We start from the raw sequence: 90,480 nt of genomic DNA, 5'->3' as shown, positions 1-90,480 counted from the left end.
AACGCCCGGTTACATTCCGAACCCGGAAGCTAAGCCTCACAGCGCCGATGGTACTGCAGGGGGGACCCTGTGGGAGAGTAGGACGCCGCCGAACTTCTTTTATAGCTCCGGCTCTTGGGCATATTGCCCGAGAGCCGGAGCTTTTTTGTTTTCCGAGGGCGTTCTACCCCTCCGCACCGAAGCTCGAAGGCTGCGGGTAAGGTCAGGGGGCATCGTTGGCTCATTTCCCACAGGAGGCCCCCGGGTGGAGGTCCAGGAGACCCGTGTCCAGACAGACCGGGTCCTCACCATCCCGAACATCCTCAGCATGGCGCGCCTCGTCGGCGTGCCCGTCTTCCTGTGGCTGATCCTCAGGCCGGAGTTCGGCGGTCCCAAGAGCGACGGATGGGCGCTTCTGGTGCTCATGCTGAGCGGTATCAGCGACTATCTGGACGGGAAGCTCGCCCGGCGCTGGAACCAGATCAGCAGTCTCGGCCGGCTACTCGATCCCGCGGCCGACCGGCTCTACATTCTGTCGACTCTCGTTGGCCTCACCTGGCGCGAGATTCTTCCGCTCTGGTTGACAGCTGCACTTCTGGCGCGCGAGCTGGTCCTCCTGGTGATGGTGGGCATCCTCAGGCGCCACGGCTATCCGCCGCCGCAGGTGAACTTCCTCGGGAAGGCGGCCACGTTCAACCTGATGTACGCCTTCCCCTTGCTGCTGCTCAGTGACGCAAGTGGATGGATCGCGTCACTCGGTGCTATTTTCGGATGGGCGTTCGCCGGATGGGGTACAACGCTCTACTGGTGGGCAGGAATCCTCTACGTGGTACAGGTCCGCCGTATCGTCAGGGCGGACGCCATGGCCGATTGAGCTCGCCGATTGCGCGGCTGTAGTGGCTCGATGGCCCGCGGACGAAAAGTGCGGGACAATCTGGACGGGTGAAGTCGGCTAGACCGTCGTCTCTTCAAGGAGGACGCTTCCGACATGAAGGCCGTCGTGATGGCCGGAGGCGAAGGCACACGCCTTCGCCCCATGACCTCAAGCATGCCCAAGCCGCTCCTGCCGGTGGTGAACCGGCCGATCATGGAGCACGTGCTACGGCTGCTCAAAAGGCATGGGCTCAACGAGACCGTCGTTACTGTTCAGTTCTTGGCCTCGCTGGTCAAGAACTACTTCGGTGACGGCGAGGAGCTCGGTATGGAGCTCACCTATGCCGATGAGGAGAAGCCACTCGGTACTGCCGGGAGCGTCAAGAACGCCGAGGAAGCGCTCAAGGACGACGCCTTCCTTGTGATCTCCGGCGACGCGCTGACTGACTTCGACCTCACGGAACTCATCAATTTCCATAAGGAGAAGGGCGCGCTCGTCACCGTCTGTTTGACGCGCGTACCGAATCCCCTGGAATTCGGCATCACCATCGTCGACGAAGAGGGCAAGGTCGAGCGCTTCCTGGAGAAGCCGACCTGGGGCCAGGTCTTCTCGGACACGGTGAATACGGGCATCTATGTCATGGAGCCCGAGGTCTTCGACTACGTCGAGGCCGATGTGCCCGTCGACTGGTCGGGCGATGTCTTCCCCCAGCTGATGAAGGAAGGCAAGCCGATCTACGGCTATGTCGCCGAGGGCTACTGGGAGGACGTCGGTACGCACGAGAGCTATGTGAAGGCGCAGGCCGACGTTCTGGAGGGCAAGGTCGACGTCGAGATCGACGGCTTCGAGATCTCCCCGGGAGTGTGGGTCGCAGAGGGCGCCGAAGTGCACCCCGACGCCGTACTGCGAGGGCCGCTCTACATCGGGGACTACGCCAAGGTCGAGGCGGACGTCGAAATCCGTGAGCACACCGTCATCGGTTCCAATGTCGTCGTCAAGACCGGGGCTTTCCTGCACCGGGCCGTGGTGCACGACAACGTGTACATCGGTCAGCACTGCAATCTGCGCGGCTGCGTCATCGGGAAAAACACGGACATCATGCGTGCCGCGCGGATCGAGGACGGCGCCGTCATCGGCGACGAATGCCTCGTCGGCGAAGAATCGATCATCCAGGGAAACGTTCGCGTCTACCCGTTCAAGACCATCGAGGCCGGCGCCTTCGTCAACACCTCGGTGATTTGGGAGTCGCGAGGGCAGGCGCATCTCTTTGGCGCCCGCGGAGTGTCCGGGATCCTGAATGTGGAGATCACCCCGGAGTTCGCCGTCCGCATCGCGGGAGCGTACGCGACGACCCTCAAGAAGGGGTCGACCGTCACCACGGCCCGCGACCACTCCCGAGGTGCTCGCGCGCTGAAGCGGGCGGTCATCTCGGCGCTGCAGGCCAGCGCCATCGAGGTACGCGACCTGGAGAACGTACCGCTGCCGGTGGCCCGGCAGCAGACCGCCAGGGGCAGTGCGGGCGGGATCATGATCCGGACGACGCCCGGTGTGCCGGACTCCGTCGACATCATGTTCTTCGACGGGCAGGGTGCCGATCTGTCGCAAGGGGGTCAGCGGAAGCTGGACCGGGTATTCGCGCGGCAGGAGTACCGACGGGCGTTCCCCGGCGAGATCGGGGATCTGCACTTCCCGGCGAGCGTCTTCGACTCGTACACGGGATCGTTGCTGAGGAATGTCGACACCAGCGGTATCGCCGAGTCCGGGCTGAAGGTGGTCGTGGATGCGTCGAACGGCAGTGCGGGGCTCGTGCTGCCCAGCCTGCTGGGCAAGCTCGGGGTGGATTCGCTGACCATCAATCCCGGTCTCGACGAGTCCAGGCCGACGGAGACCGCGGACGCCCGAAGGTCGGGCCTTGTGCGGCTCGGTGAGATCGTCGCCTCCGCACGGGCCGCGTTCGGGGTGCGTTTCGACCCGGTGGGTGAGCGGCTCTCGCTCGTCGACGAGAAGGGACGGATCGTCGAGGACGACCGGGCCCTGCTTGTCATGCTCGACCTGGTGGCCGCGGAGCGGCGCAGCGGGCGGGTGGCGCTGCCGGTGACCACGACGCGGATCGCCGAGCAGGTGGCGGCGTACCACGGGACGCAGGTGGAGTGGACGACCACGTCTCCGGACGATCTGACGCGGGTCGGGGGCGAGGAGACGACCATCTTCGGCGGTGACGGGCGTGGCGGCTTCATCATCCCGGAGTTCAGTAGCGTGTTCGACGGCGCGGCGGCCTTCGTACGGCTTATCGGCCTGGTGGCGCGGACGCAGCTCACTCTCAGCCAGATCGACGCGCGGATTCCGCGGGCGCATGTCCTCAAGCGGGATCTCGCGACTCCATGGGCCGTCAAGGGACTTGTGATGCGCCGGGTCGTGGAGGAGGCCGGGGACCGGTTCGTGGACACCACCGACGGCGTACGGGTCGTGGAGACCGACGGGCGCTGGGTGATGGTGCTCCCCGACCCTGCCGAGGCGGTGACGCATCTGTGGGCCGAAGGCCCTGACGACGCCTCCGCGGAAGCCCTGCTCGACGAGTGGTCGGCGGTCGTGGACAGCGCCGGGCGCTGAGTACGCGCGCGTGCCGGACAAGTGCCCCCAAGGGGGCCTGTCCGGCACGCCGGTGGGGCCATTCGGAGGTAGCACCCGCGACGTGCGACGATGTGCGGCATGCCGCAGCAGCCCCCCGTTCGGAGCAGCCCTCCGCGCCCCTCGCGCCCGGACGCCTCCATGTCGCTGCTCACCAATGTCATGGACCACAGCCTCGACGACGGATACGCCGAGGCGGCCGCCCGTAAGAAGGCCGAGGGCGTCGGCGGCATGCCGAAGACGGTGCGGGCGAAGCTGGGTCTCGCCGCCGGTCTCGTGCTCGCGGCCCTGGTCGTGACCGTGGGAGCGGCGAACGCGCGGATAGCGGCCCCTGTCGTCGCCAAGGAGCGCCAGGAGCTCATCGACCGAATCGAGCGCGAGACCGCGGCCGCGGACAAGCTCGAAAGCAATGTCGACACCCTGCGAGCCGACGTGAGCGCACGGCAGCGCGCGGCGCTCAAGAAAGACGGGGGCGGCGAGCAGGCCGACCTGGTGGGCATCCTGTCGGGCGCCACCGCGGTGCACGGACCCGGTGTGAAGCTGGTAGTGAACGACGCGAAGGAAGCCAGCACGGGCGGCGGGGGTGATCCCCGGGAGACCTCTGGATTCTCCGACACCGGACGCGTACGCGACCGCGACATGCAGCGCGTCGTCAACGGGCTCTGGGAGTCGGGCGCCGAGGCCATCTCGATCAACGGACAGCGGCTGACCGCCCTGTCGGCGATCAGGGCCGCGGGTGACGCGATACTGGTTGACAACAAGCCGCTGGTGCCGCCTTACACGGTGCTCGCGGTGGGGGACGGCGAACGGCTCAGCACCAGGTTCCAGAACAGTGCCGACGGGCTGTATCTGCACGCCCTGCAGGAGAGCTACGGCATCCGGACCAGCATTTCCGTCGAGGACGACGTCCGGTTGTCCGCCGCACCGAGCGTGATCGTACGTACAGCACAGCCGAGCACAGAGAAGGGCACATCGTGATCGCCGTACTGGGCCTCGTCGTGGGAGTCGTGGCTGGATTGCTGGTCCGGCCCGAGGTTCCGGCGGTTGTCGAGCCTTACCTTCCGATCGCCGTCGTGGCGGCGCTCGACGCCGTGTTCGGAGGCCTGCGCGCGATGCTCGACGGCATCTTCGACGACAAGGTCTTCGTGGTGTCGTTCCTGTCGAACGTGGTCGTGGCCGCGCTGATCGTCTTCCTGGGCGACAAATTGGGCGTGGGCGCCCAGCTCTCCACGGGCGTCGTGGTCGTTCTCGGCATCCGTATCTTCTCCAACGCCGCGGCGATCCGCCGGCACGTGTTCCGGGCGTGAGGCCGATGAGCAACGAGGGCGAGACCCCCGAGAACCGGCTGCGCAAGGAACTGCCCGAAGAGGTACCCGCCGCGCCTCCCGAGAGTGCCGGGCCGGACAAGGACGAGGGATCGGCAGCGCCGTCGCTGACCGGCCGTCAGCGACTGGTCAAGGGGCTGTGGCCGCCGCGTGTCTCGCGCGCCCAACTCATCGTCGCCCTGCTGCTGTTCGGCCTCGGCTTCGGCCTGGCCGTCCAGGTGGCCTCCAACAGCGACAGCGGCAGTGCCCTGCGTGGCGCACGTCAGGAAGATCTCGTACGCATCCTCGATGAACTCGACAACCGTACGCAGCGTCTTGCAGACGAGAAGCAGGGTCTCGAAGATCAGCGCACCGAGCTGGAGAACAGCTCGGACCAGGCCGAGGAGGCCCGCAAGCAGACGGTCGAGAAGGAGAAGCAACTCGGCATTCTGGCGGGCACCGTGGCGGCGCAGGGACCCGGCATCACCCTGACGATCAACGACACGAAGGGGACGGTCAAGGCGGACATGCTGCTCGACGCGATCCAGGAGCTGCGCGCGGCTGGCGCGGAGGCGATCCAGGTGAACGGCGTACGGGTCGTCGCCAGCACTTATCTGACCGACTCCGGCAAGGGTGTGAGCGTCGACGGGAACAAGATCACCCAACCCTATCGTTTCAAGGTCATCGGCAAGCCGCAGGATCTCGAGCCGGCGCTCAATATCCCCGGAGGCGTGGTGCAGACACTGGAGAAGGAGCAGGCCACCGTCACGGTGGACCGCTCGTCGAGGATCGTTGTGGACGCCTTGCGACCGGCGAAGCAGCCTGACTACGCTCGGTCGTCCTCCCAGTGAGCGGGGGCCGCATGGGGGCCACCCGGCCCGTGCATGAGGTTGCGGGGGGTCGGCGCACCGAATGGGTGGTGCGTGGTGGAAACTGTCTGGTGGATACGGACGTTGTGAGGATGTCCGGGTCGACCGGTGTGTTCAATCAGGGTTCGTCCTGCCCCACGGGCGGGTCTATTTCGGTCAAGGGGAATCGCCCGTGAAGTTGTTTGGGAAGTTGTTCGGCAAGAGCGCACGAGAGGGCAGCGACAACGCGACTGCCCGGCACCGTGCATCACGCCATGGAGACGCAGAGGGCCAGAGCGGCGAGCGTCCGCTCTTCCGCGACCAGGTCGCTGGTCCGGGCGGTGACATTCCCGGTGGTCAGGGCGCGCCGTCTGTTGACCCTGCCCAGTCCGGCCGCATAGGTTTCGGGGAACCGTCAGCCTCAAGTACGGGTGGAGGGTTTGCCTCAGATCCGTACGCGTCCCATGCCCCTGGGGGGCAGCCGCGGCAGGAGGATCCGTCCATGTCGGCCCTGGTGTGTACGAGGTGCGGGAACCGCAACGCGGAGAACAGCCGGTTCTGCTCCAACTGCGGTGCGCCGCTGCGGGGCGGAGCGGAGCGTCCCTCCGAGACGACCTCCACGATCTCCATTTCCGGCCTTGAGGCCTACGACGCCGAGGTCACCGGCCAGACGCAGTCGCCGGCGCTCTCCCCGGAGGCACAGGCGGCCGTGGACGCGCTGCCGCTCGGCTCGGCGCTCCTGGTGGTGCGCCGTGGCCCGAACTCGGGCAGCCGCTTCCTGCTGGACGGCGAGCTGACCACGGCCGGGCGTCATCCGCAGAGCGACATCTTCCTGGACGACGTGACCGTGTCGCGCCGCCATGTGGAGTTCCGCCGCGCCGCGGACGGCTCGTTCACGGTGGCCGACGTCGGCAGCCTGAACGGCACGTATGTCAACCGGGAGCGGATCGACCAGGTCGCTCTGTCGAACGGTGACGAGGTGCAGATCGGCAAGTACCGGCTGGTCTTCTACGCAAGCCAGCGGGGCATCTGACCTGTCAGGGAAGGTCCATGCTTCAAACACCGAGCGGCGGTGCCGGCAGCGGTACCGCCGCCGCGGACAGTGGGCTGATGAGCATCGGCACGGTGCTGAACGTGCTGCGCGACGAGTTCCCCGAAGTCACGATCTCCAAGATCAGGTTCCTGGAGTCGGAGGGCCTCATCGAGCCGCAGCGAACCCCCTCGGGGTATCGCAAGTTCAGTGCCAACGACGTCGAGCGCCTCGGGCACGTGCTGAGGATGCAGCGGGACCACTATCTGCCGCTGAAGGTGATCCGCGAGTACCTGGACGCCCTGGAGCGCGGTGAGCCGGTGCGGCTGCCCACTGTGGGGCGTCAGCGCGACTCCGGCGAGGCAGTGCTGTTCGGCGAGCCGGAGGCGCCCACGGCCGCCCGGGTCGGCCGTGCCGAGCTGCTGGCCGCCGCCGAGATCGGCGAGCGGGAACTCGAGGAGTGGGAGTCGTACGGGCTGATCGCACCGCTGTCGGACGGGGCGTACGACGCCGAGGCCGTGACCGTCGCCGGGCTCGTCGTCGAGCTGGGGCGGTTCGGGATCGAGCCGCGCCATCTGCGGGCGATGAAGGCCGCCGCCGACCGTGACGCGGGCCTGGTGGACCAGGTGGTGGCCCCGCTGCGGCGCCACCGCAATCCCCAGACCAGGGCGCACGCGGAGGCCCGTACGAAGGAGCTGGCGGGGCTCACGGTGAAGCTGCACGCCGCGCTGGTGCGGACCGCGCTCGGCGTGCGACTGCCCTGACCCGGTGCGCCGGCCCACGCTGTGGATCGTCCACCCGTTCTGTGCCCGACTACCCAAACGTCCCGGGCACGGCCTAGGGTTGCTGTGTGAACGAGCTCGATGTCGTAGGTGTCCGGGTCGAAATGCCCTCCAACCAACCGATCGTGCTTCTGCGTGAAGTGGGAGGCGACCGCTACCTCCCCATCTGGATCGGACCGGGGGAGGCGACGGCGATCGCCTTCGCCCAGCAGGGCATGGCCCCCGCGCGACCGCTGACCCACGACCTGTTCAAGGACGTGCTGGAGGCCGTCGGCCAGGAGCTCACCGAAGTGCGCATCACGGACCTGCGTGAGGGCGTCTTCTACGCGGAGCTGGTGTTCGCCAGCGGCGTCGAGGTGAGTGCACGGCCGTCCGACGCCATAGCGCTGGCCCTGCGCACCGGCACGCCGATCTACGGCAGCGACGGGGTGCTCGACGACGCCGGCATCGCGATCCCGGACGAGCAGGAGGACGAGGTCGAGAAGTTCCGCGAGTTCCTCGACCAGATCTCGCCCGAGGACTTCGGCACCAACAGCCAGTGACGGCCGGGGCGTCAGAGGGATTCGGGTGGCAATTGCCGACGGCCAGTGTGGTGTGCTGCGGCCCGCGCCGAGAGCATTCGGCTAGCCTTTCCCCGCGGTGGGGCACGGGAAACCACTCCTAGGGTGATTATCACTCGGCGTGCCGAGTGTGGCGATCGTTGACGCGCCCCTGGTGACTGCCTACCGTCGAGAAGGCAGGTCAAGGACGGAGGTCGGCGTGAGAAGCAGCGGCGACGGTACGGCTGGGGGTGCCCCCGGACGCGGTCTGGGGGAGAGCGGCCCGTACCCGCTTCACGGCAGCGCGGCCGATTGCGTTCCGCGGCGGCCGACGGCGGTGCCGGGCGAGGGCGGGGCGGTGTCCGAGGAGATCGGTTATCGCGGTCCCACGGCGTGCGCGGCCGCGGGCATCACCTATCGGCAGCTGGACTACTGGGCGAGGACCGGTCTGGTCGAGCCGAGTGTGCGGCCCGCTTACGGGTCGGGGACGCAGCGCCTTTACAGCTTCAGGGACGTGGTTGTCCTGAAGATCGTCAAGCGGTTCCTCGACACCGGGGTGTCGCTGCAGAACATCCGCACCACGGTCCAGCACCTCAGGGAGCGCGGCTTCCGGGATCTGGAGCGGATGACGCTGATGAGCGACGGAGCGACGGTCTACGAGTGCACGTCCCCCGATGACGTCCACGCGCTGCTCCAGGGCGGCCAGGGGGTCTTCGGGATCGCTGTGGGGGTGGTGTGGCGGGACGTCGAGAGTGCCCTCTTGCAGCTGCACGGGGAGCGTGTGGACACCGGCGAGACGCTCGTCGGGCACAACCCCACGGACGAGCTGGCGCGGAGGCGCAACCGGGCCGTCTGAGGCCGGGCGGGGCTACTGGAGCCCGCCCGTACTTGTACGGTCCACAGGACAAGTGGGCCGTGCCGGGGCATTGTCAGTGGCGTAGGGCAGCATCGGAGATGTGAGAACCGCGCCCACGATCCTGCATCTCGACATGGATGCCTTCTTCGCCTCCGCGGAGCAGGCAGCCAAGCCGAGCCTGCGCGGGAAAGCGGTCGTCGTGGGCGGGCTGGGACCGCGTGGAGTCGTCGCCACCGCCTCGTACGAGGCACGGGTCTTCGGGGTGCACTCGGCGATGCCCATGGCCCAGGCGCGCAGGCTCGCTCCGAATGCCGCGTATCTCGTGCCGCGCTTCGCGCTGTACCGGGAGGTCAGCGAGCAGGTGATGGGGCTACTGGGGGCCCTGTCGCCGCTGGTGGAGCCACTGAGCCTGGACGAGGCGTTCGTCGATCTGGAGGCCGGGGGAGCGGCCTGGGACGACGCGTCGGCGCGGTTGGTGGGGGTGAAACTGCGTGCCGACATCCGGGCCGTCACGGGGCTGACCGGATCGGTGGGACTCGCCGCCTCCAAGATGCTCGCGAAGATCGCCTCGGAGCAGGCCAAGCCCGACGGGCTCGTGCTGATAGAGCCGGGGACCGAGCGCGCGCTGCTGGGGCCCATGTCGGTGCGGACGCTGCCGGGCGTGGGGCCCGCGACCGGCGACCATCTGCGGCGGGCCGGGATCACCACCGTCGAGGAGATCGCCGAGGCGGGCGAGGACGAGCTCGTACGGCTGCTGGGCAAGGCCCACGGGCACGCGCTCCACGCAATGGCGCTGGCGCACGACGAGCGGCCTGTGGTGGCCGAGCGGGAGACCAAGTCGGTGTCGGTCGAGGACACGTACGACGTGGACATCCATGACCGGGTGCGGGTCGGCCTGGAGGTGCAGCGGCTCGCCGACCGGTGTGTGCAGCGGTTGCGCGGAGCCGGGCTGTCGGGGCGGACCATCGTCCTGAAGGTGCGGAGGTACGACTTCTCGACGCTGACCCGGTCCGAGACGCTGCGGGGGCCCACGGACGACCCCGCGGTGGTGCGGGAGGCCGCCGCACGGCTCCTTGAGGCCGTGGACACGACCGGTGGCGTGCGCCTGCTGGGGGTCGGGGTCACCGGTCTCGCGGACTACACGCAGGAGGATCTGTTCGCGCAAGCGCAAGCGCAAGCGCAAGCCCAGGCTCAGGCCACCGCTGCGGAGCCGGCGGCGCGGGAGCATGCCGACGAGGAGGCGCCGCAGGAGTTCGCTGTCGCGCACGTGCCGCCCGCTGAGCGGCGGTGGCCCGCAGGGCACGACGTGCGGCATGCCGAGTATGGGCACGGGTGGGTGCAGGGCAGTGGGCTGGGGCGGGTGACCGTGCGGTTCGAGACGCCCTACTCCGAGCCCGGGCGTGTACGGACATTCCGAACCGACGATCCGGAGCTGGAGCCGGCGGATCCGCTGCCCCTGGTGGAGCGAAGACCCGAGAACCCGGGACCTCCGCAGGCCACTGGGCTCGGGTCACAGGCCTCGGATTCCGGGCGGCCTCAGGATTCCGGTCGCGAGGGCCAGAATTCCCATCCTCAGGATTCCCGTCCCAGGCCGCCCCAGGATTCCGATGCTCAGGATTCCGGTCCCGGGCGGCCTCAGGCCTCGTCCGAGCCCGCGAGTCGGCCGAAGTCGCGGTCCGGTGGGGGAGGAGGGGGTGCCACGTCGAGGCCGTAGTGGTGGTAGAGCTGGAGTTCCTGTTCGGGCGAGAGATGGCGGCCGACGCCGAAGTCGGGGGCGTCCTTGATCAGGGCTCGGTCGAAGGGGATGCGCAGGGTGCCCTCGACGAGTTCGCTGGGCTCCAGCGGCACGAAGGCATCCCTGCTGAACAGGCCCGTGCGTATGGCCGCCCACTCCGGGACTCCGGTCGCGTCGTCGAGGTAGACCTCGTCGACCGTGCCGATCTTGGTGCCATTGCGGTCGAACGCCTTGCGGCCGATCAGGTTGCGCGGATCGATGTCGGTCTGCACGGGCCCTCCTCTTGGTCGCAACTCATCCGTCAGCACTACGAAAGAGCACTTTGAGGAGGGCGGCCACTCGAGGGAACCTCGCTGGTAGTCTGGCAACGGCTGCTGACCCCGTGCGGGAGAGTCCTCCGCACACCATCGGAGGCGCCGAAGGAGCAAATCCTCCCCGGAATCTCTCAGGCTCACGTACCGCACGGACGAGGTCACTCTGGAAAGCAGAGCGGATGTCGACGGCATCCGCTCTCACCGACGGTGAAAGCCGGGTCGTCAACAGGCGGTCCGGTGAAGCTCTCAGGTTGTGATGACAGAGGGGGAGGCCGTCGGGGTACCCGCGCCCGGGTGCCCCCCGAAGGTCGTGTCAGACCAGGAGGCCTCCGCAATGACCGCCCATCGCATTCCGCTTTCCGAGCTCGAACAGGGAATCCCCTTCGAGCAGCGCCACATAGGGCCCGACTCCGAGGCGCGGGCCAAGATGCTCGCCCAGGTCGGGTACGGCTCGCTCGACGAGCTGACGGCCACCGCGGTGCCGGACGTGATCAAGAACGCCGAGGCGCTTCGGCTGCCGGGCGCGCGCACCGAGGCCGAGGTGCTGGCCGAGCTGCGCTCCCTCGCGGACCGCAACCAGGTCCTCGGCTCGATGATCGGCCTCGGTTACTACGGCACGTTCACGCCGCCGGTGATCCTGCGCAACGTCATGGAGAGCCCGGCCTGGTACACCGCGTACACGCCGTACCAGCCGGAGATCTCGCAGGGCCGCCTGGAGGCGCTGCTCAACTTCCAGACCGTGGTCGCCGAGCTGACCGGGCTGCCGACCTCCGGTGCCTCGCTGCTCGACGAGGGCACCGCGGCCGCCGAGGCTATGGCGCTGTCCCGGCGCATGGGCAAGAACAAGAAGGGTCTGTTCCTGGTCGACGCGGACACGCTGCCGCAGACCATCGCCGTCATCGAGACCCGCGCCGAGCCGACCGGCGTCGAGGTCGTGGTCGCGGACCTGAGCGCGGGCATCCCGGCCCAGGTCGCCGAGCGCGAGATCAACGGCGTGCTCATCCAGTACCCGGGCGCCTCCGGTGCCGTACGCGACATCAAGCCGCTCATCGAGCAGGCGCACGAGCTCGGCGCGGTCGTCACCGTCGCCGCCGACCTGCTCGCCCTCACCCTGCTCGTCTCGCCCGGCGAGCTGGACGCGGACATCGCGGTCGGTACGACGCAGCGCTTCGGTGTGCCGATGGGCTTCGGCGGTCCGCACGCCGGATACATGGCGGTGCGCGAGAAGTTCGCGCGCAGCCTGCCCGGCCGACTGGTGGGAGTGTCCGTCGACGCGGACGGCCACAAGGCCTACCGTCTCGCCCTGCAGACGCGTGAGCAGCACATCCGCCGCGAGAAGGCGACCAGCAACATCTGTACCGCTCAGGTGCTGCTCGCCGTGATGGCCGGTATGTACGCCGTCTACCACGGGCCCGAGGGCCTGAAGACCATCGCGCGGCGCACGCACCGCTACGCGACGATCCTCGCCGAGGGCCTGACGGCGGGCGGTGTCGAGGTCGTGCACGGCGCCTACTTCGACACGCTGACCGTGCGGGTGCCGGGCAAGGCCGCCGAGGCCGTCGCCGCCGCGCGCGAGGGGGGCGTCAACCTGCATCTTGTCGACGCCGACCACATCTCGATGTCCTGTGACGAGACAACGACGCGCGAGCAACTGGCCGCTGTCTGGGCCGCGTTCGGTGTCGAGGGCGATGTCGAGGCGCTGGACTCGACCGCGGAGGACACGCTGCCGTCCGCGCTGCTGCGCGCCGACAACTACCTCACGCACCCGGTCTTCCACGAGCACCGCTCCGAGACCGCAATGCTGCGCTACCTGCGCAAGCTGTCCGACCGCGACTACGCGCTCGACCGCGGCATGATCCCGCTGGGCTCCTGCACGATGAAGCTCAACGCGACCACGGAGATGGAGCCCGTCACCTGGCCCGAGTTCGGTCAACTGCACCCCTTCGCGCCCGCCGAGCAGGCGCAGGGCTACCTCACGCTCATCCGTGAGCTGGAGGAGCGGCTCGCCGAGGTCACCGGGTACGACAAGGTCTCGCTGCAGCCCAACGCCGGTTCGCAGGGCGAGCTGGCCGGACTGCTCGCCGTACGCGGCTACCACCGCGCCAACGGCGACGAGCAGCGCACCATCTGCCTCATCCCGTCCTCCGCGCACGGCACGAACGCCGCGAGCGCCGTGATGGCCGGTATGAAGGTCGTGGTCGTGAAGACCGCGGACGACGGCGAGATCGACATCGAGGACCTGCGCGCCAAGATCGAGCAGTACCGCGACGAGCTGGCCGTGCTGATGATCACGTACCCCTCGACGCACGGTGTGTTCGAGGAGCACGTCGCCGACATCTGCGCGCAGGTGCACGAGGCCGGCGGCCAGGTGTACGTGGACGGCGCCAACCTCAACGCGCTGGTGGGCCTCGCCAAGCCGGGCCACTTCGGCGGTGACGTCTCGCACCTCAACCTGCACAAGACGTTCTGCATCCCGCACGGCGGCGGCGGTCCGGGCGTCGGCCCGGTCGGTGTGCGCGCGCACCTGGCGCCGTACCTGCCGAACCACCCGTTGCAGCCCGCCGCGGGCCCGGAGACCGGCGTCGGCCCGATCTCGGCGGCTCCGTGGGGCTCCGCGGGCATCCTGCCCATCTCGTGGGCGTACGTCCGGCTTATGGGCGGCGAAGGGCTCAAGCGCGCCACGCAGGTGGCGGTGCTGTCCGCGAACTACATCGCCAAGCGCCTGGAGCCGCACTACCCGGTGCTCTACACCGGCCCCGGCGGGCTCGTCGCGCACGAGTGCATCATCGACCTGCGTCCGCTGACCAAGGCGACCGGTGTGAGCGTCGACGACATCGCCAAGCGGCTGATCGACTACGGCTTCCACGCGCCGACGATGTCGTTCCCGGTGGCCGGCACGCTGATGATCGAGCCGACCGAGTCCGAGGATCTGGTCGAGCTGGACCGGTTCTGCGAGGCGATGATCGCCATCCGCGCGGAGATCGAGAAGGTCGGCTCGGGCGAGTGGGCGGCGGACGACAACCCGCTGCGGAACGCGCCGCACACCGCCGCCGCTCTCGGTGGTGAGTGGGAGCACGCGTACTCCCGCGAGGAGGCCGTCTTCCCGGCCGGTGTCTCGATCGCGGACAAGTACTGGCCGCCGGTGCGCCGCATCGACCAGGCGTACGGCGACCGGAACCTGGTCTGTTCCTGCCCGCCGCTGGACGCCTACGAGGACTGATCAGCGCTCGGGACTTGGACGCCTACGGGGAGTAATCATCCTCGGACATGCGTCGGGGCCGGTTCGGAGAGTACGTCTCCGGGCCGGCCCCTCTTCTGTCTGGGTGACTGTGGAAGTCACCCGGTTGTGCGGCTCAGGCGGCTGTCATCACGTGTTCGCTGCCCTTCGGGCGGTGCGGGGCGATGATCTGGCCGTCCGGCAGGAGCTCACCGGTGTCCTCGAAGAGCAGAACGCCGTTGCACAGCAGGCTCCATCCCTGCTCCGGGTGGTGCGCCGCAAGACGGGCGGATTCCCGGTCGGCGGATTCGGCTGACGGGCACGGTGGCTGGTGCTGGCACATGGATGGGATCTTTCGCTGGGTTGAGATGTGAGTGATGGCTGTGGTGTCTGTCCCGCGGCTCGATGCGTTCATGGCCGCCCCCCGTTGGTGTGTGGTCCAAACCCAGTGTTGCCCTACCGGCGCCAATCCGCAGGGATTTGGCGGCAGCGCTTCTCACAGGTTGAGGACGCATCACCCGTGCGGACGGTTCATTCCAACTGCACTGTCCCTTCGGGTGGTTCGGGGTGGCCGAATGGGGCTAGTCCGGTCGGGGTGAGCAGTGCGTTTCCCTCGTACGAGCGCGATGGGACCCGAACGAGCGGCTCCCGGTTCCGGACCTGAACGGCGCCGTGCCCCGCGGCCGAAAGGACGGCGGCGGGGCACGGGGAACCGTGCTTACGCGGGCGAGCTGAGCAGCGGGGCCGGAGTGAGCCGGTGAGTGAGGACCGGCAGTAGTTCGGCGACGCGGTGCGGGCGGTGCGCGGCGATGCCGGGCGGGGCGGGCGCCAGTGGGACCAGGAGGTCGGTGGCGGCGGGGTGGCCGGTGGCGCCGTCCGCGGTGCAGTCGCCGTGCAGCCAGAGTGTGAGCATGTAGAGCTCGGGCACGGACAACAGGCGTGCCTGGTACGACTGCTGCATGGTCTCGGCCTGGCGCAGGGCGCGTTCGGTGGCGGTGATGTACGGGCCCTCGAAGAAGCGCGAGAAGGCCCAGCCGTCGGGGGTCAGCATGGTGTCGGCCGCGGCTACCGCGCGGTCGCCGCAGCGGATGAGGAAGCGCCACCCGGCGAGCCGGGTGGCGGACGCGCCCGCGGGGGTGATCCGGTCCAGGACGTGTACGGGCAGCGGGAGTTCGGGCGTGGCGGGTCCCTGGGCCATACGCAGGGACGGAGTGCGGGCCTCGCGGACGGCGGTGGGGGAACCGAGTGCCGTGAGGACGGTGCGCAGGGCGGGCGCGGGAGCCGGGGGTACGTGCAGCGGCATGGTGGGTCGCCTCTCATTCGACAGGCACGGTGGCGCGAGGGCGGGGGCAGACGGCGCTGTCAGCTCTCGGGGTCAGAGGAGCGAGGGGTCTGGATCTGCCGACAGGGTGTTGCCTGCCGCGTGTCACCTTGACGACAGGACCTTGGACCGCGAGCGCCAACTCTCTGCCTCGTTCGCGGAGTTTATACGAGACGTGTTCGGACGGTGTTTCGTCTAGCCGTCCTGAATATGAAGAGCAAGGCGGTATTCGGTCGGCGAAATGAGAGGTTCATCCCGGTTCTGTGTGCATGTGCGGCGATGACCTCGGAATGCTTCGCCGGAGCGGTCGGCCGATTCTCGTCGGCGTTTTTCACGAGATCATTTCAAGCTGAAACTTGCTTGTTGCACCATGCCCGGTGAATGTGCCGCGGGTACGCGGTTCCAGCGTAGCGGGCAGCGGGTCCGTGCATGGCGTTATCGATCGCGTTGCCTGGGCATCATCCCCCGTGACCCGGGACGCCAGGGGCCGGAGTATCGGCCTGCCCATCCGAGGAGGGACACTTCGATGGGGGAGAAGGTCGTGGCAGGGCCGTTCGACCTGTCCGATCGCCAGCGCTACCGCGACAAGCTACGGCAGTGTCTGACGGGGCTGGAGCGGCTGCTGGAAGAGAAGCGGTTCGATCGCCCGAAGAATCTCATGGGGCTGGAGATCGAGTTGAATCTCGCAGGCTCCGACGGCATGCCCAGAATGATGAACGCGCAAGTGCTGGAAAGGATTGCGAGCCGTGATTTCCAAACAGAACTCGCCATGTTCAACCTGGAAGTCAACATAGCCCCACACCGATTGGGCGGTCGAGTATTCGACCGACTCGCCGAGGAGCTGCGCACCTCGCTCGCCTACGCCCACCGGAAAGCGAACGAAGTCGACGCCGGAATCGTGATGATCGGTATTCTGCCGACGCTCGGCCAGGGCGACCTGGTCTCCTCGAACCTGTCGGACGTCGACCGCTACACCCTGCTCAACGACCAGATCGTGGCCGCCCGCGGCGAGGATTTCGCGCTGGACATCGAGGGCGTGGAACGCCTCGTCTGTACGTCGAAATCCATCGCGCCCGAAGCCGCCTGCACCTCCGTGCAGTTGCACCTCCAGGTCACCCCGGGACGGTTCGCGGACGTGTGGAACGCGGCGCAGGCGGTGGCCGCCGCGCAGGTCGCCGTCGGTGCCAACTCGCCTTTCCTGTTCGGCCACGAGCTGTGGCGCGAGTCGCGGCCCCCGCTGTTCCAGCAGTCCACCGACACCCGGCCGCCCGAGTTGCAGGCACAGGGGGTCAGGCCGCGGACCTGGTTCGGCGAGCGGTGGATCTCATCGGCGTACGACCTCTTCGAGGAGAACGTGCGCTTCTTCCCGCCCCTGCTGCCCATCTGCGACGAGGAGGACCCGCTGGCCGTCCTGGACGAGGCAGGCATTCCCAAGCTCGCCGAACTCGTGCTGCACAACGGCACGGTGTACCGCTGGAACCGGCCCGTGTACGGCATCGCCGACGGCGTCCCGCATCTGCGCGTCGAGAACCGGGTGCTGCCCGCGGGGCCCACCGTCACCGACGTCATCGCCAACGCGGCCTTCTACTACGGGCTCGTCCGCGCGCTCGCCGAGGAGGCGCGGCCCGTGTGGACGCGGCTGTCCTTCGAGTCCGCCGCCGCCAACTTCGACGCCGCCTGCCGACATGGCATCGACGCGCGCCTGGAGTGGCCGCGGCGCGGCCGGTACGGCGGGACCACGCGGGTCGACGCCGTGCACCTGGTCCGCGACGAGCTGCTTCCGCTCGCCGCGGCGGGGTTGGACGCGTGGGGTGTCGAGCCCGCAGACCGGGACCTCTACCTGGGCGTGATCGAGGACCGGTGCCGGCTGCGTGTCAATGGGGCGACCTGGCAGGCGGCCACGTTCCACCGGGCGCTGGAGAAGGGGCTCGGGCGTGATGCGGCGCTGGCCGCGACTACCGGGCGGTACGGCGAGTTGATGCATCTCGGGGAGCCGGTGCACACGTGGCCGGTGGGGCTGCCGGAGGCGGTTCCGCTTGGGTGAGGGGCGGGGCGTCGGGGTCGGTGTGGGGTCGGGTGAGGTGTCGTCGGGTGTCGGGGTCTGTTTGGGGCCGGGTGAGGTGTCGTCGGGTGCCGGGGTCAGCCTGGATCCGGGTGGGTTGCAGCTGGGTGTGGGGGGCCAGCCTGGGGCCGGTGGGGAGCTGCCGGGTGTGGGGGGTCCGTCCGGGGCCGGGTGAGGAGTAGCCGGGTGCCGGGGCAGTCCACGCTCGGGTGAGGAGCAGCAGCCGGGGGCTGGGGCACTCCGGGCTCGGGTGAGGAGCAGCAGCCGGGTGCAGGGGCAGTCCTGGCCCGGGTGAGGCTCAGCCCTGGCTGCCCGCCTCCACGATGGCCTTGAGGATCACCGAGTGGATCTGCGACGGGTCGTTGACCTGGTGGCCCGATCCACCGGTCGCCTTGGCGATCTGCTCGACCTCCTCCTTGTCGGCGTCCGGGCCCACCGCGATCGCGATCAGCGGCACCGGGCGCTGCGGGTCGGTGAGCTTCTCCAACTGCGCGACGAGGCTGGAGCGCGAGATGCTTCCCGGGTCCTGGTTGACACCGTCGGTCAGGATGACCAACGCGTTGAACTTCCCCTTCACGTACGAGGAGGTCGCCGCCTTGTACGCGGCCAGTGTCGTGTCGTACAGCCCGGTCGCCCCACCGGGGACGGGCTCCAGCGAGCTGAAGGCGGCCGACAGCTTGTCCCGCTGGGTGCCGTTGCCCTTGCGGTCGCCGAGCCGTTCGGTCGGGACGAGTTCGCGGTAGTCCTTGTCCCCGTCGAGCTTCGTGGAGAACTTCCACAGCCCGATCTCGTCCTCCGGGGTGAAGGTGGCGAGGGCCTGCAGCAGGGACGCCTTGGTGACGTCCATACGGGACTGGCCGGTGCCCGGCACCGGCTCGGACATGGACGCGGAGGCGTCGACGACCGTGGTGATCCGGGCGCTCTGCACCGTGATCGTCCACATCCCGAGGGCCTCCTGGAGCGCCTTCGCCGAGGCCGGTTCGGCCGCGACCTGCGCGTACGGCTGCGGGGAACGGCCGCCGGCCTCGGTGATCAGTGCGGCCGAGGGGTTCTCGTCGTCGGTACGGAAGCCGTGTGTCTCCAGGATCTTCTGCGGCTCGGGCTCGCCCAGCAGCGTCATGAAGCGCAGCGCGGCGCGGCTCTGGTCGGTGCTCAGCCGCTGCGCGTCGACCAGCGTGAACGGGTAGTTGAGCTGCGGCGATCCGTCCTTGGGGTAGAAGAGTTCGAGTCCGTCGGCGCTGTCGGCCGAGGAGTTGTACGCGAACGCCCGCTGCTCGGAGAGGATCAGCGCCTGGTTGCGCTTCGGGTTGCCCTGCTCGGTGCCGGAGGAATCGCGGGGCAGGGTGTCCAGGACCTGGCTGTCGCTGTCGGAGGTGCGCTGCGAGAGCACCTTCGCCATGGCGGCCGCCTGGGTGTCGCCGCCCTTGGTCTGTGCCGCGGCGGTGGTGAGCTGTGTCAGCGCGAGCAGGCCGGTCGCGCTGCGCGCCGGGTCGGCCGCGCCGAGCTTCAGCTGATCGCTCGTCATCGTCACGCCGGCCAACTCGGTCCAGGTGTACCTCTTGCCGGGCCACCCCAGTGACTTCGCGGCCGCCGGGACCATCGCGACGCCGACCGGCGACGACGCGACGTTGCCCACCGGGGTCACCCCGGTCGCCGTGCTGTCGCCGCTGACGCGCTGCACCCACAGGTCGGAGTCCGGCACCCACGCCTGGATGTCGGAGTGCTTGCCCGATCGCAGCGCGTCGGTGACCTTGTACGACTCGCGCGCGGCCACGCTGACGTCGATGCAGCGGCCGTCGGAGGTGATGCTGCGCTCGCGGGCGCGCGCCGCCACGGCCTTCAGGGCGGGCGCCAGGTCCGGCGACGCGGCGAGCTTGACGTGCACGGCGTCGTCCTGGCAGGAGGAGCCGAAGGAGAGCAGGCCCCCGCGGACCGCGGCCGCCGTGCCCGCCGCGACCGTGAGGACGAGTACCGTCGCGATGGCCACATTGCGGCGGCGCGCGCGTGGTCGGGGGTCGGCGGCGCCCGCCCCGTACTCATCGGGCAAGCTGTGACGTCCCATGACGGTGGTGCCCCTCCCTGTTGAGCCTTGAGCCGTGAAACAGCGGTAAGGCAGGAAAAAGGGGGAGGTACGCCCCGTACGGCGCCCGTCCCCCCAACGGCCTGTCACGCACGATCTTCGTAACTTCTTTCGAGACCCTAGCGGGGTGAAGATGGGGATGAGGCGGGATTACTCAACTGGAGGCGGGAGTGCAGGTGGAGGCGGGGTCGGTGGCCGATTCTTTTCCGAAGGAGCGGCTGACACGACGGATTCTCCGGGACGAGACACTGCTCGTTCTGGGGCTTTCGCTCGGTGCGAGCGGGGTGTCCGCGCTGATCAGCTTTGTCGGATCGGTCACCAAACCGGGGGGTCTCAAGGACCAGGCGGCCACCCTCAACGCCTCGGCCGCGCCGGGCCGTCCCTGGCTGGATCTGGCCTGGCAGCTCTTCGGTATCGCGTCGGCGTTGGTGCCGGTCGCGCTCGTCGCACACTTCCTGCTCAGGGAGGGTGAGGGGCTGCGCGTGATCGGTTTCGACCGTACGCGCCCCTGGCCGGACCTCGGGCGCGGGGCCGCGATCGCGGCGGTGATCGGCAGCACGGGCATCGCCTTCTATCTGGCGGCCCGGGGGCTCGGCTTCAACCTCACGGTGGTGCCGGAGGCGTTGCCCGACGTGTGGTGGAAGTACCCCGTGCTGATTCTCTCCGCGATCCAGAACGCGGTCCTCGAAGAGGTCATCGTCGTCGGGTATCTGCTGCGCCGCCTCGGCCAGTTGGGCTGGACGCCGGGCACCGCACTGGTGGCGAGCTCGGTGCTGCGCGGCTCGTACCACCTCTACCAGGGCATCGGCGGCTTCGTCGGCAACATGGCGATGGGTGTGGTCTTCGCCTACCTGTACCGGCGTTGGGGTCGTGTCGGACCGCTCGTGGTCGCGCACTCGCTGCTCGACATCGGGGCGTTCGTCGGGTACGCGCTACTGGCGGGGAAGGTGGGGTGGCTGCCGACGGCGTGAGCGAGCCTGGGGCAGGGCCTTGGGGGGGTTGGGGTGGATTGAGCGGTTTTTGAAGGGGCGTACGAAGACGTCGTACGCCCCTTTCGTATGCCGCTACGCGAGCAGCTCGCCCTCGATGACGGTGACTGCGCGGCCGGTGAGGAGCGTGCGGTCGCCGCGCAGTTCGGTGCGGACGCGGCCGGAGCGCGGGGAGGCCTGCAGGCCGGTGAGGTCGGGGCGGCCGAGGCGCTCGGACCAGTAGGGGGCGAGGGCCGTGTGGGCGCTGCCGGTGACGGGGTCCTCGTCGATGCCGACGTTCGGGAAGAAACAGCGGGAGACGAAGTCGTAGCCCTGGGAAGGGTCTTCGGCGCGGGCGGTGGCGATGATGCCACGCTCGGAGTGGCCCGTGAGGGCCTTGTGGTCGGGGGTGAGGCCCCGGACCGTCTTCTCGTCGGCGAGTTCGATCACGAGGTCGCCGATGTTCGGTCCGGTGTCGAAGGCCGTGATCGGTTCGGCGCCCAGGGCCTCGGCCACGCCGTCCGGGATCTCGACCTGCGTCAGCGGCGCGGTGGGGAAGTCCAGCGTGAGGGAACCGTCCTCGTGGGGTGTGGCGATGAGGACGCCGCTGAGCGTGGCGAATCGTACGGGTCCCTCGTGGGCGCCCGTGGTGTGCAGGACGTGCGCGGTGGCCAGCGTCGCGTGTCCGCACATCGCGACCTCGGTGACGGGGGTGAACCAGCGCAGTGCCCAGTCGGCGTCGCCCCCCGCGGGGAGGCGGTGGGTGAATGCCGTCTCGGCGTGGTTGACCTCCAGGGCCACGCTCTGGAGCCAGGTGTCGTCCGGGAAGGACGAGGAGGAGTCGAGGACCAGGACCCCGGCCGGGTTGCCGGCGAAGGGGCGGTCGGTGAAGGCGTCGACGATTCGAATCCGCATGCCCCGACGCTAGCCGCGCCGCGAGGCCACGGGCCAAGGCCAATTCCGGGGATCTGGACCCCGTTGTCGCCTCACGCGTCATGGCTCACCGGTGAACCTCGGGCAGTCGTGCGCGGCGCGATGAGGGCAGGGGTTGTCAGGCGAGCTATTCCGATATATCGTTGACGCATCGCGACCGATCAACGATGGAATGGAGTGATTGCGATGCGTTCCCACGGACAGGAATTCGGATTTGAACGCGGACATGGACGCCGTGGTGGACCCGGCCCTCGGGGTCGGGACGGCTTTGAGGGGCGGCGCGGGGCTTTCGGGCCCTTCGGACCGGGTGGTCCCGGTGGTCCCGGTGGCCCCGGCTTCGGCCCAGGCCCCTGGGGCGGGCGCGGTGGCCGGGGCGGACCGCGGGGGAGGGCGCGGCGCGGCGACGTACGCGCATCGATCCTCGCTCTGCTCAAGGACCGGCCCATGCACGGTTACGAGATGATCCAGGAGATCGCCGAGCGCAGCGGCGGGGCGTGGAAGCCCAGTCCGGGTTCGGTCTATCCGACCCTTCAGCTGCTGGAGGACGAGGGCCTGATCACCAGCGCGGCCGAGGGCGGCAAGAAGCTGTTCTCGCTGACCGAGTCCGGCCGCAGCGCGGCCGACGAGGGTCCCGACGCGCCTTGGGAAGAGGCCGGGCGCGGGGTCGACTGGGAGACGCTGCACGAGATCCGGCAGGCCGGTTTCGGCCTCATGGAGGCCTTCGGCCAGGTCTGGAAGACCGGCAGCAAGGACCAGCGCGACAAGGCGCTGGTGGTCATCAACGAAGCCCGTAAGAAGCTGTACCTGATCCTCGCCGACGAGGACTGACGGCGTGCTGTGGTACCTGACGGCGCCTCGCGGAAGTGTTTCCGCGGGGCGCCTTTCCGCGTACGGGAGCGGTGCGCGGGGCTCAGGCCACCAGTCCGGCCAGTTTGCGCAGCGACTCGTTGAGGGCGGCCGTCGCCGAGTCCTTGAGTTTGCCCGCCATCAACGAGACGGCGGCGCCGGTGAACTCCCCGTCGATCCGCACCGTCGTGGCATCGCCGTCGGGGGTCAGCGTGTAGCGCGTGGCGACGATCACGGCCATCGGGCCCTTGCCGCGGATGGCCAGGGTGCGGGCGGGCTCGAGTTCCTCGATGGTCCAGTTGACCTCGGCGGGGAAGCCCATGAGCTTCATGTTCTCCTCGAAGGTGCCGCCGACCTCGAGTGACGCGGGGCCGCCCTTCGGGAAATTCGTGTGGGTCGAGTTCCACTCGCCGTACGAGGAGAAGTCCGTGAGCTGCGCCCAGACCTTCTCGGCAGGCGCCTCGATCCGTGCTTCCGCGCTGACTTCGGCCATGCGACCACCCCTTCGTGTCGGGCGCTGCGCCCGGCGCAGCTACGGTGTCGCGGAACGTAGCCGCAGGCCCTGGAACATTCAATACTGATGAACCGTCAGAAATTGTGGAGGAGGCGGTGGGAACAGACGGTCACTGGCGGGTCAGCCCCCCGCCGTATCACCGCCGCGTCGAACAGGTCCCACGCGCGCGGGTGCGCTCCCTCGTCGTGGCAGTGCCATGCCTCCCAGAACAGGTCGGCGAGCAGCGCGTCCTCGGGTGCGTACAGCCGGTACACGTACTGCCTGCCGTCGATCGCCGGCACGGCCACCAGTCGGCACCTGCTCTCCATGTCCCTGACGGACGAGCGCCGGAGCGCTGCAGTTGTGTGCGGGGCGCGAAGCAAGGCGGCGCGTGCCTCAGGGGGAACCAGGGAGAAAACGGCGCGATGTCATCCGTAAGGAGGAGAACCCGCTCATGGATGCCCACCCTGTGTCGGACGCGAAAATGCTGCCCGCCGAGGATGCCCCGGCCCGAGGAGACTGATGGGGTAGGGGTTGTGCCATCCCGTATCCCCCAGCAGTCCGCCGCCGAGAGCGGCCCGAACCGTACGGAACTCGATGCCAGGCTCAGTGCCGAGCTGGCCTCGGTGGTCTCTGGCGCGCGCAGGAGGGCGCTGAGGGACGGGGACCGGCAGATCGACACGGCCCATCTGCTCCACTCGCTGCTGGAGTACGACTCCGAGGTGCGCGCGGTCTTCGACGGCGCGCCGCAGGTCGCCCGGCTGCTCGGCTACCTCGTGCAGCGCAGCATCGGCTACGGACTGCGCTGGCAGAGCACCGTCGAGGACTCGGGCGCCGTACCGATGGTGACCGAGGCGGGCTGGTCCCCGGTCGCGGCCGGCGCCATGGAGGAGGCCTGCGAGCGCGCCGTACTGCGTGGCGACGAGCGGGCCCGCGGTCTCGATCTGCTCGCGGCGGTCGTCGCCGATCCCCAGTCGCGGGCCGTCGAGGTGCTCGGACGCGCGGGTGTCGACGCCCGGGTGCTGCTGCTGCGGATCGAGAGCGGGTTCGAGGAGTACGTGGCCGGGGGCGACGCGGGCTGCTGAGCCCAGGGGTGGGACCGGCCGCTTGGCCCAAGGGCGGGACGGGCTGCTCAGCTCAAGGGAGGGACGCGCAGCCGGGCCCAGGGGGACGCGCAGCCGGGCCCAGAGGCGGGGCGGGCGACGTCCAGTCGTTGAGACAGGTGTCATTGGGGGTGACGCTCATGTCGTCGCCTGTCATCATGTGCCGGTGCATACGTCTCAGGGCAGTCAGGGCAACCGCGGGAGGGGCGTCGGCCTGGGCCTCGCCCTCGCGTCGGCGGTCGCCTTCGGCGGATCGGGTGTCGCGGCGAAGCCGCTGATCGAGGCGGGTCTCGACCCGCTCCACGTGGTGTGGCTGCGGGTCGCGGGCGCCGCGCTGGTGATGCTGCCGCTGGCGGTACGCCACCGTGCCCTGCTGCGCCGCCGCCCCGCGCTGCTCGCCGGGTTCGGACTGCTCGCCGTGGCCGGTGTCCAGGCGTGCTACTTCGCCGCGATCTCGCGCATCCCCGTCGGGGTCGCGCTGCTCGTGGAGTACCTCGCGCCCGCGCTCGTGCTCGGCTGGGTGCGCTTCGTGCAGCGCCGGCCCGTGACGCGCGCCGCGGCGCTCGGGGTCGTCCTCGCGGTCGCGGGACTCGCCTGCGTGGTCGAGGTGTGGTCGGGGCTGAGCTTCGACGTCGTCGGACTGCTGCTCGCGCTGGGCGCCGCCTGCTGCCAGGTCGGCTACTTCGTCCTGTCCGACCAGGGCAGCGACGCGGGCGACGAGGCGCCCGATCCGCTCGGCGTCATCGCGTACGGCCTGCTCATCGGCGCCCTCGTCCTGACCGTCATCGCACGCCCCTGGACCATGGACTGGTCCGTGCTCGGTGGGACGGCGGACATGAACGGGACGTCCGTCCTCGCCTCGCTGCTCCTCGGCTGGATCGTGCTGATCGCGACCGTCGTCGCGTACGTCACCGGAGTCCTCTCCGTGCGCAGGTTCTCCCCGCAGGTCGCGGGCGTCGTGGCCTGTCTCGAAGCGGTCATCGCGACCGTCCTTGCCTGGGTGCTGCTCGGTGAGCACCTCTCGGCGCCACAGATCGTCGGTGGCGCGGTGGTGCTGGTCGGCGCGTTCATCGCGCAGTCCTCGGCGCCGGCAAAGGCTTCCGAGGGTCCGGTCGCCGGGGGCGCGGGTCACCCCAGTACAGAAGACCAGCCCGGTTCAGAAGACCAGCCCGGTCCAGAAGACCCGGAAAGGCAGTTGTCGGCCCGCGGCAGCGCCGCTTAGGGTGTTGATCATGCATTCGGACGCACTCGTTCTTCCGCCTCCGGCCGCCTGAGGCGGGCTCTCCGGAATCCACACCTGGCCCAACCGCCGGGCGGAACGGTGCTGCCCGCAGAAGAAGTCCGAGGACCTTTCCGTACGCCGGTGCGCCGCACTGCGTGCCCTGCACTCCGTGCCCCAGCGCACCGGCCGCGACGTGGTCCTTTCCTGAACTTCTGGGTATCCGCGGAGAGAACACGTGTCGAATGCTGCTTCAGGCCTGCCCGTCGGGCGAGGCATCCTCTATCTGATCGTCGCCGGTGCCGCCTGGGGCACCGCGGGCGCGGCCGCGTCGCTGATCTACCGGGCCAGCGACATGGGGCCGATCGCCCTTTCCTTCTGGCGCTGCGCGGGCGGGCTTGTCCTGCTGCTCGCCGCGCACCTGGCGCGCGGGCGGGTCCGGCCCGCCGTCCGTGAGCCGCTCGGCCGCAAGGCCCTGCGGATCGGCGTCACGGGCTGCGCGCTCGCCGTCTTCCAGACCGCCTACTTCGCCGCCGTCGAAGCGACCGGCCTGGCCGTGGCCACCGTCGTCACGCTCGGCGCCGGCCCCGTGCTCATCGCGCTCGGGGCGCGGCTGACCATGGGGGAGCGGCTCGGGCGCGCCGGGATCGCCGCCGTCGTCGGAGCGCTCGCCGGGCTCGCGGTACTGGTGCTGGGCAGCGGGGGTGCGACGGTGCGCCCCTTGGGTGTCGCGCTCGCGGTCGTGTCCGCGGGCGGCTACTCCGCGATGACGCTGCTCACCCGGTGGTGGGGACGCGACGGCGGGACCGACGCCTCCGGTACGACCGTCTGGGCCTTCGCGGTGACCACCGCCTGTCTGCTGCCGCTCGGCCTGAGCGAGGGGCTCGTCCCGCACACCGCCGAACCCGCCCATGTCCTGGGTCTGTTGGCGTACATCGCCGCGATCCCCACGGCCCTGGCTTACGCCCTGTACTTCGCGGGTGCCGCCGCCGTCCGCTCCGCGACCGTCTCCGTGATCATGCTCCTGGAGCCGGTGAGTGCCGCCGCACTGGCCGTCGGGCTGCTCGGCGAGCGGCTCACCGCGGCGACGCTCGCGGGCACCTTGCTGATGCTGGGCTCAGTCGCGGGCCTTGCGGTGGCGGAGGCGCGCGGGGCCGGGGCCGACACCGCCGCGGGACCCCAGGACGAACGGGTGCTCGTCCGATCGGGGCGGGCGAGGCGCGTGATCGCCTCGCCCGCGCGCCGCGAGCGGCATCACAAGGTCGTCAGGTAGTCGGGGAGCTCGATGCCGGGGGCCAGGTCGTCGGCCGGGATCGGGGCGCCGTACCCCTTGGCCAGCGGGAGGACGCCGGTCCAGTGGGGGAGTGAGAGGTCCTCGGGCTCGTCGTTCGGGCCGCCGGTGCGGAGCTTCGCGGAGACCTCGTTCAGGTCGAGGCGGATCACGGCGGTGGCGGCCAGTTCCTTGGCGTTGGCGGGCCGGGAGTCGTACGAGCGGCCGGGTACGACGTGGTCGACGAGCGCGTCCAGGGCTTCCCGCTTCTCCTCCGGGTCCGTCACCTGGTGGGCGATGCCGTGCACCACCACGGAGCGGTAGTTGATCGAGTGGTGGAAGGCGGACCGGGCAAGGACCAGGCCGTCGACATGGGTGACGGTCAGGCACACCGGCAGTCCGGGATCGGCCTGGCCGGTCATCCGCAACGGGCGCGAGCCCGTCGAGCCGTGCACATAGAGGCGCTCGCCGACGCGTCCGTACAGCGTGGGCAGGACGACCGGGGCGCCGTCGCGGACGAAGCCGAGGTGGCAGACGTACCCCTCGTCGAGTATCGCGTGCACCTGCTCGTGGTCGTACGCGGCGCGTTCCTTGGAACGGGTGGGGACGGTGCGGTCGGTCGGGGTGTAGGCGGCGGGCTGCGTCGTCCCGGGCTCGGTGCTCGTCTCCGGCATTGTGTTCTCCATTGCACTAGTGCATAATCTGCTTTGTGCTAGGAGAATATCGGATCGAAGGGCGTCGCGCAGCTGACATCGCCGCGAGCGTCGAGCGTGCGGTGGGGGCAGGAGACCTCCAGCCCGGTCAACTGCTTCCGCCGATGCGGGAGTTGGCCGCGCAGCTCGGGGTGAATCCGAATACCGTCGCGGCCGCCTATCGCACGCTGCGCGAGCGCGGGGTCATCGAGACCGCGGGCCGCCGGGGCAGCCGCGTCCGCTCCAAACCCGCCACGACGGGACGCGAATACTTCCGGGTCGAGGTGCCGGACGGCGTGCGGGACCTGGCCGACGGCAACCCCGATCGCGCGCTGCTGCCCAGCCTCGCCGGGGCGTTCGCGGCGGCCGCCGAGCGGTCGGACCGTGAGCCCGCGATGTACGGGGAGGCCGGCGTCGCACCGGAGCTGGCGCGGCTCGCGCGCGCCGACCTCGACGCGGACGGTGTGCCGGACGGGCCCGTCGTCGTGACCTCCGGATCGCTCGACGCCATCGAGCGTGTGCTGGTGGCCCATCTCAAGCCCGGGGACGCCGTCGCCGTCGAGGATCCCGGCTGGGGCAGCCTGCTCGATCTCACCCCGGCGCTCGGGCTGCGCACAGTGGGCGTCCGCGTCGATGACGAGGGCCCCCATCCCGATGACGTGCGGCGTGCGCTGGAGGACGGAGCGCGGGCCCTGGTCGTCACGGACCGGGCGCAGAACCCGACCGGCGCCGCCGTGAGCGCCACGCGCGCGCGTGCCCTGCGGTCCGTACTCAAGGCCTACCCGCAGACCCTGCTCATCGAGGACGACCACGGGCACCGGATCGTCGACCTCCCCCTGCATCCCCTGGCCGGGGTGACGCGCCATTGGGCTTTCGTGCGCTCCGTCGCCAAGGCCTACGGTCCCGACCTGCGGCTCGCCGTCCTCACCGGGGACCACGTGACCGTCGACCGGGTGCACGGGCGGCAGCAGCTCGGGCCCGGCTGGGTGAGCCGGCTGCTCCAGTGGGCCGTCGTGCATCTGTGGACCTCCGGCGCGGTGGACGTCAAGGCCGTGGCGGCCGCGTACGGGCGGCGCCGGGACGCGCTGATCGACGCGCTCGGGGGACGCGGCATCGAGGCGTACGGGCGCAGCGGAATGAACGTCTGGATCCCCGTCCCCGACGAGACCGGGGCGGTCGCCCGGCTGCTGCACTCCGGCTGGGCGGTCGCGCCCGGGGCCCGCTTCCGGATGAGCGCGCCGCCGGGTATCCGGATCACCGTCTCGACCCTCGCGCCGGACGACATCGAGCCGCTGGCGGACGCCGTCGCGTCCGCCGTCGGCCACGCGCCCGCGCGCCGTTACGTGTGAGGCGGGGCCAGTACGCCGATACGTGTGAGGCGGCCGGTACGCCGCTACATGTGAGGCGGCCGGTACGCCGCTACATGTGAGGCGGCCCGTACGCCCTGACGTGTGAGGCGGCCCATGTCGCGTTACGCGTGAGTCGTCCCCTCCGCCGTGACGCGTCGCGAGTCAGCGGCGTGCCCTGGCCTGAGTGAGTGCCGCGCCTGCCAGGACGATCACCGCACCAACCGGTGTCGACCAGGTCAGCGACTCGCCGAGGATCGCGACGCCCGCCGCGGTGGCGATGACCGGAATGAAGTACGTGACCATCTGGGCCGTCGTCGGGCCGACCTCGGCGACCAGGCCGTACTGGATGAGGACGGCGAGGCCGGTGCCGAGGGCGCCCAGGGCGGCTATGGCGAGCAGCGGGACGAGCGGGAAGTGGCTCGGCAGTGTGGTGAACAGCGGGGTGATCAGGGCCAGTTGGGCCGTCGCCAGTAGCAGCTGCGCGCCGGTCATCGACAGGTGCGAGTGGCTGGAGCCGGCCAGAGTGCGGCGGACGTAGATCCAGCCGATCGGGTAGCTCAGCGAGGCCATGAGGGCCATCGCCGTGCCCGTGGCGTCCAGGCCGTGGAAGCCCTGCCAGGCGCCGAGCACCGTCAGCACGCCCAGGAACCCGATGCCGAGACCGGCGACCCTGCGCCGGGTCGGCCGGTCCTCGGAGAGGGCGACCAGGGACAGGGCCATGCCCCACAGCGGCGAGGTCGCGTTGCAGATGCCCGCCAGCGTGGACGGGATCGTCAGCTCGGAGTAGGCGAAGAGCGAGAACGGCAGGGCGTTCAGCAGGAAGGCCGCGACCGCGAGATGACCCCAGGTCCGCACCCCGCGCGGCAGTCGCTCCCGCTTCACCGCCATCGCCGCCGCGAGCACCGCGGTCCCGAACAGCAGCCGCCCGAGGGTGACTTGGAACGGCGCGTAGCCCTCCGTGCCGACCTTGATGAGCAGGAAGCTGAAGCCCCAGATCAGGGAGAGCACGCCGAAGCGGATCCGCCAGTCGAGGGCGGTGCGGCGGCGCGGGGTCGTGTCGGTCTCGGTGACGGTGCGAGGAGTGGCGACGGTGCTCATGGACCCAACGATGAGGCACAACGATCTCGTAGCACAAGCGAGATTTCTCGGCCAGTATCTCGTAGCATTGCTTACATGTTGAATCTGGAGCGCCTGCGCACCCTCGACGCCCTCGCCCGGCACGGCTCGGTCAGCGGTGCGGCCGACGGGCTGCACGTCACCACCTCGGCCGTCTCCCAGCAGATGTCCAAGCTGGAGCGCGAGGTGGGGCAGCAGCTGCTCGCCAAGAACGGCCGGGGGGTGCGGCTCACCGACGCCGGGCGGCTGCTCGCCGAGCATGCCGCGCGCATCCTGTCCCAGGTCGAGCTCGCGCAGTCCGACCTGGAGGCGCAGCGCGGTCAGGTCGTAGGCGAGCTGCGGCTTTCGGCGTTCCCGACCGCCGCGCGCGGGCTGTTCCCCGCCGCGCTCTCCGCTCTCCGCGCCGACCACCCCGGGCTGCGGGTGCGCTCCTGCGAGCTGGAGCCGGAGGCCGGGGTGGCCGGGGTGATGCGGGGCGATCTCGACCTGGCGGTCGTGCTCGACTGGTACAACAAGCCGATGCCACTGCCCGACGGCCTGGTCAAGGCGGCGATCCTCGACGACCCGGCCGAAGTGGCGATGCCGGCCGGACACCGGCTCGCGGACCGCGCCGAGGTGGACCTCAGCGACTTCGCCGACGACGAGTGGATCACGTGGGCCGAGGGCGAGTTCTGCCACGAGTGGCTGATGTACACGCTGCGCTCCAAGGGCGTCGAGCCGCACATCGGGCATCGGGCGGCGGAGACGCACACCCAGCTCGGGCTGGTCGCGGCGGGGCTCGGCGTGTGCGTGGCTCCGCTGCTCGGGCGTCATCCGATGCCCGAGGGGGTCGTCACCGTCCCGGTGCGGCAGCGCGTACGGCGGCATGTCTACGTCGTGTGGCGGGCCGATGCCGACCGCCGCCCGTCGATCAGGGCGGCGGTGGACGCGCTGCGCAGGGCAGGGGAAGCCGTCGTGTGAGGTGCGGCGAGGCCGCTGCCCCGGAAGTCCTCCTTGAACTCCAGCGAGGCGAGCTTCAGGAAGTGTCCCCCGACCTAAAGCGAGGCGAGCTTCCGGACGTTTCCCCCGAACTAAAGCGAAGCGAGCTTCCGGAAGTCCCACGAAGCGATCGCCTCCGGCGTCAGCCGCATCCACGCGTGCCTGCCGTCGTGCGGCATCTCGTCGATGCCGAAGTTCTTGTGGGCGAACAGGCGCTCCACCTCGGTCAGTTCGGGGCACGGCTCGCCCGTACGCGGCACTTCGCCGACGAACTCGACGGTGCCGGACAGCTCGACGCCCCGCAGTTCGCCGTACTCCTCGCCGGTGTCGACAACCACGGCGACGCGCGGATCACGGCGCAGATCGGCCCAGCGCTTGCTGCGGGTGATCGAGTACAGCCACAGCGAGCCGCCGTCCCAGGCGAACCAGAGGGTGCTGACATGAGGGGCGCCGTCCGCCGACACCGTCGCCACGCGGCAGGTGCGCTGGCTGGTGAGGAACTCGTCCAGTTCACCGGGTGTCATCATGATCCTTCGGCCCCGGCGTTGCGTGACGGCCATGTGGTCTCCTCTTCTCGGATGAGCACGTCAGCCCCTGCGGCACTGACGCCGAGCCAGAGAAGCATGGGACGTCTTCCGTCCTCACGCAATGGTCGTTAGTCTCGCCCGCTCCGATTCGCCCGCGACCAGGGGGAGCCATGCCGTCGTACGAACAGCTCAGTGAACTTCTCGACCCCGCGACCACGGTGCTGCTCACCGTCGAGTGCCAGCAGGGTGTCGTGGGACAGGACAGCGCACTGCCCGAACTCGCCAAGGAGGCACGGTCGTCGGGGGCGCTCGCCCGTGTGGCCCGACTGGTGGCCGCCGCTCACGAGAGCGGGGTGCAGGTGATCCACGCGATAGCCGAGCGACGCCCGGACGGCCGGGGCGCCAACCGCAACGCCCGGCTGTTCCGCGCGGCGGAGCGGCTGCCAGTGCAGCAGCTGACGGGGACCACGGCCGTGCGGATCGCGCCGCCCATCGAGGTCGCCGAGGAGGACATCGTCGTACGCCGTCTGCACGGCCTCTCGCCCATCGCGGGCACCGACGTCGACGCGCTGCTGCGCAATCTGGGCTGCCGCACCCTCGTCGTGACCGGCGTCTCGGCCAACGTGGCCATCCCCAACGCCGTGTTCGACGCCGTGAACCGCGGCTACACCGCTGTCGTGCCCGCGGACGCCATCGCGGGGGTGCCCTCCGACTACACCCCCGCGATGATCCGCAACACGCTCGCCCTGGTCGCCACGGTCGCGACCACGGACGAGGTGCTGGCCTGTTTCAAGCGAGTGCGCCGGGCGGGACGCGGATGACGGTCAGACCAGCTTGATCTCGTCCCCGGCCACGGTGATCTTCTTCGCGGGCAGCGGCTGTGGCGCGGGCCCCTTCTTCACACTGCCGTCCTCCACGGAGAACTCGCTGTGGTGGCACGGGCAGGTGATGACGCCGTTGGTGATGCCCGTCACCGGACAGCCCAGGTGCGTGCACTTGGAGGAGAAGGCCTTGAAGGTGCCCGCCGTCGGCTGGGTGACCACCAGGCCCCCGTGGTCCGTGAAGATCTTGCCACCGCCCTCGGGGATGTCGGAGGTCTTGGCGAGTACGGTGCCGCCGGCGTCTCCCTGCGCGGTGGAGGAGCCGGACGCCTTGTCGTCATTCCCGCACGCGCTCAGTGCGGCGGCGAGCCCCGCCGCGCCGACCGCTGCCATGACAGTGCGGCGGGCCGGTGACGGAACGGGGTGAAGCGATTCGCTGGACATGCCGACTTTCCCTTCAACGGAAGTCATGTTGATCCGCACAGGAGTACGGCCCGGTCGCGGAGGCTGTTCAGGGTGTGTGGCTTCTCGTGGCTTCGTGACCCAAACGAGATCGATGCGTTGTCTGCCGCTCACGGGCCGCGTCCGGCGGCCCGCAACTCCCCAGTAGCCTGGGGCGATGCTCAAGGAAGTCATCGCGACCCGCTACATCACGCCCCTGCGTGAGGGCGGCTCGCTGCCGGGGCTCGTCGAGGCCGACGATCTCGGGACGTACGTCATGAAGTTCACCGGCGCCGGACAGGGGCGCAAGACGCTCGTCGCGGAGGTCGTCTGCGGTGAACTCGCCCGTCGGCTGGGCCTGCGCGTGCCCGGGCTGGTGACCATCGGACTCGACCCGGTCATGGGGCTCGGCGAACCGGACCAGGAGGTCCAGGAGCTGCTCAAGTCGAGCGGTGGGCTGAACCTCGGAATGGACTTCCTCTCCCGCGCGCTCGGCTTCGACTCGCTCGCTCACCGGGTGAGCCCCGAGGAGGCCGGGCGGGTCGTCTGGTTCGACGCGCTCGTCAACAACGTCGACCGCTCCTGGCGCAACCCCAACATGCTGGTGTGGCACGGCGACCTGTGGCTCATCGACCACGGCGCCACGATGATCTGGCACCACCACTGGCCCGGCGCGCAGGCCTCCGCCGCCAAGCCGTACGACGTCGCGGACCACGCGCTCGCGCCGTTCGGGCCGGACATCGCCTCGGCCGCCGCCGAGCTGGCGCCCCTGGTCACCGAGGAACTGCTCGCCGAGGTGACCGCCGAGATCCCCGACGAGTGGCTGGTGGACGAGCCCGGCTTCGACTCCACCGACGCACTGCGCCGCGCCTACGCGGAGCCGCTGCTGGCGCGTGCCGCCGTCATCCACGAGCGCATCAAGGGCTTCGAGGGGGAGAAGTGAGCGAGCGGGACGTCTTCGAGTACGCGCTGCTGCGCGTGGTGCCGCGGGTCGAACGCGGCGAGTGCTTCAACGCGGGCGTGCTGGTGTACTGCCGCGCCAAGTCCTTCGTCGCGGCTCGTACGCATCTGGACGAGACCAAGCTGCGGGCGCTGGATCCGGAGGCCGACGTGGCGGGCGTACTGGCCGCGCTGCGCGCCGTCGAGGGGGTCTGTGCCGGAGGGGCGGCGGCCGGTCAGGCGGCGCGCGACGACGCGGGGCGGCGCTTTCGCTGGCTGATCGCGCCGCGCTCTACGGTGGTCCAGCCGGGGCCCGTGCACACGGGGCTGACCGCGGATCCGGCTGCCGAGGCGGAGCGGTTGCTCGAGCTGCTGGTCAGGTAATGGATCACACGCGCCCGGTGTGCCGTTGACACCGAGTGCCAGGGCTTCTAGCGTCACGTCTACTGAAGGTACTAAGCGGTCGCTCACCCGAGGGGCGTACCGTGTGAGCCGCAGGGCATGTCAGGCCGCAGGGCTTTTCAAGGGCGAGGAGAACCAGCAATGTCCACCACTGAGCAGCGCGTCGCCGTAGTCACCGGTGCCGCGCGCGGCATCGGCGCCGCGACCGCCGTACGACTGGCCGCGGAGGGCCGCGCCGTCGCGGTGATCGACCTCGACGAGGCCGCGTGCAAGGACACCGTGGAGAAGATCACCGCCGCCGGTGGCAAGGCCATCGCGGTCGGCTGTGACGTCTCCGACGAGGCCCAGGTCGAGGCCGCGGTCGCGCGGATCGCCGAGGAGCTCGGTGGGCCGACCATCCTGGTGAACAACGCGGGCGTGCTCCGCGACAACCTGCTGTTCAAGATGAGCGCGTCCGACTGGGACACGGTCATGAACGTGCACCTGCGCGGCGCCTTCCTGATGGCGAAGGCCTGCCAGAAGCACATGGTGGACGCCAAGTTCGGCCGGATCGTCAACCTCTCCTCGTCCTCGGCGCTGGGCAACCGCGGCCAGGCCAACTACTCCACCGCCAAGGCCGGTCTCCAGGGCCTCACCAAGACACTCGCGATCGAGCTCGGCAAGTTCGGTGTCACCGCCAACGCCGTCGCGCCCGGCTTCATCGTCACCGACATGACGGCAGCCACCGCCGCACGCGTCGGCATGGACTTCGAGGACTTCCAGGCCGCGGCCGCCACCCAGATCCCCGTGCAGCGCGTCGGCAACCCCGACGACATCGCCAACGCCATCGCCTTCTTCACCGGCGAGGCGGCCGGATTCGTCTCCGGCCAGGTGCTGTATGTGGCCGGCGGACCGCTCAACTGAAGCCGGGAGGCACGGACATGACCACACTTCCCGAACTCTCCGGCAAGGTCGCGCTCATCACGGGCGCGAGCCGCGGCATCGGCTACGGCGTCGCCGAGGCGCTTCTCGCCCGCGGTGACCGCCTGTGCATCACGGGCCGCAACGAGGACGCCCTCAAGGAGGCCGTCGAGGCGCTCGGCGCCGACCGCGTCATCGGCGTCGCGGGCAAGGCGCACGACGAGGCCCACCAGGCCGTCGCCGTCGAGCGCACCATGGAAGCCTTCGGGCGCGTCGACTACCTGGTCAACAACGCCGGTACGAACCCGGTGTTCGGGCCGATCGCCGAGCTGGACCTCAATGTGGCGCGCAAGGTCTTCGAGACCAACGTCGTCTCCGCGCTCGGCTTCGCCCAGCAGACCTGGAAGGCCTGGCAGAGCGAGAACGGCGGCGCGATCGTCAACATCGCGTCCGTCGCGGGCCTCGCCCCCTCGCCGTTCATCGGCGCGTACGGCATCAGCAAGGCCGCGATGATCAACCTGACGGTCCAGCTGGCGCACGAGTTCGCGCCCAAGGTGCGGGTCAACGCGATCGCGCCCGCCGTCGTGAAGACCAAGTTCGCGGCCGCCCTGTACGAGGGCCGCGAGGCGGAGGCGGCCGCCGCCTACCCGCTCGGCCGGCTCGGCGTGCCCTCCGACATCGGAGGCGCCGCCGCGTTCCTCACCTCGCAGCAGTCGGACTGGGTCACCGGTCAGACGCTCGTGGTCGACGGCGGCATGTTCCTCAACGCCGGAGTCGAATAACCGCGGTTTTGTCCGGTGTTGACAATAACTACGGTGGCGTCGACCGACAACGGGTCCATAGAGGCCTGACAACGTAGTCACATACGTGCTGATCAAGTGCCCTGCCGGGAAGACGGTTCCCCCGGCAGGGCACTGCGGTATGGTCTGCCGACCCTTGGTACGGCAGATCGAGGAGTGTGCGCGTGTTCAACCGGAACCGATGTCTGCGGCAGCTGGCGGCGATCGCGTCCATAACCCTGGTGGCCGGGTGTGGCGTTTTCTCCTCGGGATCGTCCGACGACAAGGGACCGATCGTCGTGGGTACCACCAGTGCGCCGAGCACACTGGATCCGGCCGCCTCCTGGGACGGCTCCTGGGAGCTGTTCCGCAACATCTACCAGACGCTGCTCAGCTACCCCAACGGCGCGGTCGAGCCGCAGCCCGACGCGGCTCAGAGCTGCAAGTTCACGGACGCCTCGTATCGCCTGTACCGCTGTGTGCTGCGCCCGGACATGAAGTTCTCCGACGGGGACACGCTCGATGCGCGGGCCGTCAAGTACTCGATCGACCGGATCGGGAAGATCGACGTACCCGGCGGCCCCGCGGGCCTGCTCGGAAGCCTCGACCGGGTCCAGGCGCTGGGCGACCGCGAGATCGTCTTCCACCTCAACAAGCCGGACGCCACCTTCCCGTTCGTCCTGGCCACGCCCGCCATGTCGATCGTCGACCCCGACGACTACCCCGCCGGTGCCCTCCGCAAGGACGGCAAGGTCTTTGGCTCCGGGCCGTACAGCCTGCAGTCCTACGAGGAGGGCAAGAAGGCCGAACTCGTCAGGAACGACCACTACGACGGCTTCGCCCAGCGCAAGAACGACGCGGTCACCATCCGCTACTTCCAGGACTCGGGCCAGATGGTCGACGCCCTCAGGGAAAAGAAGATCGACGTCACCTTCCGCGGCTTGGCGGCCTCGGACATCGTCTCCCTCAAGGGGCGTGAATCCCAGGACGGGATCCAGCTCCTCGAAGGCGCGGGCACCGAAATCAGCTACCTGGTGTTCAACCCGAAGGACCCGTGGGCCAGAAAACTCGCGGTCCGCAAGGCGATCGCCCAGGTCGTCGACCGGGCGGCGATCGCGCACAAGGTCTACAAGGACACCGTCGACCCGCTGTACTCCATGGTCCCCGCGGGCCTGACCGGGCACACCACCGGCTTTTTCGACGACTACGGGGACCCCAGTTCCTCCAAGGCCCGGAAGATCCTCCTGGACGCGGGCATCAATGAGCGCGTCCCGCTCACCCTCTGGTACACGACCGACCGCTACGGCTCCGAGACCGCTCCGGAGTTCCGGGAGCTCAAGAGCCAGCTCGAAGGCTCCGGCCTGTTCAGCGTCACCCTGAACGGCCGCCCCTGGAAGACGTACGAAGCGGGCTACCGCAAGGGCGAGTACCCGGTGTTCGGGCGCGGCTGGTTCCCCGACTTCCCGGACGCCGAGAACTTCATCGCGCCCTTCGTGGGCGAACAGAACGCCCTCGGTACGCCGTACCCGGCGCCGCAGATCACCAGCAACCTGCTGCCCGAGTCGCGCCGCGAGAGCGACCGCGGAGCCGTGGTCAAGGAGTTCGAGGAGGCTCAGCAGATCCTCGTCGACGACGCCCGGCTGCTGCCGCTGTGGCAGGGCAAGCAGTACGTCGCCGCGAGCGAGGACATCTCGGGCGGCGAGCGGTCCCTGGACCCCTCGACGATCATGACGATGTGGGAGTTGCACCGCAAGACCAGCTGGTAGCGCGGGGGGCCGGGGCCGATTGTCAGTGGGCGGCGGTAGGTTCTGTGGTCTGGAAGTGACCGCACATCGGAGGAAGTTGACGTGACCGATATCGCCATGCTGCCCGAGTCCTGGCGCGGCGTCCTGGGCGAGGAGCTGCAGCAGCCCTACTTCAAGGAGCTCACCGAGTTCGTCGAGGAGGAGCGTGCGAAGGGTCCCGTCTACCCTCCGCGGGAGGAGGTCTTCGCCGCGCTCGACGCGACGCCGTACGAGCGGGTGAAGGTCCTGATCCTCGGTCAGGACCCGTACCACGGCGAGGGCCAGGGGCACGGCCTGTGCTTCTCCGTCCGCCCGGGCGTGAAGACCCCGCCTTCCCTGCGCAACATCTACAAGGAGATGAAGGAGGAGCTGGGCACCCCGATCCCGGACAACGGCTATCTGATGCCGTGGGCCGAGCAGGGCGTGCTGCTGCTCAACGCGGTGCTGACCGTGCGCTCCGGTGAGGCCAACTCGCACAAGGGCAAGGGCTGGGAGAAGTTCACGGACGCGGTGATCCGCGCCGTCGCCGACCGGCCCGACCCGGCGGTCTTCGTCCTGTGGGGCAACTACGCGCAGAAGAAGCTCCCGCTGATCGACGAGGAGCGGCACGTGGTGGTGAAGGGGGCGCACCCCTCGCCGCTGTCCGCGAAGAAGTTCTTCGGCTCGCGTCCGTTCACGCAGATCAACGAGGCGGTGGCCCGGCAGGGCCACGAGGCGATCGACTGGCAGATTCCCGACCTGGGCTGACACCTCGGACACCGCAGCCGCTCGGCCGGACCGTCACCGGCCTGGCCCAGCGGCGTACGGGGGCGCCTGAGCGTGATTGTCAGTGGCTGCCGTTAGCGTCGTGGGGGACAGTGACGAGCCTGGAGGACGCGGTGGCGGAGCAACAGGAACAGGCGGCGCCGGACGCCATGATGACCCGGATCGGACAGGTCGTCATGCTGCACCACGGCGGTGACCGCGAGGAGGCTCGGGGCCGCTTCCTGGACCTGTGGGCGGAGATCGGCGAGGACGGCGACCCGCTGCACCGCTGCACGCTGGCGCACTACATGGCCGACACACAGGACGATCCTTCGGACGAACTGGCCTGGGACCTAAGGGCGTTGTCGGCCGCCGAGGAGCTCGGCGACGGGCGGGTCGCCGAGCACCACCAGTCCCTCGCGGCCCGCGCGTTCTACCCCTCGCTACACCTGAATCTGGCCGCCGACTATGTGAAGCTCGGCCGCTCCGAGGCCGCCCGCAGCCATCTGCGCCGGGCTCGCGGCGCGGCCGGCGCCCTCGGGGACGACAGTTACGGGGACGGCGTCCGGGCGGCGATCGGCCGCCTGGAGCTGAGACTCGACGGGGACGGCGACGGGGTTTCGGGGGAGAGCGGCGGGCCCGGTCCCTTCGGTGGGTCCGGCGGGGAGACGCTGGGGCCGCCGAGACAGCGGCCCTAGGACTCCGGGCCGGAGTCCGGGTTGCGGCGCCGTGCCCGCCGTGCCGCCGTGCACGTCAACGCCCGTACGTCCCCTGGCAGATGACCGCCTCCGGGCTGTCCGACTTCCAGCCGCCGTACTTCCTGCCGAGGGCACACACGCCCGGGGTCTTCGGCACCTCGGGGGAAACGGGTGGGCCGGCGACGCGGGGCTTGTGCCGCCGTGGCTCGGGATGCGGGGCGGGGTCGGGGCGGTGCTCCGTGGTCGCCGGTGGTGCGACGGGGGTCGGAGGGGCCGCCCGGTGGGGTGCCGCCGCGCTCGGCGAGGGCTTCCGGGACGGCCCGATGAGCTCCAGGGCCTCCCGTGCCGGCGCCTGCACGACCTGCGGCTCGGCCTTGCCGTCCGGACGCGGCGCGGAGGGCGGGGACGGTGCGGGCGGTGGGCCGGAAGTGGGCGTTCGCTGGACGGTCACACACCCGGAAAGGGCGGTGACAGCCACGGTGACCAGGAGCGTTGCGGTCGTCGTCGTTCGATGCACCCGGGCAACTCTGCTGTGTCCGGCCCTCTTTGGGGAGCGGACAAGCGAAGGATGCCCCCCACGGGTGATCCTTCCGCTCCTCCGGAGGGCGCCGACGCCCGCAAGGTGACCCGGCACCGACGCGTCACTCGCCGGTGGCGCCGTCGATCCGCTCCCGGATCAGATCCGCGTGACCGACGTGACGCGCGTACTCCTTGATCATGTGGGTGTAGATCCAGCGGAGGCTGATCGGGTCGCTGGTGAACCTGCTCTCGCCCGCGCAGGCATCGTCCAGGGCGAAGCGCGCCGCATTGCGCTGGGCGAACCCGATCTCCGTCTGCCAGGTGCCGTACGCCTCGTGCCAGGTGTCCTTCTCCGTCGGATGGAAATCCCCGTCCGGGTCCTCGGCGCTGGAGTAGATCGGTCCCGCCTCGTCGCCCTCCAGGACCTTGCGGAACCAGCCTCGCTCCACCTCCGCCATGTGCCGTACGAGACCGAGCAGGGACAGCGTGGAGGGCGGCACCGAGGCGGTCCTGAGCTGCGCGGCCGCCCTCGCCGACCGCTTCGGCGGCCCGCTCGTGGTCCTGCACCGGGCCGCGCTCATCGACCGGCTGGTCGCCCGGCTCCCGGAGGGCGCCGTGCGGACGGCGGCCGCGGCGACCCTGGTCGGCCCCGGCGATGTCGCGCGCCCCGCCCGGGTCCGCACGCCGGGGGGCGACCTGGAGGCCGAGCTGGTCGTCGGAGCCGACGGCATCCACTCCGGCGTACGGCGCACGCTCTTCCCGGAGCACCCGGGACCCGTGTACTCCGGCTTCACCACCTGGCGGATCGTCATCCCGGCGCGGGGCCTGACGTTCGCCGCGCACGAGACCTGGGGACGGGGCCGGATCTGGGGAACGCAGCCGCTCAAGGACGGCAGGATCTACGCGTACGGCGCCGCCCTGGCCCCCGCCGGGGAGCGGGCCCCCGACGACGAGAAGCGGGAGCTCCTGCGGCGGTTCGGCGACTGGCACGATCCGATCCCGACGCTGATCGACGCGGCGGGCCCCACGGACGTACTGCGCCACGACGTCCACCACATCGCCGAGCCCCTGCCCGCCTTCCACCGGGGCCGGGTCGCCCTGCTCGGCGACGCCGCGCACGCGATGCCGCCGACCCTCGGGCAGGGCGGCAACCAGGCCATCGAGGACGCGATCGTGCTCGCCCGGCACGCCGACCCCGAGGCGCCCGACCTGGCCGCGTACACGGCGGACCGCAAGCCCCGTACGACCGCCATCGCCCGGAAGGCCGTGCAGCTGGCCCGGGTCAACATGATGAGCAACCGCGTCGGCATCGCCGTACGCAACACCGCGATCGCCGCGCTGTCCAAGGCGGGGCCCGCGCTCCTGCTGCGCAGCTTCGACGGCATTGCCGACTGGCGGCCGCCGCAACAGCCGTATGCTTCCGACGAGGTCAAAAACCCGGAGCGCACCCCGTGAGGAGACCCCTGTGAAGGTCGGCTGCATCGGACTCGGTGACATCGCGCAGAAGGCGTATCTGCCGGTGCTCGGCGTTCAGCCGGGGGTCGAGCTGCATCTGCAGACGCGGACGCCCGGGACGCTCGCCCGGGTCGGCGACAGCCTGCACCTGCCGGAGGGGCAACGGCACATTGAACTGTCGGAGCTCCTTGCCCAGGATCTCGACGCGGCGTTCGTACACGCGGCCACCGTCGCGCACCCGGAGATCGTCGGGCGTCTGCTGGAGGCGGGCGTACCGACGTACGTCGACAAGCCGCTCGCGTACGAACTCGCCGACTCCGAGCGGCTGGTGCGGCTCGCCGAGGAGCGCGACGTCAGTCTCGCCGTCGGGTTCAACCGGCGTTACGCGCCCGGGTACGCGCAGTGCGTCGAGCATCCCCGTGAGCTGATCCTGATGCAGAAGAACCGCATAGGGCTGCCCGAGGCGACGCGCACGATGGTCCTTGACGACTTCATCCATGTCGTGGACACCCTGCGGTTCCTGGTGCCGGGGCCGGTCGACGACGTGACGGTGCGGGCCCGCGTCGAGGACGGGCTGTTGCACCACATCGTGCTGCAGCTCGCCGGGGAGGGCTTCACGGCGATCGGCGTGATGAACCGGCTGAGCGGCTCGGCGGAGGAGGTCCTCGAGGTCTCGGGTCAGGACACCAAGCGCCAGGTGCTCAACCTCGCCGAGGTGATCGACCACAAGGGGCAGCCGACCGTGCGGCGGCGCGGAGACTGGGTGCCGGTGGCCCGGCAGCGCGGTATCGAGCAGGCGGTGCTCGCCTTCCTCGACGCGGTGCGCGCGGGCAAGGTGCTCAGCGCCCGGGACGCGCTGGCGACTCATGAGCTCTGCGAGCGGGTGGTACGTGCGGTGCAGGAGCGGTCCGCCGCAGCCTGAACGCGCGGGCGCCCTCCGTCGCGCACAGCGCCGCCAGCACCAGCAGGGCCGCGTGCACCGGCCAGTCGCCGAACCGGACGTACGGCGTGACACCCCGGGCCAGCGGCACCTCGTACACCATCGACCTGCTCGCGTCCGTGCCGAGCCAGGAGCCGAGGCGCTCGCCGCTCGGGCCGTAGGCGGCGGAGACGCCGGTCAGCGTCGCGTGCACCATGGGGCGGCCGGTCTCGGCGGCCCGCAGCGCGGCGAGCGAGGCGTGCTGCTCGGGCGCCCAGCTGTGCTGGAAGGTCGACGTCGACGACTGCGCGAGGAGCACCTCGGCGCCGTCCTGGGCGAGATGGCGGCTCATGTCGGGGAAGGCGGACTCGAAGCAGACCATCGGGCCGACGCGCAGCCCGTGCCCGACGTTCATCACCACCTGCTCGTCGCCGCGCCTGCGGTCCTCGCCCGCCGCCTTGCCCACCGAGGTCGCCCAGCCGAGGAGGGAGCGCGCGGGTATGTACTCCCCGAAGGGGACGAGCCGCATCTTGTCGTAGCGGTCGCCGGTCGGGCCCTGCGGTCCCACCAGGACCGAACTCTTGTAGATGCCGGGCCGGTCGGAGCGGCGCGCGTCGACGTTCACCAGGATGTCGGCGCCGGTGAGGCGGGACAGTACGGCGATCCGGTGCGCCAGGTCGGGCCGGTCGGCCAGGTCGAAGCCGACGCTGCTCTCGCCCCAGACGACCAGGTCGACGTCCTGCCCGGCGAGCTTGCGGGTGAGGGCCTCCTCGCGGGTGAACCTCTGGTCGCCGGTGCCGGTGCCGTCGACGACACCGGGCTGTACGACGGCGATCCGGACCCGGCCGTCCAGGTCGGGCCGCGGTGACCACACCCAGGCCGCCGAGGTCGCGGCGGCCGTCGCGACCAGTCCGGCCACGGCGGGCATACGGGACTGGCGCACCGAGACCAGCACGGCGACCGCGACGTTGACCGTCACCACCAGGAAGCTGAGCAGCCACACCCCACCTACCGAGGCCAGCCGCAGCGCGGGCTCCACCTGCCACTGGCTGGAGCCGAGCAGACCCCACGGCCCGCCCAAACCCTGCCAGGACCGGGTCAGTTCGACCATCAGCCAGCCGGACGGCAGCACCACGAGCGCGGCCCCGATCTGCCCCGGCGAGGGCACGCCGGAGAGGAACCGGCGTACGAGCCAGCCCCAGGGGGCCCACAGCGCACCGAGCAGTGCCGCTATGACCACCGTGAACACATGCAGGCTCGGCAGCAGCCAATGGTGCACGGCCAGCATGAAACCCAGCCCGCCGAGCCAGCCGTCGTACGCGGCCCGCTTCGCCGTCGGGGCTGACCGGGCCAGCAGGATCCAGGGCACGAGGGCGACGTACGCGAACCACCACCAGGACGGGGCGGGGAAGGCGAACACGGGCAGCGCGCCCGCCAGCGCGACGACGATGCCGCGCCGCCAAGGGGAGTCGAGCCAGTGGTCGGGCCAACGGTCGGGCCTCTTCATACAGCGCCTCCCACCCCGGTGCGTATCTCCAGTGTGCGCGTCGGGGACGATCTCCGACAGGGGGCGTCGGCTCAGGTGGCCGCGGGTGCCTGCCGCAGCTGCGGGGTGCGGCGCCACTTCTCCTGGACGGTCACTTGGCGCAGCCGCCAGCCGTCGTCCGTACGCAGCAGCCGGAAGGTGTAGCGGCCGCCGCACACGAAGTCGGGCGCGGTGGATTCGCCGTCGTGTCCCGCGAACCTCATCGGATTGATGTAGTCCGCCTGGACCCGGGCCGTGTCGCCCGTGTCCTGGTCCAGGATCTCGAACCGCACACGCCGGTTGACGATCAGATGCTGGCGCATGGGGAACAGCTGCATGCTCTCGGCGAGCCAGGCCGTGATCTGCGCGACGTCTCCTTCGATCCCGCCGGCCGAGCGGTAGTCCGCGCGCCCGTCCGGCGTGAACAGCTCCTGGTACAGCTGCCAGTCGCCGTCGTCCACCGCCACCGCGTACTCGGTGACGAGTTCGTCGACGGCGAAGCGGTCCAGTACGGTCGCGAGCTCCACACGCTGCGTCATCGGCTCAGTGTTGGCCACGGGGAGGGTCCAGCCAAGGGGCGTGCAGCGATATTCGGTGGCCCCACGCGTTCACTCGATGGACCTTGGTGCCGTGAACGATCAATCCCTGGCGGCAGAGCCCACCTCCTGGTCGGGCGTCACTGACGCGCGGCGCTGAAGGGGTGCCCGTCGGCCGGGCCGGCGTCAGCGTCCAACAGGCTCGTGTGCCGGTTCCACCACCACGGCACAAGCTGGACGAGGCCGAACGTCACCTCGACGCCGAAGAACAACCACAGCAGCCGCGTCGCACCGTGGGCCAGGGCGTACGCCTGCCAGGTCGCGAACAGTGTGCGCGCGATGCCGTCGAGCAGTCCGTGCACGGGCAGCGGCTGAACGATGCGCAGGACGGCCCAGACGACCACGACCGAACCCATCAGATTCGCGTACAGAATCTGCACCGGGTCGAGTTCGGGCAGGGCGCCCAGACCGAGTGCGTTGCCCAACGACGACAGCGAGTTGTGCACCAGCGTGTACGTCCAGGGCGTCGCGAATCCGGCGGTGACGACGAGGTCGTACCAGGCGCTCGCGCGTACGGCGCGAAGATAGGCGGGGTGTGCGGGGGCGAAGAGACGGATCACCATGAGGCTCCAGCTGGTCTCGTAACAGCGACGCCTCACGGTAAAGAGTGGAGTACGGTCCAAGGTCAAGCCCATCATCCGACGGAGGGTCATGCGTATCGGAGAGCTGGCCGCGCAGGCGGGCATGACCAGAGACACCATTCGGTTCTACGAGAAGGTCGGCCTCGTCGCAGGTGCGCGGCTGCCGAACGGTTATCGCGACTTCCCGCCCGAGGCAGTGGCTTGGCTGCACTATGTCCGCACGGCGCAGACGCTCGGATTCTCTCTGGCGGAGATCGCGCGGCACGGCGAGGAACTGCGCGCGGCGCCGGACGCGGCGGAAGCGCTGTCCGCGCTGTTCGAGCAGAAGATCAAGGTCGTCGACGCCCGCATGGCCGAACTCGCCACCTTGCGGGCTGAACTCGCTATGCGCGTCGGCACTGGATGCCCATTGCGGGCGGCCGGCCAACCCGCAGGAGACCGTCCTGGCCGTTGAGATCAGCTGTGAGGGCTTCGTACGCGAAGGGGGCGGTGCTGCGGGTGTCCGGGGGCCGAAGAGCCGCTGCCGTTCCCGCTCGTGCCGGGCGTGGGTCCTGCTCAGTCCCTCGTACTCACGCCGCTTCGATGATTTCGCCGCGTATCGCCGCGGCCCATTCGACGACCAACAGCTCGTACTCCGCTCGCTCCTGCGCCGACAGGGAGCCGCCCGCGCGTATCCACAGCGCGCGAATCTGTTCGTTTAACGCGGCGGCAGACCGCACGGAACCAGAAGCAACGAAATCGGGGGACATGGATGCAAGCCTAGGGGCAAGGACTGACAGCGCGCTACCAGTCGGCTACGCAGACCGTATGTGGTTGGTCACGACCGGCGCGGGCAGGGCTCAGCCGATCCGGGCGACGACGCACTGACCGCGCGATTGGGCACCACGGTAGAGGGCGCGCGGTGCGACGAAATGCGGCCGCCGCCGCGCGCGGCCCCGCTGTCGTACACGTCGTCGTGGTCGAGGAAGCCGACCCACAACGCCCAGTCGGCGTCGAGGAACCCGACCCACAACGCCAAGTCGGCGTCGAGGAGATCGCCGGGCGGCGGGTCCCGGCCGGGAGCAGCACCGGGAGAGTCGAGCGTCGTCGCGCGACAGCACGCCGGACCAGGTCACGGCGCGGTGGCGCGGGGACTTCGCGGGCCGTACCCGACCGCGCCGCGTGGCGAAGGCCCCCTGGGGAACGGGCTCAGCCCGCCGACTCCGCCGCGTGCGGGCTCAGTCCGCCCGTCGCCACCAGCGCGATGATGGCGATGCCGAGCGCGATCCGGTACCAGACGAACGGCATGAAGCTCTTGTGCGAGATGAACTTCATGAACCATGCGATCACGGCGTAGCCGACGGCGAACGCGATGATCGTCGCGAAGATCGTGGGACCCCAGGAGACATGGCCGTCCGCGGCGGCGTCCTTGAGTTCGAAGGTGCCCGAGGCGAGGACGGCAGGCATGGCGAGGAGGAAGGAGTAACGGGCCGCCGCCTCGCGGGTGTAACCCATGAACAGGCCGCCGCTGATGGTCGCGCCGGACCGGGAGACGCCGGGGACCAGTGCCATCGCCTGGCAGACGCCGTAGAGCAGGCCGTCCTTGGCGTTGAGATCCTGAAGTGTCTTGCGCTGCTTGGCCGCCCGGTGCTTCCCGCCCGTCTCGTCGCGGGCCGCGAGCCGGTCGGCGACGCCGATGACCACGCCCATCACGATCAGCATCGTCGCGGTGATCCGCAGATCGCGGAACGGCCCCTCGATCTGGTCCTTGAGCGTCACCCCGAGCACACCGATGGGAATCGAGCCGACGATCACCAGCCAGCCCATCTGTGCGTCGTGGTCCCTGCGCATCGCCTTGTTGGTGAGCGAGCGGAACCACGCCGCGAGAATCCGTCCGACGTCCTTGCGGAAGTAGATCAGTACGGCGGCCTCCGTACCGAGCTGCGTGATCGCGGTGAAGGCCGCGCCCGGGTCCTCCCAGCCCGCGAAAGCCGCGGTCAGCCGCAGATGCGCGCTGGAGGAGACGGGAAGGAATTCGGTCAGCCCCTGGACGAGTCCGAGGATGAGGGATTCAAACCAAGACATGAAGTTACGTGGTCCAAGTGCTGATCGTGGGAGGGGCGATGGGCTCACTGTGCCGCTCTTCGCGGTGAGCACGGGTGTTGAGGGCAGCGTAGCCCCCGCCTGTGACAGCCCGGCCACAGGGGTTTCGCAGCAGTACGAGGGCAGCCGGGGAGCCGGGGCATGGGGTGCGAGGCGACGTGGTCCATGGTGTTGACCGGCCGCTGGACCGCCGCATACGTTGCAGCAGGAGAGAAAGCGCTTGCTGCCGCCGGGGTCCGCTCGGTGTCATCATGCGTTGGCCAACGTCAGACGTCACGTCCGGTGGAGCGCTGATCACGTACATGAGCACATCCCGCAACGCCACCAGCCCCGAGACCTCCGCGAACCGCCCCGCGGACCCGTTCGACGGCCGCCGTATCCGGGCCGCCCTCATCGGCGCCGGGGCCATCGCGCGCGGGAGTCATTTCCCCGCGCTCGCCCAGCTCGCCGAGGAGGGCGAGACGGAGATCGTCGCCGCGGTCGACATCTCCGAAGAAGCGGTCCGGGAGTTCTGCGCCGAGGCGGGCATCCCGCACGCGTACACCGATCTGGACCGCATGCTCGCGGAGCAGCGGCCCGACCTGGTCGTCATCTGCACCCCGCCGACCCTGCACCGCGCGCAGACCGTCGCCGCGCTGCGCGCCGGCGCCTGGGTGTGGTGCGAGAAGCCGCCGGTCCCGACGCTGGCCGACTTCGACGCCGTCGAGGCGGAGGAGGGGACGGACGGGGGCCCGTACGCGGCGATCGTCTTCCAGCACCGCTTCGGTTCGGGCGCCCGGCACGTGAAGCGCCTGATCGCCGACGAGGCCATGGGCCGTCCACTCGTCGCGCACTGCCAGACCACCTGGTACCGCAACGCCGACTACTACGCCGTGCCCTGGCGCGGCCGCTGGGGGACCGAGGGCGGCGGGCCCGCGATGGGGCACGGCATTCACCAGATGGATCTGCTGCTCGACCTCATGGGGCCCTGGAGCGAGGTGCGGGCGATGGCCGGACGCCTGGTGCACGACGTGGAGACGGAGGACGTCTCCACCGCCCTCGTCCGCTTCGCGAACGGCGCGATGGCCACGGTCGTCAACAGCGTCCTGAGCCCGGACGAGGTGAGCCGCATCCGCATCGACTGCGAACGCGCCACCGTCGAGCTCACCCACCTGTACGGGCACAGCAACGACAACTGGCGCATCACTCCGGTGCCGGGAACGCCGGACGCGGACGTCGCGGCCTGGCAGGACTTCGGCGCGGACGTGCCGAGTTCGCACCTCGCGCAGCTGCGGGACCTGGTCGCGAGCATGCGCGCGGGGGAGAGGCCGCGCAGCAGCGGCGCCGACGGACGCACCAGCCTGGAACTGATCACCGCGCTCTACAAGTCGGCGTTCACGGACACGACCGTCCGGGCCGGGGAGATCGGCCCCGGGGACTCGTATTACAAGGCGCTGCACGGGGGTGCGCCGGGCTGGGCGCCGCCCGACGAGCCCGTCGCGTCCGAGGTGTCCGCGTCCGTCGCGAGCCAGGAGGTGCCGGCATGACCGCGTCTTCGCGGGGCGGCCTGCGGATCGTCCATACGCACGGTGAGCGCATCACGATCAGTGAAGTCACCACCGGCGTCGAGCTGTTGAGCTACGTCTACCGCCCCGAGGCCGCCTGGGAGTCCCCGAAGCCCTATCTGCATCCGCTCAGGACGCTGGCGAACAACGTCGTCACGGACTACCGGCCCAACGACCACCGCTGGCACAAGGGCCTCCAGATGACGGCCTCGCACCTCTCCGGCCAGAACCTGTGGGGCGGCAACACGTACGTTCACGGAAAGGGATATCTCGAACTCCCAGAGCGCGTCGGGTCGATGGCGCACGTGACGTTTGACGAGGTCGCCTCGGACAGCGGCCACGCGGTCATCGCCGAGCGCCTCACGTGGCACCCGTACGACGGCGATCTGTGGGCCGACGAGGAGCGCCGCATCGAGGTGCACGACGTGGATCCCGAGTCGGGCTCCTGGGCGCTGACCTGGACCACCGCGGTCACCAACCGCCGCGACGAGCCGCTGCGGTTCGGCAGTCCGACCACCGCCGGACGGGAGATGGCGGGCTACACCGGCCTGTTCTGGCGCGGACCCCGCGCCTTCCGGGACGGGCGGGTCATCGGGCCCGACTCGGAAGGGCCCGAGCTGATGGGGCAGCAGGCGCCGTGGCTCGCGTACTCGGGGGAGCACGACGGCTCGGACGGACACGCGACCCTTGTCTTCGCGCACGCCCCCGAGAACGACCACTCGGGTGCCCAAGGCGCCCACCCGGCTCATTGGTTCGTGCGCAACGAGCCCTTCGCCGCCGTCGCCCCGTCGCTCGCCTTCTCCGACGAACTGGAACTCGCGCCCGGCGACACGCTCACCCGCCGTTACCGGGTTGTCGTCGCCGAGGGGGCCTGGGAGCGCGCCGAGGTCGCCAAGTACCTGGAGGAGCATCCCTGGTGAACGCTCTGATCCCCGGCTTCTCGGGGCTCCCGGGAGCTGTCGCCGTCTCGCACCTCTGCGTCTACGACTGGCCCGCGGCCGACGGCGTGCGCGGTGGAACCCCCCATCTGCACCTGACCTGTTCGGAGGCGTACGTCGTCACCGGCGGGCGCGGCGCCGTACAGACGCTGACGACGTCCGGGTACGAGGTCACGCCGCTCGTGCCCGGCACGGTCGCCTGGTTCACGCCCGGCACCATCCACCGGCTCGTCAACGAGGACGACCTGCGCATCACGGTCCTCATGCAGAACAACGGACTGCCGGAGGCGGGCGACGCGGTGCTGACGCTGCCACCGGAGTACCTGACCGACCCGGATACCTATGCGGCCGTGACGGTCATCCCGGCGGACGCGCCCGAGGAGGAGCAGGCGCGGATCGCCCTGGCCCGGCGCGACCTCGCCCTCGAGGGCTACCGGGCGCTGCGCGACGCGGACGGGCCCGAGCCGCTCGACGCGTTCCACCGGGCCGCGGCCGAGCTGGTGCGGCCCCGCCTGGCGGAGTGGCGCGAGCGGTGGCGCCGCGGTGCAGCGGCGGCCGCCGCGGCCACGGGGGACCAGCTCGACCGCCTCGATCAGGGCGACACGTCCCACCTCGGCGACGCCGTCGTACGCGCCGAACAGCCGTCCGCGTACGGCCGGTTCGGCATGTGCGGACGGCTCGACATCTATAAGGGAACCTCCTGACAGCTTGAGATCGATTCGGTGCGGCATGCCGTCCTTCCGGCACTCGTGTCGCTGGTGCGGATCACGCCGGAGCGCGAACTGGCCTTCGTCGCGGAACGGCTCGTGAAGTTTCGCGCGCTCGACGACTGGGTGACCGATCCCGTCATCGGGGCGGTCCTCCATGACATTCCCTCCATGAAGGACGGCGCCTTGGTCCGGAAGCTTGTCGGAGACCTCGTATTGCGATCCGAGCGACATGGCCCGGCCGCCGCCGAGGCGGCGCTGGTGTTCTTGGAGGGCCCTGAAGGAACTTCATGCGGGGTCTGGGACGCACTCGGGATCGTGGGTGCCGCTGCTCTGTCCGGAACTCCGCTGCGGAATGCGCAGGTTCCCACTCACCTCGTCGCCGAATCCCCGGTTCCCGAGATCGATCCCTACGGTGCCTGCTTGATGGCCTGGGGAATCCGCGCCACCGACTGCGCAGACGACGTACCACCGGAGCGCAAGCTCGAACTGGGCAAGGAGATAGAGCTGTTGAAGCCGCCGGCCGATTCCACCTACGCGAGAGCCCTGCCGGCGGCTCGACTGGTGCTGCAGAACTCCTGACGAGCAGGGCTACGCCGCCGCAGGTCCCGTCAGCGTCCAGCCCGGCGCCTGCGGGTGTGCCGTCATGTCGTCGTGCTGGACCTCCTTGCCGCACTCGGCGCAGACGACCTGCGGGATGAGCTCGTGGCCGCAGATGTGCTCGATCACCATGGGGCGGTCGCCGTCCTCGCGGAGGTGGCGGTCGCCCCACGCCATGAGTGTCATCAGGACCGGCTCCAGCTCCAGCCCGGCCTGGGTGGGCCGGTACTCGAAGCGCCTGGGGCGGTCGCTGTACTCGACCTTCTCCAGTACACCGGCGTCGACGAGCCGTTTGAGGCGTGCCGTCAGCACGTCGCGGGGGGCGCCGATGTTGCGGACCAGCTGGTCGAACCGCGTGGCGCCCAAGGACACCTCACGGAGCACGAGCAGGGAGTACTTCTCGCCGACGAGGGCGAGTGTGTCGGCGATGGAGCAGGGGCGCGCGTCCTTCATGCCACCAGTCTAGGGGGTGGGTTGGTTGTTCCAACCCACTGAGCTACTCTGGAGTCACTTAGCGGGTTTGGAAAGCAAACTCTGTGAGTTTGGAGATCAAACATGCGTGACGCCGTGATCGTCGAAGCCGTACGCACCCCCGTCGGCAAGGGCAAGCCGAACGGCTCCCTCGCCCATGTCCACCCCGTGGAGCTCCTCGCCCACACGCTGCGCACCCTCGTCGAGCGCTCCGGGATCGACCCGGCGCTGATCGACGACGTCATCGGCGGCACCGTCGACCAGGTCGGCGAGCAGGCCATGAACACCACCCGGTACGCCGTGCTCTCCGCGGGATTCCCCGAGACGGTGCCCGCGACCACGGTGGACCGCCAGTGCGGCTCGTCGCAGCAGGCCGTGCACTTCGCGGCGCAGGGCGTGCTGTCCGGTGCGTACGACATGGTCGTCGCCTGCGGTGTGGAGTCGATGAGCCGCGTACCGATGTGGTCGAACGTGCCGGCGGGCAAGGACCCCTTCGGGCCCGGGGTCGCCGATCGCTACCCGGAGGGGCTGGTGCCGCAGGGCATCAGCGCCGAACTCATCGCGGCGAAGTGGTCGATCTCGCGCGAGCAGATGGACACGTTCGCGGTGAGCTCGCACCAGAAGGCGGCCGCTGCCTGGAACAACGGCCTGTTCGACGCCGAGGTCGCACCGCTGGACGGCGTCACGCGCGATGAGTCCGTCCGGCCCGCCAGCACCACCGAGATACTCGCCGGACTGAAGCCCGCCTACTACGACCCGGCCTTCGGGGAACGCTTCCCGCAGATCGACTGGTCCCTGACGGCGGGCAACGCGAGCCCCGTCAACGACGGCGCGTCGGCCGTGCTCATCACGTCGAGCGAGACCGCTGCCCGCCTCGGCCTGCGCCCCCTGGCCCGGCTGCACAGCTTCGCCGTGACCGGCTCCGACCCGCTGCTGATGCTCACCGGCGTCATCCCGGCCACCGAGAAGGTGCTCCGCAAGGCGGGCCTCGACCTCGGCGACATCGACCTGTTCGAGGTCAACGAGGCCTTCGCGAGCGTCGTCCTGGCCTGGCAGCAGGAGACGGGCGCCGACCTGTCCAAGGTCAACGTGCACGGCGGAGCGATCGCCATCGGGCACCCGCTCGGCGCGAGCGGCACCCGTCTGACGACCACCCTCGTGCACGCGATGCGCGCCCACGGAGCCCGCTACGCGCTGCAGACGATGTGTGAGGCGGGTGGACTCGCCAACGCGATGGTCCTGGAAGCGGTGCGGTGACTCAGTGACCGCGCAGGTGGTGGCGCTTGCGCCAGGCCACCACCGCTCCGACCAGGGCCGGTACCGCGATGAAGCCCATCGCGATGAGGAAGGCGGGCGACGTCGGCGACGAGGCCCGGGCGCCCGCGACGGCGTACGCGGCGGTGTTCGGGACCGAGCCGAGCGCCGTCGCGAGGAGGAAGGGCAGCCAGCCCATGCGGGAGACGGCCGCGCAGTAGTTGGCGGCCCAGAACGGCACCCCGGGGAACAGCCGGGCCGCCATCATCGAGCGGAAGCCGTGGCGGCTGAGCTGTCCGTCGGCCGCCTTCAGCCAGCGGGCGCGCAGCAGCGGGCGCAGCGCGTCCTGCCCGAGGACCCGGCCGAGCCCGAAGGCGACACCGGCGCCGAGCACCGTGCCCACGAGCGCGGTGCCCAGGCCCAGTTGGGAGCCGAAGAGGGCGCCCGCCGCGAGATTGAGCAGCGGCCGGGGCACGAACGCGACCGTGCACAGCCCGTACGCCACGGCGAACGCGACGGTCGCCGCGGCACCGCTGAGCTGCGGCGGCCAGCCGTCGGCGAGCAGCCGCTGCGGTTCGAAGAGCAGCACGCTCGACGCGGCCGCCGCGAGCAGCACCACGAGCAGCGAGAGTCGCGACCAGGGCGAGAGCAGTGCTCTCGTGCAGCGGGCGGTCAGGCCTGTGGGCGCGACGGCGGGGCCTGCGGATGTCGCGACGGCGATCTCCGTGGCGAGGGCGAGCTCCGTCGGTGTGACGAGCCGCGTGGCGGCGGCCTGGGGAGTGGCCGTGGCGGTGCCCCCAGAGCGGGTGGTGGCATCGAGCATTCGGCGACACTAACCGACGCATGTGTGTGATCGCCGTATGGTTCGTCTCATGGGCGTCACAGCTTCCGGAACGTCAGGTGCGAGATGCGGGGTGCCGAACAGCGCCCTCGCGGACACCGTCCTGGAACGGCTCACCGCCACCTACGCCGCGGCGGCCGATCCGGAACGGGCCGCGTCGATGCACGCGTACATGAAGGGCGTCGCCCCCTTCCTCGGCCTGACCACTCCCGAGCGCCGCGCCCTGTCGCGGACCGCCCTCCTGGACACCGCCCGCCCCGACGAGGCGGACTGCACCGCGCTCGCGCTGCGCTGCTGGGAGCTGCCGGAGCGCGAGTACCACTACTTCGCCGTCGACTACGTGCGCCGCCACGTGAAGCGTCTGTCGTCCGGCTTCCTGCCGGTGGCACGGCACCTCGTCACCACGGTCCCCTGGTGGGACACCGTCGACGCCCTCGCCTCCCACGTAGTGGGAGGCCTGGTGGCAGCCGATCCGAAGCTGAAGAGCGACATGGACGAGTGGATCGAGGACGACGACCTCTGGGTCGCGCGTACGGCCCTGCTCCACCAACTCCGCTCCAAGGACGCGACGGACACCGAGCGGCTCTTCGCGTACTGCCTGCGCCAGTCCGGACACCCCGACTTCTTCATCCGGAAGGCGATCGGGTGGAGTCTGCGCGAGTACGCGAAGACGGACCCGCAGGCGGTACGGGCCTTCGTCGCCCGGGAGCGCGGGCGGCTCGCGCCCTTGTCCGTGCGTGAGGCTCTGAAGAACATCGGCCCCTGAAGCAGCCTGACGCACCACCCGGAACACCCGTCCCCCGAGCGCGGAAAACCATTCGACGTGGGCAGACGCGTGGGCAATGATCGCCTCATGTTCCGGCACGCCTTCCTCCTCGCAGCATCCGCAGTCGCGGATGCGCCGAAGGCTGCCGTCCCGATCACCGTGGCCGCCGTCGACGGCGCCCGAAGCTGACCCTTCCCGGATCGTCCGGCGGACCCCGCAGGGGGAGGGTCGGCAAGTCCTTGGGGTCCCCGTCCCGGCCGGTACGCGCCGGGGCCATCACTCAGCTCCGCTGACACTGAAGAGGCTTCGAGGTACAGCCATGCCCAAGACTGCTTACGTGCGCACCAAACCGCACCTGAACATCGGCACGATGGGTCACGTCGACCACGGCAAGACCACCCTGACCGCCGCCATCACCAAGGTCCTCGCCGAGCGCGGCTCCGGCACGTTCGTCCCGTTCGACCGGATCGACCGGGCGCCGGAGGAGGCCGCGCGCGGCATCACCATCAACATTGCGCATGTCGAGTACGAGACCGACACCCGGCACTACGCGCACGTGGACATGCCGGGTCATGCCGACTACGTCAAGAACATGGTCACGGGCGCGGCCCAGCTCGACGGGGCGATCCTCGTCGTCTCCGCGCTCGACGGGATCATGCCGCAGACCGCCGAACACGTCTTGCTCGCCCGGCAGGTGGGCGTCGACCACATCGTCGTCGCCCTGAACAAGGCCGACGCGGGCGACGAGGAGCTCAGCGACCTCGTGGAGCTCGAGGTCCGCGAGCTGCTCTCCGCGCACGGCTACGGAGGCGACTCCGTACCGGTCGTACGGGTGTCCGGCCTCAAGGCCCTTGAGGGGGACCCCCGTTGGACGGCGGCGATCGACGCGCTGCTCGACGCGGTGGACACCTACGTGCCCATGCCCGAGCGGTATCTCGACGCGCCGTTCCTGTTGCCGGTGGAGAACGTGCTCACGATCACCGGGCGCGGCACGGTCGTGACCGGTGCGGTCGAGCGCGGCACGATCCGGGTCGGCGACCGCGTAGAAGTGCTCGGCGCCTCCGTGGACACCGTCGTCACCGGTCTGGAGACCTTCGGCAAGCCCATGGAGGAGGCGCAGGCCGGGGACAACGTGGCGCTGCTGCTGCGCGGGGTGCCCCGCGACGCCGTACGCCGCGGGCACATCGTCGCCGCGCCCGGCAGCGTCGTACCGAGTCGCCGCTTCTCGGCGCAGGTGTACGTCCTGTCGGCGCGCGAGGGCGGACGTACGACACCGGTGTCCACCGGGTACCGGCCGCAGTTCTACATCCGCACCGCGGACGTGGTCGGCGACGTCGACCTCGGCGACACGGCGGTCGCCCGGCCCGGCGACACCGTCACGATGACGGTGGAGCTCGGGCGCGACGTGCCGCTGGAGCCCGGTCTGGGCTTCGCCATCCGCGAGGGCGGCCGGACGGTCGGCGCGGGGACGGTGACGTCGGTCGGCTGAGTACGGGCCGCCTGCCGACCGCGGGCCGGCCGAGTGACGCGGGTGTCCGCCTTGGGGGGCGGGCACCCGCTCCTGCCCGATGGGGCCGAGCGAACCTGGGCCCGAAGCCGCCGGCCCTGGGACATGGAGGCCCCTGGGAGCCGGAGGCCCCTAGGCCATGGAGGCCACAGCCGTCATGCCCCGACGCCCCGTAACGGCACAATGGACCCGTGGACGAGCCGATACCCGTGACACGGGCCGTGGATCATGGGACCGCCAAGCTGATGCCGGACGTCGACCGGAAGCGGGCGTGGCTGTTGACGGTGGACGGGGCTCCGCAGTCGTATGTCGATCTGGACGCGCCGACGCATCTGGAGTTCGAGTACGCGCGACGGCTCGGACATGTGCTGGACACGGTCGCCGAGCCGGGGCGGGCCCTGGACGTGCTGCACCTCGGCGGGGGTGCGCTGACCCTGCCCCGCTATGTCGCCGCGACCCGGCCCGGTTCGCGGCAGGACGTGGTGGAGGCCGACCGCGGCCTGCTGTCCCTGGTCGTGGAGCACCTGCCCCTGGCGGACGGCGCGGGCATCACACTGCACGGCGCGGACGCCCGCGGCTGGCTCGAAGCCGCCGAGCCCGAGTCCGCGGACATCGTGATCGCGGACGTCTTCGGGGGCTCACGCGTCCCGGCGCACCTGACGTCCGAGGCGTACGCGCGCGCTGCCGAGCGCGTGCTGCGCGCCGACGGCGTCTACCTGGCCAACCTCGCCGACGCCGCGCCGTTCGCCTTCCTCCGCTCCCAGCTCGCCACGTTCGCTGCGGTCTTCGAAGAGCTGGCCCTGATCGCCGAACCCGGCGTCCTGCGCGGCCGACGCTTCGGCAACGCGGTGCTCGTGGCGTCCCACCGCCCGCTCGACATCGCCGCCCTCGCCCGCCGCACCGCCTCCGACGCCTTCCCCGCGCGCGTGGAACACGGCCCGGCGCTGCGGGAGTTCATCGGCGCCGCGGAGCCCGTACGCGACGAGAACGCGGTCCCCTCACCCGAGCCGCCCGACGGCGCCTTCACCATCGGCTGACCCGCGCTCGACGGCAGGCGCGGGCGAACCCTGTGCCACCGGCCTGGTCCGCCGCGTCAGATTCCGTACGTCCGGAACGCACAGCACCGCCGCCGTGACCACGACGACCAGCGTCGCGCAGCCCCACAGGGCGGCCGTGCGGCCGAAGGCCTGCTCCGCCGGGCCCGCGAGAGCCGTGGCCAGCGGGACCATCGCGATCGAGCCGAACCAGTCGTACGCGGAGACACGCGAGAGCTTGTCCTCGGGGATCTCCTGGTGCAGCGCGGTCATCCACGAGACGCCGAACACCTCGATCGCCAGACCGCTGACGAACATCACGGCGCACAGCGGGCCCACCGCGACCGGCACCGCGAGGGCGGCGGCCGGGGCGGCGAGCGGGAAGACGCAGAGGGTACCCGCGAGCAGCAGACGGCGGGGTTTCCAGCGGGTCATCAGCAGCGCGCCGCCGACGGTTCCGGCGCCGAACGCGCCGAGTGCCAGACCCCAGGGCCCCGGACCACCGAGGCTGTCCCGGGCGACCAGCGGACCGTAGACCGCGTCGGCGGCGCCGACCACCGCGACCACCACGGAGAACTGCGCGACGATCGTCCACAGCCACGCCCGCCCGATGAACTCCCGCCAGCCGTCGCGGAGATCGCAGAGCAGGCCGCCGCCGGGCTCGCGCGGCGGTATGTGACTGACGTCGAGGAAGGAACGCAGCGCTCCGGCGACCGCGAACGCCACCGCGTCCACGGCGAGCACCCAGCCGGGCCCGATCACGGCCACCAGCGCCCCGCCGAGGGCCGCGCCGCCCAGCCCCGCCCCCTGCATCGCCATCCGGAACATCGCGAAGGCGCGGCTCGCCTCCGCCCCGCCGACGCAGGACATCAGCATGCCCTCGGCCGCCGGGTTGAAGAACGCCTGCCCCGTGCCGCCGAGCGCGGACAGCAGCATCATCTGCCACATGTGCGGCTCACCGGCGATGACCAGGGCCGCGAACGCCGCCTGCGACACACAGTTGAGCGTGTTGGCGGCGACCATCACACGATGCCGCGGCAGCCTGTCCGCGACCGCGCCGCCGATGAGCAGGAAGAGCACCAGCGGCAGCGTCCGCGCCGCTGCCACCAGGCCGACGTCACCCCCGTCACCGCCCGCCTCGAGCACCGCGAACGCCGCGGCGATCAGGGCGCCCTGGCTGCCCAGGTTGGTGACGACCGCGGCGGCGGTCAGCAGGGTGTAGTTCCGGCCGGCCCAGGAGGCGCGGCGCGGGCGGCGGGAGGAGTCGGCGGCAGAGGTCACCGGGTGACTATCGCCGCCGGGGGCTCGACTTGCCAAACCGTTTGCGCGAGTACCGGACGCCGCCACGTGCGGCAGTAGCGGACGCCGCCACGTGTGCGAGTACGCGACTGGCGGACGCCGCCACCTGCGCGGGTACCGGACAAGGCGCGGGAGCCCCAGGGCGACGACGCGGAACCCGGCATACGCGGCTCAGTGCCTCGTAGCCGGGTCAGCCCTTGTACGACCTCGATCTCTCGTACGCGGCTCAGGACTCCGTCGGATCACCGTGCAGCCGCACCGTGCTGAGGATCTTCTGCACGGTCGCGTCGGAGACCTCCTCGGACACGCCCTTGGCGCCGTAGAACGTCCAGGACACGAAGTCGCCCGCCGAGTTCTTGAAGGCGAACGTGGTCGCCTTGCCGTCGGAGTCGCACTTGCCGCTCTTGGTGACACCGCTCGAGTACGTCGTCACGACGCTGCCCTCGACACCCGAAGCCGTCGTGTACGCCTTGGGCTTGCCGATCGTGAGCAGCTTCTTGGAGGCGTCCTTCTGGTCGGTGTAGCCGCCGAAGACCCACCACGCCGAGTCGTTGCGCGCGATGTCGTCCGTGTTCTTGGCGCCGCTCTGGCCCTTGGTGCCCGCGGCGGCCAGCGCCGTGTCGCTCTCGTAGCCGTCCTTGTCGTCGTCGGACGTGCACCACTTCTCCTTGAGGAAAGCGGGCGCCGACATGCCGATCAGCGACGAGCCGTCGCCCTTCTCGTTGTCCTCGAAGCCGATGAACGTGCCGGGAGTCTTGACCTGCCAGTCCGCCGGAACGTCGAAGGCGGTGCCCCACTTCGGGTTCACCACGACCTTCCAGCCCGCGACCGTCGCCTTCTCCCCCTCGCCGCCCCGCGGGTTGTCGTCCCCGCTCGCGCTCGGGCTCGCGGACGTGGAGGTCGTCGGCTTGGACGACTTGGAGGGATCGCCACCCGCGTTGTCGTCGTTGCCCCCGCCGAGGACGAGGAAGCCGGTGACCCCCGCCGCGACGACGACGGCCGAAGCCGCGACAATCGCGGTGATCTTGGTCTTGTTACCGCCTCCGCCGCCCCCGCCAGGGGCTTGCGGCGCCCCCAGAGGCTCCGGCGGAGCCCCCCACTGCTGCTGCCCATACGGGTTGGGCTGCTCATATCCAGGCTGCGGGTACCCAGTCTGCTGATATCCGGGCTGCTGGTACGGATTCGGCTGCTGGTATCCCGGCTGCTGGTACGGGTTCTGGTCCTGCGGGTTCTGCTCGCCCCCGGGCGGCTGCTGTCCTGGCCACATGGGCAGTAACCCTAGTGCCGCCTGTGACACGTTTGGGTCACTGCGCCTCGTCAGCCGTGTACCGGATCAGGAGTCGGACGGGACTTTGTAGAGCCGCACGGTGGCGAGGATTCGCCGTACCGTCGCGTCCGGCACCTCGGCGGACACGCCCTTGGCGCCGAAGAACTCCCACGACACGATGTCGTTGGCAGGCGTCTTGAAGGAGAAGACGGTGGCCTTCCCGTCGCTTGCGCACTTTTTCGATTTCTCCACACCCGACGACGAGGCGGTGGCCAGACTGCCCGTGATGCCGGACTTCGTCGTGTACGACTCCACCGCACCGGACGTGACCAGCTTCTTGTCGGGCTGGGTGTACTCGCCGTAGACCCATGCGGCCGCGTCGGCGCGGGCAGCTTCCGCGGGGCTCTTCGCACCGTTGTTGGCCTTGGTTCCGGCGCCCGCGAGCATCGTGTACTCCTTGGTGCCGTCCTTGTCGTCGTCGGAGCCGCACCACTTCTCCTCGAGGAGGGCGGGGGCCCCGATACCGACGAGGGGTTTGTCCGCGGGGTCGTCGTTCTCCGAGACGTACGTGACCCAGCTGGTCGACTTCAGTCCCCACTCCGCAGGCACGTCGAAGGCGATGCCGCGCTCGGGGTTCACCACGGTCTTCCAGCCGGCGACGGTCGGCTTCTCGTCGCCGCCGGTCCCGCGCGGATCGCTCGCCGGACTCGACTGCTGGGAAGGGGAGTTGGTCGGCTCGGGATCGGCCTTGTCGTCCTTGCCGCCGCCGAGCACGGCGAATCCGGTCACAGCGGCGGCGACCACGACGGCCGTGGCGGCGACGATCGCGATGACCTTCGTCCGCCGCCCGCCGTCCTCCGGTGGAGGCGCCGCGGGCGGCGCCGTGACGGTCGGGGCATTCCAGGGACCCGGTGGCTGCTGATACGGGTTGGGCTGCTGATATCCCGGCTGCTGGTACGGAGATATCGGCTGATGCTGCGGATTCTGCCCGCCCCCTGGCGGCTGCTCTCCTGGCCACATGAGGCGTAACGATACGGCGATCATCGCCACCTGCTGGTCAAAAATTGCTACTCACGGGTAACATGTGGGTATGAGCGCAGACCAGATGACGATCGGCGAGATGCTTGCCGCCACCGTGCCGATGGCCCGGACCCTGAACCTCCAGTTCGTGGAGACCACCGCGGAGAAGGCCGTGGTGGCCCTGCCGGACCAGAGCGACTACCACAACCACGTCGGCGGGCCGCACGCCGGCGCGATGTTCACGCTGGGGGAGTCGGCGAGCGGGGCGATCGTGCTCGCCGCGTTCGGTGAGCAGCTGTCGCGCGCCGTGCCGCTCGCGGTCAGCGCCGAGATCGCGTACAAGAAGCTCGCGATGGGGCCGGTCACGGCCACCGCGACGCTCGGCCGCCCCGCCGCCGAGGTCGTCGCGGAACTCGACGCCGGACAGCGCCCCGAGTTCCCTGTCGCCATCGCCATCCAGCGCGCGGACGGTGCCGTCACCGGCGAGATGACCGTCGTGTGGACGCTCCGGCCGAACGGCTGAGCCGAGCACCTGAAACGGCGGATGGCCCCATCTGAACTCCCGTTCAGGTGGGGCCATCGGCCATCCGTCGCCCGTCGTCCCCGACGGGTCAGCGTTTCCGCGGCGTCGGCTTCGGCGCCGGCCCCGTGCTCCGCCGGACGACGAGCCGGACCGGTTCGACGTGATCGGTCCGTGGCTCGGCCGATCCGTCGATGCGGGCCAGCAGGAGCTGCAGCGAGCGCCGGCCGATCGCGGCGAAGTCGGTGCGTACGGTGGTCAGCGGAGGCAGCATGTGGGCGGCCTCCGGGATGTCGTCGTAACCGACGACGCTGACGTCGCCGGGGACGTGCCGACCGGCCTCGTGCAGGGCGCGCAGCACGCCCAGCGCCATCTGGTCGTTGGAGGCGAACACCGCCGTGACGTCGGGGCGTTCGGCCAGCCGGCGGCCGAGTTCGTATCCGGAGTCCGCGCTCCAGTCGCCGACGAGCGGCTCGGGGACCTCGGCGCCCGCCGCCTCCAGGGTCGCCCGCCAGGCCTCCACCCGGCGCTCGGCGGACAGCCAGCCCGTGGGGCCCGCGAGGTGCCAGACCGTCGCGTGGCCCAGCGACAGCAGGTGTTCGGTGGCCTGGCGCGCTCCGTCGCGGGAGTCCGCGGTGACGTAGGAGGCACCGTCCCCGAGGTCGTTCTCCAGCACCATCAACGGGGCGCCGAGCTGTGCCTCCGCCAAGGCCCTGCCCACCCAGCGCTGCGGGGCGATGGCGATCACACCGTCGGCGCCCTCGGCCGACAGCGTGTGCACGGCGCGCACCAGGGTGTCCCGGTCGGCCGTGTCGAGCGCGATGGAGCTCACCAGGTAACCGGCTTCCTGGGCCGCGGTGTTGATCGCGGTGAGGATCGAAGCGGGGCCGTAGCGCGCCGCGTCGAAGGAGATCACCCCGAGCATCCGCGTCCTGCCGCTGGCCAGCGAGCGCGCGCTGCGGCTCGGGCGGTAGCCGAGCGAACGCATGGCCTCCAGCACCGCCTCGCGGGTCTCGGGGCGGACCGCGGGACTGTCGTTGAGCACCCGCGAGACCGTCTGTTTCGACACTCCGGCCAACTGCGCGACGTCGTCCATCACCGGGCGCGCCCCCGCGAAGCTGCGTCGGCTGCGTCCCTTGGGGACGGCGCCGTCCGTGGCACCTCGGGTCATGGGGGCGCATCCTCCGACGTCGTGGCGGCGGACCTGGCCCGCTCGGCAGGCCCACAGGATAGGCCCGCCGGGCATACCTCCCGTTCCATCAGTCCGCCCTGACCGCCCAGGCGCGGCCGGTGACCCACTGGACCCGCCGCACGGCGGCCGTTCCCGTGCCGTCGCCCGCCTGCTCGGGCACGTACACCGGCGCGCCCGCGGCCAGGGGCAGCAGCCGCAGCCGCAGGCCATGGGTGCGCAGGGCTTCCGCCGGGAGCCGGTCGAGGCCGATGTCCCATGCGCGGCCCGAGAAGAACTGGTCGGCGACGAGTGTGTCCCCGACGTACGCGCGCCCCACGTCGCCGGTCCAGTGGATGCGCAGGAGCGTGCCGGACGGTTCGCGCAGGAGGGCGTCCGGGACCTCCACGTGGTACTCGGCCGCGGAGTCGGCGAAGTGCCGGTCGGCCGGGGCGCTCGCCCGGCCCAGGGGACCGGTCACCGTCTCGGGCGGCGAGCCCGCGGGGCGCACCAGGGTGGCGGCGAGGGCGGTCTCCCGGCCGTCGGCACCCTGCTCCGGGGTGTAGCGGGTGAACACGCCGTCCGCCGTTGCCGACAGAGGCGCACCGGCGATCGTCAACGACCGTTCCGGCGCGGGCAGGACGGCGAAGGAGGGCCGTGCCGCGGCGCTGTGCACGCGGAGCTCGGCGTGGTCGAAGACGACGCTGTCGGGGCAGAGGACCAGCCGCTCGGTGCCCCAGGCCACGCCCCGGTAGGCGGTGCGCGCGGTGGTGGCGTCGAGCACGAGCAGGCCGACATCGTTGCCGTCCGCGGTCTTCACCTGGACCAGGGCGTCGGTGCCGGGGCGCAGACCGGTGATCAGGATGCGGTCGTCGACCTCGGTGACGTCACCGCTGGGCGCGTCGACGGAGGTCACCGTGCCCGCGTCCAGGGCGAGTTCGACCGCGATGCCGTCGATGGCGGCCAGTACCAGGATCGTCCGCCCGTCGTCCTCGACGCGGCACACCGGCTGGGCGGTGGCCCAGTCGAGCCGCAGACCGGTGACGTCCAGCCGCAGCGGCCAGCAGAAGTACGCGCCGGTCGGTACGGTGACCGGACTGCTGGGGAACGTCAGCGCGGGGGCATCGGCGAAGTCGACCGTGAAGGTCGTGCCGGGGTGGGCCGGCAGCGGTTCGTGCGGCTGGTGGTTGTTGACGAAGAGGAAGCCCGCGGCGCCGTCGCTCCGTACGGCCCAGCGCAGCGTGTCCCGGTCCTGCTGGCCCGCGGGCTGCCGCTCGGGCAGGACGGACTCCATCGGGGCGATCAGCTGGCCGAAGTCGGCCAGCAGCAGGTGCTGGAGGCGCAGTTCGTGGTACGACGGCCGGACCTGGCCGCACTCGCCCAGGGGCGCCTGGAAGTCGTAGGTGAGAACGGGTAGGTCGTTGGGGTAGTCGGTGGCGTGGGACTCCTGGAGCGTGCTGAGTTCACCCGCCGGGTTGGTGCCGCCGTGGAACATGTAGTAGCCCTGCCAGACCGAGCCGCAGCCGATCTTGGTGAGGCCGAGGGCGCCCACGTCGTCGGGTTCGACGCGCGGCCGGCGGTGGTAGGAGACCGCCATGCCGCCGCCCAACTCGCAGGTGGCCCAGGGAAAGCGGTCCGTGGGAGCGGGGTCGCCGCCGCGAACGGTCGTCGGGCGCAGGTCGGCGCCGATGCCCTCGTCGTCGCGCTGGTGGGTGAAGAAGAAGTGCTTGCGGCAGGTCTCCGGCCAGCCGCCGTCCGCCTCGGTCCAGAACGCCTCGGTGTAACCGCCGTACAGCGGCAGCAGTTCGTCGGGCGGCAGTTGGACCCCGCCCCACGCCGTCGACGTCCACAGCGGGGCGCTCAGACCGGCCTCCTGAGCCATCCGCTTCAGGGTGAGCAGGTGGCCGGGCTGGTCGTAGAGCTCGTTCTCGATCTGGATCGCGACGATCGGACCGCCGTGCGCCCGGTCGAGTCCGCGCAGCTGCTCGGCGATCGCCGCGAACCAGCCGCGTACGGGTTCCAGATAGGCGGGGTCGTCCGTGCGGAGCGTGCAACCACGGGCCAGCAGCCAGTCGGGCAGGCCTCCGTTGCGTACCTCCGCGTGGCACCAGGGGCCGATGCGGGGGATGAAGTCCAGGCCGTGGCGGGCGCACAGCTCGGCGAAGCGCCGCAGATCGCGGTCGCCGTCGAAGCGGACGCGGCCCTCGGCTTCCTCGTGGTGGATCCAGATGACGTAGCTGGCGACGACCGTGACGCCGCCGGCCTTCATCTTCAGCAGCTCCTCCTCCCAGGCCCGGGCCGGGTAGCGGGTGTAGTGGAACTCGCCGGAGACCGGGAACCAGGGACGGCCGCCGCGGGTGAGGTAGCGGCTGGTCACCTCGATCGGATCGGGTGCGGCGGGTTCGTCCGCGAAGGGGAGGTGGCCGGTCAGGGGCGGTGCGGGGCGCGCGGGGACGCGCAGGAGATGCGGCATCAGGATTTCTCCGGTCCGTGGTCCGTGGTCCGTGGTTCGGGGTGTCGGTGAGCGTGCGCGGGTCCGGGTGGTGGCGGCTCGGGAGTGATCTCAGGGCAGTGATGTTATCGGTAACATCAGGCGCGTCAAGGGTGTTTGCGACCGGTGGGAGCCGCTTGGGGCCGGTGATGAGACGGCCGCCCAGCGGGCCTCCGTGTTCTCCGAAGGCGTCCCTTCGGCTTTTGTCGGGGTGCCGGCAGTTTCTGTTCACTTCATTGACACGAGTCACCAGTGGTCATAGTTTTCGCGCCGTACCCGTGGTGCCTGACGGCATGTCAAGTCCGACCTGGCGCATCGTGCGTTCAAGGGCCGAACGCGACGGCCGTTGGCGCGTGTACACGCGGTCCACGACGACGTGCCCGCGCACCGAAGGAGTGACGGCTCATGTCCCACACCTTTTCCCGGCGATCGGCCCTGCGACTGCTCGGCGGCGCCATCGCGGTCGCCGCGGCGGCCACTGCCACCGGTCCCGCCCCGCTCGCCTATGCGGAGCCCAGACCCGGCGCCGGCCCTCGCGTAGAGGGTTTGATCAGCAAACTTACTCTTGACGAGAAGATCTCCCTGCTGCACGGTGCCGCCGACCCGAACTCGCTCGGCCAGGCCGGATACGTGCCCGGAGTGCCCCGCCTCGGCATCCCCCCGCTCCGCCTCGCCGACGGCCCGGCCGGCGTCCGCGTCACCCAGCACGCGACAGCCCTGCCCGCGCCCGTCCTGCTCGCCTCCGCCTTCGATCCCGCTCTCGCCCGCCGCTACGGCCAGGTCATCGGGCGCGAGGGCCGCGCCCTCGGCCAGGACGTCCTGCTCTCCCCGATGGTCAACCTCATCCGCACCCCGTACGCGGGCCGCAACTTCGAGACCTTCAGCGAGGACCCGCTGCTCGCGGGTGAGCTGGTCGCGGCCGAGATCCGCGGCATCCAGGGCGAGGGCCTCATAGCCACCGTCAAGCACTTCGCGATGAACAACCAGGAGAAGGACCGCAACTCCATCGATGTGCGGGTCGACGAGCAGACCATGCACGAGGTCGAGCTGCGCGGCTTCGAGGCGGCGATCGCCGCCCGCACCGGCGCGGTCATGGGCGCGTACAACAAGGTCAACGGCACCTTCGCCTGCGAGAACAAGGCACTGCTCACCGACGTCCTGCGCGACCAATGGGGCTTCCAGGGCTGGGTGATGACCGACTGGTTCGCCGCCCACAGCACCGCAGCCGCGATCACCGCGGGCCTCGACATGGAGATGCCCGACGACACCTACTTCGGCGCGGCCCTGAAGACGGCCGTCCAGAACGGCAGCGTCTCCGAGACGTACGTCGACCGTGCCGTACGCCGCATCCTGGCGGTGATGGACCGCTTCGGCCTGCTCGACGGCAGCGTCCCGGCCCGCCCGGCCCGAGACCCGGAGGCGGGCGGGGCCGTCGCCCTGGAGGTCGCCAAGGCCGGCGCGACCCTGCTGCGCAACGAACACCACGCGCTGCCCCTGACCGGAGCGGCCGCCCGCAGCATCGCCGTTGTCGGACCCACCGGCTCGCTCCCGTTCGTCAGCGGCGGCGGCAGCGCGCACGTCGTCCCCGACCACGCGGACAGCCCCCTCGACGCCATCAAGTCCCGCGCGGGACGCGGCGCACACGTCTCGTACTCCCTCGGAGAGGACCTCTTCGGCAAGGCCATCCCCGCCGACACCCTGAGTACGGGCATCAACACCGAAGCCCAGGGCGTCGCCGCCGGGAAGACCTGGACGTACGAGGGGACCCTCACCGTCGCGGACGCCGACGAGTGGACCCTGGTCATCCACTACTCGGGCGAGCGCCCCACGGTGCTCCTGGACGGCGAGAACCTCTTCCCGGTGGCGCCGGGATTCGGCGAGTACTTCTCGGGCGGCCTCGTCTCCGCCGCGCCCGACGGCCTGTCCGTGCGCCGTAAGACACTGAACCTCACGAAGGGTGCGCACAAGGTAGAGATCACCGCGAAGGGCGGGGATGGCGGGCAGCTGTTCCGGCTGCGGCGCATCACCGGAGCGACCCGCGCGCAGGACGTCGCCGAGGCGGTCGAGGCCGCGCGCGCCGCGCACAGCGTCGTCCTCTTCGCCTACGAGGACGCGACCGAGGGCCTGGACCGCACGTCCATCGCGCTCCCCGGTCACCAGACCCAGCTGATCGAGGCGGTGACGGCGGCGAACGCCCGTACGGCCGTCGTCCTCAACACCTCCTCCTCGACCTCCATGCCCTGGCTGCCGGGCACGGCCGCCGTGCTCCAGATGTACTACCCCGGCCAGGAGGGTGCGGCGGCCACCGCCGCCGTCCTGTTCGGCGACTGCGACCCAGGGGGTCGGCTCACCCAGTCCTTCGCGGTCGACGACGACGGCCATCCCGTCGCCGGGGACCCACGCCGCTACCCGGGAGTCGACGGCACCGAGGAGTACTCGGAGGGCATCCACGCCGGGTACCGCTGGTACGACGCCGAGGGCGTGCGCCCGCTGTTCCCCTTCGGGCACGGACTCTCGTACACCTCCTTCGGGTACGACGATCTCCGCGTCCACCAGGCCCGCCACGGCCTCGAAGTGAGCTTCACGGTGCGCAACACCGGGCGGCGCGACGGCATCGAGGTCGCGCAGGTGTACGTCGGACCGTCGCCGGATCTCCGACTCGACCAGGCCGTACGCGTGTTGGGCGGTTACCGGCGGCTCGCGCTGCGGGCCGGGGAGCGGCGCCGGGTCACCGTGGTCATCAAGGAGGGCACGCTCTCCTCCTGGGACGTGCAGCGGCACGACTGGGTGCTCGGCACCGGGCGCCGCACGGTGTGGGTGGGTGCGTCGTCGCGTGATCTGCGGCTGCGCACGACCGCGGAGGTGAGCGCGTGATACGCCGTCTCGTCATCGGACTCACCGCCCTCGCCACCGTTCTCGTCGCCCCGGCTCCGGCCCAGTCCACCTCAGCCTCTGAGGGAACAGTCGTGCGCACGCAAGCGGGCCGGGTCCGCGGCGAAGCCACCGCCGAGGGACGGCAGTTCCTCGGCGTCCCGTACGCCGAGCCGCCCGTCGGTGACCTCCGCTGGAAGAACCCGCGGCCCGTCGAGCCCTGGCAAGGTGTACGCACCGCCAAGGACTTCAGCAACCGCTGTGTACAGACGGCGAGTTGGGACCCGGGCTACGAACAGCCCAGCCACACCGAGGACTGCCTCGACCTCAATGTGTATGTCCCCGAGGGCGCCGGACGCCGTCCGGTGATGGTCTGGCTGCACGGCGGCGGACTCACCGCGGGCGCGGGCGAGGACATCGTGCCCGGCACCTTCGCCCGGCGGACCGGCGCGGTCGTCGTGACGGTCAACTACCGCCTCGGAGCCACGGGTTTCCTCGCGACGGCCGGACTCGACGGCGAGGCGCGCGACGGGGTCTCGGGCAACTTCGGGATGCTCGACCAGCAGGCCGCGCTGCGCTGGGTGCGTGCCAACATCGGCCGCTTCGGCGGCGATCCGGGCCGCGTGACCATCGCGGGCGAGTCGGCGGGCGGCCGCTCGGTCTGCACCCAGATGGCCTCGCCATCCTCAAAGGGCCTGTACCGGGCGGGAATTGTCGAGAGCGGCGCGTACGGGAACTGCGCGGCACGCACGCACGAGACGGCCGTCGCGGCCGGTGCGGCCTTCGCGAAGAAGGTGGGCTGCGCCGATCTCTCGCTCGCCTGTCTGCGCGGCAAGTCCTCCGAGGAGGTCCTCGCGGCACAGGCCGGCTTCGACTGGGGGCCGGTCGTCGGCGGTGACTTCCTGCCCGTGCAGCCCTTCGAGGCGTATGCGAAGGGGGCCGCCGCCCGTGTCCCCGTGCTGAACGGCGCGAACCAGGACGAGGGGCGTCTCTTCGCCTTCGGGCAGTTCGACGCGAGTGGCACGCCGCTCACCGCCGAGCTGTATCCGGTGGTCGTGAAGGCCGTCTTCGGTGCGGACCAGGGCGAGCGGGTGCTCGCACGCTACCCGCTGGTGGACTACCCCTCGCCGACCATCGCCTATGGCACCGCCTTCGGCGACTACCTGATGGCGTGCCCGGCGCTCCGGCTCGACGGCGCGCTCGCGACGCGCGGCCCGGTCTACTCGTACGAGTTCGCCGACCGCACCTCACCGCCGTTCGCCTCGCTGCGGAATCTGCACACGGACTTCGACTTCGGCGCGACCCACGTCAACGAGGTGCAGTACCTCTTCAAGCACTTCGGGCTCGATTCACCGCTGAACGCGGAGCAGCGGGTGCTGTCGCGGCAGATGGTGCAGTACTGGGGATCCTTCATCCGCGGTGGTGTGCCGCGCGCGGACGGAGGGCCCGCGATGCCCGCGGGCACCGGGCGGGTGCTCTCGCTGCGGACGGCCTCCGCGGGCGGGAACACCCTCAGCACCACCGTCCCCCGCGAGCACCGGTGCGACCTCTGGGACTCCGTCTCGTAGGGCGGACCAGGTAGGCTGCCCGGCGTGCGCTCAGGGGGGAGCGCACGCCGGGTGATCACCACACAGGTGCGGTTCACGCCCGGCTCAGGCACAGCGAAACGGGAGGAACCGGCGTTGCACGTCCAGCAGTGGCTCGAGACGGTGCCCGCGGTCAGCGTCTATGTGCTGGTGGCCCTGGTCATCGGCGTGGAGAGCCTGGGCATCCCGTTGCCCGGCGAAATCGTCCTGATCTCGGCGGCGCTGCTCTCCTCGCAGCACACGGGCATCAACCCGGTCGTCCTCGGCGCGTGCGCCAGCCTGGGCGCGATCGTCGGCGACTCCATCGGCTACGCCATCGGCCGCAAGGGCGGACGCCCGCTCCTCGCCTGGCTCGGTGCCAAGTTCCCCAAGCACTTCAGCGAGGGCCATGTCGCGACGGCCGAGCGGTCCTTCCAGAAGTGGGGCATGTGGGCGGTCTTCTTCGGCCGCTTCGTCGCCCTGCTGCGGATCTTCGCGGGCCCGCTCGCGGGTGTGCTGCGGATGCCGTACTGGAAGTTCCTGATCGCCAACGTCCTCGGCGGGATCATCTGGGCGGGCGGCACCACCGCGGTCATCTACTACGTCGGCGTGGTCGCCGAGTCCTGGCTCAAGCGCTTCTCGTACCTCGGCCTGGTCGTGGCGGTGCTCATCGGGCTCGCCTCGATGCTGATCGTCAAGCGCAAGGCGAAGAAGATGGCGGCGGAGCGCGAGACGGTCGAGCCGGAGCCCGTCGCGGTGCCCGCCGCCGACTGAGTCACAGAGGCTGCGTCACGGAAGCTGCGTCACGAAGGCTGAATCACCAAGGCTGAATCACCGGGGAGTCACTTCTCCTCGTGCGCGGCCCGGTGCGCCTTCGCCAGCTCGACATACAGGGTGCCGTTCAGCGAGATGCCCTCGCGCTCCTCGTCGGTCAGCTGCCGCTTGACCTTGGCGGGGACGCCCGCGACGAGCGAGCCCGGGGGCACCCGCATCCCCTGCGGCACCAGCGCCTGCGCGGCCACCAGCGAACCGGCACCGATCACCGCCCCGTTGAGCACCGTGGCGCCCATGCCGATCAGGCAGTCGTCCTCGACGGTGGCGCCGTGCACCACGGCGTTGTGCCCGATGGAGACCCGCTCGCCGATGCTGATGGGAAAACCGGGGTCCACGTGGAGGCTGCAATTGTCTTGGACATTGCTGCTCGCGCCGATGACGATCGGACCGCAGTCGGCGCGCAGCACCGCGCCGTACCAGACACTCGCGCCCGCGTGCAGCGTGACGTCCCCGATGACCACGGACGTGGGCGCGGCGAACGCCTCCTGGTCCACCTGTGGATCCTTGCCGCCGATCCCCATGATCAGCGCTTGCTGCGTCGTCACCGTCTCACCGTCTCCTCTTAGTCGCTACAGCGGCACCGTATGCCATCGCTTGCGCCCTCCGGTGGGGTGAAGATCACAGCCGTACGACCCCGTCGGCGAGCTCGCGCTGAGTACCGTAAGCGGGTGCCCAACAGCAAGAACACGTTCTCATCATGGCGGCGCCGCCTCGCGCAGCGCGCCGTCCACGCGGGCTGGGCTTGGGTGCAGCGCACGGGCGCTGTGACGGCCGAGCACCCTGGACGGCTCCGCTTCGGGGCGATGGGAACAAGTACCAGGCTGGCCTTCCCGCTGGGCACGGTCTTCGGTGAACCCTGGATCCACCTCGGCTCCCACTGCATCGTCGCCGAACAGGTCACGCTGACCGCCGGTCTGATGCCCGACCTCGACCTCGGACCCGACCCGATCCTGCGCATCGGCGACGGCGTCGTGCTCGGCCGCGGCAGCCACGTCATCGCGGACACGACGGTCACGATCGGCAGCGACTGCTACTTCGGGCCGTATGTGTACGTCACGTCCACGAACCACTCGTACGACGATCCGCACGAGCCCATCGGCAAGCAGTGGCCCCGGATGGAACCGGTGGAGATCGGGCCCGGCTGCTGGATCGGGACCGGGGCCGTGATCCTGCCGGGGGCGCGAATCGGGCGGAATGTCGTGGTGGCGGCCGGTGCGGTGGTACGAGGTGTGGTGCCCGACCACGCGGTCGTGGCGGGCGCTCCCGCCCGCGTCGTACGGCGCTGGGACCCGGTGGACGGCTGGCAGCCGCCGCTGCGGACGCCGCCGCCGGTGCCGATTCCCGACGGCGTGACGCCGGAGCAGTTGCTCGCGCTGTCGGGGCTCGACGAGGAGGCCGCGGCGCGGCTGGCGGAGCTGGACGTCGAGTCCTGACCCCGCACGGCACTCAGCCGGTGGCGAGCAGCACCGTGCCGACCAGGGCGAGGCCCGCTCCTGCCGCCTGGACGGCGCGCAGCCGCTCGCTGAGGATGCCCCGTGCGGCCAGGGCCGTGACCACCGGGTAGAGCGAGGCGAGTACGGCGGCCACGGTGACCGGGCCGTGCTGGGCGGCGATGGAGTACGTGCCGTTGGCGGCGACATCCGCGAGACCGACGAAGGCGAGCGCCGGGAGCGCACGCCAGGGAAAGCCGCCCTCGGGGAGGGCCCCGGCGCTCCGCCGCACGGAGACGGACAGCGCGGCGCCGCCCACGACGACATTGGTCACGCGCTGCACGAACAAGGCGAGGAACAGCCCCGTGACCGACGAGGACGCCTCCGCGATCAGGGCGAACACCGTGCCGAAGCCGAGCGCCGCGAGCAGCGTGAGGAGAACCGCCTGCCGCTGCACGGGCGCTCCCTTGAGCTGCGGCCCGCCCGCCAGCACCACACCGACGACGGCGACCGCGATCCCGGCGAACTGCAGCAGCCCGGGACGCTCGCCGAGGACGAGCCCGACGGTGATGGGCACGGCCACACCGAGCGAGCCGAGCGGCGAGACGACGCCCATCGGGCCCAGCGCCAGCGCCTTGTAGAAGGAGAACAACGCGACCGGTCCCACCAGGCCCGCCGCGAAGGCGAACCACAGCTGCGGTCCTGCCTCACTCCAGCCGCCGGTGGCCAGCACGATCGCGCCGAGGACGACCGCCGCGATCGTCTGCGAGACGACGACCACCGTCAGGGCGGGCGTACGTCGGGTCAGCAGCCCTCCGCCGAAGTCGGCCAGGCCCCACAGGAGGCTGGTGGCCAGGGCGAAGAGTGCTGTCACGGGGTGCCTCGCAGTACAGTTCGGTGAACGTTCAGGTGCACCACACCATAGTTCACTATATTGAACTCTGTCATCCAGAATATTGGACGGAATGTGTCGGATCTCGACCTGCTGACCCAGTCCCTGGCGCGCAACGTCAAGCGCTGGCGCACCGAGCGGGGCTTCACCCTGGAAGCGCTCGCCGCCCGCGCCGGAGTCAGCCGCGGCATGCTCATCCAGATCGAGCAGGCCCGCACCAACCCCAGCATCGGCACGGTCGTCAAGATCGGCGACGCCCTCGGTGTCAGCGTCCCCACCCTGCTCGACTACGAGCAGGGCCCCAAAGTCCGGATCGTCCCGGCCGAGCAGGCCGTACGGCTGTGGCACACCGACGCGGGCAGCTACAACCGGCTCCTCGCGGGCACCGAGGCGCCGGGGCCGCTGGAGATGTGGGACTGGCGGCTCATGCCCGGCGAGGGCAGCCCCTCGGACCCGCACCCCGCCGGCACCGTCGAGCTCGTCCATGTCACGGCAGGTGAACTCACCCTGACCGTCGACGGTGTACCGCACCGCGTCCCGGCGGGAGCGAGCGCCTCCTTCGAGGCCAACACCCCTCACAGGTACGCCAATGACGGCGACGTGCCGATGGAAATGATCATGGCGGTGTCCGTCCCGCTCGTGCACTGAGACACCCGACGGGCGGCGACGGCGAGGCTGTTAGCGTGCCGTCATGCGCGCACCCATCGGACACTTCGACCACGCCACGCCCGCCCCCGAGTGCCTCGACGAGCTCATCGGCCCGGTCGCCGACGCCGTACGCGACTGGCAGGGCAACGTGCCCGCCGACCAGATCGTCTACGTCGACACGGACCCCGAGTGGGCCGACACCGCCACGTTCGTCGAGCACTACGGCAAAGAACTGCTCGACCAGTCCGCCAACTGTGTGGTCGTGGCGGGCAAGCGCGGCGGCGAGACCACACTCGCCGCGTGCGTCGTCCTTTCCACGACCCGCGTCGACGTCAACGGCGCCGTGCGTCGCCAACTCGGCGCCCGCAAGGCCTCGTTCGCGCCGATGGACACGGCGACCGGCGAGACCGGCATGGAGTACGGCGGCATCACCCCCATCGGACTGCCGGGTGACTGGACGGTGCTGGTGGACGCGGCGGTCGTCGAGCTGCCGTATGTGCTGGTGGGGAGCGGACGCCGGCGCGGGAAACTGCTGGTGCCGGGGAAGGCGTTCGCGGAGCTTCCGAATGTGGTGGTGCTGGAGGGGCTGGGGGTTGCCTGATCCCCTTTACGGCGAGGGGAGTTGGCCGGGTGCCGTGTTACGGGGCGGTGAGGTGGCTGCTCGTCGCGCCTGGGGGTGGGGTGGCTGCTCGTCGCGCGCGGGACGGCGAGGTGACTGCCTGTCGCGCCCGGGGCAGCGAGGTGATCGCTTGTCGCGCGCGGCCCGGCTGAGGGGGCTGCCCGTCGCGCCCGGGTCAGGCGGCCGCGTGATGCGCCAGCGTCAGGTGTGGGTCCGTTTCCCCCGGCGCGGGCGTCGGATCGGCGTGGACCAGGGCCGCGGTGAGCTTCGGTACGGCGTGCAGCAGGGCGTGTTCCGCCTCCACCGCGATGTGGTGGGCCTGACGCACGCTCACCTCGCCGTCGACGACGACCGCCACCTCGGCGCGCAGCCGGTGCCCGATCCAGCGCAGCCGCAGCTCACCCACCTCGCGCACGCCCGGCACCTCCCGCAGCGCCTGCTCGGCCCGGTCCACCAACTCCGGGTCCACGGCGTCCATCACGCGCCGGAAGACCTCGCGGGCGGCGTCGCGCAGCACCAGCAGGATCGCGGCCGTGATCGCCAACCCCACCAGCGGGTCGGCGAGTTGCCAACCGAGCGCGGCGCCGCCCGCGCCCACCAGCACGGCCAGTGACGTGAATCCGTCCGTACGCGCGTGCAGGCCGTCCGCGACGAGCGCGGCGGAGCCGATCTCGCGGCCGACGCGGATGCGGTGGCGGGCGACCCACTCGTTGCCGAGGAAGCCGATCAGCGCCGCCACGGCGACGACCGCGATGTGCCGCATCGGACGCGGGTCGAGCAGCCGCTCGACCGCCGTCCAGGCCGCGAAGGTCGCGGACGCGGCGATCGTCAGCACGATCACGATGCCCGCGAGGTCTTCCGCCCGGCCGTATCCGTAGGTGAAGCGCCGCGTCGCCGCGCGGCGACCCAGCATGAAGGCGATCCCGAGGGGTACGGCCGTCAGCGCGTCGGCGGCGTTGTGCACGGTGTCGCCGAGCAGGGCGACCGAACCGGACACCACGACGACGACCGCCTGTGCCACGGCTGTTGCGCCGAGGACGAGGAGGGAGACCCAGAGTGCGCGCATCCCTCGGGCTGACGACTCCAGGGCGGAGTCGAGCTTGTCGGCGGTTTCGTGGGAGTGGGGGGTGAGGAGGTGGCGCAGGCGGGGGAGGAGGCCGGAAGGGGTGGGGGTGTGGGGGTGTTCATGCCCGTGGTCGTGCTCGTGTCCGCGGTGGTGTTCGTGCCTGTGCCCGAGGTCGTGCGCGTCCCCGTTTCCGTGCTCGTGCCCGGGGTGGTGCGCGTACCCGTTTCCGCGCCCGTGACCCGGGTGGTGCGCGTGTTCGCTTCCGTGGGAGCGGTGGTCCTGGTGGTTCCGGTCGCTCACGTGGGGTCCCCTTCCGGTGCGCGGGGTGGACGTGTCGGCGTCCACGAGGCCATTATGTGCGTATGAGCGCACGCATGCACCTATCACCTGCGCATGATGCGCATCCGCGTACCCCCGGCGAGGAACAGTTCGCGCTCGCCGCCGAACTCCTCGCCCTTCTCGGTGACCGCACCCGCCTCGCGCTGCTGCACGCGCTGACCGGCGGCGAAGCCGATGTCACGACGCTCACGGAGGCCTGCGGTGCCGCGCGGCCGGCGGTGAGCCAGCATCTCGCCCGGCTCCGTCTCGCCGGACTCGTCAACACCCGCAAGGAAGGACGTCGGGTGATCTACTCACTCGGCGACGGCCATCTGCGCCGGGTGGTCGACGAGGCGCTGAGCCTGGCCGATCACCGCCTCACGGACCGGCCCGCGCACGATTGAGGCTCGGTGTCGGCGGAGCGCTTCAGTCACTCGGCCTCATGTGCACAAGGTGCGTAAAACCGCTTGCCGTGATCGTCACGCCGTCATGAGGATGACGGCATGCCGACTTTCATCGCGCCCGACGGGACCGAACTCGCCTACCACGTGCTGGGCGAGGGCGAACCCCTGCTCTGCCTGCCCGGCGGGCCGATGCGCGCCTCGGCCTACCTCGGCGATCTCGGCGGACTGTCGAGGCACCGCCGGCTGATCGTGCTCGATCTGCGGGGCACCGGCGACTCCGGCATCCCGGCCGACCCGGCGACGTACCGCTGCGACCGCCAGGCCGGGGACGTCGAGGCCCTTCGCGCGCATCTCGGGCTGGATCGCATCGACCTCCTCGCCCACTCGGCGGCGGGCGATCTGGCCCTGCTCTACGCGGCCCGGCACCCGGGGCGCATCCGCTCCCTCACGCTGATCACCGCCCGCGCGCGGGCCCTCGGCATCGACTTCACCGAGGAGCACCGCCGGGAGGCGGCCGACCTGCGCAAGGCCGAGCCGTGGTTCGAGGCCGCGCACGAAGCCTATGAAAGGGTCTGGGCCGGCTCCGCGAGCGACGCCGACTGGGACGCCATCGCCCCCTTCTTCTACGGCCGTTGGGACGCCGCCGCACAGGCGCACGCCGATGCCGAGGTCGCACAGACCAATGAGGAAGCCGCGGACCTGTACGCGGCCCCTGACGCCTTCGAACCCGCCGAAGCCCGCGCCACCGTCGCCGCGTGGGACGCGCGGGTGCTGCTCCTCGCGGGCGCGTTGGACAGCGGGCCGCTTCCGAGCGTCGCCGCGGCCATCGCGGAGCTGTTCCTCCGGGCCGAGTTGACGGTGCAGCCGGACGCCGGCCACTTCCCCTGGCTCGACGATCCCCGCCGCTTCACGGAGACCGTCGAGGCGTTCCTGTCCCAGGGGCAGTGAGAAGGGGGTCGGGGGTCACGTAAGCCGCAGGTCGATCCACTCGGCGGTCTCGCCCGGCAGCACGTAGCGTTCGATTTCGACGAACCCGTGCTTCAGGGCGAAGCGCAGTCCGTCCTCGTTGGCCGCCAGGACGACCGTCTCGATCACCCGGGCGCCCAGCTCGCGCGCCTGCTCCAGCCCGCGTGCGTAGAGATCTTCGCCGAACCCCTGTCCGCGGTGCTCGGGCAGCACCCGGGCGATCACCGTGGCCGTGCCGGTGTCGTCCGTGGGCGGACGCACCGTCGTGCAACCCACCAGCAGGTCGTCGCGATACGCGATCTCCAAGTGGTTGCGCCGGACACGCTCGCGCACGTCGTCGAGCGACATGGCGGCGGGCGGGACGATCACGTTGTGGACGTGCTGCCAGTCCTTGAGACGGGCTTCGTCGTCCGGCTGTTCGATGCGAAGTATGGGCACCGGAGCAGGAAACCTGTCAGACCCGCGGGGCGTCAACCGCATTTGCCCTGTGGGGAAGCGGGGTCCGCCAAGGTGACCGGGGGTCAGCGCATCCGGCCGTATTCGATCGCCGGGCAGCGGTCCATGACCATGTCGAGGTCCGCCGCGCGTGTCCGGTCGTACGCCTCCTCGTCGATGACCCCGAGCTGGAACCAGACGGCCTTGGCTCCGATGCGGACGGCGTCGTCGGCGACGGGGCCCGCGAGATCGCTGTTCACGAAGACGTCGACGACGTCGACCTCGAAGGGGATGTCCGCGAGCGAGGCGTAGCCCGGCTCGCCGTGCACGGTTTCGGCCTTGGGGTGGACCGGGACGACACGCTTGCCGTACCGCTGAAGGACCTCGGCGACGCCGTAGGCAGCGCGGTGCCGGTTGCTGGAGAGGCCCACGACGGCCCAGGTGTCGCCGAGCTCCGTGAGTATCTTGCGGACCGTCTCGTCATCGCCGTACATCGCCTGTCTCCTCTGTCCCAGCACTGCCCCGGTGAAGGGCCCTGACCGGGGCAACAGCCCATGCCGCCGGGCGATTCCCGGCATGGCCCGTGGAGGCACACCGCAGCTCGAGGGGTGCTCGGCCGGTGCCGCAGTACCGTCGGTCCTTTCTTTCGTGGGGCACGCCGGCCCCTCCGGCGGCGCGGATTCAGCGAGCTGGAAGGCGTACGCATGTCCGGAATGGGTCCCACCTCCCTGCGCCGGGCCCCCGGCACGCCTACGCTCAGCCCGTGCTCCGAATCATTGATGCCCGAACCGGCGAGCCCGCCGAGGCCGACAGCGCCCGCCGGGGCCTGATCCGTGTCCACGCCCATGTGTCCGGGTTCGACACCACGGGGCTGCGGGTGCTCCTGGTCGCCGACGTCCTCGTACGGGCCCTGGAGATCGGCGGAACACCCGTGTGGGCGACGTTGACCTGTGCGGAGGATCAGGCGGAACTCCGGGCGGGTGCCGCGGCGCTCGGTATCCGGCCGTTCGAGGACCACCACGATGCCGGGCCGGGGCCGGCCGAGGCGCGGACCCTTCATGTGGTCGGCCCGGACGGCGAGGCGACGGACGGGGTCCGCGTGGAGGTGGCGCCCGTCGACCCCGGCAGCGGTCCCGTGGACCCGATCGCGCTGCGACTGGCCCTGCTCGCGCACCGGAGGACAGAGCCCCTGCGGCTGGACGCGGCAGTCCTCGCGGACGCCGACGGCACGCTCACCCGCTGGCGCGCCGCGGTCGCCGCCTGGGCCACCCGGCCGTCGCGGCCGGTCCCCGAAGACGTACGCCAACAGCTGCGCGCCGCCTGGGAGGACGACCTGGACGTACCCGGAGTCCTGCGCGTTCTGCGCTGGGTGGAGACGTCCGACCTGCCGGACGGCGCCCGCTTCGAGACGTACGCCTACGCGGACCGCCTGCTCGGGCTCGAACTCACCCGGGAGATCGGAGCGCCGCTGTGATGGCCCGTTCGGGAACCGGCCCGCTGCGCAGACTCGTCGTCCTGCGGCATGCCAAGTCCGCCTGGCCCGCGGGCGTGACCGACCACGAGCGGCCGCTCGCGCCGCGCGGGCTCCGCGACGCCCCGGCCGCCGGGCGCGCCCTCACCGAGGCCGACTGCCTGCCGGACCTCGCGCTGTGCTCCACCGCCGTACGCGCCCGGCAGACCTGGGAGCTGGCCGCGCAGCAGTGGGGCACCCCTCCGCCCGTACGACTCGACCGGCGGCTGTACGGGGCCGACGTGGCGGAGTTGCTGGAGGCGCTGCGTGAAGTCCCGGACCATGTGCGGACGTTGCTGCTGATCGGGCACAACCCGGGACTGGAGGAACTGGTGCTCGAACTGGCCGGGGACAGCGTCGACGACGCGCTGGACGACGTGCGGACGAAGTTCCCGACCTCGGCCCTCGCGATCCTGGCGTGGCACGGCGGCAGCTGGCAGGAACTCGCCCCCGGCACGGCGCTGTTGACGGACATGGCCGTGCCGAGGGGGAAGAAGAAGTCCTGAGCTCAGCCGACGTGGATCCGGGGCCTGCGCTCCGGGTCGCGTTCGGCGCGCCGGAGCACCTCGCGGGTGACCGGGGCGACCTCGCCGTCGCCGAAGACGAGGAAGCGCACGAAGTGGCTCAGTGGGTTGCCCTCGGTCCAGTTGAAGTAGGCGTTCGGGACCTGGCCGGTGCGGTCGCGCAGCTGCATGAGGACCGCGGCGATGGTGTTGGGCACGGTCGCGCCCTCCACACGGAGCCTGCGCACGCCGTGCTTCTCGTCGCCGTGCACCGCGAGGTCGGCAGTGAAGTCCGAGGAGTCCGTCACGAAGACCTCCAGGAACAGCACGGGGCGGCCGCCGGGGATGTGGGTGTGCTCGCGCTGGTGGAACTCCTTGACGCGGTATTCCCGCCTGCTGTGCTCCTGCGGCTCGTTCGCGATCAGCTGCAGCGGTCCGCTCTGTGAGGCCTCGTCGATGAACCGGGCCGCCGCCTCGTCGAACGTGACGGCGGCGGCGCGCAGTTCGAAGGCGCGGCGAACCCGCGACGCGAACGACGTGAGCAGGATCGCGAGGATGAAGATCAACGCGATCTTGATGCCGTCGGGGCGCTCGATGACATTGGTGACCAGGGTGTACCCGAAGACCGCGGTGATGGTGCCGAACCCGATCGCGGCGGCCCGACGGCCCCTCTTGTGCACGGCGACCGTCGAGGCGAAGGACGCGGAGAGCATCAGGACCAGCACACCGGTCGCGTACGCGCCGCTCTGGTCGTCGACGTTCGCGTTGAACCACAGCGTGATGAGGACCGCTGCCGCCATGAAGACCAGGACCAGCGGGCGCACGGCACGGGTCCACTCCGGGGCCATGCCGTAGCGCGGCAGATAACGCGGGACGAGGTTGAGCAGTCCGGCCAGCGCGGAGGCGCCCGCGAACCAGAGGATCGCGATTGTCGAGATGTCGTAGACCGTGCCGAAGGCCTCGCCCAGGTGCTCGTGCGCGAGATAGGCGAGCGCCCGGCCGTTCGCCGAACCGCCGCTCTTGAACTCGTCCTGCGGGATGAGGATCGTCGTCGCGAGGCTGGACAGCAGCAGGAAGCAGCTCATGATCACGGCGGCCGTGGTGAGCAGCTTGCGGGTCTCGCGGATGCGGCCCGTCGGCTTCTCGTGCGTGTCCGTGGGATCGCCCTCGACCTGCGGCATCACCGCCACGCCCGTCTCGAAGCCGGACATGCCGAGCGCCAGCTTGGGGAAGACGAGGAGCGCCACCGCGATCATCGCGAGCGGCGAGGAGTGCTCGGCCGTCATCGCGTCGGTCCAGTTGCCGATCCTGACCGGGTGACTCAGCACCTCCCAGGCGGCGACGGCCAGAACGACGACATTAAGTGTGAGATACGTCGCCACGAGCGCCACGGCGATGCCGATGGCCTCCTTGAAGCCCTTCAGGAAGACCGCGCCGAGCGCGGCGACCAGAATGAGGGTGATCCAGGTGTTCCCGCCGTGCGTCCAGTGCGGAGCGAAAGGATTCTCCACGACATGGGCGGAGGCGTCCGCCGCCGACAGCGTGATGGTGATCATGAAGTCGGTGGCGGCGAACCCGAGCAGCACGAGGACGAAGATCTTCCCCGACCACCAGGGCAGCAGCCGCTCCAGCATCGCGATCGAGCCCTCGCCGTTCGGGCTCTCGTGCGCGACACGGCGGTAGACCGGCAGCGCGCCGAGCAGGGTCAGCGCGATCAGGACGAGCGTCGCGAGCGGGGACAGCAGTCCGGCCGCGAGTGCGGCGATACCCGGCTGGTAGCCGAGGGTGGAGAAGTAGTCCACACCGGTGAGGCACATCACCCGCCACCACTTGTGGCCCCGGTGCTCGGCGTCCGGGGTGGCGTGCGGGCCCGGGTGGCGGGCCGACTGCTTGCTCAGGCCCTCCAGGAGCCACGCCCGCCAGGGGGGCGTGGAAGCGGAGGGCTCCGGATGGTCGGGCGTGTCCGCGTCCGCGCTCTCCGTCTGAGTGCCGGTCATGCTGCGATCTCCCTGCGATCGGTCGGGCTGTCCGTATGGCCTGGCGTCTTCGGCGTCACCGAGGGGCTCGGGCAACGAGGAGCGAGTATCCACCACATCGTTGTCCGCTCCACTGGCGGGGGCGACGGCGTGGGGATGCGGCGTGCTCCACGCGCGCGTGCAGCACATACGCTGGCGTGATGCAGGACGAGTACCGCACAGTGGCCCGCGCGGGCGTGCACGAGACCGAGGTCAACCGCTCCCGTTTCCTGTGCGCCCTCGCCCCGGCCGCCACCGAGCGGGAGGCCCAGGACTTCATCGCCGCCGTGCGCAAGGAGCACGGGGACGCCACGCACAACTGCTTCGCGTACGTCATCGGTGCCGACGCCGCCGTGCAGAAGGCGAGTGACGACGGCGAACCGGGCGGCACGGCGGGCGTCCCCATGCTCCAGATGCTGCTGCGCCGCGACATGCGGTACGTCGTCGCCGTCGTCACCCGCTACTACGGCGGGGTCAAGCTGGGTGCGGGCGGACTGATCAGGGCGTACGGCGGCTCGGTGGGCGAGGCGCTGGACGTGCTCGGCACGATCACGCGCCGGCGTTTCCGGCTGGCGACGGTCACCGTCGATCATCAGCGCGCCGGGAAGGTGCAGAACGACCTGCGGTCCACGGGGCGCGAGGTGCGTGACGTGCGCTACGGCGAGGCGGTCACGATCGAGATCGGGCTGCCGGATGCCGACGTGGCGGCCTTCCGGGCGTGGCTCGCGGATGTGACGGCGGGGACGGCCGGGTTCGAACTCGGAGGAGAGGCGTACGGGGACGCGTAGGCGGGGCAGCACGGGCCGATACGGGAGTAGCCGCCCGTGATGTCCGACCCGCCCGTTAGTCTCGGGGATCATGAGGCTTCTGCACACTTCCGACTGGCATCTCGGCCGGGCGTTCCACCGGGTGAACATGCTCGGCGCCCAGGCCGAGTTCATCGGTCATCTCGTGACGACCGTGCGCGAGCGCGAGGTCGACGCGGTGGTCGTGTCGGGGGACGTGTACGACCGGGCGGTGCCGCCGCTGGCCGCCGTCGAGCTCTTCGACGACGCCCTGCACCGACTGGCCGACCTCGGGGTGCCCACGGTGATGATCTCCGGGAACCACGACTCCGCGCGCCGGCTCGGTGTCGGCGCCGGTCTCATCGGGCGTGCGGGCATCCACCTGCGGACCGAGGCCTCGGCCTGCGGCACACCCGTGGTGCTCGCCGACGCCCACGGTGACGTGGCCTTCTACGGACTGCCGTATCTCGAACCGGCCCTCGTGAAGGACGAGTTCGGGGTCGAGAAGGCGGGGCACGAGACGGTGCTCGCCGCCGCCATGGACCGGGTCCGCGCCGACCTCGCCACGCGCGCGCGGGGCACCCGTTCCGTGGTCCTCGCCCACGCCTTCGTCACCGGGGGCGAGGCCAGCGACAGCGAGCGGGACATCACCGTCGGCGGGGTCGCCTCCGTGCCCGCCGGGGCCTTCGAAGGAGTCGACTACACCGCGCTCGGGCATCTGCACGGCAGCCAGACCATTACCGAGCGCGTGCGCTACTCGGGCTCCCCGCTGCCGTACTCGTTCTCGGAGGCCGACCACCGCAAGAGCATGTGGCTCGTGGACCTGGGCCCCGACGGCGCCCTGAGCGCGGAGCGGGTCGACTGCCCCGTCCCCCGGGAGCTCGCCCGTGTCCGCGGCCTGCTGGAGGAGCTGCTCGCCGATCCGGAGCTGGAGCGCCACGAGGAGGCGTGGGTCGAGGCGACCCTCACCGACCCGGTCCGCCCGGCCGACCCCATGGCCCGGCTGACCGAGCGCTTCCCGCACACGCTCAGCCTCGTCTTCGACCCGGAGCGCGCCCCCGAGGACCCGGACATCTCCTACGCCCGGCGCCTTGCGGGCCGCAGCGAACAGCAGATCGCGGAGGACTTCGTGGCCCATGTGCGCGGCGCGGGACCCGACGCACGCGAACAGGCCGTGCTGCGCGACGCGTTCGACGCCGTGCGCGCCGACGAGGCCGTACGGGAGGTCGCCCGGTGACATCACGTGTTCCGGCCTCCAAGGCGGCCCGATACCTGCCGGACTTCGAGGGGGCCCGATGAGGCTGCACCGCCTGGACATCACCGCGTTCGGGCCCTTCGGCGGCGCCCAGAAGGTCGACTTCGACGAGCTGTCCGCGGCCGGGCTCTTCCTGCTGCACGGCCCGACGGGCGCGGGCAAGACCTCCATCCTGGATGCCGTCTGCTACGCGCTGTACGGAGCGGTGCCGGGCGCCCGCCAGAGCGGCCAGGGCCTCGGCCTGCGCAGCGATCACGCCGCACCCGCCACGCGCACCGAGATCCGCCTCGAACTCACCGTCGCCGGACGCCGCCTGGAGATCACCCGGCAGCCGCCCTGGGAGCGCCCCAAGAAGCGCGGCGCGGGCACGACGACCGAGAAGGCGCAGAGCTGGCTGCGCGAGTACGACGCGTCGGCGGGCTCCTGGAAGGACCTCAGCCGCTCCCACCAGGAGATCGGCGAGGAGATCACCCAGCTGCTCGGCATGAGCCGCGAGCAGTTCTGCCAGGTCGTGCTGTTGCCCCAGGGAGACTTCGCGCGCTTCCTGCGCGCCGATGCCGAGGCCCGGGGCAAGCTGCTCGGCCGCCTCTTCGACACCCACCGTTTCGCCGAGGTCGAGAAGCGCCTCGTCGAGCGGCGGCGCGCGGCCGAGGCCGAAGTGCGCGCCGGGGACACGGCGTTGCTCGCCGACGCGCACCGCATGCAGCAGGCCGCCGGGGACACCGCCGAGGTGCCGCCGCCCGACCTGGCCCCCGGCGATCCGGGGCTCGCCGAGGCCGTTCTGTCCTGGGCCGCCGTTGCCCGCAGCACGGCACGTGAACGGCTCACCATCGCTCACTGCGCCCGCGTGGCCGCGGAATCCACACAAGCGGCGGCGGACCGCGTCCTCGACGACGTACGGGAAGTGGCCCGGCTGCAGCGCCGGTTCACGGAGGCACGGGAGCGCGCCGCCCGCCTGGAGGAGCGTGCCGATGCCCATCGGGAGGCCCAGGCGCGGATGGAGCGGTCCCGCAAGGCCGAGGCGGTGGCCCCCGCGCTCGACCTGCGCGAGGCCGCCGAGGAGGAGCACCGGCGGGCGGCGGCCCAGGAGGCACGCGCGTGTGCCGCCCTGCCGGAGACCTTCGCGGGCGCGGGTGCGCCGGGGCTCGCGGCCGCCGCGCGCAAGGCGGCCGAGGAGCTGGGCGGCCTGGAGTCGGCGCGCCGAGCCGAGCGCCGACTGGCCGAACTCGCCACGGAGCGCGCCTCCTTGGACCGGCAGGAGCGCGCCGACGAGGACGTCCTCCAGGACGCCGAGAGCTGGCTCGCCACGTGGGAGGCGACCCGCGCCGGTACCGAGGCCCGGATCGAGTCGGCGCAGGAGGCCGCGACACGCGCCGAGCAGCTCGCCGTCCAGCGCGAACCGGCCCTCAAGCGGCTCGACGCGGCCCGCCTGCGCGACCAGTTCGCCCGGGACACGGACCAGGCCCAGGCGCGGGCCCTCGCCTCACGCGAACGCGCCACGGACGCGCGTGCCCACTGGCTCGACCTGAAGGAACAGCGCCTCCTGGGGATCGCCGCGGAACTCGCCGCAGGTCTTGTGGACGGCGAGCCCTGCGCCGTCTGCGGCGCCAGTGAACACCCCGCGCCCGCACGGAAGATCGCCGGACACGTCGACCGGGAGGCGGAGGAGCGAGCCCTCGCCGAGTATCAGGCCGCCGACGAGAAGAGCGCCGAGGACGAGCGGCGGCTCGGTGTCGTGCGCGAGGCGCTGGCCGCCGCGACCGCCGAGGCGGGCGACGCGCCCACGGCTCAACTCGCCGAACAAGCCGAGGAGTTGGATCGGCGACACGCCGCGGCCCGCGCCGCCGCCTCCGGACTGCACGCCGCACGTGAGGCGCGGGAACAGGCCGAACGGGAGCACGAGCGGCGGCTGACCGCCCAGCAGGAGGCCGCCAGCCGCGTCGCGTCACGCGCCTCGGCCAGAGATGTGCTGGACCGCGAAAGAGGCGGCCTGGAAGAAGAGTTGGAGAAAGCTCGGGGCGCCGCCGGGAGCGTATCCGCGCGGGCCGCGCAGCTGGAGCGGCAGGCCGCGCTGCTCACCGAGGCCGCGGACGCCGTTCGCGCGGCCGAGGACACCGCGCAGCGTCTGAAGGACGCCGACGCGCGACTCGCCGACGCGGCCTTCCGCGCCGGGTTCGACACGCCGGCGGCGGCGGGCGCCGCACTGCTCGACGACGCGGCCCACCGCGAGCTCCAACGGCGGCTCGACGCCTGGCAGTCGGAGGAGGCCGCGGTGCGCGCCGTGCTCGCCGAGGCCGACACGGCGGCCGCCGCCCAGCAGCCCCCCGCCGACCTGCGGGCCGCCGAACAGGCTGTCGAGTCCGCCGCCCGAAGACTGCGGGACGCCGCCTCCGCGCAGGACGCGGCCGCCCGGCGCTGCGCCGAGCTCGACCGGCTGTCCACCCGCGCGGCCACATCCGTACGCCGGCTGGCGCCGCTGCGCGAGGAGTACGACCGGGTGGCACGGCTGGCCGGGCTGGCGGCGGGCACGTCGGCGGACAACGAGCGCAAGATGCGCCTGGAGGCGTACGTCCTCGCCGCCCGCCTGGAGCAGGTCGCCGCCGCCGCGACCGTACGGCTGCGGCGCATGTCCTCCGGGCGCTACACCCTCGTGCACTCCGACGACCGCGCCGGCCGCGGCCGCAGCGGGCTCGGACTCCACGTCGTGGACGCCTGGACCGGCCGGGAGCGCGACACGGCGACGCTCTCCGGGGGCGAGACGTTCTTCGCCTCGCTCGCGCTGGCGCTCGGTCTCGCGGACGTCGTCACCGACGAGGCCGGCGGCGTGCGGCTCGACACGCTCTTCATCGACGAGGGCTTCGGCAGCCTCGACGACCAGACCCTGGACGAGGTCCTCGACGTGCTCGACTCGCTGCGGGAGCGCGACCGCAGCGTCGGCATCGTCAGCCATGTCGCGGACCTTCGCCGGCGCATCCACGCCCAGCTGGAGGTGGTGAAGGGGAGGACGGGGTCGGTCGTACGGCAGCGGGGTGTCCAGGACTGACTCAGTGGCCCAGCGGACGCCGGGGGAGGGGCGAGGAGTAGACGACGCTCGTGGTCACCGACCCCAGGGTGCCGATCTTGCCCGACACCTCCTCCAGGTGGCTCATGGAGCGCGCCGCGACCTTGATCACGAAGCAGTCGTCGCCCGTGACGTGGTGCGCCTCCAGGATCTCGGGCGTCGCGTCGACGAGGTCGTGGAACGGCTTGTAGTTGCCGTTGGGATACCGGAGCCGCACGAACGCGAGGATCGGCAGGCCCAGACTCTCCGGGTCGACGACGGCCGCGTACCCCTGGATGACGCCCGCCTCCTCCAGACGGCGCACCCGCTCGGTGACCGCGCTCGGGGACATCGAGACGGCCCGGGCCAGCTCGGCGAAGCTGGACCTGCCCTCGCGCTGGAGGACATCGAGGATGCGCCAGTCGGTGGCGTCCGGGGAATACGCGGTCATGTGCGATGGATAGCAGGGGAATCCCCGGCCGATCAAGAGGGATGCCGTGGATCGCCACTTCAGGAAGTGGATCACCGGACGTAGATTTTTGGCCAGAAGGTCCCGCGCGGCCGGTGCAGACGAGGCACCGGCGGTGCCGGCGGAGGCACGGGGGTGCCGGAAGCGGCACCAGTCCGGCGGGACCCGGGAGGGAAGGCCAGACCATGACTGTGACCGATGAGACGGCTGTGACCGCTGTGACCAGCTCCGCGACCGGCTCCGTGACCAGCGCCGCAGCCGGCGCCGCGACCGTGACGAACCCCGTTCTGCGCGTCGCTCCGGCGTCCCCGGCCGCGGCCGCCGCCTACTTCGGCGCGAACCTCGCCTTTCACGCCGATGTGTCCGACGTGGCCGCCGCCCTCGCCGCCGACGGCGACCCCGGCTTCGTCGTCCTCGACTCGCGCTCCACCGCGTCATGGGATCAGGGACACGTCCCCGGCGCGATTCACCTGCCCACCGCGCTCATCCCCGAGCAGGCCGAACAACTCCTCGACAAGTCGGTGCCGGTCGTCACGTACTGCTGGGGCCCCGGCTGCAACGGCGCGACCCGTGCCGCCCTCGCCCTCGCCGAACTAGGCTTCCAGGTCAAGGAGATGCTCGGCGGCTTCGAGTACTGGGCGCGCGAGGGCTTCGAGTTCGAGACCTGGGAGGGACGCGGGCGGCGTGCCGCGGACCCGCTGACCGCGCCGGTGGACGCGGAGGACTGCGGCTGCTGATCTCCGGGGAGCGGTGGGCCCGCGGCCACGGCCGTGTAGCTTCTGCGCATGGCCAGATACGCGGATCCAGGTGCGGTCGAGTGGGTGGAGTCGGGCGGCGGGCCGCTCATAGCGATACCGGAAGTCGTGCTGCCGTTCTGGGCGGGGGCGGAAGGCGACGACATGTCCTCCGACTACGACCGGGCCTGTGACGTGGACGGGTTCATCGGCCTCGTGCCCGTCGGCGACACCCGGGCCCTGGTCCTCGGGGACGAACCCGCCTCGACCTCCTATCTGCCCGAGCACGGCACCTTCGTACAGTGGCGCGCCGCCGCGTCCAAGGACGCACTGCTCTCCCGTGTCCCGGCGGCGATCGAGGCGGCGGTGTGGGAGCCGGAGGTGCACTGGAACGTGCCCGGTCCCGTGGTCCTGTTCGACGCGGCCCGGCCGGGAACCGCTTCGGCGCGGGCGGCGCATCTGCGGATCGCGCTGGAGCCGGGACGGTACGCGGTGCGCGCGGCGTACGTGGAGCCGGAGCCCGAGATGTGGGTGAGCCTCGTACAGTTGCGTCGGCTCACGCACTGAGCGCGGACCGTCCTCTCGGAGGACGGGTTCCGTCACCGATGTCCGTGGCCGCGAGGGCCTCGGCCGGCGGCCGGACTCGTGCTGTAGGGCTGAGCCCGGCCGCCGTCGGTGACCGTCAGAGCTGGGACAGCTCGTCCACCAGGTCGTCCAGGCCCAGCGAGCCCTGGGAGAGCGCCGCCATGTGCCAGGCCTTCGCGTCGAACGCGTCGCCGTGGCGTTGCTTCGCCTTCTCGCGGCCCAGCAGCCAGGCACGCTCGCCGAGCTTGTAGCCGATCGCCTGACCGGGGATGGTGAGGTAGCGGGTCAGCTCGCTCTCCACGAAGTCCGCCGGACGGCTGCTGTGCGAGCCGAAGAACTCCTGCGCCAGCTCGGGAGTCCAGCGCTCGCCCGGGTGGAAGGGCGAGTCGGCCGGAATCTCCAGTTCCAGGTGCATGCCGATGTCGACGATGACCCGGGCCGCGCGCATCATCTGCGCGTCGAGGTAGCCGAGCCGCTGCTCCGCGTCGGTGAGGAAGCCCAGCTCGTCCATCAGGCGCTCCGCGTACAGCGCCCAGCCCTCGCAGTTGGCGCTGACGCGGCCGACGGTGGCCTGGTAGCGGGAGAGGTCGTCGACGACGTACACCCACTGCGCGAGCTGGAGGTGATGTCCGGGGACACCCTCGTGGTACCAGGTCGAGACGAGGTCGTACACGGGGAAGCGGGTCTGCCCCATCGTCGGCAGCCACGTACGGCCCGGACGTGAGAAGTCCTCCGACGGTGCGGTGTAGTACGGGGCCGCGGCGCCGCCCGGCGGCGCGATGCGGGACTCCACCTTCCGTACCTGCTCGGCGAGTTCGAAGTGCGTGCCGTCCAAGGCCTCGATCGCCTGGTCCATCAGGCCCTGCAGCCAGGCCTGGACCTCGTCGACACCCTCGATGTGCGTGCCGTGCTCGTCGAGGTGCGCGAGCGCCACCCACGGGGTCTCGGCGCCGGGGAGGATCTTCTCGGCCTCGGTCCTCATCTCGGCGAGCAGCCGGTGGTACTCGGCCCAGCCGTACGCGTACGCCTCGTCGAGGTCGAGGTCCGTGCCGTTGAAGTAGCGCGCCCAGCGCGCGTAGCGCTCGCGGCCCACCGTGTTGGGCGCGCCCTCGATCGTGGGCGCGTACGCGTCGCGCATCCAGTCCCGCAGGACGACCAGGGCCTCGGTTGCGGTGCGGGCGGCCGTGTCCAGCTCGTCGCGCAGGGAGTCGGGGCCCGCGGACGCGAACTCCTCGAACCAGCCGCGGCCCTGCCCGTCCGTGTCCGACCACTCGGTGAGCTGCTCGATGAAGGTCGCGGTCGGGCGCGGGCCCGCGTACAGCTTGCGCTCCAGGCCGAGGGCGAGGGACTCGCGGTACCCGGCCAGCGCGGCCGGCACCGCGCGCAGTCGCTCGGCGATCGCCGCCCAGTCCTCGTCCGTCTCGGTCGGCGTGATGGTGAAGACCTGTCGCACCGCATGCGCTGCCGTGTACATGTTGCCGACCGACCGCAGGCCCTCGTCGGCCTCGTGGACGGCGAGCTCCGCGGTGAGCCGCTCGCGGAGCAGTCGGGCGCAGCGGCGCTCGATGTCACTGTCCGCGCCGGGCTGCCGCTCCGCCTCGTCCAGCCGCGCGAGAGTCGCTCGCGCCAGGTCCGCGACGGCCTGCTGGCCCGCGGGCGAGCTGTCGGGGAGCTTGCCGGAACTCTCCTTCACACCGAGGTAGGTACCGAGGACCGGATTGAGGGCGACGAGGTCGTCGACATAGGCGTCGGCGACCTCCCGGGGCAGCGGGCTCTTCGTCTCTGGCATGCGGACATCCTCATACGGGGACACGGTCCGCGTCAGCAGGTTTCCGCTGAGGGCTTGGCCGTTGGCGGAGGTACGTCGGCGGTGCGGTGCGGTGGCAGCAGCGGGCCGCAGTCCCACTGCTGGAAGATCAACCGGGTCTCGACCCGGGCCACTTCACGCTGCGAGGTGAACTCGTCCAGGACCAGCCGTTGCAGATCCGCCATGTCCGCGACCGCGACATGGACGAGGTAGTCGTCGGGCCCGGTGAGATGAAAGACGGTACGGGACTCGGGCAGCACCCTGATCCGCTCCACGAACGGTCCCACCAACTCCCGCCGATGCGGCCTGACCTGCACGGACAGCAGCGCCTCCAGACCCCGCCCCAGCTTCGCCGGATCCAGTCGCAGCTGATGGCCGAGAATCACTCCCGCACGGCGCAGCCGGGTCACCCGGTCCAGGCAGGTCGAGGGCGCGACACCGACCTGGGCCGCCAGATCGCGGTACGTCGTCCGTGCGTCGTTCTGCAACAGCCGCAGCAAATGGAGATCCACCGGATCGAGTACGACAGATTCGGCCATGGCCCGAACGTAACACGGGATGTGATGCTCGCACCCCGGTCGGTGTTCAGGCTTCTGCGCATGGATTTCCTTGGTGATGACTCACACGACGCTCAGGGCAGACTGAACAGAACCGGCCAGGAAGCGCCCGCGCCCCGCGCGCTCGCCACCGAGGCCGTGCACGCCGGGCGGGAGGATCTCGCTCGCCAGGGACTGCACGCGGCGCCGATCGACCTGTCCACGACCTACCCTTCGTACGACAGTCGCGGTGAGGCCGCCCGGATCGACGCGTTCGCGGCCGACGGCGCCGCACCGGAGGGCCCGCCCGTCTACGCCCGGCTCGGCAACCCGACCGTCGCCCGCTTCGAGACCGCCCTCGCCCGCCTCGAAGGCACCGAGAGCGCGGTCGCGTTCGCCAGCGGCATGGCCGCGCTGAGCGCCGTACTGCTGGTACGGAACGCGATGGGCCTGCGCCATGTCGTCGCCGTACGTCCCCTGTACGGCTGCAGCGACCATCTCCTCACCGCCGGGCTGCTGGGCTCCGAGGTGACCTGGGTCGACCCTGCGGGTATAGCGGACGCCCTGCGTCCCGACACGGGCCTGGTGATGGTCGAATCCCCGGCCAACCCGACGCTCGCCGAACTCGACCTGCGGGCCGTCGCGCACGCCTGCGGCTCCGTCCCGCTGCTCGCCGACAACACCTTCGCCACGCCCGTGCTGCAACGCCCCGCCGAACACGGCGCGCGCCTGGTTCTGCACAGTGCGACCAAGTACCTGGGCGGACACGGTGACGTGATGGCGGGTGTGGTGGCCTGCGACGAGGAGTTCGCCCGGCGGCTGCGCCAAGTGCGGTTCGCCACGGGCGGTGTCCTGCATCCGCTGGCCGGCTATCTGCTGCTGCGTGGTCTGTCGACCTTGCCCGTACGGGTCCGGGCCGCGTCCTCGAACGCGGCCGAACTGGCCCGCCGCCTCGCCGCCGACCCGCGCGTCGCCCGTGTCCACTACCCGCGCATCGGCGGCGCCATGATCGCCTTCGAGGTCCACGGCGACCCCCACGAGGTCATCGCCGGGGTCCGTCTGATCACCCCCGCGGTGAGCCTCGGCAGCGTCGACAGCCTCATCCAGCATCCGGCCTCCATCAGCCACCGCATCGTGAACCCGGAGGACCGTCGCGACGCCGGGGTCAGCGACCGGCTGCTGCGGCTGTCGGTGGGGCTGGAGGACGTGGAGGACCTTTGGGCCGACTTGGAGGGGGCGTTGGGTTCGGCGGAGGAGGGGGCGGGGTGGTCCTTGGCGGTGGGCATGGGGCGGGGTGCGGTTTGAGGGCGGCGCGCCTCGTTCGGGACTGTGACTGACTCCCGGACTCCGGACTCTGGAATCCGGACTCCCGGATTCTTGGGCTCTTGGTGCGCCGGGGGGGGGGGGGGGGGGGGGGGGGGGGGGGGGGGGGGGGGGGGGGGGGGGGGGGGGGGGGGGGGGGGGGGGGGGAGATGGGGCGCCTCACGCCACCTTCGCCCCCCTGACCCCGGGGGACCG

The 90,480-nt window shown here is 70.8% G+C and carries 89 protein-coding genes, 1 rRNA gene and 1 riboswitch; of the genes, 56 read left to right on the top strand and 34 right to left on the bottom strand.

Annotation, left to right across the window (positions count from 1 at the left end; genetic code table 11):
• The 11 genes from rrf to ACZ4WS_RS43660 all read left to right on the top strand — a co-directional run.
• A 5S ribosomal RNA gene (rrf, locus tag ACZ4WS_RS43710) occupies window positions 1-94 on the top strand; the annotation flags it as partial.
• A 150-nt stretch (window positions 95-244) separates the two neighbouring features.
• Complete coding sequence (locus ACZ4WS_RS43705) at window positions 245-853, top strand: CDP-alcohol phosphatidyltransferase family protein (RefSeq protein WP_467989159.1); 609 nt, start codon at window positions 245-247, stop codon at window positions 851-853.
• Between the two features lie 114 nt (window positions 854-967).
• Complete coding sequence (locus ACZ4WS_RS43700) at window positions 968-3,463, top strand: sugar phosphate nucleotidyltransferase (protein WP_467989157.1); 2,496 nt, start codon at window positions 968-970, stop codon at window positions 3,461-3,463.
• A gap of 159 nt (window positions 3,464-3,622) precedes the next feature.
• Entirely contained in the window at window positions 3,623-4,459 is an 837-nt protein-coding gene (locus tag ACZ4WS_RS43695) for a DUF881 domain-containing protein (RefSeq protein ID WP_467989169.1), read from the top strand.
• Window positions 4,456-4,788, top strand: coding sequence for a small basic family protein (locus ACZ4WS_RS43690; protein WP_003988855.1), 333 nt, complete (start codon window positions 4,456-4,458; stop codon window positions 4,786-4,788). Before ACZ4WS_RS43695 ends, ACZ4WS_RS43690 begins: the two co-directional genes overlap by 4 nt.
• Window positions 4,789-4,793: 5 nt before the next feature.
• A complete protein-coding gene (locus ACZ4WS_RS43685) occupies window positions 4,794-5,636 on the top strand; it encodes a DUF881 domain-containing protein (protein ID WP_467989155.1) in 843 nt (280 codons plus the stop codon).
• A gap of 61 nt (window positions 5,637-5,697) precedes the next feature.
• The gene (locus ACZ4WS_RS43680) at window positions 5,698-6,666 is read left to right on the top strand and encodes an FHA domain-containing protein (protein ID WP_467989154.1); all 969 of its coding nucleotides are present in this window, start codon (window positions 5,698-5,700) and stop codon (window positions 6,664-6,666) included.
• 17 nt (window positions 6,667-6,683) lie between these two features.
• The gene (ftsR, locus tag ACZ4WS_RS43675; protein ID WP_467989152.1) at window positions 6,684-7,427 is read left to right on the top strand and encodes a transcriptional regulator FtsR; all 744 of its coding nucleotides are present in this window, start codon (window positions 6,684-6,686) and stop codon (window positions 7,425-7,427) included.
• A gap of 86 nt (window positions 7,428-7,513) precedes the next feature.
• A complete protein-coding gene (locus ACZ4WS_RS43670; protein WP_006123076.1) occupies window positions 7,514-7,987 on the top strand; it encodes a bifunctional nuclease family protein in 474 nt (157 codons plus the stop codon).
• Between the two features lie 217 nt (window positions 7,988-8,204).
• Window positions 8,205-8,840, top strand: a complete 636-nt coding sequence (locus tag ACZ4WS_RS43665) for a MerR family transcriptional regulator (RefSeq protein ID WP_467989149.1) — start codon at window positions 8,205-8,207, stop codon at window positions 8,838-8,840.
• A gap of 100 nt (window positions 8,841-8,940) precedes the next feature.
• Window positions 8,941-10,554, top strand: a complete 1,614-nt coding sequence (locus ACZ4WS_RS43660) for a DNA polymerase IV (RefSeq protein WP_467989147.1) — start codon at window positions 8,941-8,943, stop codon at window positions 10,552-10,554.
• Here the strand turns inward: ACZ4WS_RS43660 and ACZ4WS_RS43655 are convergent.
• Entirely contained in the window at window positions 10,476-10,847 is a 372-nt protein-coding gene (locus tag ACZ4WS_RS43655) for a PRC-barrel domain-containing protein (RefSeq protein ID WP_467989145.1), read from the bottom strand. The two genes, ACZ4WS_RS43660 and ACZ4WS_RS43655, sit on opposite strands and share 79 nt — an antisense overlap.
• A 103-nt stretch (window positions 10,848-10,950) precedes the next feature.
• Window positions 10,951-11,046, top strand: a riboswitch (glycine riboswitch).
• Window positions 11,047-11,223: 177 nt separating this feature from the next.
• Here ACZ4WS_RS43655 and gcvP point away from each other — a divergent pair.
• A complete protein-coding gene (gene gcvP / locus ACZ4WS_RS43650) occupies window positions 11,224-14,109 on the top strand; it encodes an aminomethyl-transferring glycine dehydrogenase (protein ID WP_467989143.1) in 2,886 nt (961 codons plus the stop codon).
• Window positions 14,110-14,242: 133 nt separating this feature from the next.
• Here gcvP and ACZ4WS_RS43645 read toward each other — a convergent pair whose 3' ends face one another.
• Window positions 14,243-14,449, bottom strand: coding sequence for a DUF5999 family protein (locus tag ACZ4WS_RS43645; RefSeq protein ID WP_467989141.1), 207 nt, complete (start codon window positions 14,447-14,449; stop codon window positions 14,243-14,245).
• A gap of 375 nt (window positions 14,450-14,824) precedes the next feature.
• Window positions 14,825-15,409 (bottom strand): hypothetical protein, encoded by a 585-nt coding sequence (locus tag ACZ4WS_RS43640; RefSeq protein ID WP_467989139.1) that lies wholly within the window; start codon window positions 15,407-15,409, stop codon window positions 14,825-14,827.
• A 544-nt stretch (window positions 15,410-15,953) separates the two neighbouring features.
• Between ACZ4WS_RS43640 and ACZ4WS_RS43635 the strand changes: the two genes are divergently transcribed.
• Window positions 15,954-17,471, top strand: a complete 1,518-nt coding sequence (locus tag ACZ4WS_RS43635) for a glutamate-cysteine ligase family protein (RefSeq protein WP_467989137.1) — start codon at window positions 15,954-15,956, stop codon at window positions 17,469-17,471.
• A 316-nt stretch (window positions 17,472-17,787) separates the two neighbouring features.
• Here ACZ4WS_RS43635 and ACZ4WS_RS43630 read toward each other — a convergent pair whose 3' ends face one another.
• Window positions 17,788-19,551, bottom strand: a complete 1,764-nt coding sequence (locus ACZ4WS_RS43630; protein WP_467989135.1) for a substrate-binding and VWA domain-containing protein — start codon at window positions 19,549-19,551, stop codon at window positions 17,788-17,790.
• A gap of 188 nt (window positions 19,552-19,739) precedes the next feature.
• On the opposite strand from ACZ4WS_RS43630, the gene ACZ4WS_RS43625 reads away from it, so the two are divergent.
• Complete coding sequence (locus ACZ4WS_RS43625) at window positions 19,740-20,540, top strand: CPBP family intramembrane glutamic endopeptidase (RefSeq protein WP_467989134.1); 801 nt, start codon at window positions 19,740-19,742, stop codon at window positions 20,538-20,540.
• Between the two features lie 93 nt (window positions 20,541-20,633).
• Here ACZ4WS_RS43625 and ACZ4WS_RS43620 read toward each other — a convergent pair whose 3' ends face one another.
• Complete coding sequence (locus ACZ4WS_RS43620) at window positions 20,634-21,452, bottom strand: PhzF family phenazine biosynthesis protein (protein WP_467989132.1); 819 nt, start codon at window positions 21,450-21,452, stop codon at window positions 20,634-20,636.
• Window positions 21,453-21,656: 204 nt separating this feature from the next.
• On the opposite strand from ACZ4WS_RS43620, the gene ACZ4WS_RS43615 reads away from it, so the two are divergent.
• Window positions 21,657-22,298 carry a PadR family transcriptional regulator gene (locus ACZ4WS_RS43615; protein WP_467989130.1) on the top strand — a complete coding sequence of 214 codons (642 nt, stop codon included), beginning with the start codon at window positions 21,657-21,659 and terminating at the stop codon, window positions 22,296-22,298.
• A gap of 82 nt (window positions 22,299-22,380) precedes the next feature.
• Here the strand turns inward: ACZ4WS_RS43615 and ACZ4WS_RS43610 are convergent, their stop codons facing one another.
• Both ACZ4WS_RS43610 and ACZ4WS_RS43605 read right to left on the bottom strand, forming a co-directional pair.
• A complete protein-coding gene (locus ACZ4WS_RS43610) occupies window positions 22,381-22,809 on the bottom strand; it encodes a type II toxin-antitoxin system Rv0910 family toxin (protein ID WP_467989128.1) in 429 nt (142 codons plus the stop codon).
• 95 nt (window positions 22,810-22,904) lie between these two features.
• Window positions 22,905-23,138, bottom strand: a complete 234-nt coding sequence (locus ACZ4WS_RS43605; RefSeq protein ID WP_467989126.1) for a hypothetical protein — start codon at window positions 23,136-23,138, stop codon at window positions 22,905-22,907.
• Window positions 23,139-23,309: 171 nt separating this feature from the next.
• On the opposite strand from ACZ4WS_RS43605, the gene ACZ4WS_RS43600 reads away from it, so the two are divergent.
• From ACZ4WS_RS43600 to ACZ4WS_RS43590, 3 genes are all read left to right on the top strand, one after another.
• Window positions 23,310-23,894 carry a peptidase gene (locus tag ACZ4WS_RS43600; protein ID WP_467989125.1) on the top strand — a complete coding sequence of 195 codons (585 nt, stop codon included), beginning with the start codon at window positions 23,310-23,312 and terminating at the stop codon, window positions 23,892-23,894.
• Window positions 23,895-24,072: 178 nt separating this feature from the next.
• The gene (locus ACZ4WS_RS43595; RefSeq protein ID WP_467989124.1) at window positions 24,073-25,134 is read left to right on the top strand and encodes an EamA family transporter; all 1,062 of its coding nucleotides are present in this window, start codon (window positions 24,073-24,075) and stop codon (window positions 25,132-25,134) included.
• A gap of 235 nt (window positions 25,135-25,369) precedes the next feature.
• Entirely contained in the window at window positions 25,370-26,404 is a 1,035-nt protein-coding gene (locus tag ACZ4WS_RS43590) for a DMT family transporter (protein ID WP_467989122.1), read from the top strand.
• Here ACZ4WS_RS43590 and ACZ4WS_RS43585 read toward each other — a convergent pair.
• Window positions 26,386-27,075: a pyridoxamine 5'-phosphate oxidase family protein gene (locus tag ACZ4WS_RS43585; RefSeq protein ID WP_467989120.1), complete on the bottom strand. Its 690-nt coding sequence runs from the start codon at window positions 27,073-27,075 to the stop codon at window positions 26,386-26,388. The genes ACZ4WS_RS43590 and ACZ4WS_RS43585 overlap by 19 nt on opposite strands.
• A gap of 35 nt (window positions 27,076-27,110) precedes the next feature.
• Here ACZ4WS_RS43585 and ACZ4WS_RS43580 point away from each other — a divergent pair, with 35 nt between their 5' ends.
• Window positions 27,111-28,442, top strand: coding sequence for an aminotransferase class I/II-fold pyridoxal phosphate-dependent enzyme (locus ACZ4WS_RS43580; RefSeq protein WP_467989119.1), 1,332 nt, complete (start codon window positions 27,111-27,113; stop codon window positions 28,440-28,442).
• 162 nt (window positions 28,443-28,604) lie between these two features.
• Here ACZ4WS_RS43580 and ACZ4WS_RS43575 read toward each other — a convergent pair whose 3' ends face one another.
• The gene (locus ACZ4WS_RS43575; RefSeq protein WP_467989117.1) at window positions 28,605-29,540 is read right to left on the bottom strand and encodes a DMT family transporter; all 936 of its coding nucleotides are present in this window, start codon (window positions 29,538-29,540) and stop codon (window positions 28,605-28,607) included.
• A 75-nt stretch (window positions 29,541-29,615) separates the two neighbouring features.
• Between ACZ4WS_RS43575 and ACZ4WS_RS43570 the strand changes: the two genes are divergently transcribed.
• The gene (locus tag ACZ4WS_RS43570) at window positions 29,616-30,518 is read left to right on the top strand and encodes a LysR family transcriptional regulator (protein ID WP_467989115.1); all 903 of its coding nucleotides are present in this window, start codon (window positions 29,616-29,618) and stop codon (window positions 30,516-30,518) included.
• A 110-nt stretch (window positions 30,519-30,628) separates the two neighbouring features.
• Here ACZ4WS_RS43570 and ACZ4WS_RS43565 read toward each other — a convergent pair whose 3' ends face one another.
• A complete protein-coding gene (locus tag ACZ4WS_RS43565) occupies window positions 30,629-31,096 on the bottom strand; it encodes a pyridoxamine 5'-phosphate oxidase family protein (protein WP_467989113.1) in 468 nt (155 codons plus the stop codon).
• A gap of 137 nt (window positions 31,097-31,233) precedes the next feature.
• On the opposite strand from ACZ4WS_RS43565, the gene ACZ4WS_RS43560 reads away from it, so the two are divergent.
• Window positions 31,234-31,884 (top strand): isochorismatase family protein, encoded by a 651-nt coding sequence (locus ACZ4WS_RS43560; RefSeq protein WP_467989111.1) that lies wholly within the window; start codon window positions 31,234-31,236, stop codon window positions 31,882-31,884.
• Between the two features lie 3 nt (window positions 31,885-31,887).
• Here the strand turns inward: ACZ4WS_RS43560 and ACZ4WS_RS43555 are convergent, their stop codons facing one another.
• Window positions 31,888-32,328 carry a Rieske (2Fe-2S) protein gene (locus tag ACZ4WS_RS43555; protein WP_467989109.1) on the bottom strand — a complete coding sequence of 147 codons (441 nt, stop codon included), beginning with the start codon at window positions 32,326-32,328 and terminating at the stop codon, window positions 31,888-31,890.
• 175 nt (window positions 32,329-32,503) lie between these two features.
• On the opposite strand from ACZ4WS_RS43555, the gene ACZ4WS_RS43550 reads away from it, so the two are divergent.
• The 7 genes from ACZ4WS_RS43550 (at window position 32,504) to ACZ4WS_RS43520 (ending at window position 38,571) form a co-directional block, all read left to right on the top strand.
• The gene (locus ACZ4WS_RS43550; RefSeq protein ID WP_467989107.1) at window positions 32,504-33,268 is read left to right on the top strand and encodes a HipA family kinase; all 765 of its coding nucleotides are present in this window, start codon (window positions 32,504-32,506) and stop codon (window positions 33,266-33,268) included.
• Window positions 33,265-33,648 (top strand): DUF3037 domain-containing protein, encoded by a 384-nt coding sequence (locus ACZ4WS_RS43545; RefSeq protein WP_467989105.1) that lies wholly within the window; start codon window positions 33,265-33,267, stop codon window positions 33,646-33,648. The genes ACZ4WS_RS43550 and ACZ4WS_RS43545 overlap by 4 nt, the downstream gene beginning before the upstream one ends.
• 159 nt (window positions 33,649-33,807) lie before the next feature.
• The gene (fabG, locus tag ACZ4WS_RS43540) at window positions 33,808-34,569 is read left to right on the top strand and encodes a 3-oxoacyl-ACP reductase FabG (RefSeq protein ID WP_467989104.1); all 762 of its coding nucleotides are present in this window, start codon (window positions 33,808-33,810) and stop codon (window positions 34,567-34,569) included.
• Window positions 34,570-34,586: 17 nt separating this feature from the next.
• Entirely contained in the window at window positions 34,587-35,348 is a 762-nt protein-coding gene (locus ACZ4WS_RS43535; protein ID WP_467989102.1) for an SDR family oxidoreductase, read from the top strand.
• Window positions 35,349-35,530: 182 nt separating this feature from the next.
• Window positions 35,531-37,111, top strand: coding sequence for an ABC transporter substrate-binding protein (locus ACZ4WS_RS43530; RefSeq protein ID WP_467989100.1), 1,581 nt, complete (start codon window positions 35,531-35,533; stop codon window positions 37,109-37,111).
• 81 nt (window positions 37,112-37,192) lie between these two features.
• A complete protein-coding gene (locus ACZ4WS_RS43525; RefSeq protein ID WP_467989098.1) occupies window positions 37,193-37,876 on the top strand; it encodes a uracil-DNA glycosylase in 684 nt (227 codons plus the stop codon).
• 131 nt (window positions 37,877-38,007) lie between these two features.
• The gene (locus ACZ4WS_RS43520; protein ID WP_467989096.1) at window positions 38,008-38,571 is read left to right on the top strand and encodes a hypothetical protein; all 564 of its coding nucleotides are present in this window, start codon (window positions 38,008-38,010) and stop codon (window positions 38,569-38,571) included.
• A gap of 55 nt (window positions 38,572-38,626) precedes the next feature.
• On the opposite strand, the gene ACZ4WS_RS43515 is transcribed toward ACZ4WS_RS43520, so the two are convergent.
• A complete protein-coding gene (locus ACZ4WS_RS43515) occupies window positions 38,627-39,088 on the bottom strand; it encodes a hypothetical protein (RefSeq protein ID WP_467989094.1) in 462 nt (153 codons plus the stop codon).
• A 124-nt stretch (window positions 39,089-39,212) separates the two neighbouring features.
• Window positions 39,213-39,671 carry a DinB family protein gene (locus tag ACZ4WS_RS43510; RefSeq protein ID WP_467989092.1) on the bottom strand — a complete coding sequence of 153 codons (459 nt, stop codon included), beginning with the start codon at window positions 39,669-39,671 and terminating at the stop codon, window positions 39,213-39,215.
• Here ACZ4WS_RS43510 and ACZ4WS_RS43505 point away from each other — a divergent pair.
• Together ACZ4WS_RS43505 and ACZ4WS_RS43500 are read left to right on the top strand one after the other, a co-directional pair.
• A complete protein-coding gene (locus ACZ4WS_RS43505; RefSeq protein ID WP_467989090.1) occupies window positions 39,577-40,545 on the top strand; it encodes an FAD-dependent monooxygenase in 969 nt (322 codons plus the stop codon). The genes ACZ4WS_RS43510 and ACZ4WS_RS43505 overlap by 95 nt on opposite strands.
• Before the next feature lie 10 nt (window positions 40,546-40,555).
• On the top strand, window positions 40,556-41,467 hold the full coding sequence (locus ACZ4WS_RS43500; RefSeq protein ID WP_467989088.1) for a Gfo/Idh/MocA family protein: 912 nt from the start codon (window positions 40,556-40,558) through the stop codon (window positions 41,465-41,467).
• Here the strand turns inward: ACZ4WS_RS43500 and lnt are convergent.
• The 3 genes from lnt to ACZ4WS_RS43485 all read right to left on the bottom strand — a co-directional run bounded on the left by lnt (window position 41,385) and on the right by ACZ4WS_RS43485 (window position 44,145).
• Window positions 41,385-42,971: an apolipoprotein N-acyltransferase gene (gene lnt / locus ACZ4WS_RS43495; RefSeq protein WP_467989086.1), complete on the bottom strand. Its 1,587-nt coding sequence runs from the start codon at window positions 42,969-42,971 to the stop codon at window positions 41,385-41,387. The two genes, ACZ4WS_RS43500 and lnt, sit on opposite strands and share 83 nt — an antisense overlap.
• Window positions 42,972-43,042: 71 nt before the next feature.
• Window positions 43,043-43,528 (bottom strand): nuclear transport factor 2 family protein, encoded by a 486-nt coding sequence (locus tag ACZ4WS_RS43490; RefSeq protein WP_467989084.1) that lies wholly within the window; start codon window positions 43,526-43,528, stop codon window positions 43,043-43,045.
• A 137-nt stretch (window positions 43,529-43,665) separates the two neighbouring features.
• Window positions 43,666-44,145 carry a hypothetical protein gene (locus ACZ4WS_RS43485; RefSeq protein ID WP_467989166.1) on the bottom strand — a complete coding sequence of 160 codons (480 nt, stop codon included), beginning with the start codon at window positions 44,143-44,145 and terminating at the stop codon, window positions 43,666-43,668.
• Between the two features lie 91 nt (window positions 44,146-44,236).
• Here ACZ4WS_RS43485 and ACZ4WS_RS43480 point away from each other — a divergent pair, with 91 nt between their 5' ends.
• Window positions 44,237-44,620, top strand: a complete 384-nt coding sequence (locus ACZ4WS_RS43480; RefSeq protein ID WP_467989082.1) for a MerR family transcriptional regulator — start codon at window positions 44,237-44,239, stop codon at window positions 44,618-44,620.
• Window positions 44,621-44,735: 115 nt separating this feature from the next.
• On the opposite strand, the gene ACZ4WS_RS43475 is transcribed toward ACZ4WS_RS43480, so the two are convergent.
• The gene (locus ACZ4WS_RS43475) at window positions 44,736-44,915 is read right to left on the bottom strand and encodes a hypothetical protein (RefSeq protein WP_467989080.1); all 180 of its coding nucleotides are present in this window, start codon (window positions 44,913-44,915) and stop codon (window positions 44,736-44,738) included.
• 439 nt (window positions 44,916-45,354) lie between these two features.
• Window positions 45,355-46,230, bottom strand: coding sequence for an undecaprenyl-diphosphate phosphatase (locus ACZ4WS_RS43470; protein ID WP_467989078.1), 876 nt, complete (start codon window positions 46,228-46,230; stop codon window positions 45,355-45,357).
• Window positions 46,231-46,550: 320 nt separating this feature from the next.
• On the opposite strand from ACZ4WS_RS43470, the gene ACZ4WS_RS43465 reads away from it, so the two are divergent.
• From ACZ4WS_RS43465 to ACZ4WS_RS43450, 4 genes are read left to right on the top strand one after another with little or no spacing between them, the layout of a single operon-like run.
• Window positions 46,551-47,774, top strand: a complete 1,224-nt coding sequence (locus ACZ4WS_RS43465) for a Gfo/Idh/MocA family protein (RefSeq protein ID WP_467989076.1) — start codon at window positions 46,551-46,553, stop codon at window positions 47,772-47,774.
• Entirely contained in the window at window positions 47,771-48,712 is a 942-nt protein-coding gene (locus ACZ4WS_RS43460) for a DUF6807 domain-containing protein (protein ID WP_467989074.1), read from the top strand. The genes ACZ4WS_RS43465 and ACZ4WS_RS43460 overlap by 4 nt, the downstream gene beginning before the upstream one ends.
• A 5-nt stretch (window positions 48,713-48,717) precedes the next feature.
• A complete protein-coding gene (locus ACZ4WS_RS43455; protein ID WP_467989164.1) occupies window positions 48,718-49,434 on the top strand; it encodes a cupin domain-containing protein in 717 nt (238 codons plus the stop codon).
• 18 nt (window positions 49,435-49,452) lie between these two features.
• Window positions 49,453-50,019, top strand: coding sequence for a hypothetical protein (locus ACZ4WS_RS43450; protein WP_467989072.1), 567 nt, complete (start codon window positions 49,453-49,455; stop codon window positions 50,017-50,019).
• A gap of 9 nt (window positions 50,020-50,028) precedes the next feature.
• Here ACZ4WS_RS43450 and ACZ4WS_RS43445 read toward each other — a convergent pair whose 3' ends face one another.
• A complete protein-coding gene (locus ACZ4WS_RS43445) occupies window positions 50,029-50,490 on the bottom strand; it encodes a winged helix-turn-helix transcriptional regulator (RefSeq protein WP_467989070.1) in 462 nt (153 codons plus the stop codon).
• Between the two features lie 102 nt (window positions 50,491-50,592).
• Here ACZ4WS_RS43445 and ACZ4WS_RS43440 point away from each other — a divergent pair, with 102 nt between their 5' ends.
• Window positions 50,593-51,765, top strand: coding sequence for a thiolase family protein (locus ACZ4WS_RS43440; protein WP_467989068.1), 1,173 nt, complete (start codon window positions 50,593-50,595; stop codon window positions 51,763-51,765).
• 1 nt (window position 51,766) lies between these two features.
• On the opposite strand, the gene ACZ4WS_RS43435 is transcribed toward ACZ4WS_RS43440, so the two are convergent.
• Window positions 51,767-52,585: a TVP38/TMEM64 family protein gene (locus tag ACZ4WS_RS43435; RefSeq protein ID WP_467989067.1), complete on the bottom strand. Its 819-nt coding sequence runs from the start codon at window positions 52,583-52,585 to the stop codon at window positions 51,767-51,769.
• Between the two features lie 49 nt (window positions 52,586-52,634).
• Between ACZ4WS_RS43435 and ACZ4WS_RS43430 the strand changes: the two genes are divergently transcribed.
• From ACZ4WS_RS43430 to ACZ4WS_RS43420, 3 genes are all read left to right on the top strand, one after another.
• Entirely contained in the window at window positions 52,635-53,369 is a 735-nt protein-coding gene (locus ACZ4WS_RS43430) for a DNA alkylation repair protein (protein ID WP_467989065.1), read from the top strand.
• Window positions 53,370-53,688: 319 nt separating this feature from the next.
• Window positions 53,689-54,858, top strand: coding sequence for an elongation factor Tu (gene tuf, locus ACZ4WS_RS43425; RefSeq protein WP_467989063.1), 1,170 nt, complete (start codon window positions 53,689-53,691; stop codon window positions 54,856-54,858).
• A gap of 209 nt (window positions 54,859-55,067) precedes the next feature.
• Window positions 55,068-55,913: a spermidine synthase gene (locus ACZ4WS_RS43420; protein WP_467989061.1), complete on the top strand. Its 846-nt coding sequence runs from the start codon at window positions 55,068-55,070 to the stop codon at window positions 55,911-55,913.
• On the opposite strand, the gene ACZ4WS_RS43415 is transcribed toward ACZ4WS_RS43420, so the two are convergent.
• The 3 genes from ACZ4WS_RS43415 to ACZ4WS_RS43405 all read right to left on the bottom strand — a co-directional run bounded on the left by ACZ4WS_RS43415 (window position 55,875) and on the right by ACZ4WS_RS43405 (window position 59,496).
• Entirely contained in the window at window positions 55,875-57,191 is a 1,317-nt protein-coding gene (locus ACZ4WS_RS43415; RefSeq protein WP_467989059.1) for an MFS transporter, read from the bottom strand. The two genes, ACZ4WS_RS43420 and ACZ4WS_RS43415, sit on opposite strands and share 39 nt — an antisense overlap.
• Before the next feature lie 244 nt (window positions 57,192-57,435).
• A complete protein-coding gene (locus ACZ4WS_RS43410) occupies window positions 57,436-58,476 on the bottom strand; it encodes a DUF8017 domain-containing protein (RefSeq protein ID WP_467989057.1) in 1,041 nt (346 codons plus the stop codon).
• 66 nt (window positions 58,477-58,542) lie between these two features.
• A complete protein-coding gene (locus ACZ4WS_RS43405) occupies window positions 58,543-59,496 on the bottom strand; it encodes a DUF8017 domain-containing protein (protein ID WP_467989055.1) in 954 nt (317 codons plus the stop codon).
• Between the two features lie 70 nt (window positions 59,497-59,566).
• Here ACZ4WS_RS43405 and ACZ4WS_RS43400 point away from each other — a divergent pair, with 70 nt between their 5' ends.
• Window positions 59,567-60,019 (top strand): DUF4442 domain-containing protein, encoded by a 453-nt coding sequence (locus ACZ4WS_RS43400; protein WP_467989053.1) that lies wholly within the window; start codon window positions 59,567-59,569, stop codon window positions 60,017-60,019.
• 88 nt (window positions 60,020-60,107) lie between these two features.
• Here the strand turns inward: ACZ4WS_RS43400 and ACZ4WS_RS43395 are convergent, their stop codons facing one another.
• On the bottom strand, window positions 60,108-61,187 hold the full coding sequence (locus ACZ4WS_RS43395; protein WP_467989051.1) for a LacI family DNA-binding transcriptional regulator: 1,080 nt from the start codon (window positions 61,185-61,187) through the stop codon (window positions 60,108-60,110).
• 88 nt (window positions 61,188-61,275) lie between these two features.
• Window positions 61,276-63,657, bottom strand: coding sequence for a beta-galactosidase (locus ACZ4WS_RS43390; RefSeq protein WP_467989050.1), 2,382 nt, complete (start codon window positions 63,655-63,657; stop codon window positions 61,276-61,278).
• A gap of 423 nt (window positions 63,658-64,080) precedes the next feature.
• Between ACZ4WS_RS43390 and ACZ4WS_RS43385 the strand changes: the two genes are divergently transcribed.
• The 3 genes from ACZ4WS_RS43385 to ACZ4WS_RS43375 all read left to right on the top strand — a co-directional run bounded on the left by ACZ4WS_RS43385 (window position 64,081) and on the right by ACZ4WS_RS43375 (window position 68,885).
• Window positions 64,081-66,549, top strand: a complete 2,469-nt coding sequence (locus ACZ4WS_RS43385) for a beta-glucosidase (RefSeq protein WP_467989048.1) — start codon at window positions 64,081-64,083, stop codon at window positions 66,547-66,549.
• The gene (locus ACZ4WS_RS43380) at window positions 66,546-68,114 is read left to right on the top strand and encodes a carboxylesterase/lipase family protein (protein WP_467989046.1); all 1,569 of its coding nucleotides are present in this window, start codon (window positions 66,546-66,548) and stop codon (window positions 68,112-68,114) included. The genes ACZ4WS_RS43385 and ACZ4WS_RS43380 overlap by 4 nt, the downstream gene beginning before the upstream one ends.
• A gap of 114 nt (window positions 68,115-68,228) precedes the next feature.
• A complete protein-coding gene (locus ACZ4WS_RS43375; RefSeq protein ID WP_467989162.1) occupies window positions 68,229-68,885 on the top strand; it encodes a DedA family protein in 657 nt (218 codons plus the stop codon).
• Between the two features lie 68 nt (window positions 68,886-68,953).
• Here the strand turns inward: ACZ4WS_RS43375 and ACZ4WS_RS43370 are convergent, their stop codons facing one another.
• Complete coding sequence (locus tag ACZ4WS_RS43370; protein ID WP_467989161.1) at window positions 68,954-69,466, bottom strand: gamma carbonic anhydrase family protein; 513 nt, start codon at window positions 69,464-69,466, stop codon at window positions 68,954-68,956.
• 147 nt (window positions 69,467-69,613) lie between these two features.
• On the opposite strand from ACZ4WS_RS43370, the gene ACZ4WS_RS43365 reads away from it, so the two are divergent.
• Complete coding sequence (locus ACZ4WS_RS43365; RefSeq protein ID WP_467989044.1) at window positions 69,614-70,378, top strand: acyltransferase; 765 nt, start codon at window positions 69,614-69,616, stop codon at window positions 70,376-70,378.
• Window positions 70,379-70,391: 13 nt separating this feature from the next.
• On the opposite strand, the gene ACZ4WS_RS43360 is transcribed toward ACZ4WS_RS43365, so the two are convergent.
• Entirely contained in the window at window positions 70,392-71,249 is an 858-nt protein-coding gene (locus ACZ4WS_RS43360; RefSeq protein ID WP_467989042.1) for an EamA family transporter, read from the bottom strand.
• Window positions 71,250-71,342: 93 nt separating this feature from the next.
• Here ACZ4WS_RS43360 and ACZ4WS_RS43355 point away from each other — a divergent pair, with 93 nt between their 5' ends.
• Together ACZ4WS_RS43355 and ACZ4WS_RS43350 are read left to right on the top strand one after the other, a co-directional pair.
• Window positions 71,343-71,915: a helix-turn-helix domain-containing protein gene (locus ACZ4WS_RS43355; RefSeq protein ID WP_467989040.1), complete on the top strand. Its 573-nt coding sequence runs from the start codon at window positions 71,343-71,345 to the stop codon at window positions 71,913-71,915.
• A 43-nt stretch (window positions 71,916-71,958) separates the two neighbouring features.
• Entirely contained in the window at window positions 71,959-72,516 is a 558-nt protein-coding gene (locus tag ACZ4WS_RS43350) for a YbaK/EbsC family protein (protein WP_467989039.1), read from the top strand.
• A gap of 193 nt (window positions 72,517-72,709) precedes the next feature.
• Here the strand turns inward: ACZ4WS_RS43350 and ACZ4WS_RS43345 are convergent, their stop codons facing one another.
• The gene (locus ACZ4WS_RS43345; RefSeq protein ID WP_467989037.1) at window positions 72,710-73,900 is read right to left on the bottom strand and encodes a cation diffusion facilitator family transporter; all 1,191 of its coding nucleotides are present in this window, start codon (window positions 73,898-73,900) and stop codon (window positions 72,710-72,712) included.
• Between the two features lie 62 nt (window positions 73,901-73,962).
• Between ACZ4WS_RS43345 and ACZ4WS_RS43340 the strand changes: the two genes are divergently transcribed.
• Complete coding sequence (locus tag ACZ4WS_RS43340; protein ID WP_467989034.1) at window positions 73,963-74,322, top strand: ArsR/SmtB family transcription factor; 360 nt, start codon at window positions 73,963-73,965, stop codon at window positions 74,320-74,322.
• Window positions 74,323-74,421: 99 nt separating this feature from the next.
• Window positions 74,422-75,270: an alpha/beta fold hydrolase gene (locus ACZ4WS_RS43335; RefSeq protein ID WP_467989032.1), complete on the top strand. Its 849-nt coding sequence runs from the start codon at window positions 74,422-74,424 to the stop codon at window positions 75,268-75,270.
• Between the two features lie 15 nt (window positions 75,271-75,285).
• On the opposite strand, the gene ACZ4WS_RS43330 is transcribed toward ACZ4WS_RS43335, so the two are convergent.
• Both ACZ4WS_RS43330 and ACZ4WS_RS43325 read right to left on the bottom strand, forming a co-directional pair.
• Entirely contained in the window at window positions 75,286-75,726 is a 441-nt protein-coding gene (locus tag ACZ4WS_RS43330; protein ID WP_467989030.1) for a GNAT family N-acetyltransferase, read from the bottom strand.
• Window positions 75,727-75,809: 83 nt separating this feature from the next.
• Window positions 75,810-76,217, bottom strand: a complete 408-nt coding sequence (locus tag ACZ4WS_RS43325) for a CoA-binding protein (protein ID WP_467989028.1) — start codon at window positions 76,215-76,217, stop codon at window positions 75,810-75,812.
• A gap of 269 nt (window positions 76,218-76,486) precedes the next feature.
• Here ACZ4WS_RS43325 and ACZ4WS_RS43320 point away from each other — a divergent pair, with 269 nt between their 5' ends.
• Together ACZ4WS_RS43320 and ACZ4WS_RS43315 are read left to right on the top strand one after the other, a co-directional pair.
• Window positions 76,487-77,197 carry a hypothetical protein gene (locus tag ACZ4WS_RS43320; RefSeq protein WP_467989026.1) on the top strand — a complete coding sequence of 237 codons (711 nt, stop codon included), beginning with the start codon at window positions 76,487-76,489 and terminating at the stop codon, window positions 77,195-77,197.
• On the top strand, window positions 77,194-77,739 hold the full coding sequence (locus ACZ4WS_RS43315; protein WP_467989024.1) for a SixA phosphatase family protein: 546 nt from the start codon (window positions 77,194-77,196) through the stop codon (window positions 77,737-77,739). The genes ACZ4WS_RS43320 and ACZ4WS_RS43315 overlap by 4 nt, the downstream gene beginning before the upstream one ends.
• 2 nt (window positions 77,740-77,741) lie before the next feature.
• Here ACZ4WS_RS43315 and ACZ4WS_RS43310 read toward each other — a convergent pair whose 3' ends face one another.
• Complete coding sequence (locus ACZ4WS_RS43310; RefSeq protein ID WP_467989022.1) at window positions 77,742-79,733, bottom strand: APC family permease; 1,992 nt, start codon at window positions 79,731-79,733, stop codon at window positions 77,742-77,744.
• A 179-nt stretch (window positions 79,734-79,912) separates the two neighbouring features.
• Here ACZ4WS_RS43310 and ACZ4WS_RS43305 point away from each other — a divergent pair, with 179 nt between their 5' ends.
• The 3 genes from ACZ4WS_RS43305 to ACZ4WS_RS43295 all read left to right on the top strand — a co-directional run bounded on the left by ACZ4WS_RS43305 (window position 79,913) and on the right by ACZ4WS_RS43295 (window position 84,834).
• On the top strand, window positions 79,913-80,539 hold the full coding sequence (locus tag ACZ4WS_RS43305) for a YigZ family protein (RefSeq protein WP_467989020.1): 627 nt from the start codon (window positions 79,913-79,915) through the stop codon (window positions 80,537-80,539).
• A 70-nt stretch (window positions 80,540-80,609) separates the two neighbouring features.
• Window positions 80,610-81,773, top strand: a complete 1,164-nt coding sequence (locus ACZ4WS_RS43300) for an exonuclease SbcCD subunit D (RefSeq protein ID WP_467989018.1) — start codon at window positions 80,610-80,612, stop codon at window positions 81,771-81,773.
• A 58-nt stretch (window positions 81,774-81,831) separates the two neighbouring features.
• Window positions 81,832-84,834, top strand: coding sequence for an AAA family ATPase (locus ACZ4WS_RS43295; RefSeq protein WP_467989016.1), 3,003 nt, complete (start codon window positions 81,832-81,834; stop codon window positions 84,832-84,834).
• Window position 84,835: 1 nt separating this feature from the next.
• On the opposite strand, the gene ACZ4WS_RS43290 is transcribed toward ACZ4WS_RS43295, so the two are convergent.
• The gene (locus tag ACZ4WS_RS43290) at window positions 84,836-85,282 is read right to left on the bottom strand and encodes an Lrp/AsnC family transcriptional regulator (RefSeq protein WP_467989015.1); all 447 of its coding nucleotides are present in this window, start codon (window positions 85,280-85,282) and stop codon (window positions 84,836-84,838) included.
• Between the two features lie 203 nt (window positions 85,283-85,485).
• On the opposite strand from ACZ4WS_RS43290, the gene ACZ4WS_RS43285 reads away from it, so the two are divergent.
• Entirely contained in the window at window positions 85,486-86,037 is a 552-nt protein-coding gene (locus ACZ4WS_RS43285; protein ID WP_467989013.1) for a rhodanese-like domain-containing protein, read from the top strand.
• A 48-nt stretch (window positions 86,038-86,085) separates the two neighbouring features.
• Entirely contained in the window at window positions 86,086-86,601 is a 516-nt protein-coding gene (locus tag ACZ4WS_RS43280) for an immunity 21 family protein (RefSeq protein WP_467989011.1), read from the top strand.
• A gap of 115 nt (window positions 86,602-86,716) precedes the next feature.
• On the opposite strand, the gene ACZ4WS_RS43275 is transcribed toward ACZ4WS_RS43280, so the two are convergent.
• Both ACZ4WS_RS43275 and ACZ4WS_RS43270 read right to left on the bottom strand, forming a co-directional pair.
• A complete protein-coding gene (locus tag ACZ4WS_RS43275; RefSeq protein WP_467989009.1) occupies window positions 86,717-88,408 on the bottom strand; it encodes a DUF885 domain-containing protein in 1,692 nt (563 codons plus the stop codon).
• Between the two features lie 32 nt (window positions 88,409-88,440).
• Entirely contained in the window at window positions 88,441-88,965 is a 525-nt protein-coding gene (locus ACZ4WS_RS43270) for an Lrp/AsnC family transcriptional regulator (RefSeq protein ID WP_467989007.1), read from the bottom strand.
• Window positions 88,966-89,025: 60 nt separating this feature from the next.
• On the opposite strand from ACZ4WS_RS43270, the gene ACZ4WS_RS43265 reads away from it, so the two are divergent.
• Complete coding sequence (locus ACZ4WS_RS43265) at window positions 89,026-90,267, top strand: trans-sulfuration enzyme family protein (protein ID WP_467989005.1); 1,242 nt, start codon at window positions 89,026-89,028, stop codon at window positions 90,265-90,267.
• Window positions 90,268-90,480: the final 213 nt, after the last annotated feature.

The sequence above is a fragment of the Streptomyces sp. NPDC029292 genome, from assembly GCF_055569295.1.
Note: the sequence above shows the minus strand (reverse complement) of the source record. Positions and strands in the feature narration are given on the sequence as shown.

Bases quoted from the DNA above. Each gene is read 5' to 3' on its own strand.
- ACZ4WS_RS43700 (WP_467989157.1), top strand. From the start codon at position 968: ATGAAGGCCGTCGTGATGGCCGGAGGCGAAGGCACACGCCTTCGCCCC.
- ACZ4WS_RS43695 (WP_467989169.1), top strand. From the start codon at position 3,623: ATGTCGCTGCTCACCAATGTCATGGACCACAGCCTCGACGACGGATAC.
- ACZ4WS_RS43685 (WP_467989155.1), top strand. From the start codon at position 4,794: ATGAGCAACGAGGGCGAGACCCCCGAGAACCGGCTGCGCAAGGAACTG.
- ACZ4WS_RS43680 (WP_467989154.1), top strand. From the start codon at position 5,698: ATGGGTGGTGCGTGGTGGAAACTGTCTGGTGGATACGGACGTTGTGAG.
- ftsR (WP_467989152.1), top strand. From the start codon at position 6,684: ATGCTTCAAACACCGAGCGGCGGTGCCGGCAGCGGTACCGCCGCCGCG.
- gcvP (WP_467989143.1), top strand. From the start codon at position 11,224: ATGACCGCCCATCGCATTCCGCTTTCCGAGCTCGAACAGGGAATCCCC.
- ACZ4WS_RS43645 (WP_467989141.1), bottom strand. From the start codon at position 14,449: ATGTGCCAGCACCAGCCACCGTGCCCGTCAGCCGAATCCGCCGACCGG.
- ACZ4WS_RS43640 (WP_467989139.1), bottom strand. From the start codon at position 15,409: ATGCCGCTGCACGTACCCCCGGCTCCCGCGCCCGCCCTGCGCACCGTC.
- ACZ4WS_RS43635 (WP_467989137.1), top strand. From the start codon at position 15,954: ATGGGGGAGAAGGTCGTGGCAGGGCCGTTCGACCTGTCCGATCGCCAG.
- ACZ4WS_RS43630 (WP_467989135.1), bottom strand. From the start codon at position 19,551: ATGGGACGTCACAGCTTGCCCGATGAGTACGGGGCGGGCGCCGCCGAC.
- ACZ4WS_RS43620 (WP_467989132.1), bottom strand. From the start codon at position 21,452: ATGCGGATTCGAATCGTCGACGCCTTCACCGACCGCCCCTTCGCCGGC.
- ACZ4WS_RS43615 (WP_467989130.1), top strand. From the start codon at position 21,657: ATGCGTTCCCACGGACAGGAATTCGGATTTGAACGCGGACATGGACGC.
- ACZ4WS_RS43610 (WP_467989128.1), bottom strand. From the start codon at position 22,809: ATGGCCGAAGTCAGCGCGGAAGCACGGATCGAGGCGCCTGCCGAGAAG.
- ACZ4WS_RS43605 (WP_467989126.1), bottom strand. From the start codon at position 23,138: ATGGAGAGCAGGTGCCGACTGGTGGCCGTGCCGGCGATCGACGGCAGG.
- ACZ4WS_RS43600 (WP_467989125.1), top strand. From the start codon at position 23,310: ATGCCCCGGCCCGAGGAGACTGATGGGGTAGGGGTTGTGCCATCCCGT.
- ACZ4WS_RS43585 (WP_467989120.1), bottom strand. From the start codon at position 27,075: ATGCCGGAGACGAGCACCGAGCCCGGGACGACGCAGCCCGCCGCCTAC.
- ACZ4WS_RS43575 (WP_467989117.1), bottom strand. From the start codon at position 29,540: ATGAGCACCGTCGCCACTCCTCGCACCGTCACCGAGACCGACACGACC.
- ACZ4WS_RS43570 (WP_467989115.1), top strand. From the start codon at position 29,616: ATGTTGAATCTGGAGCGCCTGCGCACCCTCGACGCCCTCGCCCGGCAC.
- ACZ4WS_RS43565 (WP_467989113.1), bottom strand. From the start codon at position 31,096: ATGGCCGTCACGCAACGCCGGGGCCGAAGGATCATGATGACACCCGGT.
- ACZ4WS_RS43560 (WP_467989111.1), top strand. From the start codon at position 31,234: ATGCCGTCGTACGAACAGCTCAGTGAACTTCTCGACCCCGCGACCACG.
- ACZ4WS_RS43555 (WP_467989109.1), bottom strand. From the start codon at position 32,328: ATGTCCAGCGAATCGCTTCACCCCGTTCCGTCACCGGCCCGCCGCACT.
- ACZ4WS_RS43550 (WP_467989107.1), top strand. From the start codon at position 32,504: ATGCTCAAGGAAGTCATCGCGACCCGCTACATCACGCCCCTGCGTGAG.
- fabG (WP_467989104.1), top strand. From the start codon at position 33,808: ATGTCCACCACTGAGCAGCGCGTCGCCGTAGTCACCGGTGCCGCGCGC.
- ACZ4WS_RS43535 (WP_467989102.1), top strand. From the start codon at position 34,587: ATGACCACACTTCCCGAACTCTCCGGCAAGGTCGCGCTCATCACGGGC.
- ACZ4WS_RS43510 (WP_467989092.1), bottom strand. From the start codon at position 39,671: ATGAGCGCGGCCCGGTGCAGGACCACGAGCGGGCCGCCGAAGCGGTCG.
- lnt (WP_467989086.1), bottom strand. From the start codon at position 42,971: ATGAAGAGGCCCGACCGTTGGCCCGACCACTGGCTCGACTCCCCTTGG.
- ACZ4WS_RS43490 (WP_467989084.1), bottom strand. From the start codon at position 43,528: ATGACGCAGCGTGTGGAGCTCGCGACCGTACTGGACCGCTTCGCCGTC.
- ACZ4WS_RS43480 (WP_467989082.1), top strand. From the start codon at position 44,237: ATGCGTATCGGAGAGCTGGCCGCGCAGGCGGGCATGACCAGAGACACC.
- ACZ4WS_RS43475 (WP_467989080.1), bottom strand. From the start codon at position 44,915: ATGTCCCCCGATTTCGTTGCTTCTGGTTCCGTGCGGTCTGCCGCCGCG.
- ACZ4WS_RS43470 (WP_467989078.1), bottom strand. From the start codon at position 46,230: ATGTCTTGGTTTGAATCCCTCATCCTCGGACTCGTCCAGGGGCTGACC.
- ACZ4WS_RS43465 (WP_467989076.1), top strand. From the start codon at position 46,551: ATGAGCACATCCCGCAACGCCACCAGCCCCGAGACCTCCGCGAACCGC.
- ACZ4WS_RS43460 (WP_467989074.1), top strand. From the start codon at position 47,771: ATGACCGCGTCTTCGCGGGGCGGCCTGCGGATCGTCCATACGCACGGT.
- ACZ4WS_RS43445 (WP_467989070.1), bottom strand. From the start codon at position 50,490: ATGAAGGACGCGCGCCCCTGCTCCATCGCCGACACACTCGCCCTCGTC.
- ACZ4WS_RS43440 (WP_467989068.1), top strand. From the start codon at position 50,593: ATGCGTGACGCCGTGATCGTCGAAGCCGTACGCACCCCCGTCGGCAAG.
- ACZ4WS_RS43435 (WP_467989067.1), bottom strand. From the start codon at position 52,585: ATGCTCGATGCCACCACCCGCTCTGGGGGCACCGCCACGGCCACTCCC.
- ACZ4WS_RS43430 (WP_467989065.1), top strand. From the start codon at position 52,635: ATGGGCGTCACAGCTTCCGGAACGTCAGGTGCGAGATGCGGGGTGCCG.
- tuf (WP_467989063.1), top strand. From the start codon at position 53,689: ATGCCCAAGACTGCTTACGTGCGCACCAAACCGCACCTGAACATCGGC.
- ACZ4WS_RS43410 (WP_467989057.1), bottom strand. From the start codon at position 58,476: ATGTGGCCAGGACAGCAGCCGCCCGGGGGCGAGCAGAACCCGCAGGAC.
- ACZ4WS_RS43405 (WP_467989055.1), bottom strand. From the start codon at position 59,496: ATGTGGCCAGGAGAGCAGCCGCCAGGGGGCGGGCAGAATCCGCAGCAT.
- ACZ4WS_RS43400 (WP_467989053.1), top strand. From the start codon at position 59,567: ATGAGCGCAGACCAGATGACGATCGGCGAGATGCTTGCCGCCACCGTG.
- ACZ4WS_RS43395 (WP_467989051.1), bottom strand. From the start codon at position 61,187: ATGACCCGAGGTGCCACGGACGGCGCCGTCCCCAAGGGACGCAGCCGA.
- ACZ4WS_RS43390 (WP_467989050.1), bottom strand. From the start codon at position 63,657: ATGCCGCATCTCCTGCGCGTCCCCGCGCGCCCCGCACCGCCCCTGACC.
- ACZ4WS_RS43385 (WP_467989048.1), top strand. From the start codon at position 64,081: ATGTCCCACACCTTTTCCCGGCGATCGGCCCTGCGACTGCTCGGCGGC.
- ACZ4WS_RS43370 (WP_467989161.1), bottom strand. From the start codon at position 69,466: ATGGGGATCGGCGGCAAGGATCCACAGGTGGACCAGGAGGCGTTCGCC.
- ACZ4WS_RS43350 (WP_467989039.1), top strand. From the start codon at position 71,959: ATGCGCGCACCCATCGGACACTTCGACCACGCCACGCCCGCCCCCGAG.
- ACZ4WS_RS43340 (WP_467989034.1), top strand. From the start codon at position 73,963: ATGAGCGCACGCATGCACCTATCACCTGCGCATGATGCGCATCCGCGT.
- ACZ4WS_RS43335 (WP_467989032.1), top strand. From the start codon at position 74,422: ATGCCGACTTTCATCGCGCCCGACGGGACCGAACTCGCCTACCACGTG.
- ACZ4WS_RS43325 (WP_467989028.1), bottom strand. From the start codon at position 76,217: ATGTACGGCGATGACGAGACGGTCCGCAAGATACTCACGGAGCTCGGC.
- ACZ4WS_RS43310 (WP_467989022.1), bottom strand. From the start codon at position 79,733: ATGACCGGCACTCAGACGGAGAGCGCGGACGCGGACACGCCCGACCAT.
- ACZ4WS_RS43305 (WP_467989020.1), top strand. From the start codon at position 79,913: ATGCAGGACGAGTACCGCACAGTGGCCCGCGCGGGCGTGCACGAGACC.
- ACZ4WS_RS43300 (WP_467989018.1), top strand. From the start codon at position 80,610: ATGAGGCTTCTGCACACTTCCGACTGGCATCTCGGCCGGGCGTTCCAC.
- ACZ4WS_RS43295 (WP_467989016.1), top strand. From the start codon at position 81,832: ATGAGGCTGCACCGCCTGGACATCACCGCGTTCGGGCCCTTCGGCGGC.
- ACZ4WS_RS43290 (WP_467989015.1), bottom strand. From the start codon at position 85,282: ATGACCGCGTATTCCCCGGACGCCACCGACTGGCGCATCCTCGATGTC.
- ACZ4WS_RS43285 (WP_467989013.1), top strand. From the start codon at position 85,486: ATGACTGTGACCGATGAGACGGCTGTGACCGCTGTGACCAGCTCCGCG.
- ACZ4WS_RS43280 (WP_467989011.1), top strand. From the start codon at position 86,086: ATGGCCAGATACGCGGATCCAGGTGCGGTCGAGTGGGTGGAGTCGGGC.
- ACZ4WS_RS43275 (WP_467989009.1), bottom strand. From the start codon at position 88,408: ATGCCAGAGACGAAGAGCCCGCTGCCCCGGGAGGTCGCCGACGCCTAT.
- ACZ4WS_RS43270 (WP_467989007.1), bottom strand. From the start codon at position 88,965: ATGGCCGAATCTGTCGTACTCGATCCGGTGGATCTCCATTTGCTGCGG.
- ACZ4WS_RS43265 (WP_467989005.1), top strand. From the start codon at position 89,026: ATGGATTTCCTTGGTGATGACTCACACGACGCTCAGGGCAGACTGAAC.